We start from the raw sequence: 113582 nt of genomic DNA, 5'->3' as shown, positions 1-113582 counted from the left end.
AGCACGCGATCGTGCTTCCGAGACGCGGCTCACCTCGACGGCCCTGAGATCGACAGTGACCGGGACGCCAAGCTCACTGGTCAGGCTCTTCTGCAGCAGCGGCGCGGCGCGCTCGGCCATGCCGCGGGCGGTGCCGATGACCTGGCCCGCCTCGCCGCTGTCGCCGACCAGGCGCTCGATGATCAGCGAGCGGACCTCCGAGGGGCTGCCCGGACTGGTCATGACAGTGCTGGTACCAAGCTGTCGCGCATCGCTCAGGCGGCCTTCTTCTCGGCGGAAGCGGTGTTCATCGTGCTCTGCTCGACGGCATCGATCGTCGGCCGTTCATAGGATGAGATGGTCTTGCGGCCGAACTCGATAGCCACCTGCGGCAGCGCGCCGTTCATGTAGGCGAGCAGCGTCTGCTTGACGATGATGTAGAGGCGGTTCTTCTTCTCGCGCACCGTCTTGATCTTGGTGGCCACGGGCCCGACCACGGCATAGGACAGGAAGATGCCGAGGAAGGTGCCGACGAGTGCGGCGCCGATCAGGCCGCCGAGGATTTCCGGCGACTGGTCGAGCGCGCCCATCGCCTTGACCACGCCCAGCACCGCGGCGACGATGCCCAGCGCCGGCAGGCCGTCGCCGACCGCGACCAGCGCGTGATAGGCCTTCATCTTGTCGGTCTTGATGGTCTGGATCTCCTCGTCCATCAGCGCCTCGATCTCGTGCGAGCGGGCATTGCCGATGATGATGATGCGGCAGTAGTCGCAGATGAAAGCCATCAGATCGTGATTCTTGAGCACCGTCGGAAAGGCCTGGAAGATGGCTGATTCTTCCGGATTGTCGATATGCGCCTCGACCTCGCTACGCGACTTCGAGCGCAGTTCGCGCATCAGGCTGTGCAGCACGCCGAGCGTTTCCAGATAATCCTGTTCCTTCGGCACCGCCTGCTTGAAGGCTTCCAGAATGCCCTTGCCGGTATCCTTGACCGTCTTCATCGGATTGGCGACCAGGAAGGTGCCCAACGCGGCGCCGCAGATGACCACGGCTTCCCAGGGCTGGACCAGCACGTGCAGATGCCCGCCCATGGCCATGAAGCCGCCGAGGACGCAGCCGAGCGTCACCACAAGTCCAATCAGAATGCCCACGGCAGGTCCTTCCGCATTTCACACCAGGTGCAAGGGATAGTCCCCGTGCCTTGTGTGAGGCTTGAATCCGAGCTGCCGTGGAACCGAATGTCAGGGCGATTCAGTTTCGCGCAAGGAAGTGCGGCTATTGTACCGGCATAGCTTCGGCCGGAGGCACGTTCTTGCTCAATACCTTTACCAGCTACCAGTTGATCACCAAGGACATCAACAAGTCTATCGATCGCATCGAGCAACAGCCGACCGTCGATCGCGACACAAAATATTATCTCGCCAACATCACCAAGGTGAAATCGATCGACGATTTCGTCAACAATGACCGGCTGTTCAAATATGCCATGAAGGCCTACGGGCTGGAGGACATGGACTACGCCAAGGCCTTCATGGTCAAGGCGCTCAAGGAAGGTGTCACCGACCCCAACAGTTTCGCCAACAAGCTGACCGACAAGCGCTATGCCCAGTTCGTCAGCGCCTTCAATTTCGCCGCCAACGGCGCCGACGCCACCATCTACAACAAGGCGCAGCAGCTGGTGACAAAGAACTACGCCACTCAGGCTCAGATCGCCGGCGTCGATCCGAATTCAGACTATGTGAAGGGCGAGACGACGTATTATCTCGCCAACATCACCAAGGTGAAGTCAATCGACGACCTGATGTCGAACGACCGGCTCTACACCTATGCACTGGCAGCGTTCGGTCTCGATTCGGCGACCGAGGACAAGGACCTCATCAAACAGGTCCTGCAGGGTGGCGTGCGCGACCCCGACAGCGTCGCCAACAAGCAGACGGATCCGGCCTACGCGGCACTGGCCTCGGCCTTCAACTTCGAGCAGTACGGCGAGAACGCCACCACCATCAATGCGGCGCAACAGCCGACCGTCGACAAATACATGCGCCAGACGCTGGAGGAGGATGCCGGCAAGACCAATGAGGGCGTGCGCCTGGCGCTCTATTTCCAGCGCAAGGCGCCCGACATCACCAGCTGGTACGACGTGCTGGCCGACACGGCGCTTGCCAGCGTCGTTCGAACCGCGCTGGGCCTGCCCGATTCCTTCGCCACCGCCGACATCGACAAGCAGGCGCAGTTGTTCGAGCAGAAGCTCGACCTCACTGATTTCACCGATCCGGCGAAGCTCAGCAAGTTCCTGACGCGCTTCACCAGCATGTACGAGATCAACAATCCGACCTCGACCGCGGTGTCGTCCATCAGCGTGCTCTTTGCCAAGCCAGTCACGTCGGGCATCTCCACCGACCTGATGATGGCCATGCAGAAGTTGAAGTTCTGACCATGCAAGACAGTCTCTACGTCGCCCTTTCCGCGCAGATGGCGCTCGAGCGCCGGCTCGACACGATCGCCGACAATGTCGCCAACGCCAACACCGTGGGCTTCCGCGCTACCGGCGTGAAGTTCGAGGACGTGGTGTCGGGCACCGGGCAGAAATCGGTATCCTTCGCCTCGTCCGGCAAGACCTATCTTTCCGGTGCCCACGGCTCCCTGACCGAGACCGGCAATCCATTCGATTTCGCCATCCAGGGCGACGCCTGGTTCGCCATCGACACGCCGGCCGGCACCGTCATGACCCGCGACGGCCGCTTCTCGATGAACGAGAATGGCGAGTTGATGTCGATCGAAGGCCATCCGGTGCTCGACGCCGGCGGTGCGCCGATCCAGCTCGACCCTCGCAACGGCCCGCCCAAGGCCGGCGCCGACGGCTCGCTGCGCCAGAACGAACAGCTTGTCGGTTCGATCGGCCTCTACAATTTCGACCCGGGCGAGAATTTCGTGCGCTACGGCAATTCAGGCATCGTGCCTTCGCGCACCCCCGATCCGGTCACCGATCGCTCCGATGTCGGCATCGCCCAGGGGTTCGTCGAGGAATCCAACGTCAATCCGGTGATGGAGATGACCCGCCTGATCATGGTCCAGCGCGCCTTCGAGAACACCGCGGCCTTGATGCGGCAGACGGATTCCTCCACCGACGAGGCGATCAAGACGCTCGGCTCGAAGTCGTAGCATGCCGCTCGGCCAGCCATCCATCCGCGCACCCGAAATTCAGCTCCAGCCGGCGCCGGAAGATCGGCTTGCCGCGTTGGAGCGGGTATGGCGGCGCTTCAGCAGCGCCGATGGGCTGGTCAAGCGTGGCGGTCTGGTCACCGAAGTCACGCCCACGCATTACAAGGTGCGCGGCCTTTCCGATTTCGCCAGGCTGGGCGACATCGTCGAGCAGCGCGGCCAGGCCGGCACGCGCCGCGGCGAGATCGTCAAGATCAGCCGCGACGAGGTCGTCATCGCGCCCTTCGAACGCAGCGCCGATGCCGGTATCGGCGATGCAGTGTTCCGCAGGGGGCCGCTCGCTGTGGCGCCGCACGCCTCGTGGCGCGGACGTGCCATCGACGCGCTCACCAGGGCGATCGACGGTGGCCCGCCGCTGATCAGGGGCGACGACATGTCGGGCGGCACCACGCCCGGTGCCATGGCACGGCAACGCGTCGGCACCGCCTTCATGACCGGCGTCAAGGTCATCGACATCTTCACGCCGCTCTGCTTCGGCCAGCGCATGGGTGTCTTCGCGGGCTCGGGCGTCGGCAAGTCGACGCTGCTCGCCATGCTCGCCGGCGCCGATGCGTTCGATACCGTCGTCGTCGCGCTGATCGGCGAACGCGGCCGCGAAGTCCGCGAATTCCTCGAGGACACGATCGGCGACAGCATGGCCAAGACCGTGGCGGTCGTCGCGACCAGTGACGAGAGCGCCATGATGCGCCGGCGCGCGCCCGACACAGCAATGCGGGTCGCCGAGCACTTTCGCGACCAGGGCCAACGTGTGCTCCTGGTGCTGGATTCGATCACCCGCTTCGCCCATGCCTTGCGCGAGGTGGCGACAGGCACCGGCGAGCCGCCGGTCGCGCGCGGCTATCCCGCATCGGTTTTCACCGAACTACCCAAGCTGCTCGAGCGCGCCGGGCCTGGCGCGGAAGGCAAGGGCTCGATCACCGCCATCATTTCCGTGCTGGTCGACGGTGATGACCACAACGATCCGGTCGCCGATTCCGTGCGCGGCATTCTCGACGGCCATGTCGTGCTCGACCGCGCGATCGCCGAACAGGGCCGCTATCCGCCGGTCAATCCGCTGTCGTCCATATCGCGCCTGGCCGGCAAGGCCTGGAGCGTCGAACAGCGCGCCTTGGTGACGCGGCTGAAATCGATGATCGCCCGCTTCGAGGACACGCGCGACATTCGCCTGCTCGGCGCGTATCAGGGCGGCGCCGACGCCGAACTCGACATCGCCGTGCGCCAGGTGCCGCTGATCTACGAGGCGCTGACGCAATCGCCCAGGGACCGCCCTTCGGCCGATCCGTTCTCCGATCTCGCCCGCCATCTCAAGGGAAAGCTGAATGCCGAAGCAGGAGACTGAACGCCAGTATACCGAGCGCATCCTGAGCGAGATGCTTGCCGAGGCGAAAGCCGCCGAGGACGCTCGAGCGGAGGAGACCAGGATCGCCAAGGCAAAGGCCGCCAGCGCCATAGTCGCCAAGACCGCGGCTGTCCTGGCCAGGGCCGCCAAACCCGCTCTGCCCAGAGCCAAGCCGGCTGTACCCAGATCAGAGCCGGCTCTCTCCAGATCCCAGCCTGTTCTTGCTCAGACTGCCGTGGCCCCCATGCATCTGGTTCCCCCTATCGAAGCCGCCGAGACGACGCAGGCAAGCCGCGAATCGTTGATCGACGGTCTGTTTCCCGTCACCGAATGGCCGCAGCCGCCAAAGCCACAATTTCCGAAATTGGCCAGGAAGGCAGACCGGCGGAGCGACTTCGTCATCGCCGCGCTCGGCGTCACGCTCGGCCTGATCTGCGCCCTGTTTCCCTGGTATATCTTCTTCAACCAGGACCAATTCGGCGTCCAGGCGATCAAGTTTGGCGGCACCGGCACCAATTCGGGACGCGAAGGTGGCGGCGTGGTCGCCGAGCGCAGCGCGCCGCTGACAGCCAAGGATGTTCCCAACACCAGCATCGATCTGTTCGCCACCGGAACGGTGCCGGATGACGCCACCCCGGCACAGCCGCCCGGCGACCAGCCCTTCCCCGCCGATGTCGCGAAATTTCGCATGGTTCACGTCGCCAACGGTCGCGCCATGATCGAGGACGATACCGGCCTGTGGATGGTCCAGCGCGGCTCGACACTGCCGGACTCGAGCACGGTATCGTCGATCGAGCAGCGCAACGGCAAATGGGTCATGCTGACCAGCGCCAACCAGGTGATCCCGCTTTCCAGATAAGGCCGTCGCGGTTGTGCCCGGCTCTGGATCAAGGAGAGAGGCATGATGTCGTCCGAAAACCGGTTCGCGCTTTTCGGCGTCACGCACTAGCGGTTGTCCGCAAGGTCCGCGCAAGACTGGCGACCTAGTCTTTGGGCACATGCCCGGAGATTCCCATGGAGCCTGTTTCCCTTTTCGATCTCGCCGCCAAGCAAGCGCAGTGGCTTTCCGTGCGCCAGTCGGCGATCGCCGGCAACATCGCCAACGCCAATACGCCGGGCTACACGGCAAACGATGTCGAACCCTTCGAAAAGGTGCTCGACCGTACCGCGGTGTCGCTGCAGACCACCGAGGCCGGCCATCTCGGCAGCGCGGCGACCAACGCCGGCTTCACCATCAAGCCGCAGGAAGATGACGGCGTGGTCATGCCGTCCAAGAACACCGTCGTGCTTGAAGACCAGCTTCTCAAGGCCGGCGAAGTGCGCCGCTCCTTCGAACTCAACACGGCGATCGTCAAGGCCTTCCACTCGATGATGATGATGGCGGTGAAGAGCTGATCATGGACGCGCTGACCGCAGCCCTGAAAGTCGCAGCATCCGGCCTCGGCGCCCAGTCCGAGCGCCTGCGCGTGGTTTCGGAAAACCTCGCCAATGCCCAGTCGACCGGCACCACGCCCGGCGCCGACCCCTATCGCCGCAAGACCATCAGCTTCGTCTCCGAACTCGACCGGGCGTCCGGCAGCTCGACGGTTGAAGTGAACTCGATCGACCGCGATCCGAGTGATTTTCCCGTTGAATTCCAGCCCGGCAACGAGGCCGCCGACGAGAAGGGCTACGTCAAGATGCCCAATGTCAACGTGCTGATCGAAATGGCCGACATGACCGAGGCCAACCGCTCCTACGAGGCCAACCTGCAAGTCGTGAAGCAGGCGCGCGACCTCATTTCAATGACCATCGACCTGATGAGGAACCAATGATCGTGAATGGCATCGGCGCGCTGAACCTGAAGCCCGGGCTGGGCGATACGGCGACGGACCTGCTTCAGGGCGGTGTCGCGCCGGCCACGGCCGGCAACCTTGGCACCTCCTTCGCGGAAGCGGTTAGCCAGGCGGCGTCCAAGACCGTCAACACGCTGCAGAATGCCGAGCAGGTGTCGCTGCAGGCGCTCAAGGGCGATGCCGATACCCGCCAGGTCGTCGATGCCGTGATGAGCGCTCAGCAGGCGCTTCAGACCGCCGTCGCCATCCGCGACAAGGTCGTTTCGGCCTATCTCGAAGTCAGTCGCATGGGCATCTGAGGAGTAGGTCATGAAAGCACTCGCCATCGCCGCCACCGGCATGAATGCCCAGCAGACGAACCTGGAAGTCATCGCCAACAACATCGCCAACATCAACACCACCGGCTACAAGCGTGCCCGCGCCGAATTCTCCGACCTGCTCTACCAGGTCGACCGCACGCAGGGCGTGCCCAACCGCTCCAACGCCTCGCTGGTGCCGGAGGGCGTCTCGATCGGCCTCGGCGTCAAGACGACGGCCGTGCGCAACGTGCACACCCAGGGCGAACTGACCAGCACCGGCAACAGTTTCGACATGGCGCTGACCGGCAGGGGCTGGTTTCAGATCGAGGGCGCCGATGGCGGCACGCTCTACACCCGCGCCGGGGCCTTCAACACCAACGCCACCGGCCAGCTGGTGACGGTGGATGGCGCCAATGTCATTCCGGCCATCACCGTGCCGGTCGACGCCGTCGAGGTCATCGTCAACAAGACCGGTCAGGTCTTTGCCCGCATCGACGGCCAGACCGACCTGCAGAATCTCGGCCAGCTCCAGATCGTCAACTTCGCCAACGAGGCCGGCCTCGCACCCCTCGGCGACAATCTGTTCCAGGAAACGACGGCCTCCGGCCCGGCCAATGTCGGCGTGCCCGGCGACCCCGGCTTCGCCACCATTCAGCAAGGCTACCTCGAGGCTTCCAACGTCGACCCTGTCAAGGAAATCACCGAACTGATCTCGGCGCAGCGCGCCTATGAGATGAATTCCAAGGTGATCCAGGCCGCCGACGACATGGCCTCGGTCGTCTCCAAGAACATCAGGTAACGGATGATGGTCATGCCGATCTCCTGCTCCGCATTCCGCCGCACCGCGCTGATCCTTGCGCTGGTGGCCGGCGGCATGCCGGCTTTCGCCCAGGAGTCGGCAAATCAGTCGGCAAATCAATCGGCGACGCAGATCGCCAGCAATCAGACTGCCGGCGAGGTCGTGCTGATCCCCAACCGGGTCATCTATCCCGGCGAGACCATCGAGCTTGCAGCCCTGAAGCAGGTGACCCTGATCCCGGGCAAGCACAAGCCCGAAGCGATGGCGACCCGCGCCGAGGAGCTTCAAGGCAAGATCGCCAAGCGTACGCTGCTGCCCGGCCGCTACATTCCGTCAACCGCCATCCGCGAGGCCTGGCTGGTCGAACAGGGTGCCGCGGTGCAGGTCTTCTTTGTCGCTGGCGGACTGACGATCACCGCAACCGCCGTGACGTTGCAGCCAGGTTCGGCCGGCGACCTCATCAAGGTTCGCAACAGCGACAGCGGCAAGATCCTCTCCGGCACGGTGATGGCCGACGGAACCATCCAGGTCAGCGCTTCATGATGCGCCCGCTTGTCCTTCTGCTCGCGACCGCGCTCGGCCTGCAGCCGGCGCTGGCCGACGGCCTGACACCCAAGGCCAAGCGCGATCTCGCCGCCAGGAATGGCGGCGTCTACGACGATCCGGAATATGATCCGGCGACCACCACCCGCATGTTCCGCGTCTCGCCCGGGCCAAGCTCGCTGCCGCCCGGCCAGGTCGCCTCGCGCATCAAGGACATCGCCCAGCTGCAGAGTTCGCGCGACAACCAGCTGGTTGGCTACGGCCTCGTCATCGGGCTCGCCGGGTCCGGCGACAGCCTGCGCAATTCGCCGTTCACCGAGCAGTCTATCCGCGCCATGCTCGAGAATCTCGGCATCGCCACCGAAGGCGGCAGCGCGCGCGCCAAGAACGTCGCCGCCGTCATCGTCACCGCCAACATGCCACCCTATGTGCAGTCGGGTGCCCGCATCGACATCGACGTCTCTTCGATGGGCGACGCCACCTCGCTTGCCGGCGGCACGCTGATCATGACACCGCTGAAGGCGGCGGATGGCGAGATCTACGCGGTCGGCCAGGGCGCCGTGATCGTTTCGGGTTTCACCGCCCAGGGTCAGGCCGAGCAAGTGACGCAAGGCGTGCCGACCGCCGGCCGGGTGCCGAACGGCGCCATCGTCGAGCGGCAGGTGAAAGCCGAATTCGACGACCAGTCGACGTTGACGCTGCAATTGCGCAACCCCGATTTTTCGACCGCCATCCGCATCGCCGACGCGATCAACGACTACACCAGCCAGCGCTTCGGCATGCGCGTGGCGGCCGAGCGCGATTCCCGCACCGTCCAGATCAGACGGCCGAAGAACGTTTCGGCGGCCCGCTTCTATGCCGAGATCGAGAATCTGGTGGTTGAATCCGACACGCCGGCCCGCGTCGTCATCGACGAGCGCACCGGCACCATCGTCATCGGCAACGACGTCAAGATCTCGCGCGTCGCCATCAGCCATGGCACGCTGACCGTGCGCATCACCGAGGCGCCGCGTGTCGTGCAGCCCGAGCCCTTCTCCAAGGGCGAAACCGCCGTCGAGCCGTTCACCGCCATCGATGTCAGTCGGCCCAACGCCCGCGTCGCCGTGCTTGACGGACCCGACCTGCAAACCCTCGTGTCCGGCCTCAACCGTCTCGGCGTCAAGCCGGATGGCATCATTGCCATCCTGCAAGGCATCAAGTCGGCCGGCGCCCTGCAAGCCGATCTGGTTCTCCAATAGGCCATGCCGATGATCTCGTCTCCCTCATCCCATGAAAGGCGCCCTCCCCGCGCGATCCTGTTCGCGGCCGTGGCTCTCGCGGCCATGTCCGTTTCCGGTGGAGCACATGGTGAGGATGCTGTTCGCCAGGTTCTGCCTGGAGCGCAGCCCGCGGTGGCACCGCAGCAATTGGCGCGGGAGAAAGCGCCCGACCAGAGCGAGATCGAGCGCTTCTGTTCCAACATCGCCGACGCCGCGCGCGACCGCCGCTACGCCTTGCAGGCCGAGGAGTTGAAACAGCTCCAGGCCGGCATCGACGAGCGCATGAAAGCACTGGACGCAAAGAAAGCCGAATACGAGACCTGGCTGAAGCGGCGCGAGGTATTCCTCGCCCGGGCCGAGGACGGCGTCGTGAAGATCTATGCCGGCATGAAACCCGATGCGGCGGCCGAACGGCTGGCAATGGTCAACGCCGACCTGGCGGCGGCCATCCTGATGAAGCTCGATTCACGCAAGGCCGGCGTCATTCTCAACGAAATGGACCAGAAGGCGGCGGCGACGCTCACCGGCATCATGGCCAGCGCAGCCCGAAGGGTAGATCCGTCATGATCCGCAGAATGCTCATCCTGTGCGCGGTCGCGGCACTGTCCGGCTGCGGAACCAACCTCAAGGAGGTCGGCAAGGAACCGTCTCTGTCGCCGGTCGGCTCCGGCATCGACGGTGGCAGCACCGGATCCATGTACAAATATCCCGAGACGCCGCGGCAGCCGGTGAAGAAGTTCTCCCTGTGGGACGATCGGCAGAGCCGGCTGTTCACCGATCCCCGGGCGCTGTCCCAAGGCGACATCCTGACCGTCAAGATCAAGATCAACGACCGCGCCAACTTCAAGAACCAGAACGACAGGAGCCGCACCGCCAACCGCAAGCTCGGTTTCGACATCAGCGCGCAATGGGACAAGGTCGGCAGCACCGCCGGCAAGGGCTCTGGAGCGCTCAACTCCCAGACGGACACGACCGCCGATGGCGAGATAAAGCGATCGGAAACACTCGAGCTCAACGTCGCGGCTGTCGTCACGGACGTCCTGCCCAACGGCAATCTGATGATCAGCGGCTCGCAGGAAGTGCGCGTCAACTATGAACTCAGGGTGCTGACCATCGCCGGCATCGTGCGGCCGGCCGATATCGGCGCCGAGAACACGATCCCCTATGAGCGTATCGCCGAGGCGCGCATCTCCTACGGCGGACGCGGCCGCATAAGCGAGGTTCAGCAGCCGGCCTACGGCCAGCAGGTTCTCGACCAGGTTCTTCCGTTCTAGGAATTGGAGAACAAAACGCCATGGCCAGTATCGAACAGGTTCAGTCTCGCAAGGGCCCTTCCCTTGTGGTCCAGGGCGCCATGCTGCTGGTGGTGACGGCCGCCGCCATCGGCATGGGCTGGATGTCCGGCGGCTATCTCAAGGGCGTCGGCGCACCGTCATCGGTGCCGGTTGCGCCCGAGAATGAAGGCAAGGTCGCTGAGCCCGCCGCCGCGCACGAAGCCGGCACGGGACCGACGCTGGTCGCGCTGGCGCCGATCACCACCAACATCGCCTCGCCCACCGACACCTGGATCAGGATGGAAGTATCCGTGGTCTACGATGCACCGCAGCCGCCAACGATGGCGGAGGATATCCATCAGGACCTTCTGGCTTTCGTGCGTACGCTGAAGATGCATCAGATCGAGGGCGCCAGCGGCTACCAGCACCTGAAGGCGGATCTCGAGGAACGAGCCTCGATCCGCAGCCAGGGGCATGCCAAGCAAATTCTCATCAGGACATTGCTGCTCGAATGAGAAAATTCCTTCTCGCTATCGCATTGATCGGTGCCGCCACCTCCGTCGCGGCGGCGCAGCAGCTGGACCTTGGCGGCATCGGCAAGGCCGACGGCACCACCGTCGGCTACATCATCCAGATGTTCGGCCTGCTGACCGTGCTGTCGGTGGCGCCGGGGCTGCTGATCATGGTGACGAGCTTCACCCGTTTCGTCATCGCCTTCTCGATCCTGCGCGCCGGCATCGGCCTGCAGTCGACGCCGGCGAACCTCATCCTGATTTCGCTGTCGCTCTTCATGACCTTCTATGTCATGGCGCCGACCTTCGATCAGGCCTGGAACACCGGCGTCAAGCCGCTGATGGACAACCAGATCAGCCAGACCGAGGCCTTCGAGAAGATCTCGGATCCGTTCCGCACCTTCATGCTGCACAATGTGCGCGACAAGGATTTCGACCTCTTCGCCGATCTCGCTCGCGAGCGCGGCCAGGTCGTTGCCAAGGAGACGGTCGACCTGCGCATCCTGGTGCCCGCCTTCATGATCTCCGAGATCCGCCGCGGCTTCGAGATCGGCTTCCTGATCGTGCTGCCATTCCTGGTCATCGACCTGATCGTCGCCACCATCACCATGGCGATGGGCATGATGATGCTGCCGCCCACCGTGGTGTCGCTGCCTTTCAAGATCCTGTTCTTCGTCCTGATCGACGGCTGGAACCTGCTCGTCGGCAGCCTGGTGCGCTCCTTCAACTGAGCTTGCCGCCTCGGCCAAAGCCTCGCCTGCCCGGAACAACCGGGCAGCGTGTCCGATGTCGTCGATTTTTCCGCGAATTATTTTCGATTAACCGTCCGATTTAGTCCTTTGGTAGGGACTTGCCGCCATAGTCGCTCGCAGATGGCGGGTGACCCAAACGCAACGGTCATTGGCATGATGCCGCTCCGTCATACCGGACAAACCGGTATGTCAAAAAAACCTGTAAAATTAGGGTACGAGTAGCCATGGCCAGTATCATGACCAATGCCTCGGCGCTGACCGCGCTGCAGAGCTTGAACGCCACCCAGAAGAACCTCGACACCACCCAGGCCCGCATCTCGACGGGTTATCGCGTCTCCCAGGCTTCGGACAACGCCGCTTACTGGTCGATCGCCACCACGATGCGCTCCGACAACCAGGCCATGTCCACCGTTTCGGACGCGCTCGGCCTCGGCGCTTCCAAGGTCGACACCGCCTACACCGGCATGGACAGCGCAATCACCACCATCAACCAGATCCAGCAGAAGCTGACCGCATCTTACGGCCAGACGGATGCTTCCAAGGAAAAGACCCAGGTCGAAATCGCCGCTCTTCAGAAGCAGTTGAAGGCCTACGCCGATGGCGCCACCTTCTCCGGCACCAACATGCTGTCGGTAAACAGCGGCGCGACGGCCACCAGCGCTGCGGACGTCAAGATCGTTTCGGCCTTCAACCGCACCTCCACCGGTTCGGTTTCGATCTCGACGATCGATGTCAACGTGGAAAGCATCAAGCTGTATGAAGCCGGCACCGCCGCGACCTTGTCGAAGGGTATCCTCGACTCCAATCGCCTGGGCACCACCGGCGCCGCCGTCGCCACGGCCTCGGCTCCGACCCTGGGTGCCGCCGCCGCGGCTACCGACACCTATACGGTCGCCAGCCTGGCCATCTTCTCGGGCACCACTGCTGCCAGCGACACCCAGATCCAGCAGATGATGACCGTCGTCGATGCCGCGCTCAAGGACATGACGAACGCCGCCACCAAGCTCGGCTCCGCCAAGAGCTCCATCGACCTGCAGAAGACCTTCACCTCGAGCCTGATGGACTCCATCGATCGCGGCGTCGGCCAGCTCGTCGATGCCGACATGAACAAGGAATCGACCCGCCTCCAGGCTCTGCAGGTTCAGCAGCAGCTGGGCGTCCAGGCGCTGTCGATCGCCAACGGTTCGTCGCAGTCGATCCTGTCGCTCTTCCGCGGCTGATCGCTCTCAAACGGCTACATCGTCAAACGGGCCGCGCCAAAAGCGCGGCCCGTTTTGCATTTGCTCCAGCCCCGCGCAACCCTCGTTTCTTAACCCTCGAAAGCACGCCTTTAACAGGGCGTTAACCATAACGCGCTAGTCATGGTTAACCATAGCTTACAACGGATTGGCGAATCGGTCCGGTCGGGTCGACGGCAATCGATGGGGCGGGCCAGCGGCTCGCGAGGGCAACGCCGGTTTTGAGAAAGCCGGCCTGGGAAAAGGAGCGAGTTCTTGGCGAGCATCATGACAAACGCTGCGGCGTTGACTGCACTTCAAAGCCTCAACGCCACCAACAAATCGCTTGAGCAGACACAGTCCCGAATCTCGACGGGCTACAGGGTCTCGGAGGCCGCCGACAACGCCGCCTACTGGTCGATCGCGACGACGATGCGCTCCGACAACCAGGCGCTGTCGACGGTCCAGGATGCGCTCGGCCTCGGCGCCTCGAAGGTTGACACCGCCTATACCGGCATGAACAACGTCCTGACGACGATCGGCCAGATCAAGACCAAGCTGCTTTCCACCGTCGGCCAGACGGACGCCGCCAAGGCAAAGACGCAGACGGAAATCACCGCGCTCCAGGCGCAGATGAAGTCCTTTGCCGATGCCGCCACTTTTTCGGGTTCCAATTTCCTGTCGGTGACGTCGACGCAGGTCGCCACCAACAATGACGGCGTCCAGCCCGACGCCAAGATCGTCTCGTCCTTCAATCGCTCCTCGTCAGGCGCCATTTCGCTCGGAACGATCGACATCGATGTCGAGAGCACGAAACTGTTCGATTCCGGTCTCTCCACCGCCGTCAAGAACCAGGGCACGCTCGACCGCAAGACTTCCGTATACGCGACAGCGGCCGCCCAGACCCTTTACGACAATGCCTATGCGACCGCGATTGCCGGCGGCGCCACCGACATCGCCGCCAACACCGCTGGCCAGACGGCGGCGGGAGCGACGGTTGCCAAGATCGACAACGTTTCCGCCTTCAATCTCGACATCACGGCAGCAGGCGTAACCGACGACATCATCACCCAGATGATCGGCAAGATCGACAATGTCATGAGCCAGCTGACCGACCAGGCCACCATCCTCGGCTCGGCCAAGAGCAGCATCGACCTGCAGAAGACCTTCACGCAGAGCCTGATGGACTCCATCGACCGCGGCGTCGGCCAGCTCGTCGATGCCGACATGAACAAGGAATCGACCCGGCTGCAGGCGCTGCAGGTCCAGCAGCAACTCGGCATCCAGTCCCTGTCGATCGCCAACAGCTCCTCGCAGTCGATCCTGTCGCTGTTCAAGAACGGCTAATTCAGCCGTAACCGACGGATACCCCCACTTCCAATTCACGGGCCGCGCCGCAAGCGCGGCCCGATTTCATTTTCGCACAAGCTTCGAGGGCTAGTGTTCCGGCGGACAATCATGCTGGGAGTCGCTCTATCGTGCCGGAACAGATCCAGAGCATCATCTCGAATCTCCGCGATTTTGGTGTGAAGCGCCTCGCCATGCTCGCGGGCATCGCCGTTCTGGTGATGGGTGTCATCGGCATCGCCTCGGTCTACCTCAACCGTCCCGCCTACGACACGCTCTATGTCGGGCTCGATCGTTCCGACGTGAACCAGATCGGCCTGGTGCTGGGCGAGGCCGGCATCGGCTTCGACGTCGGTTCGGACGGAACCTCCGTTCTGGTGCCTGCCGGCACCACGGCGCAGGCACGCATGCTGCTTGCCGAAAAGGGCCTGCCCACCAGTTCCAATGCCGGCTACGAGCTGTTCGACAATGTCGGCTCGCTCGGCCTCACCTCGTTCATGCAGCAGATCACCCGTGTGCGCGCGCTCGAAGGCGAGATCGCCCGCACCATTCAGTCCATATCGGGCATCAAGGCGGCACGCGTCCACATCGTCATGTCCGAGCGCGCCAATTTCCGCCGCGACGAACAGCAGCCCTCGGCATCGGTCGTCATCCGCTACGCCGGCATCGACGCCGAGAAAAGCGCCCAGTCGATACGCCATCTCGTTGCCGCCGCCGTCCCCGGCCTCTCGGCCGACAAGGTGACGGTGCTCGATTCCAACGGCAACCTGCTGGCCGCCGGCGATGATCCCTCCAACACCAGCGCGGCCCGCACGCTCGGCGTCGAGCAGACCGTGGAGGCGCAGATCGGCGACAACATCCGTCGCGCGCTCACCCCCTATCTCGGGCCCGATAATTTCCGCGCCAGCGTCAAGGCCGATGTCAACACCGACACCCGCCAGACCGAAGAGACGATCTTTGATCCGGAGTCGCGCGTCGAGCGCTCGGTGCAGTCGGTGCGTGCCAATGAGAACAGCAACCAGAAGCAGGCCTCCACCCCGGCCAGCGTCGAACAGAACCTGCCGGAGACCCAGGCGACCAGCACCGAGGGCCCGCAGACCTCCTCGGCCAACGACCGCAAGGAAGAGATCACCAACTACGAGATCAACTCCAAGAAGATCGCCACCGTCTCCAACGGCTACACTGTCACCAAGATGTCGATCGCCGTGGTCGTCAACCAGGACCGGCTGAAGACGATCCTGGGCAAGGACGCGACCCCGGAGCAGATCGCCAAGCGCGTCGCCGAGATTCAGAAGATGGTAAGTTCCGCCACCGGCTTCGATGACAAGCGCGGCGACGTGATCGACGTCTCCGCGGTCGAGTTCATCGACGGACTGGATGGCGAGGCGATCCCGCAGGCTGGAATGCTGGATTCCATCGGCCAGCATGCCGGCACGCTGATCAACGCCGGCGCTTTCATCGTAGTGGTGTTCCTTGTGGCCTTCTTCGGCCTGCGGCCGATGGCGGCGGCGCTGACGGCAAAGGCGACGCCCGCTTTGTCGGGTCCCAATTTCGATGAAGTCCAGCGTTCGCTGCCGACACCGGAGGCAGCCGCTTCCGCCGATGCGGGTGCCGCTATCGGCGCCTTGCCCGGCGCGCGGGCCGGCGCCACCCCGCTCGATGATCTTCGCCAGAAGATCAGGCCAGCGCCGCAGGAGCGGCTTGCCCGCATGGTCGACCTCAATGAGGAGCGCACCGCGCAGATCTTGCGCAAATGGGCGGCCCAGGAAGTCGCGGCGTAACCCATGGCCTCCGCAGCCCTTTTCGATCTTCTCCCTGATTTCGGCACGCGCGCGCCGCGTGTCAGCCAGCCCCAGGCCACGTCCGAGCACAAGCCGGAAGCATCCGCACCGCTGGCCGATATCGGCACGCTGATCGCCGAGGCGGTCGCCCAGGCGGAGGCGGCGCTGGCGGAACGGCTTGTCGCTGCCCATGACGCGGCACTGGAAGCGGAGCGCCAGGCCAATGCCGAGGAAGCACGGATCTTTCTCGAGAGCTTGGGCGGTGACGTCGGCAACGCCGTTTCGACACGCATCGACGCCATGGAGGCACGCGTGACGGATCTTGTCGCCGCCACGGTCGCCCGCATCATCGGCGGTGTCGTCAGCGACGACCTGCAGAAGCGCTCGCTTGAAGCGCTTGCCGGCACGGTTCGTGAAGCGGTCGGCGATGGCGAAGCGGTGCGCATCGCGGTGCGCGGGCCGCTGTCGCTGTTTGAGACGCTGAAAGCCTCGCTTGGACCCCGCGCCGCGAATCTCGACTTCATCGAGGCGCCCGGCTTCGACCTGACCGTGACCATTGACGAGGCCGTGTTCGAGACACGTATGGCCGAATGGTCGGCAACCCTTTCCGAGGTCTTGTCATGAGCGTCGCCGAGGCCGATCACGGCAGGCACGAGATCATCATCGTGCGGCGGGCTCATGGTGATCACGACGAAGGCCACCATGGTGGCGTCTGGAAGATCGCCTTCGCCGACTTCATGACCGCCATGATGTGCTTCTTCCTGGTCATGTGGCTGATCAACGCCGCCAACGAACAGACCAAGGCGGCCGTCGCCAGCTACTTCAACCCGGTAAAGCTGGTCGACCGCAATTCAAGCCGCAAGGGCCTGGAAGACCTCGGCGACGGGCCGAGCGCGATCGGCGCGACGACCCAAAACCCGCAACCGGCGACTGCCAAGGCAGGTCAGGGCGGCAATGGTGATGCGGGCTCATCCGACCGCAAGCAGGACAAGCAGGAGCCACAGCAGCCGCAGCAATCCGACGATCATCTCTTCGCCGACCCTTACGCGGTGCTCTCGGAAATCGCCACCGACACCGGCGTCATGCAGAATGTCAGCCAGAAGGGTGATGGCGGTGCACAGAGCGCCGGTCCCGCGACAGGCGCCTCGGGCGGCGCATCCTACCGCGATCCCTTCGAACCCGATTTCTGGTCGCAGCAGGTGGCCACGCCCGCCGCCGAGGCGAGTGCCCAGCGCGCCAAGATCGAGGGCGATCCTCTCAAGCCGGGAGACAAGGCTGCCGAGACGCAGGTTGCCAAGGTCAGGGCCGTGCCGCCCGCACCGCCGGTCGAGGACGCTCCGCTCGAGCCCCTGGCGAAGGATGGCAAGGAGGTTGCCGCGGCTATGGCCAAGGCCGGCGAAACCAGAGCCAGCGATGCCAAGGCAGCGAATGGCAAGGTCACGGATACCAAGGCGGCGAATGCGCCCCAGCCGGATGCAACCGTCGAGAAGCAAGAGGCTGCAAAACCCGAGACTGCGGAAAAGGCGCCCACCGCCGCCGCGCTGAAGGCGGTCGCCGACGTCAAGCAGCAGCTGGCTGATGCTTTCAAGCCCGGCGACAAGCTTCATGATGGCGTCTCGGTCGAGGCCACCGACAAGGGCGTCGTCATCTCGATCACCGATCAGCTCGACTTCGGCATGTTCGAAGTCGGATCGGCTGTACCGAGCCGCGAACTGGTGCTGGCGATGGAAAAGATCGGTCGCATCGTCAACGGCCAGAAGGGCACCATCAGCATCAACGGCCACACCGATGCGCGCCCCTTCCGCAGCGCCAGCTATGACAATTGGCGGCTATCGACGGCGCGCGCGCATTCGGCCTACTACATGCTCGTGCGCGGCGGCGTGGACGAACGCCGGATCACCGAGGTTGCGGGCTTCGCCGACCGCCAGCCGAAGGATCCCGCCGACCCCATGTCGGCGGTCAACCGCCGCATCGAGATCCTGATGGCGACCGGCGGATGAAGCGCGCGGCCGTCACCAGCCGGCTGATGGGCCTGTTGCTGCTGGCCGCCGGGTATCCGTCGGCCGGCCTTGCCCAGGACACGCTGCAGCCTTACCAACTGGTGCGCTCGCTGCAGCTTATCCAGGATCGCATCGCCGCCGGCGATCACGCCGCGATGCCGATGCAGGCCAAGCTGCTCGAGATGACCGACGCGCGCCTGCGCCAAGCGGACGCCGAAGACTTCAAGGATCCCAGGAATTTTCGCGCGCTGCTGGTCTACGGCATGAGCGGCGGCAATCCATCTACCGTCGAGGCGGCGGTCTCCCGCGCCACCCCGGTGAATGCCCAGTATCTTTCGATTGCCAAGGGCGTCATCAACTATCTGGTTGGCCGGCCCGCCGGCGCTATTGACGTCCTGAAGCCAATCGATCCCATGACATTGCCAAGCGACCTCGGGGCCTTTCTTGCGCTGGTCAAGGGATCGCTGATGGCGACGGACGACCCGGCGGCGGCACTCACGCTGCTCGATGAGGCCAAGCTGCTCAGCCCCGGCACCCTTGTCGAGGAAGCCGCCTTGCGGCGCTCGATCGGCATCGCCGTGGTGCAACGCGATGCCGCGCGGTTCGCGCTTGCCTCCACGCAGTATGTCGAGCGCTATCTCCATTCGCCCTATGCCAGCCAGTTCGCCGATTCCTTCGTTTCCGGCGTCATCGCGCTGCACATGTCGATCAGCCAGGACAAATTGGCCGATATCACCTCGATGATGGATGCCGAGCGCGAGAAGGTGATTTATCTGCGCATTGCCCGCCGTGCTGCGATCGATGGCCTCAGTGAATTGTCGGCCTTCGCCTCGGCGAGGGCCGAACAGGGCCGCGACGGCAACACCAATCAGGGCGATCCGCGCGCCCTGCTCTATTCCAGCCTGTCGACTGTGACTTCGGATACGACCGAGGATGTACGCGCCAAGCTCGGCAAGATCGACCGCAGCAGGCTGTCGGACGGCGACCGCGCCCTGCTCGACGCTGCGCAGGCGATCGCCGGTGAAATGGTGGCGCCGCCTGCTTCCCTTCCAGCTGCAAGCCCGACGCCTGCATCCGCTGCACCGCAGCCCAGACCTGAAGTCGCCGCTGTACAGGCCGCCGACGAGGCCGGATTGCCACCTGTCGAGGGTGCCGTCTCCGAACAGCCCGCCGCCCTGCCGTCCGGCGTGGTCGCTGCGCCGAACGCGCCGGCGCCTTCAGCCGACTCGGCGACGGTCCTGCCGGCATCGGCGCCGGCAAATACTGCCGGTCCCGACACGACCGACCCGACCGACGCCGCCATGATGAAAACCCGTCGACAGCTCGACCTTATCGACCAGATGCTTGGAGCCGCCCCGAAATGACCCCCAGCCTCGGCCCGGCCCTGCCAGGATTTACCGCGACGCGCCCGGCGGAGCAGCCGGCCGTGTCCGGAAAGAAGGATGATGCCGGTTTCGGCAGGATGGTGCATCGCGGCGCAAGCCAGGCGGAAAAGCAGCCGACGACCGAGTCCGGGCGCGATCCACGCTGGAGCAAGCTTGCCGCCGGCCTTGCGGCGCAAACCGGCGAGGACGAACCGATGCCGGCTGGCAAGGCGAGGACCGCAGCGACCGGATTGACGGCTGCGAAATCCATGAAGGACGGCAAGGAAGTCGAGGCGGACAAGGACGCCGACACCGAAACACAGACGACCGAGGCCAGTGCAACACCGCTCGACGACCATCTGCCTTTGCTGATGGCGTTTCATGACCTGCGCCATTTCTCGACATCGGCCAAGTCGGCCGACGCGGGCCAAGCCGGACAGGAAGCGGCACTCGAAGGACAGATTCTGCCCAAAGCCTATCGGGCAACGTCCGCCGGGCATGACGACCCCGAACCGATGTCGAAGCCAGAGCGGGCGTCGCTCGTCGACGGGCCGCTGACAAAGCTCGACGGCCAGTCCGTCCGCGACGCCGGAGCTGGCGTATCGCGGCACGACAATGCAATCGCCGCTGGCCCGCTACCCGAGACGACGGTCGCCGAGGTGCCTGGCGCCGGGTCGAAGCCGCCGGCACCGCAGATGAAATCCATCGCCGACGTCCAGTCCTCGTTGCGGCTGGAGTCAGGAAAACAGCTCCCGGCGTCGGCGCGCATCGACGTGGTCTCCGAGCGCAGCTTCCCTGCCCCGCCTCAGGCTTCCATGAGCCAGGCAGCGCTCAGCATAATCAACGCCGTAGCGGCCGATGGTGGCCCGCGGCAGGCGTTTTCGACGACCTCCGCGGCCACCCAGGTGGCCGGCTCTGTTGCCGTTCCGACACATGTGTTGAAGATCGAACTTCACCCGGCCGAACTGGGCATGGTCACCGCCCATCTTCGCCTCTCCGGAGAACAACTCTCGATTGAACTGAAGCCCGAAACGCACGATGCCTACCGCCGGCTTTCCAGCGACAGCGAGGCGATCGTCAAGTCGCTGCGCGGGCTGGGCTTCGAGGTTGACAAGGTTACCATCATGCAACCGTCAGTGGCCGTTCCGGCTACAACCCGGGCGGATGCAACCGCCTCGCCTGCCGCCGCGCCTGGCCGCGACCAGTCCTCCTTCCAGCCCGGAAACTCTGGCGGTGGCAACAATGGAGCCGGCGGCCAGCAACCGGGCCAGCAGTCCGCAAGGGGTAACCATGATGACGCGCAGGATTACGGCCGCGCCGCTTCGCTATCTCGCGAGCGCGCTGGCGGCGATATATTTATCTAGCCTCGCGAACGCCGCCCTCGCCGCCACCAATCCCTGCGAGCCCGAGATTCTGCGCGCCGCCGACCGCTACGGCGTGCCCGCCGGCATCCTTTATGCCGTCGGCCTGACCGAGACGGGCAAGAAAGGCAGCCTTCAGCCTAACGCATTGAATATAGAAGGAAAAGCGGTCTTCCCAAAGAGCCGGACCGAAGCGCTTGCCACCTTCGTCAACGCGCGGCGCGAGGGCAAGACGCTGATCGATCTCGGCTGCATGCAGATCAACCACCACTACCACGCCTCGCATTTCCGCAGCGTCGAGGACATGCTGGACCCGCGCCAGAACGTCGATTACGCGGCGCGTTTCCTGGCCAGTCTCCATGCCCGCCATGAAACCTGGTCGATGGCCGTCGCCCGTTATCATGCCGGCCCGGACAACGACCCGGCGCAGAAGGTCTATGTCTGCCGAGTGATCGCCAACATGGTTGCCACCGGCTTTGGCAGATGGACAACCAACGCCCGCGCCTTCTGCAACCAGTGAGCGTATTTTCTGCTTCTAATGTACCGATTCCGCTGCTTTGGGGTTGCCGTTTTGACTTGCCCAGAACTTCCCGCCGCAAGCATATCTGCTGCACGCTAATGCAACCGGTGCGATTCCAGACTCCCAAGAAACTAGTTACAAGAAATGACGGTTGTTCACGATTCCCACCAGCGGTTACGCCATTCCCCACGGGGCAGATGTGCTGATTCGGAAGGCGGGGCCGATGATCGTGATCGTTGACGAGCGAGAGCTCGTGACTGAGGGATACAATTCACTTTTTGATCGCGAGGGCGTCGCCTGCGCGGGCTTCGCGCCCGGCGAATTCGGCGAGTGGGTGAACTCGGCCGCCGACACCGACCTGCGTTCGGTGCGGGCTTTCCTGATCGGCGACTGCCGCGAAGGCGCCATCTCGCCGCGCCAGATCCGCGACCGCACCGGCGCTCCTGTCATTGCGCTCAGCGAGCAGCATTCGCTGGAGAACACGCTGCGGTTGTTCGAGAGCGGCGTCGACGACGTCATCCGCAAGCCCGTCCATATCAGAGAGATCCTGGCCCGTATCACCGCCATCCGCCGTCGCGCCCATGAGGATGTCGCCTACACCGAGATCGGCGCCATGCGCATCTTCATGGACGGCCGCGATCCCGAGATCGACGGCCAGCCGCTGCCCTTGCCGCGCCGCGAACGCCGCATCCTCGAATATCTGGCGAGCAACCGCGGCCGCCGCGTCACCAAGACCCAGGTCTTCAACGCCATCTACGGCATCTTCGACGAAGAGGTCGAGGAGAACGTTGTCGAAAGCCACATCAGCAAATTGCGCAAGAAGCTGCGCGAGAAGCTGGGCACCGACCCGATCGATTCCAAACGCTTCCTCGGCTACCGGCTCGTGTTCTGATGCCGCGCCGCGCCAGCCTCGCGCAAGACAGGGCGCGTAGCCTCGCTGCCAGTGGCATGGATATTGCGGAGACATCTCGATGAGCCTCTACGGAATGATGCGGACCGGCGTTTCCGGCATGAACGCCCAGGCAAACCGCCTGTCGACGACAGCCGACAACATCGCCAACTCCGACACCAACGGCTACAAGCGATCCTCCACCGAATTTTCGACGCTGATCATGCCATCTACGGGAGGCGCCTATAATTCCGGCGGCGTCACCACGACGATCCGGCAGTCGGTCAGCGACCCGGGCGTACTTCAATACACCACATCGGTTTCCGACCTTGCCGTCAGCGGCGATGGCTTCTTTGTCGTCCAGGACCCGAGCGGCACGCCTTTCCTGACCCGCGCCGGCGCTTTCGTTCCCGATGCACAGGGCAGGCTGGTCAACGCGGCCGGCTTCCAGCTTATGGCTTACAGCTACGAAAACGGCGTGCCGGCGGCGACGGTAAACGGCTTCGAAGGACTGGTCCCGGTTGTCATCTCCGACCAGGGAATGACCGCAACGCCGAGCACCGAGGGCAGCTACACCGGCAACCTGTCGGCCGGCGCGACCCCGGTCGCCGCCGCCAACCTGCCCTCCACCAACTCGGCGGGGGCGCAGTACACTTCGAAATCCTCGATGGTCGCCTACGACAATCTCGGCAACAAGAAGCTGCTCGACGTCTATTTCACCAACACCGGTGCCGGCACCTGGCAGGTGGCGGTTTTCGACCAGTCCAAGGCGACGCCAGGAACATCGTTCCCCTACACCGGCGGCGCGCTCGGTACAGCCAACCTGACCTTCGACACCACGACCGGCAAGCTCACCGGCGCCACTACAGGCGTTACCTTTACCGTACCGGGCGGCGCCAGCCTCAATCTCGACCTGTCGGCGATGACCCAGCTCGGCACCGGCTTCACGGTTTCCGACGCGCAGGTCAACGGCAACGCGCCGAGCACCATCGACAAGGTCCAGATCGGCAAGGACGGCACCATCTACGCCCAGTACAAGGATGGCTCCACCAAGGCGCTCTACAAGATTCCGCTGGCCGATGTGCAGAGCCCCGACCAGCTCAAGGCACTCCCAGGCAACGTCTACGCGCAGGGCACCGAATCCGGCGCGGTCCGCGTCGGCTTTGCCAATGAAGGCAAGCTGGGCTCGATCATCTCCGGCGCGCTCGAGAATTCCAACGTCGACATCGCCGAAGAGCTGACCGACATGATCGCGGCGCAGCGCAGTTACACCGCCAATTCGAAAGTCTTCCAGACCGGTTCCGACCTGATGGACGTCCTTGTCAACCTGAAGAGATAAACCGGGCGTGGCCCGTGAAAGACCAGCATGTCGTTATCTTCCGCATTGAGCATCGCCCAATCGGCGCTTATGAACACCGCGCGGCAGACCAGCGTTGTTTCGCGCAACGTCGCAGACGCCTCCAATCCGGACTATACGCGCCGCATCGCCGTCGTCACCAGCACGGCGCCCGGCGCGCGTTCGGTTGATATCCAGCGCGTAACCAACGACCTGCTCTTCCGGCAAAATCTCAGCGCCTTGTCGGCGTATAGCGGCCAGAACGCGCTCTACAGCGGCATGGATCAGCTGGACGTTTCGGTCAACGGCGTCGACAACGCCTCCTCGCCCTCGACCGCCATCGCCAATCTGCAGCAGGCGCTGCAACTCTACGCCACCTCGCCGTCCAACCAGAATCTCGGTTCCAGCGTCATCGACGCGGCCAAGCAGGTCGTGCGCTCCCTGAATGAAGGCTCCCAGGCCATTCAGGATTTCCGCACCCAGACCGACAGCCAGATCGACACGGCGGTCAAGGACCTCAATTCGCTGCTCAGCCAGTTCCAGGACGCCAACCAGGCGGTTATTTCCGGGACCCGTTCCGGCACCGATGTTTCCGACGCGCTCGACCAGCGCGACGCGCTGCTGAAAAAGATCGCGGACTATGTTCCGGTATCGACCTTCACGCGCGGCGACAACGACATGGTCATCACGACGGGCGATGGCACCACGCTGTTCGAGACCATACCGCGCACGGTGAGCTTCACGCCATCGGCCGGCTATGCCGCCGGAGCCGCCGGCAACACCGTCTACATCGACAACGTGCCGGTCTCCGCGGGAGCCGGCGGCAACACCAGCGCCAGCGGCAAGCTTGCCGGCCTGCTGCAACTGCGCGACGGCGTCGCCTCGACCATGCAGAGCCAGCTCGACGAGACCGCGCGCGGCCTGATCACGGCCTTTGCCGAGACCGCGACCTCGATGCCCAATGCCGCTGGCCTGTTCACCTGGTCCGGCGCGCCGGCGGTGCCGGCCGCGGGCACTCTGGTCAATGGCCTGGCTTCCACGATCAGCATCAATACAGCGATGGATCCGAGCACCGGCGGCAATCCGACCTTGCTGCGCGACGGCGGCGCCAACGGCGCTGCTTACGTCTCCAACACCAGCGGCGGCGCTTCCTATTCCAGCCTTCTGGTTGCCTATGGCGATCGGCTCGACCAGCCGATGACGTTCGATCCCGCCGCCGGCATTTCGGCGACCTCCAGCGTTTCCGACTACGCGGCCAATTCGATCGGCTGGCTCCAGGGCATGCGCCAGCAGGCTTCGACCGCCGCCGACGCGAAGGAGGCGCTGGCACAGCGCAGCTCCGAGGCGCTGTCCAATGCGACCGGCGTCAATGTCGACCAGGAAATGTCGCTGCTGCTCGATCTCGAACACACCTATCAGGCATCAGCCCGGATGATGAAGACCGTCGACGACATGATGACGGCCCTGTTGAACGCGGTGGGATAATCCATGACCTCAGTTTCCTCGGCCGCCCTCTCCAATGCCATGCGCTATCAACAGATGCGCATGCAGGCCGACCTCGTCAAAGCAACGAAGGAATCATCGACCGGCAAGGTCGCCGATGTCGGCCTGGCACTGGGCGGACGCACAGCCCAGTCCGTCACCTTTTCGCGCGACCTCGACCGGTTGAACGTGATCGTCGATTCCAACGGGCTGGTCACCGCCCGGCTTGCGTCGACCCAGACCGCGCTTGGCCAGCTCTCCGGCGTGGCGCAGACCTTTCTGTCCAGCCTGACCACCGCGTCTTCGGGCGACAACTCCGACAGCCTGACCCAATCGACCGGGCAGACGACGATCCAGCAGCTTGCCTCGATCCTCAACACCAGCGTCAACGGCGAGTATCTGTTCGCCGGCACCAACACCGACGTCAAGCCGATCAACGATTTCACCGCCGCCGGCTCAACGGCCAAGGCCGCCTTCGATGCCTCCTTCGTCGCCAAATTCGGCTTTACGCCCGATGATCCGGCCGCCGCCAATATCACCACCGCCCAGATGGACGACTTCATCACCAACGATGTTACGCCGCAATTCCTCGGCGCGGGCTGGCAGACCAACATGTCGAACGCCACCGACCAGCAGATCGTCAGCCGCATCGCCCTCAACGAAACCACCGCCACCTCGACCAGCGCCAACAGCGACGGCATCAAGAAGCTCGCAATGGCCGCCGCCATTGTCTCCAGCCTGATGTCCACCAACATCAGCCAGGCGGCGAAGGACAGCATCGTCAGCCACTCGCAGACACTGGTCGGCGAGGCCCTGAGCGGCATTGCCCAGGTCCAGTCCGAAACCGGCATCGTGCAGAAGCGTGTCTCCGATGCCAGCGACCGCATGAAGACGCAGGTCGACCTGTTCGAACGGCACATCCTCGATCTCGAGGCCGTCGACCCGGCCGAAGCCGCGACCCGCGTCGCCGATCTGACGCAGCATATCGAGACGTCCTTCGCTCTGACGGCGCGCCTGCAGCAGCTCAGCCTGTTGAATTACCTGACCTGACAACTCCCAGCGGAACGGTAGAGCCAACGATGTACCAATTTTCCTATGCCGACGTCCAAAGCACCTCCGTCTCGGACGCCAAGGACCGTGAGCGCGAACTCCTGACCCGCTCGATCGACATGCTGGCGGCGGCGGCGGTGGCCGGCCAGGACTCGATGGAGGCGGTGGAGGCACTGCATTTCACCAACCGCGTCTGGACCACCTTCGTCGAGGATCTCGGCTCCAGCGACAATGCGCTTCCCAAGGAATTGCGCGCCAACCTGATTTCCATCGGCCTATGGCTGCTGCGCGAGGCGGAGGACATTCGCCAGGGCCGCACCAACAATTTCGAAGGGCTGATCGAAGTGTCCCAGATCATCCGCGACGGCATTCAATGACCAACACGCTGAAGATATCGCTGAAGCCCAACGAGAAGATCTACATCAACGGCGCTGTCATCCGCGTCGACCGCAAGGTCACCGTTGAACTGATGAACGACGTGCAGTTCCTGCTCGAGAGCCATGTGATCCAGGCCGACCAGGCATCGACGCCGCTCAGGCAGCTGTATTTCATTGTTCAGGTCATGCTGATCAACCCGGCTGGTGCTGGCGAGGCGCGCGAGATGTTCCGCCGCTCGCTGCCGCTGCTCATCGCGAGTTTCGAGGACGCTGATATCTGCAACGCTCTGAAGCAGATCGACCGCATGGTCGGCGAGGATCATATCTACGAGGCATTGAAGGCGATCCGTTCGCTTTATCCTCTCGAACGCCGCGCGCTTGGCGGCAATGACGATGTTCCGGGCGCACCGCGCCCGCTGGCCGTGGGAGCACGCTACTGATGACCGTGGACATGACGACGACAATACCGGTTGGCGCCAATTCGACGACCACGTCGACCTCGAAGACAGCGGTCGACTACCAGTCCTTCCTGAAGCTTCTGATCGCCGAGATGAAGAACCAGGATCCGACCAAGCCGATGGATTCGACGCAGTACGTCGCCCAGCTCGCCACCTTCTCGCAGGTCGAGCAATCGGTGCAGACCAACACCAAGCTCGACCAGATCATGCAGTCCTCGGCGCTGTCGCAGGCCGACGCGCTGATCGGCCGCTCGATCACGTCGGCCGACGGCAAGACCACCGGCATCGTATCTTCGGTGACCCTCGCCAGCAGCGGGCTGATCGCAGTGCTGCAGGATGGCACCCAGATCCCCGTCGGCGCAGGCGTGTCGATCAAGCCGGCAAGCTAGGCCAACCTCCCACATGAACGAGGCCGACGCACTCGACATCGTCCAGTACGCGGTGTGGACGGTGCTGACCGCCTCCGCGCCGGTGGTGCTGGTCGCCATGGCGGTCGGCATCGGCATTGCCCTCATCCAGGCGCTGACGCAGGTCCAGGAAATCACCTTGACCTTCGTGCCGAAGATCGTCGCCATCATGCTGGTGGTGGCGCTCACCGGTCCGTTCATCGGTGGCCAGATATCGGCCTTCACCAACGTCATCTTCGAGCGCATCCAGAACGGGTTCTGACACAACCTGCAGGGATGCACCGGCCGTCGGCCACGTCCATCATCCGGCAAGTCGCCGGGGGGCTCGATAGCGCGGTATTCGTCCCGGTGACCTCTCGCAAAACCCCAGACCAGCCCGGGCCGGTCGGCGGACCATGTGCGCCATGGCCGGCGTCGGGCCGCGAGTGATGGCTTGGCCTCTCGCGATGCGAAGGTGTGGCCCTCCTCTATCTCCTTGTTGGACCATGATCTTCCTCGCATGACATTCGCCCTTTGCGGCGCGATGCCATAGTTTCGGCAAACGATGCGGAGAAACGGATCACCGCAAGGATCAGCACGCTGTGGCAGGAACCCATCCATGATTGACGAGAAACCGGAAAGCGAAGGCGCCTCGGCGCTGGCGCCCTTCCGGCATGGCATTTTCCGCGCCGTCTGGTCCGCAAGTCTCGTTTCCAATTTCGGTGGTCTGATCCAGGGCGTCGGTGCCGCCTGGATGATGACCACGATCGCCACCTCGCCCTATCAGGTCGCCCTGGTCCAGGCCTCGACCACCTTGCCGATCATGCTGTTCGCGCTTGTCGCCGGCGCTATCGCCGACAGCTTCGACCGGCGCAAGGTGATGCTGGTCGCGCAGACCTTCATGCTCGTCGTCTCGGTGCTCCTGACGGTGTTCACCTGGTATGGTCTGATCACGCCCTGGACGCTGCTTGCCTTCACCTTCCTGATCGACAGCGGTACGGCGCTCAACAGCCCATCCTGGCAAGCGTCCGTCGGCGACATGGTTCCCCGCAACAAGGTGCCCGCGGCCGTTGCGCTGAACTCCATGGGGTTCAATCTCACACGCAGCGTCGGCCCGGCGATCGGCGGCATCATCGTCGCGGCCGCTGGCGCCGCGGCCGCCTTCGCGGCGAATGCTGTCAGCTATATCGGCCTTATCGTCGTGATGGCGCGTTGGAAGCCTGATGTGCCGGTATCGACCTTGCCGCGCGAGTCGCTGGGTGCTGCCATGGGCGCCGGCCTGCGTTATGTCGCCATGTCGCCCAACATCGGCAAGGTGCTGGTCAGGGGTGCCGCCTTCGGCTTCAGCGCCGGCGCCGTCCTGGCGCTCTTGCCGCTCGTCGCGCGCGACGTCGTCAAGGGCGACGCCTTGACCTACGGCATCATGCTTGGCTCGTTCGGCATCGGTGCCGTCGGCGGCGCGCTGATCAGCGTGCGGCTGCGGCAGATGCTCTCCAGCGAGACGATGGTGCGCTGCGCCTTCGCCGGCTTCGCCGTCTGCGCCTTCAACGCCGCGATCAGCCATCACGCCTGGCAGACGTCGCTCGGCCTGCTGGTCGGCGGCGCCTGCTGGGTGATCGCGCTGTCGCACTTCAACGTCACCGTGCAGATGGCAACGCCGCGCTGGGTGGTCGGCCGGGTGCTGTCGGTCTACCAGACCGCGACCTTCGGCGGCATCGCGCTGGGCAGCTGGATCTGGGGCGTCGTGGCCGATGCGCATGGCGCCGAGACGGCGCTGATCGCGGCCGCCATCGCCATGCTGGCCGGCGGCGCCATCGGCCTCGTGCTACCGCTGCCGCAGCAGCAGGTGCTGAACCTCGACCCGCTCAACCGTTTCAAGGAGCCGCATCTGGCGCTGGACCTGAAGCCGCGCAGCGGTCCCATCGCCATCATGATCGAATACATCATCCGCCATGAGGACGAGGCGGAGTTCCTCGCCACCATGGCGGAACGTGGCCGCATCCGCCGCCGCGACGGTGCCCGCAACTGGACGCTGGCGCGCGATCTCGAAAATCCCACAATATGGATCGAGCACTATCACACGCCGACCTGGCTCGAATATGTGCGTCACAATGGCCGGATCACCCACGCCGACGCCATGGTCGGCGAACGCTTGCGGGCGCTGCACAGTGGCGACGAGCCGCCGCGCGTACGGCGTGTCATCGAGCGTCCGACCACCGCCGGCACAGCGCTGGTGATGGCCAAGGGTCCGATCGAGCACTGATTCCGGTACGGCGCGGACGTCCGTCGATCACCCCGCCGACTGGATCATGTAGAGCTTGCGCGTGGTCTCCCGGATCCGCCATTCGCCCTTCCATCCCCGCGGCAGCACGAGAAGGTCGCCTGGTCCCAGCTCACGCGCCTCGCCGTCGGCGCGGCTCACCTCCACCCGTCCGGAAATGATGTGGCAAATCTCCGACGAATCCGATCGGTCGGCGGTGAAGCGGCCGGGCGTGCACTCCCAGATGCCGATATCGACGGTGCCGTCCGGTGACTGGAAGAGCGAGCGCGCGGCTTCGACCTGATCTCCCTCGATGGACGTGGGCTTGGGTGAGAACGCGCCGATGTCGGCCTTGGCGAGATCGTGGAAGGTCGAAAGATCGATCAAATTGGACTCCATGAACAAAGCAATTCCAGGAAAAGTGTCCAGCGGTTTTCCGTCCGGAATTGCGTAAAGACAAATTGCTGGAGCGGTTCAGCGAACGCTGAACCGCTTCAGTGACCCGTAATGCTGTCGGCGAGAGCGGCCAGTCTCGACGTATGCGCAAGCCCGGCGGCTTCGCGCCCGTCAGCGATGCGATAAAGCTGGTACATCGAATGCACGCCGAGCCAGCGGAACGGCTCCGGCTCCCATGGCCTGACCTTGCGGTTGACCCAGGGCAGCTTCGTGAGCTCCGTCTGCTGGCCAAGAATCAGGTCGGCCAGCGTGCGCCCCGAAAGATTGGAGCTGGACACGCCAAGTCCAACATAGCCGCCGGCCCAGCCGATACGGGTGGCGGGATCGAGGCCGACGGTCGTGCACCAGTCGCGCGGCACGCCGAGCACGCCGCACCAGGCGTGCTCGATGCGGCAGTTGGCCGTCTGCGGCAGCAGCGTCGTCAGGATCTGATGCAGCTGGTCGATCGTGGCCTGCTGCGTCTGCCCGTTGACGTCGGTGCGCGAGCCGTAGCGATAGGGCACGCCGCGCCCGCCCATGGTGATGCGTCCCTCGCGCGTACGCTGGGCATAGCAATAGGCGTGGGCGGCGTTGCCGAGAAGCTCGTGGCCTTCCCAGCCGATCTGGCGCCAAAGCGCCTCCGACAGCGGCTCGGTCACGATCTGCGCGCTGTTGAGCGCCAGCCAGGTCCGTTCCTCGCCGGGAATGCCTGCGGTAAAACCCTCCGTCGCGCGGATGACGGTCTCCGCCCGCACCGTGCCGCGGTCGGTCGTCACGGTGCCCTTGGCGATGGACGTCACCGTCGTCTGTTCGTAGATCGGCACGCCCAGGCGCTCGACGGCGGCGGCAAGCCCGCGCACCAGCTTGGCCGGCTGCACCCGCGCCTGGCCATGGACCACGAAGCCGCCCATGACATTGCGCACATTGATGCGCGCCCGCGTCGCTGCCTGATCCAGCATCTCGACGCGGTCCGGATCGACGTCCCAGGCGCGGATCGTTTCGCACTCCTCGCGCGCACGTTCGAGCTGCGCGGGATTGGTGGCCACCGTCAGATTGTCGACGCGGCGGATATCGGCATCGATGCCTTCCGCGCTCGCCACCCGGATCACCTCGTCGACGCAGCCCGCCATGGCCGCCTGCATGGCGCTCACCCCTTGCCGGCTCGATGTCTTGAGATATTTTTCACGCGACCAGGAGAAACCACCCGACAGCCAGCCGCCATTACGGCCCGAGGCGCCGAAGCCGGCGAATTCGCGCTCGATCAGCGCGACGCGCAGCGAGGGCCTGGCCTTCTTCAGATAATAGGCTGTCCACAGTCCTGTATATCCGGCGCCGACGATCGCGACATCGGCCTCGATATCGCCGGGTAAGGGCGGCCGGGGCGTGGGAACCCCGCCCAGATCCGCATACCAGAACGATATATCGCCGTTGCGTTTGGCTTGCATGGGATGACTTTCGGTAGAGCAATTCCAGGAAAAGTGTGAAGCGGTTTCCCGTCCGGAATTGCGTTAAAACAAAAAGATGATCAGGTCAGCGTCGCGTCGGCCGTGCTGTCATCGGCCAGCAGCTTGGCATCGGCACCGTCGAAGCAAAGCTCCACCTTCTCGCCCAGGCCAAAACTCTCGCCGGTCAGCGGCGAGCGCACGATCGCCGTGGAGCCGTCGGCGAGCCTGACTTCATATTTCGATCCCGAGCCGAGATAGATGGCTTCCGCGATCGTCCCCGGCAGCCGGTTGTTGGTGCCCGTCGCGCTTTGGCCGGGCCGGCGGATGGCAAGCTTTTCGGGGCGCAGCAACATGACTGGGCTGGCTTCGCCCGCCATCCGCCGCGGCGCAGTCACCGTCTCACCGGCGATGCTCAGCGCCGTGCTCGCGCCGTCGCTTCGCGCCTCTCCGCGCAGCACCGTGGAATCGCCGATGAAGCGCCCGACGAACAGCGTCGTCGGTTCGTCGTAGAGCTCTCGGCCGGTGCCGACCTGCTCGATTCGCCCGCGGTTGAAGACGGCGATGCGGTCCGACAGGACCAGCGCCTCCTCCTGGTCGTGCGTCACATAGACGAAGGTGGTGCCGAGCTCACGATGGATGCGCTTGATCTCGAGCTGCAGCCATTCGCGCAGCTTCTTGTCGAGCGCACCGAGCGGCTCGTCCATCAAAAGCAGCGGCGGATCGAAGACGATGGCGCGAGCCAGCGCCACGCGCTGCTGCTGGCCGCCCGACAGTTCGCTGGGATAACGATGCGCGAAGTCGCCCATCTTGACCATGTCCAGCGCTCTTGCCACGCGCGCTTTTCGCTCTGCCGGGTCGACGCCACGCAGCGTCAGCGGATAGGCGACGTTGCGGCCGACGCTCATATGCGGGAAAAGCGCGTAGTGCTGGAAGACAACGCCGATGTTGCGCTTGTGCGCCGGCACGCCGACCACGCTCTTGCCGCCGACCAGCAGCTTGCCACTGGTCACGTCGGTAAAGCCGGCCACGACGTTCAGCGTCGTGGTCTTGCCGGAGCCGCTCGGGCCAAGCAGCGTCATGAACTCGCCGGGCTCGATCCGCAGCGAAACGCCATCCAGCGCCTTGAAGCCGCCATAGGCCTTGCTGATCGATTCGAGATCGATCGCCGCGCCCTTGCTCTCCTGTCCCGGCTTCATGGGCGTCCTTTCCGCTCGTGGCCAAGAAGAAGCATGCCGCCGCCGATCAGGATCGTGGTGGCCAAAAGCAGGATCGTGCCGACGGCGGCAACCGTCGGGTCGGCGTCGCGGGTGATGGAGGAGAATATCTGCACGGGCAAGGTCTTGAGGTAGGGGTTGGTGATGAACAGCGACACGACGATCTCGTCGAAGGAGGTGGCGAAGGCAAAGAGCAGGCCGGACAGCATGCCGGGCAGGATCAGCGGCAGCGTCACCGTGCGAAACGTGGTCAACGCTCCCGCACCGAGGCTCGCCGCCGCCGTCTCGAGGCGCCTGTCGAACACTTCGAGGCTGGCGGAGACCGCGATCAGCACGAAGGGCAGCGCAAGGACGGTGTGGGCAAGCACGAAGCCCAGCAGCGTGCCGACGAGATGAGTGTCGAGATAGACGGCGTAGATGCCGATGGCCAGCACCACGCCGGGCACCACCATCGGCGTCAGCATCAGCATCCGCAACAGTGTGGCGGGCCCGGCCTTCATGCGGTCGAGGCCGAAGGCAGCGAGCGTGCCAAGCACCGTCGCCAGCACCGCCACCACCGAGGCGACCTTCAGCGAGTTGAGGAAGCTCGACGACCAGTCCGGATTGGTGAAGAAATTCTGGTACCACTGCCAGGAGAAGCCTTGCGGCGGGAAGGCCAGCGACTTGTTCTCGTTGAACGACATCGGCACCACGACCAGCGTCGGCGCGACAAGCCATATCGCCACCAGCAGGCAGACGAGGCCGAGGATCACGCGGGTGAGAGGCTTCATCTCCATCAGCTCCGTCCTGCTTCCCGGTATCGCGAGCGCATCACGGGTGTCGCGAGCGCCAGAAGCACGAACGTGGTGACCAGCAGCACCACGCCCATGGCGCCACCGCGGCCCCATTGCAGCAAGCTGAGCACCTGGGTCTGCACCAGCGTCGACAGCATGGTCGAGCGCGGCCCGCCGAGCAGCGCCGGCGTGATGTAGAAGCCGAGTGCCAGGATGAAGACAATGATCGCGCCAGCATAGACGCCGGGCAGCGACAGCGGCAGGTAGACGGTAAAGAACGCACGCGAAGGTCGCGCACCCAGGCTTTGCGCAGCCCGCATCAGCCTGAGGTCGATGCCCTTCATCACCGAGTAGAGCGGCAGGATCATGAAGGGCAGAAGCACTTGCGCCATGCCGATCACCACGCCGGTCTGGGTACGGATCAGCCGGATGCCGTCAAAACCGGCCGCGCGCAGCAGCGAATTGATGACGCCTGAATCCTGCAAAAGGATCACCCAGGAGAGCGTGCGCACGACGCCGCTTACCCAGAACGGGATGAGCACGCAGAGCACCAGGACGAGCCGCACGCGCGGCCCGACGGCGGTCATCAGGTAGGCGTAAGGATAAGCGCAGATCACGCAGACGATCGTCACCCAGGCCGAGATGGTGAAAGTGCGCTGTAGCACCGTGAGATTGATGGGCGCGCCGAAGAACCAGACGTAGTTCTGCGCGCCCCATTGCGGTTCCGACAGGCTGCGCAGCACGATGGTGAGCAGCGGATAGCCTATCACCGCGGCAAGCAACAACAGCGCCGGCAGCGTGAGCGCGAACGGCCGCCATGCCCATCCGGCCCGTTTCGGGGCGGATGGCGTCGCCGGTTCGTACGCGCTCACGGGCCTTGCCTTTGCTTCAGCCGGTCAGTTGCCGGCCATCAGCGCCGACCACTTCTCCTGCGCCACCGCGAAGTTGGGAACCCAGAACTTGAAGTTCTGCTTGTAGCCCTGCTTCTGGCGGTCCGGAGTATTGGTCAGGAAGGCGGCGACGGAAGCGTCGACCTTGGGCTGCGCGTCGCTGTTGATCGGCGTATAGGACGTCTGCTCCGCCAGGACCTCCTGGGCATGCTTGCCGAGATAGGCATTGAGCAGCGCGTAGGACGCGTCCGTGTCCTTGACGCCGACCGGGATCGTCATCTGGTCCATCACCACCAGCCAATCCTGCCAGGCGGGCGCATATTTGGCGCCGTTCTTGACCGCGGTCATGGCGCGGCCAGTCCACATCATCAGCATATCGGCTTCGCCGGATTCGGCGAGTTGCTGCGATTCGGCACCCGTCTTCCAGAAAATCGTGTCGGGGCCGAGTTTGCGGACCACGTCGATGGCCTTGTCGATATCGGCCACCGTCATCGCCTTCGGATCGCCGCCGGCGACCTTGAACGCCTGTTCGAGCAAGCCGCCGGTCGGGCTGCCGGAGCCGTCAATTCCGCGCACGCCCGGGAACTTTGCCGTGTCGAAGAAGTCGGCCCAGCTCTTGGGTGGATTGTCCTTGTACTTCTCGGTGTTGTACATCAGCACGACGCCGTAGTTCATCGCCGGCACCGAGCATTCGCCGACCTGACCTTCCGGGATTTTCGAGACGTCGAGCTTCGTCAGATCCAGCTTCTGGAACAGCTTGCCGCAATAGACGTAAGGCGGCAGGTCGTCGGTATCGACAACGTCCCAGGTGACATTGCCGGACTCGACCTGCGCCTGCAACTTTGCGATCTCGGTCGGGCCGTCATTGAGCAGCTTGACACCGGACTTGTCGACGAATTCCTTCAGCGCCGCCGCCTGGCCGTCCTGGTAGATGCCGCCATAGGAAACGAGCGTCAGGGTCTTGCCCTTGAGCGAGCCTTCCTTCACCTCGCCCGCCACCGGCTTGTCTTGCGCAAAGGCCGCGCCGGCCACAACGCCAAGCGCCAGAATGGCGCCAAGGCCTGCAAATCTCGATTTAAACATCACACTAACTCTCCCATTCATGCCCGCGTTTTGATCGGACTACCTGGCCGCGAGCGGTTTCCAGGCCGTGTATTGTTCGAGTTCGGCGCGCGCCGAGGTTGGCGGCGCGATGATCCACATCACTTCGGCTCGGCCACTGCCGATGTTCTCTGAGCGATGCGGTGTCGACGTCGTGTATTCGATGCTGTCGCCCTCCTCGAGCACGTGGCGCGCCTCGCCCAGCGAGACCTCGACGATCCCACGCAGCACGACGAGCATCTCGTGCGCGTCGCCATGAGTGTAACGATCGGGCCCGGTCGAGCCGCCAATGTCGAATTCCCCGACATAGACTTCCATGTCGCTCAGCGGCGGGCGCGACAACAGCATCTTGCGGCAGCCGTCGCTGGGCGGCAGGCTCGGCCGCTCGCTTCGTCTCAGAACGCCATGGTTTTGCGCCGCGCTTTCCTCGAACAACATGGCGACGCTGACGCCAAGCACCGAAGCCATCTGGTTGAGCGATGCGGTGCTGGCCCCGGTCAGGCCGCGTTCAAGCTGGCTGATGAAACTGGCGCTGGTTCCAGTCGCCTCCGCAAGTTCCCGCAATGACAGCCTGCGGGCGAGGCGAAGGCTCTTGAGGCGCATGCCCAGCACCTCATGTGCACGGGTCGCTGCGGGCGCATCGCCCGTCTTTACCGAAGCCGCGCCAGAGGCCTTGCGCATGCTGTCTCCTCGCTCCACTTAACAATCTGTACAGTACCACTGCACAGTTGGCAAGCCACGCGTGCCGCCCCGACCTCGCCAATGGCTGGGCCAGGCTTGCAAGCTGGGAAGATCTGTCGGCTTGAAGTAAGAGCCGCAGCCGTCGGGAACACGCAGGGAGAACCTCTACCCCTCGCCGGACAGGTCCCGACGCGCTTTCTCGAGCTCCTCGGCATAGCGCCGCATCAGATGCCCCTCGGTCAGCAGCCCAAGCACGATGTGGTCGGTGAAATCCTCGACGACGGCCAGTTCCTCGGCGCCAGCACGCTGGAACGTCTCGGCCGCGGCCTGCACGTTCATGCTGGGCACCAGAACCGCATCCTTGTACTGGGCAAGATCGCGTACCGGCACGTCGCCGCCGGCGGGATCGCTGTGCAGTTCGGCCACGATCAGCACGCCGACATACTGATCGCCCGGGTCGACGGCGATGACGCGCTGGGCGGAGCCGAGCGGGATTTGCTTGCGGAAGGCGGCCAGTGTCGTCGAGGCATCGATGGTCTTGATGTCCTTGCGCATCATCGAGCCGACGGTAAGGCTGCGCATCCAGCCGACATCGTGAGCGCTGCGGATCGTTTCGCCACGCAGGTGGAAGCGCCACGTCGAGAACGAATAGCCGAATGTCTCGCGCACCAGGATCGCCGCCATGATCGAGGCCGCCAGCACGACGCCTGTCAGTGTCAGGTCGCGGGTCGATTCCAGCGCCAGGAAGGTCATCGTCAGTGGACCGCCGACGACACCGACGGCAAGCGAGGTCATGCCGACGACGGCGGCGACCGAGGGGTCGATACCGGTTGCCGGCGAAACCAGCGCCATCACGCCGGCGAATGCCTTGCCGAGCAGCGCACCGAGGAACAGCGACGCAAAGAACAGGCCGCCGCGAAAGCCCGACCCAAGTGAGATCGCCGACGCCGCCAATTTCAGCACGAAGACGCTGGCCACCACGGCCAAACCATAGTTCATGGCGAACTCGCGATGCAGCGCGCCGTGGCCGCTGGACAGAACCTGCGGCGTGATCAGCCCCAAGAGGCCGACGATGACGCCGCCGATGACGGGGCGCAGCGAGGTATCGACCGACAGCCTGTTGAAAGCACGTTCGATCAGCGTCACCAGCTGCATGATGGCGATGGAAGCGGCGCCGCCGAGCAGGCCGAGCAGCAGGAACGGCACGTACTGGCTGGCGGTGAGTTGCGGCAGTCCCGAAAGCTCGAGCGGAAAGGGCACGCCGCCGAACATTTCCGCCGTCAGCGAAGCGCAGATCGCGGCCGTCATGACCGGCGCGACATTGGCGACCGAGTAGATGCCGATGACCAGCTCGAAGCCATAGAAGGCACCGGTCAGCGGCGCATCGAAGGCGGCGGCGATGGCGCCGGCCGCGCCGCAGCCGACGAGGACACGGACATCGTTGCGGCGCAGCCTGAAGATGCGCGCCAGCCGCGATGCCAGGCCGGACCCGACCTGCGTGTAGCCGGCTTCCAATCCGACCGACGCGCCGAAGCCGCTGGAGATCATGGTCTGGCCGGCGATGATGAACGTGTCGGTCAGCGACATGCGCCCGCCGTAGAGCGCGTTGGCCTCGATCGGATCGACGGGCGTGCGGAATTTGCGCTTTCTCAGCCAGATCACGCTTAGCCCGAGCAGAATGCCGCCGATCGCCGGGATCAGCGCCTGCATTGGATTGGCGAGCGAGAACATGCCGGAAAGCCGGCCGCCGGGCTGAACACCGAACAGCAGCCCGTGCAGATCCTGCACGATCTGGCTCATCGCCGTAACCAGTATGCCCGCCATCACGCCGATAACGCCAGCCAGGATGACCACGGCGATGCCGCGTGCCTCGAGCAGCGGAATTGATCTCAGAAGCACCGCGCGCAGCCGGCGGGCGTAGACTTGCGGTTCGTTTCTGGAAAGCACCGGGGCGGCTCGCCGATATCAAAGGGCAATGGCAGACCCGCCTGATACGCCGGGCGGCTCGCCATGACAACCACAATGGCGACATCAAAGGCGCCATTATGGCCGTGAAACCGGCTGATTTCCGTCTTGCAGCCTTCTGATCGCGAGGCAGCCGGCTCCGCCGTCAGTCCGGTATGGTCAGCGGTCCGCAATCGTCGTCGGCGACGAAGGTCGCCAGGAGTTCGGCGGGCTCGGTGGTGCTGGCATTCTCGGCGAACAGATGGACCGCGCCAGACGGCTCGAACCATGTCTGTCCTTGGGTGTAGGTACCGGCCGGCGCACCTTCGAGCTGCGAGCGCAGCGTGCCCTTGAGGACGAAGGCGCTGACCGAGCCCGGATGCCGGTGACGAGGCGTAAAACCGTTTGGTGGAAATGCCACGATCACCGTGGTGATAGACTTGCCCGGCACGTCAGGCAGTTTTTCGCAGGAGACCGGCGTGACGACCGTCTTCGGCCGCGCCCCGGCAGCGCTGTCCATATCGGCATTTGCCATTTGCGTGTGCATTTCCATGCCTTTCGACACGACGCCCGTGAAACCCGGACCGGCCCACTTTGCCGCGAGCGCGAACAGAACCCCGACGGCGCTGACCGCGACAACAGATTGGCCGGCGCGCAGACGAGCTTGATTGCCGATCATATCGATGTCTCCGAATTCACGCAGGCAGACGGAAATCGGCACGCCAACCCAGTTCCTCGACCGCCTTTTGCGTTGAGACAGCCTGGTTGGGTTCCGCCACGTTGAAGGCGCCGGGCGCACCCTTTTCGAGTGCGAGCAGCGCCGCATGGGCAGCAGCATCGACATGCACCGGCGACGCGCCGGCAGGCGTATCGGTTCCCGTTCCCGGTCCATAGAGCTGGCCATATCGCAGGACGACACCGGCGAATGGTGCATTGAGAACAGCCCCTTCCAAGGCGATGACGCCACCGACGCTGATGCCGCGGTTGCCGCTCGCCCCGCCGTCCAGCGGGTCGGCTTCACCATGCGGCTCCGGTCCCGGCGCATAGGCCCAGGCGATGCTTTGGGCGACCATGCGCCGAGCGCCGGAAGCGATGGCCGCCGCGACCAGATTGCGGGTACCCTCGTCGCGGATGCGGGCATTGCGAACAACTGCCTCGCCCATCCGGCTCGGATCCAGCCCCGGCGGCAGGTCGGTCAGCTGATGGACGACGATGTCCGGCCGTGCGGCAAGCATGCCACGCGACAGGGCCTCGGCATCGAAGACATCCACGATCACCGGTTCGACGCCGAGGGCACGCAATGTCGCGGCCTTGTCAGTACTGCGCGTGGTACCCGTCACATGATGGCCGGCGGCCAGAAGCTGTGGGATCAGCCGCTGTCCGATGGCGCCCGCGGCGCCGGCAAGGAAAATTCTATGCCCCATCGTCATGGCCTCCACATCGTCATAGTATCAGTACACGAACAACATATAAGAGCCCTGATATCATGCGCAAGGCAGATCCGACGGTTCCGGCTCCGGGCGAAGGCAAACGCGGCGAGGAAGGCTATCTCGGCTATCTCCTGCGGCAGGCCGCTGGCGCGCATCGGCTGAGGGTCGACAGGGCGCTGGCCGATCTCGGCGTGACGCAGCCGCAATTTGCCACGCTGACCATGCTTGGCGCCTATCCCGGCCTCTCCAACGCCGATCTGGCCCGGTTGGCGCTGCTCACCCCGCAAACGCTCAGCGTCATCGTCGCCAATCTCGAACGGGCCGGTTCGCTGGTGCGCAGGCCGCATGCCGTCCATGGCCGTATCCAGCATATCGAGCTCAGCGACAGCGGACAGGCGTTGCTGCGGGAATGCCGCGAGCGGGTGCATGCGATCGAGCGCGAACTGACAAAGGGCCTGTCGTCCGAGGAAGAAAGGGCCGTCAGGCGCTGGCTGGTCGGCGTCGCCACGGCCGACACGGCCGGGCCCTGATTGTCTGCCAGCGGCAGACGATTATCGAGCGGCGGCCGATCAGCTTGGCATCGGCTCACCCGCCTCATAGCGCACGAGGTTGCGCTCGCCTATGCCAAGCGCCGGCCAGCTCGAGCGCCACTCGGCGATGTGCGTCGAACGGAAATGCGCATCGAGTGCCGCCTTGTCGCGCCACACCTCGGTCACCCGGATCAGCCCCGCGTCGAGCACATCCCGCGCATAAGAGTATTCGAGGCAGCCAGCCTCGGCACGGCTGCCCGAGATCATGCGCTCCATCGCGGACCTTGCCTCCTCGAACCTGTTGGGCGGCAGGCGGATCGTGCCGATGATCAGCAGCATGGGCTTTCCTTCTTCCGAGATCGTCTATCCGCTTACTGCGTGTCGCCCAAAAGTGACCGCGGCTTTGAGAAGACGACATGCATAAAACAGAGTCTCCCACCCTCGCGCAAGCTTGGCCAGCTACCCTCGCCGGGCTGTCGTATGCGCGGCAGCCTATGGTTTCGAGGACTTAAATGGCGATCAGCGAAAGCATCCAGCCCGGCGCGGTGGCCAAGAACGGCCGCGACATCTTCTTCGCGCTCGGCATCGTCATCATCCTGGCCGTGCTGTTCCTGCCGATCCCGGCTTTCCTCATCGACATCGGCCTCGCCTTCTCGATCGCGCTTTCGGTGCTGATCCTGATGGTGGCGCTGTGGATCCAGCGGCCGCTCGATTTCTCCTCGTTCCCGACCGTGCTGCTCATCGCCACGATGCTCAGGCTATCGCTCAACATCGCCACCACGCGCATGATCCTGTCGCATGGCAATGAGGGCACGCATGCCGCCGGATACGTGATTGCCGGTTTCTCCAAGCTGGTGATGGCCAGCGACTTTGTCATCGGCCTCATCGTCTTCATGATCCTGATCGTGGTGAACTTCATCGTCATCACCAAGGGTGCCACCCGTATCGCCGAAGTCGGCGCCCGCTTCACCCTCGACGCCATCCCCGGCAAGCAGATGTCGATCGACGCCGATCTCTCGGCCGGCATGATCGACGACAAGACCGCGCAGTTGCGCCGCCGCGAACTGGAAGAAGAATCCTCCTTCTTCGGCTCGATGGACGGCGCCTCGAAATTCGTGCGCGGGGACGCCATCGCCGGCCTCATCATCACCGCCATCAACATCGTCGGCGGCATCGCCATCGGCTACATCAGGCACGGCATGGGCATGGGCGAGGCCGCCGATGTGTTCATCAAGCTGTCGGTCGGTGACGGCTTGGTCACCCAGATTCCGGCGTTGATCGTCTCGCTCGCCGCGGGCCTGCTGGTTTCCAAGGGCGGCACCCGTGGCTCGACCAACCAGGCCGTGTTCGGCCAACTTGGCGCCCATCCGCGCGCGCTTTACGTCGCGGCGGCGCTGCTGGTGCTGCTCGGCCTGATGCCCGGCCTGCCGCTGTTTCCATTCTTCGCGCTGGCCGGTGGCATGGCCGGCCTCGGCTACATCATTCCGATGCGCCACAACCGGGCGGTCGCCGAGGCCGAGGCGCTGAAGGCCCAGGAGAAAGTGTCCAAGGCCGAGGAAGAGAAGAACTCGGTCAAGGCTTCGCTCGCAACCGCCGAGATCGAACTGCTGATCGGCAAGCAGCTGTCGACCCGGCTCCTGGTCTCGCATCAGGAACTGGTCTTCCGCATGGCCAAGATGCGCAAGAAATTCGCCCAGCAATACGGTTTCGTCGTGCCGGAAGTGCGCGTTGCCGACGACTTCGCCATCCCGCCGAAGAGCTACCAGATCAAGGTGCACGGCACGGTGGTGGCCGAATATTCGATGCGCGTCGGTGAGATCATGGTGCTGCTCGGCAGCCGCGAAGTGCCCGAAATACCCGGCGAAGAAATCCGCGAGCCCGCCTTCGGGATGCGCGCCTATTCCGTCATGGAAACCTTCGCCGAGGATTTGAAGCGCGAGAACTACACCTTCGCCGACAACATGTCGGTGCTGCTCACGCATCTTTCCGAAGTCATCCGCAACAACCTGCCGCAGCTCCTGTCCTACAAGGACATGAAGGCCCTCCTCGAACGCCAGGACCAGGAGTATCGCAAGCTCGCCGATGAGATCTGCACCACGCACATCTCCTATCCCGGCCTGCAGGCGGTGCTGAAGCTGCTGCTCGCCGAGCGCGTCTCGATCCGCAACCTGCACCTGATCATCGAGGCCATCGCCGAGATCGCGCCGCATGTGCGCCGCACAGAGCAGATCGTCGAGCATGTCCGCATCCGCATGGCGCAGCAGATCTGCGGCGATCTCTCCGAAGGCGGCGTGCTCAAGGTGCTGCGCCTCGGCAACCGCTGGGACCTTGCCTTCCACCAGAGCCTCAAGCGCGACGCCAAGGGCGAGGTGCGCGAATTCGACATCGATCCGCGCCAGCTGGAGGAATTCGGCCAGGACGCCACCAAGGCGATCAAGAAATTCCTCGAGGCCGGCGAGCGCTTCGTCCTCGTCACCGCGCCCGACGCCCGCCCCTATGTGCGCATGATCATCGAGCGCCTGTTCACCACGCTGCCGGTGCTCTCCCATGTCGAAATCGCCAAGGGCGTCGAGATCAAGGTGCTCGGGACCATATCGTGAGCGTTCTCTCGCAGAGCGTCGTCATCGCGGCGTTCCTCGCCTTCTGCCGCATCGGCGCCTGCTTCATGCTGATGCCGGGCCTGTCCAGCGCCCGCGTGCCGGTGCAGGTCCGGCTGTTCGTGGCGGTCGCCGCCACTGGCGGCCTGCTCGCCTTCCTGTGGGACCGCATCATTCCCTTCGTCGATCCGCGCCCGCAGATCCTGGTGCCGATGATCATCTCGGAACTTCTGGTCGGCGGGCTGATCGGCGCCATGACCAGGCTCTATATGGAGGCGCTGCGCTTCATGGGCTCGGCGATTGCCATGCTGATCGGCTATGGCGGCTCTGGCGGACCGGCGATCGAGGAGCCTGAACCGCAGGCCGCCCTTGCCGCGATCATCTCGTTCTCGGCGCTGCTGATGCTGTTCGTCTTCGATTTCGACCACGAGATCGTCCGCGCGCTGGTGGCGTCCTACACGGTCGCGCCGGTCAACGTCTTCTTCAACCCGCAAGCAGCGCTCGTCGACATCACCGACACCGTGTCGGATACCTTCTTCCTGGTCATCCGCCTCGGCAGCCCATTTGTCGCCTACGCCATTCTGGTCAATCTGACGATCGGCTTCGTCAACAAGCTGACCCCGCAGATCCCGATTTATTTCATCTCCCAGCCCTTCGTCATCGCCGGCGGCATGATCATCTTCTATTTCGCCATCGGCACCATGCTGTCGCTGTTCGTCGACGGCTTCGTCGACCTGACTTTGGCGAGGTGAGATGAGCACGCGCAGGGACCGTCTGAAGAAACTGGTCAAGGTGCAGGAACAGCTGAAGGCGCTGCACGAGACCCGCCACGCCACCTTCCTGGCGGCGGCAAACGCCGCCGAGGCCGAGGCCAGGGAATTGATCGGCCATTTCGACCAGGACAATTCCCTTTCCGGCCTGTTCCCCGATCTCTATCACCGCCGCATCGCGCAGGCGGTGGTGCGCCAGGAAAAGAACCTGGAAAGCGCCAGGCGGGAGGTCGGCCTTATCGCCACGGCAAACGCGCGCACCAATATGGTCGAGCGCGCCTACAAGGATGTGCGCAACCGCGACGAACGCGAACGCTCCGACCGCGAACGGCTTGATTTGATCGCGCAGAAGCGGGCCGAGGAGTAGCTGAGGGAATTTGGTGAGGACCCGAGTGTCGTCGGGCAGCAGTCCTGGTTTGTCGAAGAAGGCTTTGTTTCGCATTTCCGTCGGCGGTCTGCCGGCGCCGTTGCATTGGCGCAGCCTCAGGTCAAAATGCCCCATGGAAGCAGTCCGATTTCCCAGGCTCACGACACCAAGGCTCGTGCTTCGGGCGCCGAGCGAAAGCGATATCCCGGCATGGTTCGCACGCGCGACGGATCTCGAATCCGCCTCTCTTGCCGGCGATCCCGTTCCCGACGACATAGACGCGGGCGAGCGATGGTTCGCCCGTTCGCGTCAGCGGTTCGCCAATGGCAAGGCGATCCAGTGGTCCATAGACCAAACAGGAGTATCGGACGCGATCGGGACCATAACGCTGTCCTTCGGCGCAACCGACGCCCGGGCAGCCGCATTGGGATTTGTGCTGGCGCGTGCGCATTGGGGGAACGGACTGGGCAGCGAGGCCGCGCGCGAAGTCCTGCGTTACGCCTTTGAAACCCTGGCGCTCGAACAGGTGACGGCCGAGGCGGCGACGCGCAATTTCGCGTCGCTTCGAATATTGGCGAAGCTCGGCTTCAAACATATCGAGAGCTTCATCGATGAGTCCGACGGCGAGCGCTGCGAGCGTTTTGCGCTCGACGCGGAATCGTGACTGTTGGCGAGCAAAGCGACGCCAGCTGCTGCGCGAAGCGGTCCCCTATCCACCTCCACATCCCGCCCTCCTCTCTTCGCAAGCCTGCCACAAGCTTGTTGAGGCATGGTCTGGCTAAGGAAACCTGGCAAAAGGCGGACCTTCTTGGCGATTTCTCCACCCAGCGACATCGTTATGGATGTCGCCCGAGCCGCGGAGCCGGCGGACATCGAGGCTGCCCGTGCCGCGCTGACGAAGCGTGCGGGCGGCGCTGCCGGCACGTTCTCGGTCGACACCGCCGCGTCGGTCGATGCCGGCTCGATCCTGTCGCGCGCCACTGCCGAGCATGCGGCCGGAACCGATCCGGCCAAGAAATTCAAGAAGTTCGAGGCGATGGTCCTGCAAACCTTCATCCAGAACATGCTGCCCAAGGACACCGAGGGCGTCTACGGCACGGGTCTTGCCGGCGACATGTGGAAATCGCAGCTGGCCGAGCGCGTCGCCGACGTCATGGCCGAGCGCGGCGGCATCGGCATCGCCAAGTCGCTGCTCGCCGACCACTATCTCGACGGCAAGCGCAAGGTGCCGATCGGCCCGGTCTCAAATGGACCGGAAAAGACCGAGATCGATCAGCAAACCCGTCTGTCCACTTCGCTCGTCCAGGAATTGCAGCGCAAGGCCGCCAGGTCGATGACCGGCGACGAGACAACCATAAAAACAGACACCAAGATCTAGACTGGGAAACACCATGGCCGATTCTTCCGAATTCACCGCCAACCTGCCAGCGCGCACGACCGCGCCGGAGGCTCCGATCCCGTTCGCGCGGCCTGGAAATCTTGCCGCCATCATTGGCCGCATCGAGGAGGTGGTCGAGGAAGAGACCGCCGGCATCCGCAGCGACACCAGTTATGACCTCAAGGCGTCGAACGCCCGCAAGAGCCGTTATCTCTACGAACTGACGCGCGCCATGAAGGGTGGCAGCGAAGCCGAGTTCCTCGAACAGCACCGCGAGGGCCTGACCCGGCTGCGCCAGAAACTGGCGAAGAACGAGGCGGCGATCCTAGCGCATCTGAGCGCCGTCAACGAGGTCGCCAACCTGTTGCGCAGCGCCATCCAGCGTGCCGAAACCGACGGCACCTACTCCGCCGGCGAGTTCGGCCGGCTGAAAGGCTAGAGCGCGGTGACGCCGGGCTCGAGTTCCGAATGATAAAGGTCATCGCCATCGCGGTCTGGGTCTGCGCCGCCACGCTCGGCGCGGTCTTCTATTCGTTCCAGGCCGCGGGCGACCGCGGCGTCGGCGAGAAACCGAAGCCCATGCTGGGCGGGCTGGATTACGTCAAGACCGACATTATTTCGGTGCCGCTGATCCACGATTCCAGGATCGACGGCTACTTCCTGGCCAAGCTCGTCTACACCGTCGAGCCGGAACAGATAAAGAAATTGTCGATTCCGGCCGAGGCGCTGATCACCGACCAGGTCTACAGCTATCTCTACGCACACCCCCAGATCGACTTCGGCAAGAAGGAGGCGATCGACCTCGACGCCTTCCGCGCCGCGATCCGCGACACCGTCAACACCCGCGTCGGCGCAACCCTCGTGCATGAGGTTCTGATCGACCAGGTCAATTTCCTGAGCAAGGACGAGATCCGCGACAACTGGCTGCGCCGCCGGCAGGATGCCGGCACCACGGCGCCCGAGGCGGCCAAGCCGGTCAGCGCGCACTGAGCGGCACTGGCCGGGCACGGCTGGTCCCGACGGTTCGCCCGGTGCGGCGATAGGAACCAGTCTCCGCAATTCGCGTTGACGTAAACGTCAATCCAAAGCTATATGCGCCAGCGACCATGATCGCGAAGTGCTGCGTGGGCTTCAGCCGGACCGAAATGCCCTGCGCGATATATGCAACCAGACAGGGAGAACAGCGTGAGCGTTCAGGAGATTGCCGAGAAGATCAAGTCGCGCGTGGCCAGCAGCGGATTCGATCGTTCCGTGAAATTCGACACCGGCAGCGACGGCGTCATCGTCATCGACGGCGCGACCGTCTCGAATACCGATGCCCCGACCGACTGCACCATCAAGCTCTCGCTCGACGATCTCGACTCGCTGATCGCTGGCGATCTGAACCCGACCATGGCGTTCATGACCGGCAAGATCAAAGTCGAAGGCGACATGACCGTCGCCATGGCGCTCAGCCAGTTGATCGGCTGAGCCGCCTCCATTGCCGCGATGGGCTCATGGCCCACGAAAAACGCCGCCTTTTCGGGCGGCGTTTTGTTTTGAGCAGACTTGGCGCTCAGGCTGCCATTGTCGGCGCCGACGCCTTCAGCTTGCGGCCGGAAGCCTTCAGCGTGCCGTGCGCGCCGTCGAGCGCGCCGTCCACCAGCTCCAGCGCCAGCAGGCGGTGCCGCTCATAGGGTCCCGGCATGGCGAGCGATCCGGTCCTGGCGGCCGAGAAGCCGAAACGTCCATAGTAGGGCGCATCGCCAACCAGCAGGATCGCCGCGTGACCGAGACGCGCCGCCTCGGCCACGGCATGACGCATCAGCGCCGAGCCGATGCCTGCATTCTTGAGCGACGGATCGACGGCGAGCGGGCCAAGCAGCAGCGCTGCCGGACCGCCCTCGCCCAGCGTGACATCCCACAGCCGCACCGTGCCGACCACGCCGCCCGACGCATCGCGCGCGACGAAGGCAAGGCCTTCCGAGGGCCGGCGGCCACGCCGCAGCTTCTCCGACGATTTGGTCTTGCGCTTCGGCCCCATGGCACGATCGAGCAAGGCTTCGCGCACAGCTATGTCGGCGGCGGTTTCGGCGACCATGGAGAAGGCCGGCGCATGAGCTACGATTTCAACTGACATTTCCATTTCCGCAATCCTTCACGAGCGGAGATCTGTTCCACAAGCGAGACCCGGGTGGACGACAAGCGCCCACCTGGGATGATCTGACCGGCTCTCAGCGCATTTTCAGGCGAAGTTGTGTCCGGTTCGCCGTTCGAAAATGCGCTGAGAAAGTGCCGTCAGATCACGTAGGATCGGAGAGGCTCGAAGCCGTTGAACGCGACCGCCGAGTAGGTGGTCGTGTAGGCGCCGGTGCCTTCGATCAGCACCTCGTCGCCGATGGTCAGCGACAAGGGCAGCGGATACGGCGTCTTCTCGTACATTACATCGGCCGAATCGCAGGTCGGGCCGGCGAGCACGCAAGGCGCGGTCTCCGAGCCGTCATGGCGGGTGACGAGGGGATAGCGGATCGCCTCGTCCATGGTCTCGGCGAGGCCGCCGAATTTGCCGATGTCGAGGAACACCCAGCGCACATTGTCATTGTCGGCCTTCTTGGAGATCAGCACGACTTCCGACTTGATGACACCGGCATTGCCGACCATGCCGCGACCCGGCTCGATGATGGTCTCGGGCAGCGCGTTGCCGAAATGCTTGCGCAGCGCCGAGAAGATCGCCTGGCCGTAGGCCTGTGCCACGGGCACGTCCTTGAGGTAACGGGTCGGGAAACCGCCGCCCATATTGACCATCTTGAGCACGATGCCTTCCTCGGCCAGCGTGGCGAACACCTTCTTGGCGTCGGCCAGCGCACGGTCCCAGGCGGTCAGGTCGGTCTGCTGCGAGCCGACGTGGAACGACACGCCGTAGGCATCGAGGCCAAGGCCCTTGGCATGACGCAGCACGTCGACGGCCATGGCAGGCACGCAGCCGAACTTGCGCGACAGCGGCCACTCGGCGCCTTCGCCGTCGGTCAGCACGCGGCAGAACACGCGCGCGCCGGGAGCGACGCGGGCGATCTTCTCGACCTCCTCGACGCAGTCGACCGCGAACAGGCGGATGCCGAGCTGGTAGGCGCGTGCGATGTCACGCTCCTTCTTGATGGTGTTGCCGAAGGAGATGCGGTCCGCGGGCGCACCCGCGTCCATCGCCATCTCGACTTCGGCAACGGAAGCGGTGTCGAAGGACGAGCCCATCGCAGCAAGGAGGCGCAGGATTTCCGGCGCCGGGTTTGCTTTCACCGCATAGTAGATCTTGGAATCGGGCAGCGCCTTCTCGAAGGCGCGGAAATTGTCGCGCACGACATCGAGGTCGACGACGAGGCAGGGGCCGGACGGACGTCGGGTGGCGAGGAAGTCGAGAATGCGCTGAGTAGCCATCGGGTTTCTCCATCACGCCTTTCGGCGCGCACAAGGGTGCGGACGCGGGCTGTCGGCCTCGCGAACACGCGGTCAAACAAAGGCGGGACGAAAATTCCATGGAACCAGCCGGTGGAGACCCCGGAACCATGAAACGCCGTCTCGCGGCGATGAACCTAGCCTTGCCCGGCTTCGGTTCGCTTTGTCTGCCTTGGCTTGGATTGGGAGAACCCCGTTCCGCACTGCCGGCAATGAAGGTGTGCCTCTTCAGTAACCCCGGTCTTTGGACAACCGGCAGAGAACCAGAAAGGCCCGCACCGTCGTTGCTTCAAGGTGTCCTCGGTCTGGCGGTTGGCCGCTAAACCGACTGGAGGGGTTAGCTCCAGTTACCTTACCGATTTCCCTCACCATTCGAGGACCGGCGGACACCCACAGGCACGTGCGACTTTGGGCAAGCGCGATATAGGGGCGAAGGGTTTCACAATCAATAAAAATCGTATCGCAGGTTGTAAAAATTCCGGCATCGAACAATGTTGGGAAAACCGTATCCGGATATCGAACGATGACAGGCACGCACGGCCCCTTCAACGCCTTTCTCGATCTTCGCCAGATGCCGGTGGCGCACGCCGAACTCGGCCCGCTCGCCGGCCTGCGGCTGGCGGTCAAGGACATCTACGATGTTGCCGGCTACCGCACCGGCTGTGGCAATTTGCGGAAGTTCGCCGAGGGCCAGGCCGCCTCGCGCACGGCGCCCACCGTGCAGACGATCCTCGATGCCGGCGCGCGCTTCGCCGGCAAGACCCAGACCGACGAGCTTGCCTTCGCGCTGTTCGGCCAGAACGCGCATTTTCCGTTTCCGGTGAATCCCGCGGCTCCCGACCGCGTCACCGGCGGCTCCTCGTCGGGCTCGGCATCGGCGGTGGCGGGCAGGCTTGCAGACATTGCCACCGGCTCCGACACTGGCGGCTCGATCCGCGCGCCGGCTAGTTTTTGCGGGCTGATCGGGCTGCGCACCACGCATGGCCGCATTTCGCTCGATGGCACGATGAAGTTGGCGCCAAGCTTCGACACCTTCGGCTGGTTCGCCGACGACATCGAGACCTACGAGACCGTCGGCAAGCTGCTGCTCGGCCGCGACCCTCACCAGCATTCGCTGGACCGCCCACTGTCGCTCACCTGGCTGGACGAGATGGTGGCGCGCCCCGCGCTGGCCGAATATACCAGGATGAAGGCACTGGCGGGCGCGGTTTTCGGTACGCTGGCGACGCCGACGACGTACTTCTCCTCTTCCCCGGATGAACTCTACTGGTGCTTTCGCCGGCTGCAGGCCAAGGAAGCCTGGGGCGTGCATGGCGACTGGATCACCAGCGGCGAGCGCGACCTTGGCCCCGGCGTCGAGGAGCGTTTCGGTTTTGGCCGTGCCGTCGATGACCGCACAGCGCAGGCGGAGAAGGTGCGTCGCCTGACCTTTCGCGGCGAACTCGGCGCCCTGCTTGGCAAGGATGGCTTCCTTGTCCTGCCGACGGTGCCGGGCCCGGCACCCTATGTCGACTCGACGCCGGAGCAGTTCCAGGCCTATCGCGAGCGAGCCCTGCATCTTCTGTGCCTCGCCGGGCTCTCAGGCTTTCCACAGATCACCTTGCCCATCGGCTCCGTCGCCGGCGCACCGTTCGGCCTGTCGCTGCTTGGCCCTTCCGGCAGCGACGTTGCCCTGATACGGCTCGGCCGAAAACTTCTCGACGCAGCACAAAAGGCCTGAACCATGGACACACTGACCCGCATGCGCGCCTTCATCGACGTCGTCGAGGCCGAGGGCTTTTCGGCGGCGGCGCGCAAGATCGGCCGTTCCAAGGCGCTGCTGTCAAAATATGTGCGCGAACTGGAGGACGAACTCGGCGCTCTGCTGCTCAACCGCACCACGCGTCAATTCTCGATGACCGAGGCCGGCCACACCTATTACCGGCGCGCCTCGGAGATCGTGCGCGAGGTCGACAGCCTGGCGGACGCCGTGCGCGAATCCTCCGGCGACGTGCGCGGCAGGATCAAGGTGTCAGCACCGCGCACCTTCGCCGACGCACCGATCGGCCAGTCGCTGATCGACTTCGCCAAGCAGCACCCCGACATCGTTCTCGACATCCAGCTTGACGACCGCTTCGTCGACCTGGTCGAGGAAGGTTTCGACCTCGCGGTGCGCATCTCGCGCCTGGAGAATTCGTCGCTGATCGCCAGGCGGCTGGCTCCGTTTTCGATAAAACTCTGCGCCTCGCCCGAACTGATCGCCAAGCACGGCATGCCGACGCGGCCGCAGGATCTCGGTCACATGCCATGCATCGTCGACACCAATGGCCGCGGACTGAACAACTGGCCGTTCAAGGGCGACAACAACGATCAGCTGAGCGTCGCTGTGTCAGGCCCGATCGAGGTCAACAGCCCGATGGCAGCGCGGGCTGCCGCCGTATCGGGACTCGGATTTTGCATCCTGCCGGATTTCATCGCCGGGCCTGATCTTGCCAGCGGCCGGCTGGTGACGGTGCTCGATGACCGCATCCTTTCCGGCGGCGGCATCTTCGCCGTCTACCCCCACCGCCGCTACCTGCCGGCCAAGGTCCGCGTTTTCGTCGACTTCCTGGTGCAGTGGTTCAGGACGCGTGAGGTCGCTTGACCTGCCCGGGCTTGTTGTTGCGTACGTGTCGTAGTCCCAAAACCGCTGCGCACTTTTGGGTGACCCGCTTTGAGTCTCGTGCGTGTCATTCCCCCAAAACCGCAGCACACTTTTGGGTGACACGCTTTGAGTCTCGTGCGTGTCATTCCCCCAAAACCGAAGCACACTTTTGGGTGACACGCACTGGCGGTCCCAATTTCGCCCCCTTTCTGGTGACCTTCGGTTCCTCTCCAAGGCCAAGGGAATCGCGACCGGGAATGCATCTCAAGCGGCACGCAATCACACTGGCTTCGGCCTTGGTGGCGACCTTTGCCGCCACGGGACCGGCTTATGTGCATCCGCACGTCTTCGCCGAGGCGCGGCTCGACGTGATCCTGTCCCCGGATCACCAAAGTGTGAAAGCGCTGCGCCATCTCTGGCGCTTCGACGACCTGTTTTCGAGTACTGTCATGATGGAGTTCGACAAGAACTCGGACCTGAAGCTTGACGACAAGGAGCTGAAGGATGTCGCCGACACCGTTCATGCCTCTCTGGCCGAATTCAATTATTTCCAGCTCGTCACGCAAAACGGCAAGGACGTGACGATGGTGCCGCCTCCACACCTGATGGCCAATTTCGACAACGACCAGTTGATCATCCTGTTCGAGTCCGAACCCAAGGCGCCGATCAAGCTGACCGGCACGATCGACATCGGCGTCTATGATCCGACTTTCTACACGGCGATCGACTTCACCGAGGATTCCAACATCACGGTTGAAGGCCTGCCGTCGAATTGCACCAGCAAGGTGATCCGTCCGGATCCGGATGAGGCCATCAAGGAAAACCAGAAGACACTGACGGATGCCTTCTTCAACGACCCGACAGGCACCGACATGAGCAAGATCTTTGCCACCAAGCTCGAACTGACCTGTCAGCCAGAAGGATGAAGCCGGTGACGAAACCGTCCCTGCGTTTGGCATTCGGCCTGTTGGCCCTCGCCTTTGCCGCGATGCATTTCGCCAACGCCGCGCACGCCCAGAGTTCACTTGGCATCGGCGTTAATGACGGCATGGCGCCGACCACCGGTCCGTTCGCCCACATCCTGATGTGGATCAACCTGCGGCAGCAGGAATTCTACCGCGCTCTTGCCGGCGCCATGAAGGCGATGCGCCAGGATGGCAGCAAAATCTGGATCTTGATCGGCCTGTCCTTCGCCTATGGCATTTTCCATGCCGCCGGCCCCGGCCACGGCAAGGCGGTGATCTCGTCCTACATGGTCGCCAATGAAGTGGCGCTGCGGCGCGGCATCCTGTTGTCCTTCGTCTCGGCCCTGCTGCAGGGCCTGACGGCGATCGCGGTCATGCTGCTCGCCTATTTCGTCCTGCGCGGCACCACCATCTCGATGACTGACGCGGCCTGGTTCATGGAGATCATGAGCTTTGCCCTGGTCACCCTGTTCGGCGCCTGGCTGTTGTGGCGCAAGCTCGGCCCGTCCATCCTGCGCCTGTTCGGCGGAGCGCCTGCCTACAGCCTTTCTGCGGCTCATGCGGGCCATTCCCATGCGGGCCATTCTCATGCGGACCATTCTCATGGGAGCCATTCGCATGCCGGTCATTCGCATGCCGCGCACAGCCATTCGGCGCATGCTCATTCGCACGCGCTGCAGGTGCATGATGATCACAACCACGTTCATGACCATTCGCACGACCATCATGACCATGGCGCGGATGACCACCATCATGATCACGGCACACACGACCACGCGCATCACGATCACGCGGCGGGCGAGGTCTGCGAAACCTGTGGCCACTCGCATGCGCCCGATCCGGCGCTGCTGTCGGGCGACCGCTTCGACTGGCGCACCGCCTGGTCGGCGGTGGCGGCCGTCGGCATCCGCCCCTGCTCCGGCGCGCTGATCGTGCTCAGCTTCGCGCTGCTCAACGGGCTCTGGCTCGGCGGCCTGCTGTCGGTGCTGGCAATGTCGCTAGGCACCGCCATCACCGTCTCGGCACTGGCGACGCTTGCCGTGACCGCCAAGAACTGGGCGGTGTATTTCGCCGGCGACGGCCGCATGGGAAACCGCATCCATTCGATCGTCGAGATCGGCGGCGCCGCCTTTGTCTTCCTGTTCGGACTGCTGCTTTTGTCGGCGAGCCTGACCGGCAGCGTCTAGACCATCTCCATCCCATAAGAATGAGATGGGGGATGGCAAACTCCTAGCCGGGAATCTTGCCGCCCAGTTCATCCTCGATATGGGCCTGGATGATCTCGTCAAAACTCTTCTCGGCGCTGAAGCCGAGTTCTCGTGAGCGTCTTGCCTCGAAGCGGGTCGGCCAGCCCTTAACGATCGCCCAGATCGTCTCGTCGGGCACTTCGCGGATCAGGCCTGCCGTCTTCGGCCCGGCGATGCGCTCCAGCGCCTCGATCTGCTCGCCGACGGTGACGGCGACGCCAGGCATGGTCAGGTTGCGGCGCGGCCCGACGACAGCACCGTCGATCCCTGCAGCATGGATCAGGAAGTTCACCGCGGAGCGCGGACTGGCATGGGTGTGCACGACCGAACGGGGCACCGGCAGGATCGCCTGATGGCCGCTCAGCGGTTCGCGGATGATGCCGGAGAAGAAGCCGGAGGCCGCCTTGTTCGGCTTGCCGGGCCGCACACAGATCGTCGGCAGGCGGATACCTATGCCGTCGAAGAAGCCGCGCCTGGAATAGTCGGCGAGCAGCGCTTCGCTCATCTGCTTCTGCGTGCCGTAGGAGGTCAGCGGCGTCGGATGGAATTCATCCGGGATGACCTCCGGGAACGGCGCTCCGAACACCGCGATCGACGAGGTGAAGACCACGCGCGGCGCAAAACCCGCAAGCCGGATGGCATCGAACAGGGCGCGCGTGCCGTCGAGGTTGACGCGGTAGCCGAGATCGAAATTGGCTTCCGCCTCGCCCGACACGATGCCGGCAAGATGGAAGACGACGTCGGGGCGCGACGCGACCAGGCTTTCAGCGGCACCTGCCTCGGCAAGGTCGCCGGTATGCGTGTTGATGCTGATGCCATCCATGGCCGGGGCCTGCGGCGGCACGATGTCATGCAGATCGAGGGCGGTGATCGTCTTGCCGTTAAGCTGGCCGTCCTTGGCCAGCCGCGCGATGAGCTTGCGGCCGACCATGCCTGCGGCGCCAGTGATCAGAATTCGCATATCGAAATTCCCTTACTTGCCCTGATTTTTGCGCTGGCTGCGCGCGCGCAGCCAGAACACGAGGAAAAACGCCAGCACGAAGACAGTGCCGAAGATACCGGCCAGCACGGTCGAAAAACTTCCGAGTGCCAGCATCACCGTCGGCAGGTAGAAGGCGGCAATGCCGAACAGCAGCATGATCCAGACCGCCGCGATGGCCGCATTGCGCGTGTCACGGTCCATCATGCCGCACCGGAGCGGCGGTCGTTCGTCGGGCTGGGTTTCAAAGCTGGAAAACTCCTGAGACAGGGCCGATCAATGGTCATCGATCGGGCCTAGTGATGGTGGCCGTGATGGGCGGCCGCGTCATGCTCGTGCTCGTGATCATGGTCGTGGCTATCATCGGCGCATTGGCCGAATTCCGGCTCCACGGTGGCATGGCTGATGCCGTGCTCGCTGGCAAGCCGCTTCTTGATGGCGCTGACGGCGCGGTGTGCATCGACGCCATCGTCTAGGCAGGCATGCAGCGTCGCCATGTTGCTTGACCCATCGAGCGACCAGACATGCATGTGGTGCACTTCGCGCACGCCCGGGATCGTCGTTTCAAGGTCCTTGGCAACCACATCCCGGTCGAGGGTTGGCGGCACGCCCTCCAGCAGGACGTGGGCGGCGGCGCGCATCAGCGACCAGGCCGTCGACAAGATCAGCAGCGAGACCAGCACCGAAAGGATCGGGTCGATCGGCGTCCAGCCGGTCGCCAGGATCACCAGTGCCGCCACGATCGCCGCCGCCGAGCCAAGCAGGTCGCCCAGCACGTGCAGGATGGCGCCGCGCATGTTGAGGCTCTCGCGGTCGCCGCCATGCAGCACCAGGAAGGAGCCGAGATTGACCAGCAGGCCGAGGATCGCCACCACCAGCATCGGCCCGCCCAGCACCGGCGCCGGTGTGAGCAGGCGGTCCCATGCCTCGTATACAATCCACAGCGCGATAATGAAGATGGCGATGCCGTTGGTGTAGGCGACAAGGGTCTTGACCCGGCCGAAGCCATAGGTGAGCTGGCCCGTTGCCGGCCGTCCCGCCAGATGGAAGGCATACCAGGCAAGGCCGAGCGCGATGGCGTCGGCAAGCATGTGGCCGGCGTCCGCCAGCAGCGCCAGCGACCCGGTGAAGAGACCGCCAAGCGCTTCCGCCACCATGAAGCCCGCCGTCAGGCAGGCCGCGACCAGCACACGCTTCTTGTCGGTAGAGCCATGCACGTGAGCGCCGCTGCCATGATCATGGCCGCTGTGGTCGTGGGAATGCGTATGCGCCAAATGGCAAACTCCCGTTGAGCCCCGAATTCAGCTCACGCCCCGAACTGCGAGCGAAAATCCTCGAGCCGCCGCGTCTGCTGGCCGTCGCCATCGAAATTGGCCGGATCAAGCCACGCCTCATACGCTTGGCGCAAGGCCGGCCATTCCTTGTCGATGATCGAATACCATGCAGTATCGCGGTTTTCACCCTTGACGATGAGGTGCTGTCGGAAAATGCCCTCGAACTTGAAACCGAACCGTTCCGCCGCCCGCTTCGACGGCTCGTTGCGGTTGTTGCACTTCCATTCGTAGCGGCGGTAGCCGAGCTCGTCGAAAATGTATTTCATGAACAGGAACTGCGCTTCCGTCGCGCCCGGCTTGCGCGAGATCAGCGGCCCCCAATAGATGTTGCCGATCTCGATGACGCCGTAAGCGGGATCGATGCGCATCAGCGTCTGGCGTCCGGCGACCTTGCCGCTGGCCTTGTCGATGACGGCAAAGAACAGTGGATCCTCGCTGGCCTCGACCTTGTCCAGCCAGGGTTGGAATGCCGCACGGGTTTCCGGCGGGTAATCGGGCAGCCAGGCGAAGCGGCCGTCGATATCGGACACGGAAGACGCTTCATAGAGCCCATCGCCGTGCCTTGCGGCGCTCAGCGGTTCAAGCCGGACATAGCGGCCGTCGATCGCCTTGCGCTCCGGACGCGGGCGTGGCTGCCAATTCGCGAGATTTTCCGACACCGAAGACTCCAATCCGTTTGACTTTTGCGGGCCGAAGCTCACAAAAACACGACCCCACAGCAAGAACCACACGGACGGGAAAAATGCTCCACACGATTTCGGCCTTCGACCGTCTCGGCGAGGAAAATGCCTTCGCGGTGCTCGCGAGGGCGACAGCACTTGCCCAACAGGGCCGGGACATCGTCAATCTCGGCATCGGCCAGCCGGACTTCAAGACGCCGCAGCATATCGTCGAGGCGGCGATCAAGGCGCTGCGTGACGGCCACCACGGCTACACGCCTGCCAACGGGCTTCTGGCAACGCGCGAAGCAGTGGTTCGCCGCACGCTGATCACCACGGGCGTCGAGGTCTCGCCCGAGACAGTGATGATTCTGCCTGGCGGCAAGCCGACCATGTTCGCCGCCATCCTGATGTTCGGCGAACCCGGCGCGGAGATCCTCTATCCGGATCCCGGTTTTCCCATCTACCGCTCGATGATCGAATTCACCGGTGCGGCCCCCATTCCCGTGCCGATGCGCGAGGAAAACGGCTTTGCCTTCTCGGCGGAAGAAACGCTGGCGCTGATCACCCCGAAGACCAGGCTCTTGATCCTCAATTCGCCGGCCAACCCGACCGGCGGCGTCACGCCGCGTGCCGAGATCGAAAAGCTGGTCAAGGGACTGGAGAAGCATCCTGATGTCGCGATCCTCTCCGACGAGATCTACGACGTCATGACCTATGACGGCGAGACGCATTGCTCGCTGCTCGGCTATCCCGAGATCCGCGACCGGCTGATCGTGCTCAATGGCTGGTCCAAGACCTGGGCGATGACCGGCTGGCGCATGGGCTGGTCGATCTGGCCGAACGGCGACAAGGGCGCCCATCTCTACGACAAGGTGCGCAAGCTGGCGGTCAATTGCTGGTCCTGCGTCAACGCGCCGAGCCAGTTCGCCGGCATCGCCGCCATCGACGGACCGCAGGACGACGTCGACACGATGATGCGCGCCTTCGACCGCCGCAGGAAGGTCGTGGTCGAGGGACTGAACGCCTTGCCAAACATTTCCTGCATCACGCCCAAGGGCGCATTCTACGCCTTCCCCAACGTGTCGAAGACCGGCTGGAAGGCAAAGAAGCTGGCCTCGGCGCTGCTCGATGACGCCGGCGTGGCGCTGATCGGCGGCCCCGATTTCGGCATTCTCGGCGAAGGCTATGTCAGGCTCTCCTACGCCAATTCCGAGGAGAACATCTTGCGCGCGCTGGAGCGGATCGGGGCGTTCCTGGCAAAGTAGACCTCAAAGCAGGCCGGAGCCATTTTCGGATGGCTTGCGGCCGGACCCGCCATGTCGATGTCATGATCCGTCCGGAGGATCACGGCCAAGACTGTGCGTCTATGTCGGGAACGGTTACGGTCCTGAGATCAGGATCGAACCGGGATGCCCTAGATGTTTTATGCAATCCTTGCCTATCACGTGGAAGACGCGATCAAGGCCCTGACGCCGCAGGAAGATGCGGCGCTGATGGCCGAGCTGCTCAAGATCAACACCCGGCTTCATGAGGAAGGCACGCTTGGACCGTCCGCGCGCCTGGGAGCGACACAGGATGCCTGCACCCTGCGCGGCCCCAGCGACGGCGTGATCATCGACGGCCCGTTCGCCGAGACCAAGGAACAGTTGCTCGGCCTCTATGTCGTCGACTGCGCCACGAGGGAAGCGGCAATCGCGATCGCCCGCGACCTTCGCCGCGTCAATCCGACCGCCGTCTACGAGATCAGGCCCATTCTGCTGTTCAAGCCAGGCGTGCCGCTGGCGGGAAAATGAGGTGGCGAAAGCCCCGCCGGTGCCCGCCGCTCAACCGCGCCCGACGAACGGCATCTTGGTCGCCATGACGGTCATGAACAGCACATTGGCGTCGAGCGGCAGGCTCGCCATGTGCACGACGGCGTCGGCAACTCGCTGGACATCCATTACCGCTTCGGCGGCGATGGAGCCGTTGGCCTGCGGCACGCCGACGGTCATCGGCTGCGCCATGTCGGTCAGAGCGTTGCCGATGTCGATCTGGCCGCAAGCGATGTCATAGGGCCGTCCGTCGAGCGCCAGCGTCTTCGTCAGTCCCGTGATGGCATGCTTGGTCGCCGTATAGGGCACCGAGCCCGGTCGCGGCGCATAGGCCGACACGGAGCCGTTGTTGATGATGCGGCCGCCCATCGGCCGCTGCTTGCGCATGGCGCCAAAAGCGGCGCGGGCGCACAGGAACGAACCGGTGAGATTGACGCCGACGATATCGTTCCAGACCTCGACCGGGATCTCGTCGATCAGCGTAGACTTGTAACCCATGCCGGCATTGTTGAAGAGCAGATCGACGCGGCCGAAGGCCTCCGCCACCGTCTCGAACAGATCGTCGACCTCGCCGGCCTTGCTGATGTCGCAGGCAACCGCCAACGCCCTGGCCTCGGTCCGGCCGGCCTCGGCGATGGCGGCATCCAGCACCGACTTGCGGCGTCCGCAGAACACGGTGTTCCAACCGGTCTTGAGCAGTGCCGTGGCAACGCTCTTGCCGATACCCGTCCCGGCGCCCGTGACGATGGCGGTTTTTTGCTCGGTCATGACAGATATCCTCCGGCAGCGCCGCGCGCGCCTGACTGATTTTCAGGGATTTTGCTCGGCAGAAGGCATCGCAAATGACGGCAGCGATGGCAAGCGCGGCCGCCAGGGCATGCCCTTGAAAAGTTGGAATCCGTTTTCGGAGGAAGCCCGGCAGGGGCCGACAAAAAGGGCGGTCATTGGCGACCGCCCTGATCTGAACCGGGCTTGGGAGGAGGAAAAGCCGATTCGACTGTGTAGAATCATGCGCTTGCTGAGTTAACGAAAGGTAAACGGGCTCTCTGTGCCGTTTTGGCCTACCAGCGCGGGTTGGGGGAGGTCCCGACCTTTGTAGCCGGAACCTGGGCCGCCGAAACCGTCGCCTCGACATGGTCGACCAGCGCGTCCGGCAAGCCGAGCCGGCCGGCCAGCAGGTCGAGATAGCCGCGCTCGGCGCGTGTGTCGGGATCGATGGTGAGGCGCGATGCGGTGTAGAGTTCGAGTTTCTGCGCATCGGTCTGGGCACCTGCGACCAGCGTGTCGAGGTCGAGCGGGCTTTGCAGCTCCGCCATCAGGAATTTCTCGGCATCGGTGCCGATGCCCGCAAGGCTGAGCTTGCCGGCGATCTTCTTGCGCTCCTCATCGTCGACATGGCCGTCGGCCTTGGCCGCCGAGATCATCGCGCGAACGAGCGTCAGCGTGAACTCATCCTCGCCTTGCGGCGCCTGCGACGGGTGGAAGGCGGTGTCCTTGGGCGGCGGCAGCAATTCCGGTTCGCCGGCCGCGGGCGCCTGCTCCGGAGCATTGCCGGCCTTGTAGTTCTGGTAAGCCTTGTAGGCGAGACCGCCGATCGCGGCCAGGCCACCGAGCTTAACCGCGGTGCCGGTCACCTGACGCCCGGCGCCGGTCCCGAGCAGCACGGCCGCGAGCGCGCCAGCCGCAAGCGGATTGTCCTTGGCCATCTGCACAGCCTGGCCCGCCTTGTCGCGGACGGTGCCGCTGGTGCCGGGAATTTGCGAGCCGAGCAGATCGTCGAGAAGCTTCTTGGGATCGAACATTCAGTGCCTCCAGCATGCGCCCGGCCGAACGGGCAGGTTTCGAACGCCGAAGACGTAGGTCCCGGAACTTGACATTGCAATGACAGGCCGCCGCTTTGCCGCGGTTCCGGACCCCGGGTCAGGACCCGATATGCGGCCCCTTGCCCCGCGCCTCGGCGAGCTCGACCTGCCGCTGGCGCTCGGCATAACGCTGACGGTCCTCGTCCGACCGGGCATCGAAGCAATGCGGGCACGAGATACCGGCTGCATATTTCGGCGACGCCAGCTCGCTTGCCGTCAGCGGATGGCGGCAAGCACGGCAGAGTTCCGCGTCTCCCTGGGCGAGGCCGTGCGAAACGGAAACCCGCTCGTCGAAGACGAAGCACTCGCCTTGCCACAGGCTCCGCTCGGCCGGAACCTCCTCTAGATATTTGAGAATGCCGCCCTTGAGGTGGAATACGTCCTCGAAACCGAGCGACTTCACATAGGCCGTCGCCTTTTCGCAGCGAATGCCGCCGGTGCAGAACATCGCCACCTTGCGGCCTTCGAGCTCGGCTCGGTGCGCTTCCACCCAGGCCGGGAATTCGCGAAAGCTCGCGGTCGCCGGATCGACCGCGCCCTTGAAGGTGCCGATCGAAACTTCGTAAGCGTTGCGCGTGTCGATGACGATCGTGTCGGGCTCGGAAATCAGCGCGTTCCAATCGGCCGGTGCCACATAGGTGCCGGCGCTCGTCGCCGGGTCGATGGTCTCGATGCCCATGGTGACGATCTCGCGCTTCAGCCGCACCTTCATGCGGTGGAAGGGCATTTCCGCGGCACCGCTGTGCTTGACCTCGAGGCCCGCCAGTCCGTCGATGGCTTCGATATAGTCGATCAGTTCAACGATCGCTGCTGCGCTGCCCGCGACCGTGCCGTTGATGCCTTCACGCGCCAGGAGCAGCGTGCCCTTGATGCCACGGCCGCAACAGAAGGCGGCGAGCGGCGCGCGCAGCTCGTCAAAGGCATCGAGCCGGGCAAACCGGTAGAGCGCGGCGACGCGGATGGGTTGGGTTGATGTGGGCGGTGTCATTGCCAGAGCAACTAGACGCTCGTAAATGCTGTTTCAAGGTGAAACGGGCTTTGGTGACTGTCATGGCCCTGTCGGGGAAGAGCCGATAAGCTGTCCCACAGCGCGTGACATCGCGACGCGACCGGTTTCGTGGACAGGCAAACACCCGTCTGCTAATCGGTTGAAATGAACTAGGAGCGCGCCACGCCGAGACGGATTCATGCGACGCGCTTAGGATACGGAGAGACAGATGCCCAGCAAGACCGAAAAACTCCTGTCGCTCCTCAATGGCCAGCCGGTCATACCGGTGCTGAAGATCGCCAATGTTGCCGATGCGGTGCCGCTGGCCCGCGCCCTGGCACGTGGCGGCCTGCCGGCGATCGAGATCACGCTGAGGACCGCCGATGCGTTGGAAGCGATCCGCCGCGTGGCGGCCGAAGTCGAGGACGCCATTGTCGGTGCCGGCACCATTCTCGACGCCCGCCAGTTCGGCGAAGCGGCGGCCGCTGGATCGAAATTCATTGTCAGCCCCGGCATCACCAGCCAGCTTCTGGCCGCGGCGAAAGACAGCGCCGTCCCGTTGCTGCCCGGCGCCATCACGCCTGGCGAGATCATGGCCGCGCGCGAGGCAGGCCTGCGCTTCCTGAAATTCTTCCCGGCCGAGCAGTCGGGCGGCATCGCGTCGCTGAAGGCCTTCGCCTCGCCGCTCGCCGATGTCAAATTCTGCCCGACCGGCGGCATCACCGGCAAGAATGCCGCCGACTACCTCGGCCTGCCCAATGTCATCTGCGTCGGCGGTTCCTGGGTCGCGCCCGACGACATGGTCAAGGCGGGCAAGTGGGACGAGATCGAATCGCTTGCACGTGAAGCGAGCAAGCTCAGGAAATAACCGATCACCAGGGCAGCGGACCGTTCTCATCGAAATAGCCGCCGGTGGGCCCGCCCGCCTTCAGCGTCGCCAATTGCACGATGATCCCGGCAGCCTGCTGCACCGTACGCCCGCCCCTATGCGCATTGAGGTCCGTCGCGGTGTAGCCGGGAGCGGCGGCGTTGACCATGATGCCGCGCGGCGAGAGTTCCCGGGCGAAGGCCACGGTGATGGCATTAAGCGCTGTTTTCGAGCTGCCATAGCTCATCACATTGGGCGACTGGCTGTTGCCGGCGGCCCGCGCGATCGAGCCGAGGTAGCTGCTGACCATGACGATGCGGGCGACGGGCGATGCCAGGAGCAGCGGCAGGAATGCCTGGGTGACGCGAACCGGGCCGAAGACGTTGACGTCATAGGTGGCCTTCATATCGGTGACATCCTCGCGGCTCGGCGGCCGTTCGTAGCGGCCGTCCGGTCCCAGCGCATCAACATAGCCGGGGGCAATGCCGGCATTGTTGACCAGCGCGTCGAGGCTGGATACCTGCGCTGTCAGGGTCTTGGCCGCGCTCGCCACGCTGTCGTCGCTGGCGACGTCGAGCTCGAGCCATTTGACGTCGAGCCCTTCGTTGCGCAACGCCTTTGCCGCGGCCTCCCCGCGCTCGGCATCGCGGGCGCCGAGCCAGACCTTGAACCCTTTTGTCCCCAGCCGGCGAGCGGTCTCGAGGCCGATACCCTTGTTGGCGCCGGTGACCAGCGCATTCCTCTGCGTCGTCATATCGATGTCTCCTTCTTTGGTGACCCAGAGATGACGTGCCTCGGCCGGTTTCGCGCGCCGGATACTCGCGTCCTCTTGCCTAATCCTCTCAACCGGTTGCGTAGGCCGCACGGATCGGCGATGCTGAAGAATGGAAGAGGTTTTGCAGGAATTGATCGGCATCGCCGGCCGCCATGCGCATGGGCGGCGCACGAAAACGGCGATCCCGCGCGTCACGATCGGCCGCAGCGAGGTTGCGACCCCGCCGCTGCCCGAGCTTTGCCAGCCGACGGCGCTGTTCGTGCTGCAGGGGGCGAAGACAGTGCTGGTCGGTGACCGCACGCTTCGCTATGGCGCCGGCAGCTATTTCGTCTATGCGGTGGAGACGCCGGCCACCAGTCAGCTCATCGAGGCGAGCAGCGCCCGTCCTTACACGGCCATCGCCTTCGCTCTCGATGTCGGGCTGATCGCTGCCCTGATCATCGACCACAAGCCGGCGGTCGACGGCGACGGCTTCGTGACCAACCGGGCCGATGACGAACTGCTCGATGCATGGCGCCGCATGCTGCGGCTGCTCGACCGGCCAACCGAAATTCCCGTGCTCGCGCCCATGCTCGAACGCGAGATCGCATTCCGCTTGCTGCAGGGTCCGCAAGGAGTGAAGTTGCGGCAGCTCGCGCACGCCGATGGCCGCCTGTCACAGATACGCCGCGCCACCGCCTGGATACGAGCACATTACAACGAACCCATCGACGTGACGGAACTGGCCGAACTCGCGCATATGAGCAATGCTTCGTTCCATCGCCATTTCAAGGCGGCGACCGCCATGAGCCCGATCCAGTATCAGAAGCAGGTGCGTCTGCTGGAGGCTCGTCATCTGCTGATCGCGGAGCCGGGAAGCGCCACGCGTGTCGCCTTTGCCGTCGGCTATGAAAGCGCGTCCCAGTTCAGCCGGGAATACGCGCGCCATTTCGGACTGCCGCCGGCGCGCGACGCCGCCCGGCTTCTGGCCAAGGGCGAAGCAGCCACGCTGGAAATCGACTAAAGCGCTCGGAACCAAGCCGTAAGCACTGCGTCGGCTGGCACATGAAAAGCCCGGCCGACTCTCGTCGACCGGGCCAATTCTCCCGGATCCCATCGGTTCCGGATTAGCGGCAGACCTTGACCTTCTCGGTCACCCTGTGATGGTGCACCCAATGCGTGACCAGCTTGGTCCTGCAGTGATGCTTGCCATTCTTGATGATCACGGTTTCGGCTTGCGATGGAGCGATCGCGGCAGATGCTGCAACCAATGCCAGAACGGATGCCAGTAGAATTTTCTTCATGAATATCCCCAGGGTTGGAACGTACCCACGCTAACCCGGAAACAGCCGGGCCGTTCCGGCTTCACGAGAAGTTCAGTCGCGCGTGATCCGCGGGGTTGGGTGCCGCATGCATCACGCCCGGACAGCAAAAAGCCGCGCTGGTCGCCCGACGCGGCTTTGTCTCGTCTGGCCAGCAGGCTATTTCGTCTGGAAGCGGGCCACCGACATGAACTTGACGGCGTTGCCGGTGAACCGGTTGGCGTCGGCCACCTGGTTGCTCGGCTGGAAGCCGGCCGTATAGACCTCGCTCGGCGGCGTATGCACGATGTTGTAGGCGTAACCCGGCGCCGTCGTCGCACTCGAAGCGGTGGCGACGTTCTCGCCGCTGGTCAGCGCCCAACGGGCGGCCTGGGGCGCCGCGGCGACCACCATGGCCTTGGGGCCGGGCTTCAGGTCGCGGGCGGTGGCCCTGGCTTCCTTGCGGGTCGTCTTCACGCCGGCACCGATCGCGGCGGCCGGATCGGAACCGGCCGGACGGGCAGCAACGGCCTGACGTGGCGTTGCGACATCGACATAAGACGGATCATTGAAGGCCGAGCGCGGCTCTTCAGCCAGCGACGCAACCTTATATTCATCGGCATTGCCGACCTGGGCATTGGCCTCGTCGAGCACGGCCTTGACGGCGTCCGGCTTGGCCGGTTCGGGACGCGCCGTCGGCAGCACCGAGAACGCATCGGACGCGGTCTTGCCCTGTTCGGCCGTATCCGCCAACGCCATCAGCACATCCTTGCTGGGCGGCGGTGCGAGATCAGCCGGAAGCGTGCGTTCAGGACGCCACGTCGGCAAGGGGATGTTGTTGACGGCAACCTGCGCCGGATCGGCCGCCGCCGCAGCAGCGGCGGGATCAGTCTTGCCGAACGGCATGTTCGCCGGCGCCTGCGCGGTCGCCACGGCCTGTTCGGTGGTCGCAGTCGCGTCCGCCATGGCGAACGGAACATTCTCAGGCTGCGCGCCGACATCGGCCTTCGGCCGCGGCGCGAAATCGGGCAGCGGAATCTCCTTGGCCGGCAGCGCGGCGATGATCGTTTCCGGCGTATCCTTTTCCGGTTCCGGAGCCTGCTCGTCGGCAATCTGCGGAATGTTGGCGCGCTGCGCATTCTCGGGCGCGACGATGGCGATGCCCGGCAGGTTGCTGCTCTTGGCGGCCGCAGCCGCCGGCTTCAGGTTTCTAGGCTTGGGCGCAGGGGCAGCCGAAGCGGTCTCGACATCGGCGCTGTCATCGGCTTCGTCCTCGCCGCCACCGCCGAAGAAGGCGGAAAGGAACCCGCCGGATTTCTTGCTGCTACCACCGGCACTGGCCAGTTCGATGTTGGGTGTGCCGGAGCCCTTGCGGGACTTGTAGGAGGCGAGCGCCTGTTCATAGCCGGGCAGCGGTCGGCCGTCGCTCGGCACGTGCAGCGTCTTGCCGTTGGGGAACAGGCTGACCAGTTCCTGACGGCTGATACCGGGCCAATGGCGCACATTGCCGACATCCATATGGACGAACGGCGAACCGGAGGTCGGATAGTAGCCGACGCCACCGCCCTGCATCTTCAGGCCGATGTTGCGCAGCTTCTTCAGAGGCACGCCGGGAATATAGAAATCCATCGCCTTGCCGAGCATATGCTGGCTCTTCTCGGCGACACCCCGGCTGCGGCTGCGCAGCATCGAATTGGTCGACGGCGAACGGTAGCCGCAGACGACCTGGATATAGTCGGTGGCGCCGCTTTCCCGATATGCCTCCCAGACCAGGTCCAGCAGGCGCGGATCCATCTTGGTCGGCTCGTTGCGGCGCCAGTCGCGCAGGATGATGTTGATCTTCCTCAAGCCCTCCGGATCGTAGCGGCCATTGCGCTTGTAGACGATCTCCGCCTTCTCATGCGTGTGGAGGTGGTAGAGCTTCAGCGAACGAACTTCGGCCTGGGCGCCGGTGGCGGCCGCGGCAACAAAACCAAAAGCGACAATCACCGCTGCCAGCCATCTCGGCCAGACGCTCAGATGATGATACCGCCCGTTTGTGAGTCGTTCGATCCTGTTCAAATCAAAAGGCCTTGCAGGCTGCCGTTTGTCCCCGGATTTGCTCAAACGGACGTGTCGTTTTCACATCCGAATATCAATCCTAATGGTTAATCATCGCTTATTGAAGCCGAAATGCGGTAACACCATGGCGATATCCCGTCAAAAATTGATCACAAGGTTTCTTGGTAAACCGCTGGTTTAGATCAGGATTCCGGCTTTTGACAGAACACGATCTGTTACCATTAGCCTTAATGCGTGAACAGAGCTGTCCACGGGCTTGCCATATTCCCGCCGAAACCCGCTGACAGCGGGACAAACTCTGGCATCGCAAGCTGGTCCCGGCCTTGCGTCCGATACACGTTACCCAAACCGCGCTTCGGTTTCGGGGCGAACGACATGCATGAGAACGTGACCTGACACGCGGCGGCTATGCGGTTCGACACAACGCGATTTAGGACGCCAGCCGTTCCGCGCGGCCGGTTTCCGGGTCGATGCCGTATTCCTTGAGCTTGCGGTAAAGCGTCGAGCGGCCGATGCCGAGGCGGCGCGCGACTTCGCTCATCTGGCCGTTGTAATGGTCGATGGCGAGCTTGATCATCTCGAGTTCGACGTCGGCGAGCGCCCGCACATTGCCACGTTCGTCGAGCGCCCGCAGGGTGCCGAAGCGAGGCTGAAGCCGGGGGGGCAGTTCAGCCTCGGCCATCGAGGCTGCCTCGCCGGCCAGGATATCATCGTCGCGAGGTTCCAGCGACGGTGGCGTGGCGACATCCGTTTCGAGATTGACGGTGCCTTCGACCTGCGCCCGGATCTGTGGAAAATCATCGACATCGAGCACGTCGCCTTCACACAGCACCGAAGCGCGGAAGACGGCGTTTTCCAGCTGCCGGATGTTGCCGGGCCAGTCATAGGCCTGCAGCACGGCAAGTGCCGGCGCCGAAATGCCTTGCAGTCGATGGCGCGGGTCGGCGGGTGCCACCTTCTCCATGAAATGCGTGACCAGATGCGGAATGTCGTCGCGGCGGTCGCGCAGCGGCGGCACGAGGATCGGATAGACATTCAGCCGGTAGAACAGATCCTCGCGGAACCTGCCGTCCTTGACCTGCTGCAGGAGGTTGCGGTGCGTCGCCGAAATCAGCCTTATGTCGACCTTGACGGTCGAGCGCCCCCCGACCGGATCGACCTCGCCCTCCTGCACGGCGCGCAACAGCTTGACCTGGACGTCGAGCGGCAAGTCGCCGATCTCGTCGAGGAACAGCGTGCCCGTATGCGCTTCGACGAACTTGCCGGTGTGTTTGTCGGTGGCGCCGGTGAACGAGCCCTTCTCGTGGCCGAACAGGATCGATTCGACCAGATTATCGGGGATGGCGCCGCAATTGACGGTGACGAAAGGCTTCGTGCGGCGGTCGCCGCTGCCCTGAATGGCGCGTGCCACCAGTTCCTTGCCGACGCCGGATTCGCCTTCGATCAGGATCGGGATGTTGGAGGCGGCCGCTTTCTGGCCAAGCCGTATCACCCTGTCCATGGCCGGGCTGTGGGTGATCATGTCCTTGAAGGTCAGCAGCCCGCCGCGCCTGCGCGAAGTGCGCTTGACCTCGCCCTCGACCGCTTCGACCTTGAGCGCATTGGCGATCGACGCCTGCAGCCTGTCGGGCGAGGCCGGCTTGACGACGAAATCGAAGGCGCCATGGCGCATCGCCGACACAACGGTTTCGATCCCGCCCTGGGCGGTCTGGACGATGACCGGGACGGTGATGTCGCGTTCACGCATCGCCTTCAGCACGCCGATGCCGTCGAGACCGGGCATGACGAGATCGAGGATCACCACCGAAACGTCGCGGGCCGTTGGCCCGTCGAGCACTTCAAGGCCGGCGGCACCGCCGTCGACGACGATTGCCGGGTGGCCAAAGCGCGTCACCGCAGCCTCGAGCAGCCGGCGCTGCACGGGATCGTCATCGACTATGAGTATGGAACCTGTCATGACTGTCTTGATTTGCCCGCGCCCGAAATCCCCATGGATCATCTTGGCACAGGGTTCTAAACAAGGTTTCAAAAAACCCGGTGAACGAATTCCTTAGGATTTGACCGGCTTCTCCGTCCTCCCTGATTCTGCCCCTTGATTCTGACTCCGTGATTCACAGAAGGTATGTCGATGCGCATGATGTTTGGTCGGCGGCTCGCGGCACCAGCGTCCGGTCAGGGCGCGGTCGAGCTTGGCGATCTGCCGGAATGGAACCTTGCCGACCTCTATGCCGGCATGGAAGCCCCGGAACTGAAGCGCGACATCGCCAGGGCCGCCACCGACGCGATCGCTTTCGAGACCCGCTGGAAGGGTACGCTCGCCGCCGAGGCCGGGCGCGGCAGCGCCGGCAAGCTGGGCGAGGCGCTGGTCGCCTACGAGGCGCTGGAGGAACTGATTGGCCGCATCGTCTCCTATGCCGGCCTGGTCTACGCCGGCAACACCGCCGACCCGCAGCGCGCCAAGCTCTACGGCGACACCCAGGAGAGGATGACCGACGCCAGTGCGCATCTTCTGTTCTTCGCGCTCGAACTGAACCTGATCGATGACGCAGCGATCGAAAACGCGCTGGCTAGCGATCCCGCTTTCGGCCACTACCGGCCCTGGGTGCTCGACCTGCGCATGGACAAGCCCTACCAGCTCGAGGATCGTGTCGAGCAGCTTTTCCATGAGAAGTCGATCACCGGACGCGGCGCCTGGAACCGTCTGTTCGACGAGACGATGACCGACCTTCGCTTCAACGTCGATGGTGAGGAATTGACACTCGAGCCGGCGCTCAACCGTTTGCAGGATGCCGACGGCGAGGTGCGCCGCCGCGCCTCCGAGGCGCTGGCCGCGACCTTCCGCAAGAATTTGCGCACCTTCACGCTGATCACCAACACGCTGGCCAAGGACAAGGAAATATCCGACCGCTGGCGCGGCCTCGAGGACATTGCCGATTCACGCCATCTCGCCAACCGTGTCGAGCGCGGCGTGGTCGATGCGCTCGCCGCCGCGGTGCGCGAGGCCTATCCGCGCCTGTCGCACCGCTACTACGCGATGAAGGCGCGGTGGCTCGGCATGGAGGTGATGAACCACTGGGATCGCAACGCACCACTGCCGGAGACGCCGCAGGCGGTGATCGGCTGGGATGAGGCCAGGAACACCGTACTGTCCGCCTATCAGCGCTTCTCGCCCGAGATGGCCGAGATCGCGCGCACCTTCTTCGATCGCAACTGGATCGACGCCCCGGTAAGGCCCGGCAAGTCGCCCGGTGCCTTTGCCCATCCGACCGTGCCGTCGGCGCACCCCTATGTGCTGCTCAACTACATGGGCAAGCCGCGCGATGTGATGACGCTGGCGCATGAGCTCGGCCACGGCGTGCATCAGGTGCTGGCCGCCGGCCAGGGCGCGCTGATGGCCTCGACGCCGCTGACGCTGGCCGAGACCGCTTCCGTGTTCGGCGAGATGCTGACCTTCCGCTCTCTGCTCGAGCGGACCACCGACAGGCGTGAGCGCAAGGCCATGCTCGCCCAGAAGGTCGAGGACATGATCAATACGGTGGTGCGCCAGATCGCCTTCTACGAATTCGAGCGCAAGGTGCATGCCGAACGCCGCAACGGCGAACTGACGTCCGACAGGCTCGGCCAGTTCTGGCTGGAAGTGCAGGCCGAAAGCCTGGGACCCGCGATCAAGCTGCGCGAAGGCTACGAGGTCTTCTGGACCTACATCCCGCACTTCATCCATTCGCCCTTCTACGTCTATGCCTATGCTTTCGGCGACTGCCTGGTGAACTCGCTCTACGCGGTCTACCAGAACGCCGAGCGCGGCTTCCAGGACAAGTATTTCGAGATGCTGCGCGCCGGCGGCACAAAGCATCATTCGCAGCTTCTGGCGCCCTTCGGCCTCGACGCCACCGATCCCGCCTTCTGGCAGATCGGGCTTGGCGTGATCAGCGGCCTGATCGACGAACTGGAATCCCTCGACAGCTGAGACGCGTCTCGCATGGGCAGAACAGTTTAGCCGGAATGCATGTTGGGATTGCAGTATTCTTGCGCTAAATATTTGTTCTTGAAGAACTCTAGGCAGAAGTTTTTCCCATAGCTTTCCGTAAGCTCTATGATAGCCTTCGCTTCAAGCTCAGCCGGAGCGCATGCGGATCGGCGAGGGAAATCTCAGCCGGCCGTGCCGCTCAGGCGAACGCGACAACGGCCGTTGGCCATGGGCAAGCAAAGCCGATTGCCAACAGCTCGAACCGAAGCCGGCTGTTCTGCGAACCCGCGGAAACATCACCGAGTAGTCCATCGCCGAAGGTCATGACCCACGGCAGACGGATCTGACTGGAGAGAGACAATGGGCACTTTTTTCTACGTGATCCTGGCGTTCCTGGTAGGCGTGTTGGTTGGCTGGTTCATCTGGGGTCGCCTGCGTGGTGAACTCGACAGCCTTCGCGGCGACCTCGACCGAACCCGCGGCGAGCGCGACCGGCTGCGTGCCGACAGCGACCGGCTGACCGGCGAACTGAATGCATGCGGCAAGACCCGCGCCGACCTCGAGCGCCAGTTGCGCGACGCGCAGGCTTCCTCGGGTGGCGGAGCAAAGGCCGCCAGCCAGCCCCCGGCAGCCCTCCTGTCGACGCCAGCCGCCGCCAAATCCGCTCCGCCCGCGGCCAAGGCCGCGCCTGCCAAACCTGCCGCGGAGGCGGCGCCGGCGAAAGCCGCCGCCACCAAGTCGGTGGCGCCGAAACCAGCGGCCGCCAAACCCGCCGCAAGCAAAACCGCAGCCTCTGCCGCTTCCTCGGCAAAGAGCTCGGCCGCGCCCAAGCCGGCAGCCGCCAAGAAGGCCGCACCGGCGGCAGCCAAGCCTGCGGGGGGCAAGCCCGACAATCTGCGCCGGCTGATCGGTATCGGCCCGGTCAACGAAAAGCTGCTCAAGGCGCAGGGCATCACCACCTTCGCCCAGATCGCCGCCTGGACGGCAGCCGACATCAAGCGGATCGAGGACGTGATGAACTTCGACGGCCGCATCGCGCGCGAACGCTGGATCGAGCAAGCCAAGCTGCTCGCCGCCGGCGACGAGAAGGAATTCGCCAAGCAGTTTCCGACAGCCGGGACTGCCAGCAACACCTGAGCCGCAGAGGCAGATCGTCAAGCCGGCGGGGCCACGGGCCCCGCCGATTTCTTTTTGGCGGGCAGGGCCGCCAAGAGGTCGGCTTTGAGGGGCAAGGTGCCGTTCCCTCGATTGCACGCGGGCGGCCCCCCATATAGAGCGATCGACGGCTTCATCGATCCTGGTCCCCATGTCCCTGCCCGCCGCCATTTTCCGCAACGACGAAAGCGCGCGTCAGCTCGTTTTCGACCGGCCGGCCGACATCATCGTGGCGCATGAGGCGCGTGATTTCCTGCCGGCGCTGGAAGCAGCGCAGGCCGCGCACGACGCCGGCAAATGGCTGGCCGGCTATTTCTCCTATGAGGCGGGCTACCTGCTCGAGCCGAAACTCGTTCCCTTGCTGCCGGGCCGGCGCCGCGCACCGCTGATCTGCCTCGGCGTCTTCGACGCTCCGGTCGAGGACGCCGTGCCGCCACGCAACGCAATGGCCACCAACGGCCCGATCTTCGATGCAAGGGCGGCCTGGTCGTTCGAGGATTACGAAAAGCGTTTCTCGCGGCTGCATCAGCACATCAGGCAAGGCGATTGCTACCAGGGCAATCTGACCTTTCCGGTGCAGGCGCAATGGTCGGGCGACCCGCTTGCCGCGTTCGATGCGCTGACCGAGCGCCAGCCGGTGAAGTATGGCGCACTGGTGGCGCTTGGCGATCCCATCGTGCTGTCGCGCTCGCCCGAACTGTTCTTCGAGATCAATGCCGCCGGGATGATCGAGACGCATCCGATGAAGGGCACGGCCCCGCGCGGCGCGACCAGGGACGAGGACGAGCGGCAGAAGACCTTCCTGCGCAATGACGAGAAGAACCAGGCAGAGAACCGGATGATCGTCGACCTCTTGCGCAACGACATCTCGCTGATCAGCGAGGTCGGCACGCTGGAGGTGCCCGAACTGTTCCGCATCGAGAGCTATCCGACAGTCCACCAGATGGTGAGCGACGTCAGGGCGAAGCTGCTGCCGGGCCTCTCCATCCGCCGGATCTTCGCGGCTTTGTTTCCCTGTGGCTCGATCACCGGGGCGCCGAAGATCCGCGCCATGGAGATCCTGCACGATCTGGAAGGCACGCCGCGCGACGTCTATTGCGGCGCCATCGGCTGGATCGCGCCCGGCGGCACGATGCGCTTTTCCGTGGCGATCCGCACCATCTCGCTCTTTGCCAATGGCGAGGCCGTCTACAATGTCGGCGGCGGCATCGTCTTCGATTCGACGGCGCAAGAGGAGTATCAGGAGTGTCTGCTCAAAGCCCGCTTCGCGACGGGGACACCGCCGATTTCGAGCTGATCGAGACCATGCGCTGGCAGCCCGAGACAGGCTTCCTGCGCTTCGACCGCCACCTAGCACGCCTCTATGGCTCGGCGGCGGAGCTCGGCTTCGCCTGCGATCCGCAAAAGGTTGACGCCGTGCTGGGCAACGCGACCGACGGCGCGCGCACCGCCATGCGCGCGCGGCTCGCCTTGGCGCGCAACGGCGAAGCCACCGCCTCGGCGCACCCCTACGAACCGCTCGCCGCCGATAAGGTCTGGGTGCTGCGGCTGGCGCGGACCAGGCTCGATTCGAGCAACACGCTGCTGCGCCACAAGACAAGCCGGCGCCAGCTCTACACCCATGCCCGATCCGAATATCTCGTCACCCAGGCCGACGAGGTGATCCTGGCCAATGAGCGTGGCGAAATCTGTGAAGGCACCATCACCAATGTCTTCGCCGATTTCGGCGATGGCGTGCTGGCAACGCCCCGGCTGGACTGCGGCCTGCTGCCTGGCGTATTGCGCGCCGCGCTTCTGGATGAAGGCCGGGCGGCGGAAGCAATCTACACCTACGACGACCTGAAGTCGGCCAAGGCTCTCTTTGTCGGCAATTCGCTGCGCGGCTTGATCCCCGCAAGGCTGGGGTGACCGGGGAGAACGCCATGTTCGTCGTTTCGCTGAACTACAAGCTGCCTCTGACCGAGATCGACCGCTTGCAGGCGGCGCATGTCGAATGGCTGAAGGCCTGCTATGCAGAGGGCATCTTCATTGCCTCCGGCCCGAAGAAGCCGAGGACCGGCGGCATCATCATCGCGCAATGTCCGCGCGAGATCCTCGATGCCAGGCTGGCCGCGGACCCCTTCGCCAAGGCAGGCGCCGCGGACTACGATGTCACCGAATTCCTGGCGAGGATGACCGCCGCCAATCTCGACGCCTTCAAGGAAGCATGAGCTTGGTCGAAGCCCTGCCCACCCATACCCCCTATGACGGTTCGTCGAAGCTGTTCAACATCGGGCTGAAGCCGCTCGACCCCGCGAACTGGATCGAGGTCGACGGTCATCTCCTGCCCTATCTCGCCGAGAAGCGCCGGCTTTATGCCGAAATTCCCGAACGGGTTTTCGTCCAGGAGGACGGCACGCGAGACGCCCAGCAGGAAGTGCTCGACTTGCTCGAAGCCTATCTGCCGGAGCGATTTCCGCACACCCATCGCCGCACCGATGCGGGCATCGAGGTGATGGGCGCCGCGGACCACCCTGCTTTGACTTCGGGTCTGGCCGACGCCCCGCTGGTCGCGGCCTCGCTGCTGGTCCAGGAAGACCTGATCCTGATGCGGCGCGACGACAGCGGCTGGCGGCTCGCCGCCGGCTCGCTGTGCTTTCCCTCGTCCTGGTCGCTGCTCGAAAAATTCGGCAAGCCGCTGCAACGTATCCATGAGCCCGTGCCCGGCTTCGGCCCGGGAACGCGCCCCGCCGAACTCATCAACCGCATGTTCGACGGCCTGCAGGGCCAGGCGGTCGAGCGCTTCAACTGGTCGATCCAGGCCGACAATGCGCTCTATCATCCGCTGTCCAATGTCGAGCGCATCGACCGTGCCACCAATAGGCCGACACGCTTCCCCGACGGTGACGTCAAGGCGCACGCCTTCATCCGCGTCGAGCGCCAGACGCTGCGTAAACTGCCCGCCTCGCGCGACATCCTGTTCACTATCCGCATCCACCTCGACCCGCTCGCCGTGCTGGAGCGGCATCCGGATCGGGCGACGCTCGCACTGTCCTTTGCCGCCCAGCTCGAAGCGCTCGATCTCGACCAGCTCGACTACAAGGGCCTGACATCGGACCGCGATAGGCTTGTCGCCGTCCTTAACCACATGGCCAAGGACGGCTAGCCACAGGTTGGCGCTTTTCGCTGGTTTATGACAATGATCTGTGATGTAGCGCAGGCCGTTGGCGAAAATGCCCGGTTTTTTGCAGATGTCTGCCCGGCTTTTGCACATGGTTGAAGGAGTGCTCGATAAAATGGCGAATGAAAACTGGCCCGTCTACGGCGAGATCACCGGCCCTGTGGTGATGATCGGCTTCGGCTCGATCGGACGGGGAACGCTGCCTCTCATCGAGCGCCATTTCAAGTTCGACAAGTCGCGCATGACGGTCCTTGATCCGCGCGATACCGACCGCAAGCTGCTCGACGAGCGCGGCATCGCCTTCGTTCAGGAAGCGGTGACCGAGAAGAACTACAAGAAGCTCCTGACGCCGCTGCTGACCAATGGCGGCGGCCAGGGTTTTTGCGTCAATTTGTCGGTCGACACCGGCTCGGTCGACCTGATGCGGCTCTGCCGCAAGCTCGGCGTGCTCTACATCGACACCGTCGTCGAGCCGTGGCTTGGATTCTATTTCGACGCCAAGGCCGACAATGCCAGCCGCACCAACTATGCGCTGCGCGAATCCCTGATCAAGGAAAAGCACGACAAACCGGGCGGCGCTACCGCGGTTTCCACCTGCGGCGCCAATCCCGGCATGGTCTCGTGGTTCGTCAAGCAGGCGCTGGTGAACCTCGCCACCGATCTAGGCCTTGAGTTTTCCGAGCCCGCACAGGAAGACCGCGAGGGTTGGGCGAAGCTGATGAAGAAGGCCGGCATCAAGGGCATCCATATCGCCGAACGCGACACCCAGCGCGCCAAGAAGCCAAAGCCGATGGATGTGTTCTGGAACACCTGGTCGGTCGAGGGCTTCATCTCCGAAGGCCTGCAGCCGGCCGAACTCGGCTGGGGCACGCATGAGAAATGGATGCCGAAGAACGCCAAGAAGCACAAGCACGGCTCCAAGGCCGCGATCTACCTGGAGCAGCCCGGCGCCAACACGCGCGTGCGCTCCTGGTGCCCGACGCCGGGCCCGCAATACGGCCTCCTGGTGACGCACAACGAGGCGATCTCGATCGCCGATTTCTTCACCGTACGCTCCAAGAAGGGCAAGGTGCAATACCGGCCGACGTGCCATTACGCCTACCATCCCTGTAACGACGCGATGCTGTCGCTGGACGAGATGTTCGGTGCCGCCGGCAAGCCTCAGCCGGTACACCATGTGCTTGACGAGAACGAGCTGGTCGACGGCGTCGACGAACTCGGCGTCCTGCTCTACGGCCACGACAAGAATGCCTACTGGTTCGGCTCGCACCTCTCGCTCGCCGAAGCGCGCAAGCTGGCGCCCTATCAGAACGCCACTGGCTTGCAGGTCACCTCGGCGGTTCTGGCAGGCATGGTCTGGGCCCTGGAAAATCCGGACGCCGGCATTGTCGAGGCGGACGAGATGGACTACCGGCGCTGTCTGGAAGTGCAGTCGCCCTATCTCGGACCGGTCGAAGGCCATTACACCGACTGGACGCCGCTCGACAGACGCCCGGGGCTCTTCCCCGAGGACCTCGACCGCAGCGATCCGTGGCAATTCCGCAACATCCTGGTCCGATAGCGTCGCGCACACCCTGCGCCATTGCCTTGCAATCGCCCGGAAATCGGGCGATTGAAGAGATGCGGCCTGGGGCAGCATGCGTCTTGCGGACCCATGCCCGCTCCAGCACTTTGGGCGTTCGCACCATGCCTTCCAAAATCGAATCCGATTTTTGGGCCGGTGCGTTTGGAGAGGATTTCAGATGACTATTGCGCGCAAAATTCTTTCGATGGGCGTGGCGGGTTCCTTTGCCGTGATGCTCGCGGCCTGCACCACAAGCGGTCCCGATGCACCGCCGATGGCAGCCGCGCCGAAAGGCGTCGAGGGCTCGTGGATAGATGCCAAGGGCACCGGCCTGTCGACGCTGACAGGTGGGAAATTCACAACCGTCGCCACCGACACCGGCCAGAAGCTGGCCGATGGCAGCTACACGATGACCGGCGCCACGTCGGTCGAGATCAACGGCACGTCGCTGATCCGTCAGACGCCGGTCAGCTTCAACTGCCTGCTGGTGTCCACCAGCCAGCTGAACTGCACCAGTTCATCCGGCCAGAACTTCGTGCTCACGCGACGCACCTGATCGGCGAACAGGACTCATCAGGGGACGGCGGCCACTGGCCGCCGTTCTTTTTTGCGCCCCCCGGTTTTCGCAAGAAAATAGCGACGGCATTTCTGCTTGCGTCAGCCGGAACGCGATGGGAACATGGTCAAAACGCTGGCTGTTATATCCCAGTCAAGCAAGGGCGCTAAACGCCTCTGATCAGCCTACCGGGAGACGAAGATGAAGAAGATTGCCGCCATTCTGGCCCTGTCCGCATCGACGCTCGGCCTTTCGGCCGGCGCATCTTTTGCCGACTACACATTGAACATTCTGCATTTCAATGACTGGCACAGCCGCATCGAAGGCAACAACAAATACGAGTCGACCTGTTCGGCCGACGAGGAGACCAAAGGTGAGTGCATCGGCGGCGCCGGGCGGCTGATCACGGCGATCGCCCAGGAGCGCAAGAAGCTCGAAGGGCAGAACGTGCTGCTGCTCAATGCAGGCGACAGTTTCCAGGGATCGCTGTTCTACACCACCTACAAGGGCGCCGTGGAAGAGGAATTCCTCAATCAGTTGAAACCCGACGCTGTGACGCTCGGCAACCACGAATTCGACGACGGCGAGAGCGCGCTGGTGCCTTACCTGGACAAGGCGAAGTTCCCGATCGTCAGTGCCAATGTCGTGCCCAACGACAAGTCTGGCGCGGCGGGCAAGATCAAGCCGTCGATCGTCGTCGAGGTCGGCGGACAGAAGATCGGCATTGTCGGTGCCGTCACCAACGACACGCCCGAGCTCGCTTCCCCCGGCCCGAACATCGCCATCGCGGACGACGTCAAGTCGATCACGGCGGAAGTCGAGAAGCTGAAGGCGCAAGGCGTCAACAAGATCATCGCGGTGACCCATATCGGCTACAACAGGGAGCGCGATGTCATCGCCAAGATCCCGGGCATCGACGTGGTTGTCGGCGGCCACAGCCATACACTTTTGTCCAACACCGATCCGAAGGCGCTAGGCCCCTACCCGACGATGGTCGACAACCCGGACGGCTACAAGGTGCCGGTGGTGCAGGCGGCGTCCTATTCGAAATATCTCGGCGAGTTCAAGGTGGTGTTCGACGACAATGGCGTCGTCAAGTCGGCGAGCGGCGACCCTATCTATCTCGACAAGTCGATCACGCCCGATCCCGCCGTGCTCGCCCGCATCAAGGAACTCGGCGCGCCGATCGAGGCCCTGAAGAACAAGGAAGTGGCCGAAACCACCGACGTCATCGACGGCAGCCGCGAGAATTGCCGCGCCAAGGAATGCGAGATGGGCAACCTCGTCTCCGACGCCATACTCGACCGCGTCAAGGGACAGGGCGTCGAGATCGTCATCTCCAATGGCGGCGGCCTGCGCGCTTCGATCGACAAGGGCACCGTCACCATGGGTGAGGTGCTGACCGTGTTGCCATTCCAGAACACGCTTGCCACTTTCCAGATTTCCGGCAAGGACCTGGTCGCCGGCCTCGAAAGCGGTCTTAGCCAGATCGAGGACGGCGCCGGCCGCTTCCCGCAGGTGGCGGGTCTCAAATACTCCTTCGACAAGTCGGTCGCGCCCAATGCGGGCCGCGTCAAGTCCGTCGAGGTCATGGAGAACGGCGCCTGGGCACCGATCAATCCCGACAAGGACTATCTCGTCGCCACCAACAATTACGTGCGCCAGGGCGGCGACGGCTACAAGGTCTTCGCCGACAAGGCCAAGAACGCCTACGATTACGGACCCGGCCTCGAACAGGTCGTGGCCGACTACCTCGGTGCCCACCGGCCTTACACACCCAAGCTCGACGGCCGCATCACCGAGATCGCCGCGACTGTCGCGGCGGCGCCCGCCGCCGAGCCGGCCAAGCCAGCCGAACCCGCAAAGCCGGCGGAGACGGCGCCGGCCGAGGCCGCGAAACCGGCAGAGCCCGCCGATGCCGCACCCGCGATGCCCGAACTGCCTGCCAACTCGGGCGACATCGCCAACACGCCACCGGCAATCTCGACAGAGGCAGCGCCTCCCCCGCCGGCACCCGCTGCTCCAGCCCCCGCACCAGCCGAACCGGTGAAACCAGCCGAAGCTGCTCCTGCACCCGCGCCGGCTGAACCCGCGAAGCCTGCAGAACCGGCAAAGCCCGCTGAAGCCGCTCCGGCCACGGGCAGCCATGTCATCGTTGCCGGCGACACTTACTGGGATCTGGCAAAGAAAGCCTATGGCGACGCGACCAAGTGGAAACTGATCTATGAGGCCAACAAGGGCCAAAGGCCCCACCAGCTCAAGCTTGGCGCGACGCTGACCATCCCGGCCAAATAACATCGCTTCGCCTCTCCAACGACAAAACCCGCGCGGGAAACCGGGCGGGTTTTGTGTTTTCAAGCTAAGGTGCGGCCAGACGCGGCATTGAAAACCGGCACGCCATCGCTAGGTTCGCGCCGTGTCCGGAGAACCCTTATGACGCTTTCCACTCCTGTCGATCCCAAAGCCGCGAAGGCCATCGGCCCATTGCCGGCCGGCCATCCGCCGGTCAAGGCCGGGAAGATTGGCGTCATGCTGGTCAATCTCGGCACGCCTGACGGCACCGATTTCAAGTCGATGTGGCGCTATCTCAGGGAATTCCTGTCCGATCCGCGTGTCATCGAGCTCAACAGGGCGATCTGGTATCCGATCCTCTACGGCTTGGTGCTGACGACGCGGCCGAAGAAGTCGGGCGCCAACTACGCCCGGATCTGGAACCAGGAGAAGAACGAGTCGCCGCTGCGCACCTACACCCGCGCGCAGGGCGAAAAGCTGGCCGAAGCACTGCGCGACCTGCCCAATGTCGTCGTCGACTGGGCGATGCGCTACGGCAATCCTTCGACGGCAAGCGTCGCCGAGAGGCTGGTCGCGCAAGGCTGCGACCGCATTCTCGCGTTCCCGCTCTATCCGCAATATTCGGCGACCACCACCGCGACCGCCAACGACCAGCTGTTTCGCGCCCTGATGAAGATGCGCCGTGCACCAGCCATCCGCAGTGTGCCACCTTACTATGACGAGCCGGTCTACATCGAGGCGCTGGCGCGTTCGATCGAGCAGCATCTGGCGACACTCGATTTCGAGCCGGAGGTGGTCATCACCTCCTATCACGGCATCCCGAAACCCTATTTCGAGAAGGGCGATCCCTACCATTGCCACTGCCAGAAGACGACGCGTCTGTTGCGTGAACGACTGGGTTGGGATGACAAGAAACTGATCATCACCTTCCAGTCGCGTTTCGGCGCGCAGGAATGGCTGCAGCCCTACACCGACAAGACAGTAGAGGAACTCGGCAAGGACGGGGTGAAATCAATCGCCATCGTCAACCCCGGCTTTTCCGTCGACTGCATCGAGACGCTGGACGAGATCGGCCGCGAGGCAGCCGAGACGTTTCATCACGCCGGCGGCAAGAATTTCGCCCATATCCCTTGCCTCAACGACAGCGCCGAGGGCATGGCGGTGATCGAGGCGATGGTGCGGCGCGAATTGTTAGGCTGGATCTGACACCCGGAACAACAGCCACTCCGGAGCGTTGAGCCGCACCTTCCGGAGAATTCGATGCCCCGTAAACTCGACCTCAGAACTGGCCGGACCGTCTGGTCCGCCTACCGGGCGCCAACCGTGCCGACGTCGGCGCTGACCCGGGACGTCAAGACCGACGTCCTGATCATCGGCATGGGCATCAGCGGCGCCATGATGGCCGAAGCGATGACGGCGGATGGTCACTCCGTGATCTGCATCGACCGGCGTGGGCCGCTCAAGGGTTCGACGCCAGCGACCACAGCACTGGTGCAGTTCGAGATCGACCAGCCGCTTTCGACGCTGTCGAAGATGATCGGCAAGACCTCTGCGCTACAGGCCTGGCGGCGCTCGCGGCTGGCCGTGACCAATCTTGCTGGCCGTATCGCGGAACTTGGCATCACCTGCAGCCCGACGCGCGCCCAGTCACTCTATCTGGCAGGCACGGTGTTGGGTCCTTCGGAACTGCGGGAAGAAGCCGACGCGCGACGGCAAGCGGGTATCAAGGCGACCTATCTCACACCGGCCCCGCTGGCCGAGCGATACGGCATCGATCGCGATGGCGCCATCCTCAGCCATGACAATATCGCGCTCGACCCGCGCAAACTGACCGCTGGGCTGCTGCTCAAGGCCCTGGAACGCAAGGCACACTTCTACGCCCCCGTCGAAGCGACGGCGATCAGGGACAGTACAGACGAGGTGGTCGTGGCCACAAAGGACGGCCCGACCATTACGGCACGGCATGTCGTTCTGGCCACCGGTTACGAATTGGTCGACATCGTGCCGGCAGCGGCGCACCAGGTCATCTCGACATGGGCGATAGCGACACGCCCACAGCCGCGAAAGCTCTGGCCGGGTACCGCGTTCATCTGGGAGGCATCGGACCCTTACCTTTACATGCGCGCGACGACCGACGGCAGGGTCATCTGCGGCGGTGAGGACGAGGATTTTGTCGACGAGGCAAGACGCGACGCGTTGATCGCCGACAAGAGCGCGCGCATCGCCGAAAAACTGGGCCGGCTGTTTCCCCAACTCGACGTCAGGCCCGAATTCGCCTGGACCGGTTCCTTCGGCACCACGACCACGGGCCTGCCCTATATCGGCGCCATTCCGAGGCATCCCCGCATCCATGCGGTCATGGGTTATGGCGGCAACGGCATCACTTTCTCCCAGATCGCTTCGGAACTTGTTTCGGCTTCGATGAAGGGCCTTGTCGACACGGATGCAGAGCTCTTCGCCTTCAACCCCTGAGTGCATCTACGCAAACAATCCCTCATCACCTGATTGTAACGCTCCTGAAACACACTTAAGTCTTTGGTGAAGTCGGCTTCGCGGGAATGGCTCTCGCGGCCCGCTTCTGAGGGAGAGCCAAATGGATTTCAGTGGTTTCGATATTGCGATCATTGTTCTTGTCGCGCTTGTCGTGCTGGTGCTGTTCAAAGGCATCAAGACAATTCCGCAAGGCTATAACTATACCGTCGAACGCTTTGGTCGTTATACCAAGACACTGAGCCCCGGCCTCAACATCATCACGCCGTTCGTCGACCGCATTGGCGCCAAGATGAACATGATGGAGCAGGTGCTCGACGTTCCGAGCCAGGAGATCATCACACGCGACAACGCCATCGTCGGTGTCGACGGCATCGCTTTCTACCAGATCCTCAATGCGGCACAGGCCGCCTACCAGGTCGCCGGCCTGCAGAACGCCATCCTCAACCTGACGATGACCAATATCCGTACAGTCATGGGCTCGATGGACCTCGATGAGCTCTTGTCGAATCGCGACGCCATCAACGAGCGCCTGCTGCGTGTTGTCGACGAGGCGGCGCATCCGTGGGGCATCAAGATAACGCGCGTCGAGATCAAGGACATCAACCCGCCGGCAAACCTCATCGAATCGATGGGCCGCCAGATGACCGCCGAGCGTAACAAGCGTGCACAGATCCTCGCCGCCGAAGGCCTCAAGCAGTCGCAGATCCTGGAGGCCGAAGGCCGCAAGGAAGCCGCTTTCCGCGACGCCGAGGCGCGCGAACGTTCCGCCGAGGCCGAAGCCCGCGCCACCCAGGTGGTGTCTGAAGCCATTTCCAAGGGCGACGTGCAGGCGCTGAACTATTTCGTCGCCCAGAAATACACCGAAGCCCTGACCCGGATCGGTTCGGCCACCAACAGCAAGGTGGTGCTTATGCCGCTGGAAGCCTCGTCGCTGATCGGCACGCTTGGCGGCATTGGCGAGATCGCCAAGGAAGTCTTCCGCAGCGAAGGCACGACCGGCGCCCAGCGCCAGGCCGCCCGCCCGCCGGTCGTGCGGCCGAACGAAAACTGAGTCCATAGGAGGTCCCTCTTATGTTCGATCGCGTCATCTCCGAACTCGGACCCTGGACCTGGATGGTTCTGGGCTTCGCCCTGCTGGTCATGGAAATCATCGCGCCGGGCATCTTCATGCTCTGGATCGGCATTGCTGCCCTGATCATCGCCGCAATATCGCTGCTGATCTGGGATGCGGCGATCTGGACCTGGCAGGTTCAGGTCCTCGCCTTCCTGGCGCTGTCGCTGCTCTCGGCCTATGTCGGCAAGCGATGGGTCAGCCGGCGCCACGACCCGACGGACCAGCCGCTGCTCAACCGGCGCGGCGCCCAGCTGGTCGGCAGGATGGCGACGCTTGCCGAACCGATCCGGGACGGCCGTGGCCGCATCAAGCTCGGCGACACGCTATGGCGTGTCTCCGGCCCCGACCTGCCGGCCGGCACGCAGGTGCGTGTCACCGGGGCAGCCGATACCGACCTGGAACTCACGGTGGAGCGGGTCTGAATTTTCAGCCCGGGCGCCGACGCGCAAGATGTGGTGAGATTCAGGTCAGGCCGAGTCGAAAATGGCTGATACCGAGAACCGGAGCGGAGCATACTTTTCGTACTTGAGCACAGTTCTACTGCGACGCAGTAGAACGGGGAAGCGCAGGTATCGGCCATTTGCAGGCCGGCCTCACCTGAATATCAGCACACCTAGGCTGCGCCGATGCGCAACAGGTCGTGGAAATGCACCACGCCGAGCGGCATGTTGTTTTTGGTCACCACCAGCGCGCCGATATTGTGCTCGTTGAGCAGCGCGATCGCGGTACCCGCAAGCGTCTGCGGGTCAACCGTCTTGGGCGTGCGGGTCATCACCTCGTCGACGATGACGTCGGCCAGGTTGCGGTGCAGGTTGCGCGCCACGTCGCCGTCGGTGATGATCCCGGCCAATTCGCCATTGGTGTCGACGATCAGGACGCAGCCGACCTTCTTTTGCGACAGCGTCATCACCGCTTCCGGCATCTTGGTGCCGAGCACGGCCAGCGGCATCTGGTCGCCGACCCGCATGATCTCGGAGACCATGGTCAGGTTGGCGCCGAGCTGGCCGCCGGGATGGAAGGTGCGGAAATGGTCCGGCGTGAAGCCGCGCGCCTCGAGCAGCGCGATCGCCAGCGCATCGCCGACGACCAGTTGCAGCAGCGTCGACGTCGTCGGCGCCAAGCCGTGCGGGCAGGCTTCCGGGGTGCGCGGCAAAAGCAGCACGACGTCGGCCGCGCGCGCCAGCGCCGATGTCTCTCCGGATGTGACGGCGATGAGGGGGATGGAGAAGCGCCTGGAATAGGCGACGATGCCCATCATCTCCTTGCTCTCGCCCGACCATGAGATGGCGATGATGGCGTCGTCCCTGGCGATCATGCCGAGATCGCCATGGTTGGCCTCGACGGGATGGACGAAGAAGGCCGGTGTGCCGGTCGAGGCCAGCGTGGCCGCAATCTTCGAGCCGATATGGCCGCTTTTGCCGACGCCGGTGACGATCAGCCGGCCTTCGATGTTCGAGATCATGTCGACAGCCTGCGCGAAAGGCGCGGCCAGTCCATTCTCGAGCGCTTCGGCAAGGGCGGCGATCCCCGCCTGCTCGGTCGCCACCGTTCTCAGGGCCGAATCAATCGACGCTTGCCGGTCCAGGGGCTTCTTATCGAGAGGTCTCGCATGCATGGATGATGCGATTAGCGCTTTGCCGTCCGCCTGTCCAACGGAAATGGCACTGATGCGCCGGGGCGGGGACTTCACGCGCGCCCCGCGATCCTCGCTTTAGCCGGCCGAACGGCCACCGCCTCAACCCTCCGTTAACCATCCCGATTTACGGTTCGGTAAGTATGGCGCGCATAGCGCCGCGCAAGCAGTGGTGGCGATGTCCGGGGCCCAGCCAGAAAAATCAAGAGGACGACAGGGCAAGGCGGTATGCGCCTTGTTGCTGGCGACCAGCATCTTTGCGCTGACGCGTCCGGCCCTGCTTCATGCCCAGGAAACGGAGCTGCGCGGCGAGGTTTCGGAATCGGCCATCCTGTCCGACCAGCAACGCAAGGCAAGGCAACTCGCCCTTGCCGCCCAGGGCCAGCAGGCGCCGGCCGGGCAGGACGATGCGCCGCCACGCACCTATTTGCCGGCCAGCGCCGGCGCCGTCCCCGACGACACCGACACGAACGCCGCCACCGGCAGCATTTTCGATCCACCGCAGGCGACCGACGACGCCTCGACCGACACTCCGACGCCAGCCAAGCCTCGGCGTCGTCAGTCGATCGCCGGACAGACTGCAGCGGATCAGGACAAGACCAAGACGGACGCCAGAACGACCGGCAAATCGAAAAAGAAGAAGAACACGACAGCCGCGACCAAGGACACCACCGCCGCCGCGGCTGACGATACCGATAGGGCCGCGACCGATCAGGAAGCGGCCAACCGCCGTGCCCTGACCGTCGACAGCGCCGACAGGCAGAAACTCGACACTGGCGCCGAACGCACCGCCGCCATCGAAGGCCAGAACAAGAAAGCCGAGGACGATCCTTTCGCCGCCACCGGCGTCAAATGGGGATCCTTCGTCATCCGGCCGTCGATCGAACAGGGTCTGACCGCCACCACGAACGGCGATTCGAGCAGTGCCGGCACATCGGCACTGCTGTCGGAGACGGCGTTGCGCTTTTCCGCTATTTCCGACTGGCGCGAGAACTCCGCCACCATCGACGGCTATGGTCTGTTCCGCGAGACCGTGTCGGGCTATCCGGTCCACGACGCGCAGGGCCGCATTGAAGGCCAGTTCAATGTCGATCTCGACAACGAACTGCGCGCCATCGCCAAGCTCGGCTATGAAGCCGTGCCGGAAACCGCGTCATCGCCCAACGCCATTGCCGGCGTCAGCACCCAGCCGCTGCGGCAGACGATCGACGGCAGCCTCGGCATCGAAAAGGCCGCCGGCAAGATGCAGTACACTTTGACCGGCGCGGTCTCGCACGACTTCTATGGCGACGCCGAGCTTTCGGACGGAACCTCGCTGTCGCAGAAGGATCAGGACAATACGCTCTATACGGCGACCTTGCGAACCGGTTACGAAATCTCTCCGGCCCTCACCCCGTTCACCGAAATCGAGGTCGGCCGCCGGGTCTACGATCAGCGCATCGACAATGAAGGCTTCGAGCGCTCCTCGACGAGGCTCGGCGCGCGCGCCGGCCTGCAACTCGACATGGGTGAGAAGCTGTCGGGTGAATTCTCGGCCGGCTGGCTGAGGGAAGCGATCGATGACAAGAGCCTGGAAGCGATTTCGGGCGCCACCGTCAATGCCGACCTCAAATGGTCGCCGCAGCGCGGAACCACGATCGGCCTGACCGGCAAGACCACCGTCGAAACCACGACCACCGCGGGCGAAAGCGGCGATATCCTTTATTCCGGCCGCCTGACGGGGGAACGGCTGATCCGTGCCAACCTCACCGCGAATGCGGCTCTGGGCCTCGACTGGCGAGACTATATCGGCATCGACGGCCATGACAGGATCTTGAGCGCCGAGGCCGGACTGACCTGGTGGCTGAACCGCTATGCCGGTCTCACCAGCCGGGTGAGAACCGAGAAGCTGACCAGCAACCTGCCCGGCCGCGACTACACCGCCAACAGCATCTACCTCGGCTTGAAAGTGCAGCGCTAAAGGTAGGTCGAGATTCGGGTCAGGCCGAGTCGAGAATGGCTGATACCGAGAACCGGAGCGGAGCGTACTTAAGGTATATGAGTACAGTTCTACTGCGACGCAGTAGAACGGGGAAGCGCAGGTACCGGCCATTCGCAGGCCGGCATCACCTGAATATCGGCATATCCTAGAAAGCGGCCCCGCGGCGCTCCGATGGCTTCATCTCGTCGAGCAGCGTGCGGATGACTCCGGCAATGTTCTCGTTCATGTCGCTGCGCCACAGGGCGAAGGCGACATTGGCCTCGACAAAACCTTCCGGCGAACCGCAGTCGAAGGTGCGGCCCTGATAGTGGTAGCCGTAGAAGGCCTGCTGCTTCTCCAGCTTCAGCATCGCGTCAGTGAGCTGGATCTCGTTGCCGGCGCCCTTTTCCTGGCCCTCGAGGATCTTGAAGATCTCGGGTTGCAGGATGTAACGGCCGTTGATGTAGAGGTTGGAAGGTGCTGTGCCGGTCTTCGGCTTCTCCACCATCTCGGTGATGCGGAAGCCGTGATGCGTATCCTCGCCACGGCCGACGATGCCGTATTTGTGGGCCTCCGCCGGGTCGCATTCCTGCACGGCGATGATGTTGTTGCCGGTTTCCTCGTAGAGCTCGACCATCGACTTCATGCAGCTCTTTTCCGACTGCATGATCATGTCGGGCAACAAAAGCGCGAACGGCTCGTCGCCGACCAGCTCGCGCGCGCACCAGACGGCATGGCCAAGCCCCATCGGCACCTGTTGGCGGGTGAAGCTGGTCTGCCCCGGCGCAGGTTGCAGCCGCTGCAGGCGGGCCAGCTGCTCGTCCTTGCCGCGCTGGGCCAGCGTGTCATAGAGCTCGAACTGGATATCGAAATGATCCTCGATGACCGCCTTGTTGCGGCCGGTCACGAAAATGAAATGCTCGATGCCCGCTTCCCGCGCCTCATCCACCACATACTGGATGACCGGCCTGTCGACGACGGTCAGCATCTCCTTGGGAACGGCCTTGGTGGCCGGGAGGAACCGCGTGCCGAGACCGGCGACCGGGAAAACTGCCTTGCGAACTCTCTTCATGCTTTCAATTATCCGTTTGCAGGCCGGCTCCGCAATCCCTGTCTGGCGACATTTTCACGCCGGAATTGAAGATTACTGGAGCGGACAAGGGAAACTTCCACCGGTTAAAGCATCGAGGTGTCTTTTCGTTCCAGGCGACGCCTATGGTAAACTAATTCCTAACCCGGTTCGGCGATGAATGGTCTTTCCTGAGACAGAGAAGGAGGAAAACATGTCCGTTCGCAGTGCCGCAAAACGTTTGACCAGCGTCATGACGGCAGCCAGCCTCTCGCTCGCCCTGCTAATGCCCACCGGTCCGGCTTTCGCTGACGCCGGTTTCCGGCAATGGGTCGCCGGCTTCCGCGCCACCGCTGTCGCAGGCGGCGTTTCCGGCGCAGTCTACGACCAGGCTTTCCGGGACATCAAGGAGCCTGATCCGGTGGTGCTGGAAAAGGCGCGCACCCAGCCCGAATTCACCGCGCCCGCCTGGGATTATTTCGACAACCGCGTCCACGACCAGTCCGTCGCCGTCGGACAGCAGATGGCGAAAAAGTGGAAGCCTTGGCTGGACAGGATCGAGGCGAGGTTCGGCGTCGACCGCTACATTCTGCTCGCCATCTGGTCAATGGAATCGAACTATGGCGAGATCCTCAAACGCGACGACATCATGCGCAACGTCATTCGTTCGCTGGCGACTTTGGGATATGGCGACCCGAAGCGGTCCAAATATGCCCGCACCCAGTTGGTCGCGGCCCTGAAGATCCTGCAGACCGGCGACATCGACGAAAGCCACCTGATGGGCTCCTGGGCCGGCGCCATGGGCCAGACCCAGTTCATCCCCACCAGCTACCAGCATTATGCCGTCGACATGGACGGCAATGGCAAGCGCGACATCTGGAATTCCATCCCCGATGCGCTCGCGACGTCAGCCAATCTGTTGAAGAAGAATGGCTGGCAGGCCGGCAAGACCTGGGGCTACGAAGTCGCGATACCGGCAGGCAAACTGCCGGGCGGCTCGAAGACGCTGGCGCAATGGCAGGCGCTCGGCGTCGTCAGAGCCAGCGGCAAGCCGTTCAAGAACCTCACCGACAAGGCGACGCTGAAGGTGCCGGACGGCCGCGGCGGCCCGGCTTTCCTGATGATCAGGAATTTCTCGGTCATCAAGGCCTACAACAACGCCGACAAATATGCCCTTGCCGTTGGCCTTCTCGCCGACGAGATCGCCGGTGGCAACGGCCTTGTCCAGGACTGGAAGCGGCCCTTCACCAAGCTCAGCTTCGAGGAAAGGCAGGAGTTGCAGAAGCGGCTTTCGCAGCATGGGCTTTACGACGGCAAGTTCGACGGCAAGATCGGTGACGGCTCGAAAACAGCCATCATGGCCTATCAAGCAAAGGTCGGCTTGACCCAGGACGGCTATCCGAGCATGGAAGTGCTCAAATGGCTCAGGCAAAAATAGAGCCAGCTACGGCGCCGCGCGCATTTTTGGCGCACGTATCCGGCGCCATGGCACTTTGAACTTGCGCCCGGCCGCAAAACCGGCTCCGGTTTGCGGGACCAGGCGCAAGGGATGGAGGAGTGATTGGTTTCGGCCGCGCGTATCGCGATCCTTGTTCGTCGCACGCCGATCCTTTTTCTGGCGATCGTCCTGCTGGCGGTCGGCGCCGCCGCTGCCTTCCATGCCCCGGCCATGGCACAGGAACAGCCGCAGCAGAACCGTGGCTGGTCGTTGCGCGATCTGCTTTTCCCGCGCCGCAGCGAGCGCGTCGAGCCGCCGCTCGATATCGAAAAGGCAAAACCAAAACCCAAGCCCAAGAAACCGCGGGCTCCGCGCCCTCCGGCCCAACCTGAAACTCCCGTGGTCGAAAAGACTCCGGACGCCCGAACCGTGCTGGTGGTCGGCGATTTCATGGCGACTGGCCTTGCCGAAGGCCTGGACACCGCCTTCGCCGACAATCCCGGCGTCAGGATCGTCGTGCGCAGCAATGGCTCGTCGGGCTTCGTGCGCGATGACTTCTACAACTGGCCCGAACAGATCAAATCGCTGATAGAGACCGAGAAGCCGGCCGCGGTGGTCGTCATGCTGGGCTCCAACGATCGCCAACAGATGAAGGTGGGGGACGTGCGCGAACAACCCCGGTCCGAGAACTGGACCAAGGAATATGAGCGCCGGACCGATGCACTCGGCAAGGCTATCGCCACCGCCAAGGTGCCCTTCCTGTGGGTCGGCATGCCAGCCTTCCGGGTGCCGAAGATGACATCCGACATGTTGGCCTTCAACGACATCTATCACCAGGCCGCTGAAAGCCATGGCGGCGAATTCGTCGATGTCTGGGATGGGTTTGTCGACGAGAACGGCGCCTTCGTCACCACCGGCCCCGACATGAACGGCCAGCCTGTGCGGCTGCGCGCCGATGACGGCATCAACGTTTCCAAGGCCGGCAAGCGCAAGCTCGCCTTCTACACCGAAAAGCCGCTGATGAAGATCCTCGGCCTGACCGCGCCCGGCAGCATAGCCCCGGCGACGGCACCGGCGGGTGCGCCCGTCGAGGCACCGGCGCCGGCCGCGGCACCCATCGTGATCGACCGAACCGCGCCCATGCTGCTCAGCGACCCCGCACTCGACGGCGGCACCGAATTGCTCGGCGCCGCGCCGCCGGCAAAAGCCAATCCGGCTCTTCCCGGGGAACGACTGGTGATCGAGGGCAAGGCTCCGGAGGCGTCGCCTGGACGCGCCGACGATTTTTCCTGGCCGCCCAAGGCCGAGCCGCCGGCGACGGCCGCCGCGGCCGACACGACGACGGCGATTACCCCTTAGTAGCGGAGCCTCCGGTCTCAGCGCGGCAATACGGTCGACCCCATAAGTGCCTCGTCGATCGAGCGCGCCGCCTGCCGGCCCTCGCGGATCGCCCAGACGACCAGGGATTGGCCACGGCGGACATCGCCCGCCGCATAGAGCCGGTCGACGCTGGTCCGGTAGTCGCGGTCATTGGCCTCGACATTCCGGGAGCGGCGGCTGTCGGTGGTGATTTTCATCTCGCCTTCCAGTTCCTTCGCCACGCCGGCCGTCGCCGGCCCGGCAAAACCGATGGCGATGAAGGCGAGATCGGCGCGGATGACGAATTCGGTGCCGGCGATCGGCTTGCGCTTCTCGTCGACCTCGCAGCATTTGACGCCGGTCAACTGGCCGTCTTCGCCGATGAATTCGAGTGTCGCCACCTGGAACTCGCGCTCCGCACCCTCGGCCTGGGAGGACGAGGTGCGCATCTTGGTCGCCCAGTAGGGCCAGACCGCGAGCTTGTCTTCCTTCTCCGGCGGCTGCGGGCGGATATCGAGCTGGGTGACCCGCACCGCGCCCTGGCGGAAGGCGGTGCCGACGCAGTCGGACGCGGTATCGCCGCCACCGACGACGACGACATGCTGTCCGCCGGCGATGATCGGATGCGAAGGCCACGCCACCGACTGGATCGGCTCGCCGCCGACGCGGCGGTTCTGCTGCACCAGATAAGGCATGGCATCATGCACGCCGCCAAGATCGTCTCCCGGAATATTGGCCGCGCGCGGTGTTTCCGAGCCGCCGCAATAGAGCACGGCATCATGTTCGGCGAGCAGTTCGGCGACGGGCTTGTCGACGCCGACATTGACGCCGCAATGGAAGGTCACGCCCTCGCCCTGCATCTGCTCGATGCGTCGGTCGATATAGTGCTTCTCGATCTTGAAGTCGGGAATGCCGTAGCGCATCAGCCCGCCCGGGCGGCTCTCGCGCTCATAGACATGGACGTCGTGCCCGGCGCGGCCGAGCTGCTGGGCAGCCGCCATCCCGGCCGGGCCGGAGCCGATGATGGCGACCCGCTTGCCGGTCTTCTTCTCCGGCGGATAGGGCCTGATATGGCCGGTCTCATAGGCCTTGTCGGCGATCGCCTGCTCCACCGTCTTGATGGCGACGGGGATGTCCTCGAGGTTCAGCGTGCAGGCTTCCTCGCAGGGCGCGGGACAGATGCGGCCGGTGAACTCCGGGAAATTGTTGGTCGAATGCAGGTTGCGGATCGCGTTGTCCCAGTCCCTGTTGTAGACGAGGTCGTTCCAGTCCGGGATCTGGTTATGGATAGGGCAGCCTGTCGGCCCGTGGCAGAACGGAATGCCGCAATCCATGCAGCGCGCGGCCTGTTTCTCGACCTCCTTGTCCGACATCGGCAGCGTGAATTCGCGGAAATGCCGGATACGGTCGGAGGCCGGCTGGTACTTGTGCACCTGCCGGTCGATTTCGAGAAAGCCTGTTACCTTGCCCATGGTCCAGTTCCTGCTGTCCAGATGGTGCGGTTTTCGCCGCACCCGTTAACCTCCTGCGGCAGCCATGGCAAGCTTGCGCCCGAGGTCAAACTGTCGATGAAGGGGGCCGGGAAGCCTTGGGCTCCCCGGCGATTCTCATAAGCCTATTCGGCAGCGACGCCCATGCGCATGCGTTCCATCTCGATCAGCGCGCGGCGGTATTCGACCGGCATGATCTTGCGGAATTTCGGCCGGAACGTCGTCCAGTCGTCGAGGATCTCACGACCGCGCACCGAACCCGTGTAGTGCACGTGGTTCGAGATCAACTGGTAGAGCCGCTCCTCGTCATGGCTGGTCATGTCGCCAGAGACGTCGACACGGCCCTTGTGGTCGAGGTCGCCGCCATGGTGCAGCAGCTTTTCCATCAAATCGTCTTCTTCCGGAACCGGCTCCAGCTCGACCATCGCCATGTTGCATCGCTCGGCGAAATCACCCGCCTCGTCCAGCACATAGGCGACACCGCCCGACATGCCGGCGGCGAAGTTGCGGCCGGTCTTGCCGATGACGACGACGACACCGCCGGTCATGTATTCGCAGCCATGGTCGCCGACGCCTTCGACGACGGCAGCGACGCCCGAATTGCGCACCGCGAAACGCTCGCCGGCGACACCGGCGAAATAGGCCTCGCCCTCGGTTGCGCCATAGAGCACCGTATTGCCGACGATGATGGAGTCGGCCGCAACGATCCTGGCCTCTTCCGGCGGCCGGATGACGATGCGTCCGCCCGAAAGGCCCTTGCCGACATAGTCGTTGCCGGCGCCGACGAGTTCAAACGAGACGCCACGCGCCAGGAAGGCGCCGAAGGACTGGCCGGCGGTGCCAGTCAGCTTGACCTGGATCGTGTCCTCACGCAGCCCCTTGTGCTTGAAGCGCTTGGCCACTTCGCCCGACAGCATGGCGCCCGTCGAACGGTCGACATTGCGGATGTCTACCTCGATCTTCACCGGCTGCTTGGCCTCCAGCGCCGGCCTGGCCAGTTCGATCAGCTTGCGGTCGAGCACGTCGTCGATCGGATGCTTCTGGCGTTCGGTCCAGTGCGCCGCTTCATGCGGCACATCGGGCTTGTAGAACATCTTGGAGAAGTCGAGGCCCTGCGCCTTCCAGTGCTGGACCACGTCGCGCTTCTCCAGAAGGTCGGCGTCGCCGATGATCTGGTCGATATGGGTGAAGCCCATTTCGGCCAGCAGCGCCCTCACCTCTTCCGCCACGTAGAAGAAGAAGTTGATGACATGCTCGGGCGTGCCCTTGAAGCGCTTGCGCAGCACCGGGTCCTGGGTGGCGACGCCAACCGGGCAAGTGTTGAGGTGGCACTTGCGCATCATGATGCAGCCGGCCGCGATCAGCGGTGCGGTCGAGAAGCCGAACTCGTCGGCGCCGAGCAGCGCGCCGATGATGACGTCGCGCCCGGTGCGCAAGCCGCCATCGACCTGCAGCGCGACTCTGCTGCGCAAGCCGTTGAGCACCAGCGTCTGGTGCGTTTCGGCCAGGCCCATTTCCCACGGGGAGCCGGCATGCTTGAGCGAGGTCAGCGGCGAGGCACCCGTGCCGCCATCGTAGCCCGAGATGGTGATGTGGTCGGCGCGCGCCTTGGCCACACCCGCCGCGACCGTGCCGACACCGACTTCCGAGACCAGCTTGACCGATACATCGGCCGCCGGATTGACGTTCTTCAGATCGTAGATCAGCTGCGCCAGATCCTCGATCGAATAGATGTCGTGATGCGGCGGCGGCGAGATCAGGCCGACGCCAGGCGTCGAGTGCCGGACCTTGGCGATGGTCGCGTCGACCTTGTGGCCGGGCAACTGACCGCCCTCGCCGGGCTTGGCGCCTTGCGCCACCTTGATCTGCATGACATCGGAATTGACGAGGTATTCGGCCGTCACGCCGAAGCGGCCCGAGGCGACCTGCTTGATCGCCGAGCGTTCCGGGTTCTTGCCGCCGCCAGGCAGCGGCAGATAGCGGTCGGCCTCTTCGCCGCCCTCGCCGGTGTTCGACTTGCCGCCGATCTGGTTCATGGCGCGCGCCAGCGTGGTGTGCGCCTCGCGCGAGATCGAACCGAACGACATCGCCCCGGTCGAGAAGCGCTTGACGATGTCGGCCGCCGGCATGACGTCGTCGAGCGCGACCTTCTTGCGCCCGGTCTCGTCCGCCAGCCTGATCTTGAACAGGCCACGGATGGTCTGCGCGCGGGCCGTCTCGCTGTCGATTTGCGCGGAATAGTCCTTGAACGTTTCCCACGAGCCCTGGCGCACGGCGTGCTGCAAGGTGGCGACCGCGTCGGGCGACCACATATGCGCCTCGCCGCGCATGCGAAACAGGTATTCGCCACCGACATCCAGGCTGTTGCGCAACACCGGATCGCTGCCGAAACCATCCGTATGGCGGCTGACCGTCTCGCCCGCGACCTCATCCAGCCCGACGCCTTCGATCAGCGTCGCGGTGCCGGTGAAATACTGCTGCACGAAATCGGTCTTCAGCCCGATGGCGTCGAAGATCTGCGCGCCGCAGTAGGACTGATAGGTCGAGATGCCCATCTTGGACATCACCTTGAGGATGCCCTTGCCGATCGACTTGATGTAGCGCGATACGACCTCGTAGGCGTCGACCTCTTCCGGCAACTCGCCACGCTTGTGCATGTCGAGCAGCGTGTCGAAGGCAAGGTAAGGGTTGATCGCTTCGGCGCCGTAGCCGGCGAGACAGCAGAAATGATGCACTTCGCGCGGCTCGCCGGATTCCACGACCAGGCCGACGGAGGTGCGCAGCCCCTTGCGGATCAGGTGATGATGCACAGCGGCCGTCGCCAGCAGGGCGGGAATCGCGATCCGGTCCGGCCCGAGCTGGCGGTCGGACAGGATGATGATGTTGTAGCCGCCGGCAACCGCCGCCTCCGCGCGTTCGCAGAGCCGGTCGATGGCCCCCTGCATGCCGGCGGCGCCCTCGTTCGAGCCATAGGTGATGTCGATCGTCTTGGTGTCGAAACGGTCCTCGGTGTGGCCGATGGAGCGGATCTTTTCGAGATCGCCATTGGTCAGGATCGGCTGGCGCACTTCGAGCCGCTTGCGGCGCGAACTACCCACAAGATCGAAAATGTTCGGCCGCGGCCCGATGAAGGACACCAGGCTCATCACCAGCTCCTCGCGGATCGGATCGATGGGCGGATTGGTGACCTGGGCGAAGTTCTGCTTGAAATAGGTGTAGAGCAGCTTCGACTTGTCCGACATCGCCGAGATCGGCGTGTCGGTGCCCATCGAGCCGACGGCTTCCTGGCCGGTGGTCGCCATCGGCGACATCAACAGCTTGGTGTCTTCCTGGGTGTAGCCGAATGCCTGCTGGCGATCGAGCAGGCTGACATCCTTGCGCAGCGCGCGCGGTTCGACCGGCTTCAGATCTTCCAGGATGAGCTGCGTGTTGGCGAGCCAGGTCTTGTAGGGATGCTTGGTGGCGATCTCAGACTTGATCTCCTCGTCAGGCACGATGCGGCCCTTGGCAAGGTCGATCAAGAGCATGCGGCCGGGCTGCAGCCGCCACTTCTGGACGATCTTCTCCTCCGGCACCGGCAGCACGCCGGCCTCCGAAGCCATGATGACGCGGTCATCGTCGGTGACGATGTAGCGTGCCGGGCGCAGGCCGTTGCGGTCAAGCGTGGCGCCGATCTGGCGGCCATCGGTGAAGGCGACCGCGGCCGGTCCGTCCCACGGCTCCATCAACGCGGCATGGTATTCGTAGAAAGCCTTGCGGTCGGCATCCATGAGCTTGTTGCCGGCCCAGGCTTCCGGGATCAGCATCATCATGGCGTGGCTGAGGCTATAGCCGCCCTGGAACAGGAACTCGAGCGCATTGTCGAAGCACGCCGTGTCGGACTGGCCGTCATAGGAGATTGGCCAGAGCTTCGAGATGTTGTTGCCGAACAGCTCGGAATCGACGGACGCCTGGCGCGCGGCCATCCAGTTGTTGTTGCCGCGCACCGTGTTGATCTCGCCATTGTGCGCGACCATGCGGTAGGGATGCGCCAGCTTCCACGACGGGAAGGTGTTGGTCGAGAAACGCTGATGCACCAGGATCAGCGCCGTCTCGAAGCGCGGGTCCTTGAGATCCTTGTAATAGGCGCCGACCTGATAGGCCAGGAACATGCCCTTGTAGACGATGGTGCGCGCCGACAGCGACACGCAATAGGCGCCGATATCCTTGTTGTCGTTCTCGGCATAGATGCGGCCCGAAATGACCTTGCGCAGCAGATAGAGCCGGGCCTCGTATTCTTCATCATCGGGAATGTCCGCCGTGCGGCCGATGAACACCTGGCGGTGGAACGGCTCGGACGCCACGATGTCGGGCGCCTTCGACAGCGACGAATTATCGACGGGCACGTCGCGGAATCCGAGCAGCGGCAGCCCCTCGGACTGCGCCGATTCGGCGATGATATCCTCGATATGGGCGCGCAGCGCCGCGTCCTGCGGCATGAACCAGTGCCCGACGCCATACTGGCCAGCCGGCGGCAGTTCGATGCCGTTGGCCGCCATTTCCTCGCGGAAGAACTGGTCGGGAAGCTGCACCAGCACACCGGCGCCATCGCCGACCAGCGGGTCGGCGCCGACGGCGCCGCGATGCGTCAGGTTTTCGAGCACGGCAAGGCCGTCCTTGACGATCTGATGCGACTTCACGCCCTTCATGTTGACGATGAAACCGACGCCGCAGGCGTCATGCTCGTTGCGCGGATCGTAGAGGCCCTGAGAGGCAAAACCGGTTCGGCCAATGTCGGTTCGAGGCGTATTTTTGACGGCAGCCGCTTCCGTCTGCGCGGCCTGGCCGTTCGTCGCAGAGAGCGTCATGTCCGTCATTGTCCTGTCCTCCATCCCAGCCCTTCAGGCGCTGGCCATTCTTCGGTCGCTGATTTGCCTCGGCAAGCGCTTGGCTCACCCTGGTCCTTGCGGCACGTCTTGCGAAATCCTTGCCGAACCAGGCGGCTTTCCGCATGGTTCGCATCTGGTATCGTACAGGCCAGCGTCTGGCCGTCCACCTGTCGCTCGCGGCAACAGCCGGAGAGGCCAATATGTTACGCCAATCCAGCCTGTTTTGTGCGACAAAATAAGACAGCACTACTGTCCTAAATTTTTATGGCAGAATTCCCTGGCGCACACAAGACCGATTCACAAAAAACTTGAGGCTTCCACGACATAAAATTACGTGAAGTTGAGAGAAAACGTAAGCTTCAGTCGCCGTTTCCCGCCTGCCGCCACGGCTGGCTTTAACGGTTTTCCAGCATCTGGCTCTTGCGGTTGACGCGTGAAACCGGTCAACTCCGCGCCGATTTCCCCAACACAGGCAGATGCATGTTCTTCGCTTCCGACAATTGGGCAGGCGCCCATCCCAATATCGTTGCCGGCCTGTCGGCCGCCTCCGCCGGCTTCGCCGCCGCCTATGGCGACAGCGCGCTCGACCAGGCAGTCTACCAGCGCTTCAGCGAGATTTTCGAACGCGAGGTCGCGGTGTTCTTCGTGGCAACCGGCACCGCCGCCAATTCGCTGTCGCTGACCACCTTCAACAAGCCCGGCGGCATTTCCTTCGCCCATCGTGAATCGCATGTCATCGAAGACGAATGCGGTGCGCCGGAATATTTTTCCGGCGGCGCGCGGCTGCATGCCGTCGACGGCGCCCTGGGCAAGATCGACCCGCACAATCTGGAGCGAACCATTGGCCGCTTCGCGCCCGAAATCGTCCATTGGGGACGGCCAATGGCGGTTTCGATCACCCAGTCGACCGAGGTTGGCACCATCTATGGCCTGAACGAGATCGAGACGATTTCGGCCATCGCCAGACAGCATTCGGTGCCCTTGCACATGGATGGCGCCCGCTTTGCCAATGCGCTGGTCGCGCTCGACACCACGCCGGCCGAGATGACCTGGAAACGCGGTGTCGACATACTGTCCTTCGGCGGCACCAAGAATGGCTGCTGGTGCGCCGAGGCGATCGTGCTGTTCGACCTCGACCGCGCCAGGGAGTTGGCCTTCCTGCGCAAGCGCGCCGCCCAGCTGTTTTCCAAGTCGCGCTTCGTCGCTGCGCAGTTCGAAGCCTATTTCAAGGACGGCCAGTGGCTCGATACCGCGCGCCACGCAAACGCCATGGCCGCACGCCTCGCGGCGGCAATCGAGGATTCGGCCCATGCGAAGCTGGCCTGGCTGCCGCAGGCCAACGAGGTGTTCGCGGTGATCAAGAAAGCCGAAGCCGACAGGTTGCAGGCCGCGGGTGCCGCCTTCTACGACTGGCACAAGCCGCATGGATTTGACGGCCATATCGGCGAGGACGAGCTGCTCTATCGCTTCGTTACCAGCTTTGCGACGTCACCCGAGGAAGTCGACCGCTTTGGCCAGTTGATCGCCGGATAGGCGACCTTGCGGATAACAAAAAAGCGGCGCCTTCCGGCGCCGCTTCCGTCTCGGGAGGAGACTTAAACGTTAGGCGGCGGTTTTGGCCTCGATCTGCTTGGCGTTGGCCGGAGCCGAGGTGATCGCGATCTTGCGCGGCTTCAGTTCCTCGGGAATGTTGCGCTTGAGATCGACGAAGAGCAGGCCGTTCTTCAGCGCGGCGCCGACGACTTCAACGTGATCGGCAAGCTGGAAGCGGCGTTCGAAGGCCCTGGAGGCAATACCGCGATAGAGCAGCTCGGAGCCTTCGCCGGTGCCCTCATCCTTGCGCTCACCCTTGACGGTCAGCACGTTGCGATGGGCTTCGATCGAGATCTCTTCGTCCGAGAAGCCGGCGACCGCCATCGAAATCCGGTAGGAATCCTCACCGGTACGCTCGATATTGTAGGGCGGATAGGTCTGCGCGCCATCCGGCTGCGCAAGCGAATCCAGCATGGTGAAGAGACGGTCGAAGCCGACGGTCGAACGGTAGAGCGGGGAAAAATCAACGTGACGCATGAGGTGTTCTCCTGTTGAGCAACATGGTTTGCGTATGGCCGGTGCGAAACCCTTGAGCGGCGTTTCGGGAGGACCAGCGGCCCCGACATTGGCGACCGCATTCAACATTTGGGGAGCGCCCGAATGCATTTCAAGTTTCGCCGGATGGCAAAAACCACGCCGCCTGCCCCCTTGATGAACGGCAGATGAACCGGACCTTCGGCGCGCGTTCAGACCGGTGCCGCTAGAGTGACCTCAAGATCAAGGATTGGCGGCGCCAGATTGCTTGAAGCAATTCCAGGAAAAGTGTGAAGCGGTTTTCCGTCCGGAATTGCGTCAAACAAAGGTGCCGCAACGAAGCCGAACCGGGTGTTAACGTCCCTTCCTCCCGGATCGACAGGGGCCGGAAGTACGCTCTCAAGCGGCTTCCGGCTTTCCCGTTGCCGATCTCCCCTCACCCGGAATTCCTTTGCTTTTGACGCATTGGCGTCTATCACCTTGACGAGGCCAGCCGCGACAGGCTGGTGAGACGCCGAGCACAAAGCGCCGAATGACGGACCTTCTCCACGACACGCCGCTTTTCCACGAAACCGAGGGCAATCCGCGACCGGAAAACGCCACCGGCGGCTTCTTCGTCACACGCGACCGCAAGAAGATCCGCTATGGCCTGTTCGCGGCGGTGGCGCGGCCGATGCGAGGCACGGTGGTGCTGCTGTCCGGCCGCAACGAGTGCATCGAGAAATATTTCGAAACCATCCGCGACCTTGCCGCCCGAGGCTTCGGCGTCGCCACGCTCGACTGGCGCGGCCAGGGCGATTCCGACCGGCTGATCCGCGATCGCCAGCGCGGCTATGTCAGGTCCTTCCGCGACTATACCGCGGACCTCGAGCAGTTCTTCGAGGAGATCGTGCTGCCTGACTGTCGCGGGCCGTACTATATCCTGGCCCACTCGGCGGGTGCGGTGATCACGCTGCTTGCCGCGCCGTCCATGGTGAACCGTGTGCGCCGCATGGTGCTGATCGCGCCGTTCCTGACCTTGCCCGACCTGCCGGTCTCGATCAGCACGGTCCGCCGTATCTGTTCGTTTTTCTGTGCATTGGGGCTCGGCCGGCTCTACGCCGCGTGGGGTCCGCGGCCGAGACAAACACTGCCTTTCGAGGCCAACAAGGTGACGACGGATCCGCGGCGCTATCGCCGCAACACGCGCATCTATGAAGAGCACCCGCAATTGGCGCTTGGCGGCCCGACGATCCGCTGGCTGCAGGCCGCGGCGAAGGCGTCGGAAGCCATCAGCGACCCCGACTTCATGGCCCGGATCCAGGTGCCCTTGCTGATCATCGCCGCCGGTGCCGACCAGGTCGTCTCGACCAAGGCGGTCGAAACCTACGCCAGAAGTCTGAGACTCGGCTCCCTGCTGATGATCGACGGTGCCAAGCATGAAATCCTGCAGGAAGTCGACCTCTACCGCGAGCAATTCCTGGCCGCCTTCGACGCCTTCATTCCCGGCTCCGACGACCCTACGGCCTGACCCATGGCGCTGTTCTCCACGGGCAGGCATAGCTGACACACCGTTGTCAGGAGGGGGGCTTCGGCCAGCCGAGCAGCACGCAAAGTGCTAAAGATTCTGACAGCACGGCCCACTTGGGAATGCTCATTTGCATGCGTCGAATTGAACGCCATGGAGATGAGATCATGACCGAGAAAACCTGCGCCGCCTGCGATTGCCAGCTGGACGCCAACCCGATCCGTGTCAAGGTCGGCGGCAAGACCGTCGAGGTCTGCTGCGAGGAATGCGCGAAGGCGCTGAACGAAGCCGGCGCCTCGGCGTCTGGCGTGAGCGAGGATTGAGCCATGCGCCCCGATCATGCAGCGGCGCAACGCCTGGCTGGCCCAGGCCCGGCGCCGGCAATCCGCACCGAAACCCTCCGGCGGCCCCTGCTCGCCCAATGTGTTGCCGTGGCCAGATGGCTTGGCGGTCAGATGGAGAAACGCCGAAGCCGCCTTGCCTTGCTCGAAATGAGCGACGAACAGCTCAAGGACATCGGCCTGTCACGCGGCCAGGTCTATTCGGAGTTCAAGCGCCAATTGCGGGACTGAGGCGCGTTTTCGAGAAGTCTCCTGACAGGAATGGGCAGGCCGTTCGCGTAAAGTGCCACCGCGATGCCGGGGTGATTTTCGGCGAGAGGAAAGCGCAGCCGCCATGTCACTATTCACGGTTCAGCCGCTTCTCGATACCGGCATCGTCAGGGTGCGGGACATCGTCTGCAGCGGCGAATGCCGTCACAGGAGTGATGAAGAATGCACGTCGGCCACGCATTTGGTGTTTCCCTATCGCGGCGTCTTCGTGCGCCATGTCGGCCGCAACGACGCTGTCGCGGAAGCCAACCAGCTGCTGTTCTTCAATGAGGCCGAGCCCTATCGGGTCAGCCACCCCGTCGAGGGCGGCGATGCCTGCCTAGACCTCGTCATGGAGGAGGGCCAATTGCGCGAACTGGCGCCGAAGGAGCAGATGCGTGCAGGCGACCGCCTGGCGTTTCGGCGCCAGCGCCGGCGCATCGACCCGCGCGCTCAGGCACTGGTGGCAATGCTGCGCCACAGCCTGAGCCGCGGTATCGCCGAAACGCTGGAAGCCGAGACGCTTGCCCTGACACTGGTGCGGCGCTCGCTCGGCGAGCGCACCTCGCATGTCGCGGGTGCCAGCCCCGGACGGCAGAAGCTGGTCGACCGGGCCAAGCTCGTGCTGTCGTCGGACCTGTCGCGGCGCTGGACGCTGGCCGAGATCGCCGCCGAGGTCGGCGTTTCGCCGGTCTATCTGACCCAGGTGTTCCAGCAGGTCGAGGCCATGCCGCTCTATCGCTATCATCTGCGCCTGCGTCTGGCGCGCGGGCTCGACCTGCTCGGCCGCTACGACAATCTGACCACGCTGGGCATGGACCTCGGCTTTTCCAGCCACAGCCATTTCAGCGCGTCGTTCAAGCAGGTCTATGGCCGTACGCCGGCGGAATTCCGGCGCTCGATCAGATCGCGCTGAAGCCGATCAGCCGCGCAGGGCAGCCATGGCGGCCGCGTGAAGCTCCGGCGTCGCCGCCGCCAGCACATCTCCACCCTTTTCCGCCGGTCCGCCATCGAAGGTGGTGACGACACCACCCGCCTTCTCGATGATCGGGATCAGCGCCACGATATCGTAGGGCTTCAGGCCGGGGTCGGCGACGATGTCGACGCTTCCCGAGGCGATCATGGCGAAGGCATAGCAATCGGCGCCGTAGCGGGCGAGCTGGACCTGCTTCTCGAACGCGTCATAGCGCGTGCGGGCCTTGCCCTTGAACAGCGCCGGCGTCGTGGTGAACAGCGTTGCCTCGTCGAGTTTTGTCGTCTTGCGGGTCGAAAGTTGGCGCGGTCCGCCCGGCCCTTCATAGTGCGAGCCGGAGGCGTTGGCGTAGAACAGTTCGCCGGTGAAGGGCTGCGCCATCATGCCGGCAACCGCGTCGCCGTCGACCGTCAGCCCGACCAGCGTCCCCCACACCGGCAGGCCGGAGATGAAGGCCCGCGTGCCGTCGATCGGGTCGATCACCCAGACATGTCGGCTGGAGATGTTCTCGCTGCCATGCTCCTCGCCGAGAATGCCATGGTCGGGATACTGAGCCGATATCAGCGCCCTGATGGCGCGTTCCGTCTCCCGATCGGCTTCCGTGACCGGATCGAAACTGCCCTTCTCCTTGTTGGCCACGGCACCCTGGGCGCGAAAGCGCGGCAGGGTTTCCGCGGCTGCCGCCTGCGCGATACGGCGCATGAAATCGATGCTGACGTCCAACTGATTCTCCCGCATTGCCGAGTGCCCAACCGGGCTCTGCCGACACTTCCCCGCCAAAACAAGCCTGTTTATCGATTTATTCGCCGGGACAGATGTTGCCAAAATGTCACATCAACGTCATCGAAACGCAATTTCCACATCACTCTGATTTAAAAAAGCCTGAAGATCGCTTGACATTTGTGCACCGCACAATACCCTCGACCTCGGACAGGTTTTCCTGTCCATGCCCTCCTTGGGCGTTTCCTCCCTAGACTTCGACCGTATCGTGAAAACGATGCGGTCTTTTTTTACGCTGCGGTTTCAATGGCATGTCGCAGAGGAGTGCCTGGCGGTTTCGCGACAACGACATGCACGACCTGATTTCACTCCGCGGCCAGCGGCAGGTCGATGAAGTGATGGTCCGGCATTGCCATCAGATCCGCTGAAAATCGCGTCAGGTCATCGGCCAGCGCGTCGAAGCCGGCGGCCTTCTCAAACGTCCGCTCATTCATGTAGAGCCCGCGATTGACCTCGATCTGCAACGCATGCAGATGGCGCGCCGGGCGGCCATAATGCTCGGTGATGAAGCCGCCTGCATAAGGCTTGTTGTGGGCGACGGTATAGCCCATGGCGGTCAGCAGGCCGATCGCTGTCTCGGTCAGGGCAGCGGTGGCCGAAATGCCGAAACGGTCGCCGATGATGAAATCGGGCCGCAGTCCGCTGTCGCCAACACGGATGCTCGCCGGCATCGAATGGCAGTCGATCAGCACGGCAAAGCCGAAGCGGGCATGGGTCCTGGTCAAAAGCCGCTTCAGCGTTTCGTGATAGGGTTTGTAGACGGCCTCGATGCGGGCAACGGCTTCGGCCAGCGGCAAGCGGCCGGAATAAATGTCGAGCCCCTCGCCCACCAGCTTCGGCACGGTGCCAAGCCCGCCCGCCACCCGCGCCGAGCGGATGTTGCAGAAGGATGGCACCGGCTCGGCGAACATGCGCGGGTCGAGTTCCCATGGCTCGCGATTGACGTCGAGATAGGCGCGAGGGAAATTCGCCGCCAGCATCGGTGCGCCCAGCGCCACGGCGCCGCCGAACAATTCATCGACGTAGCAATCCTCCGAGCGGCGGATGGCGTTGCGGTCGAGCCTTGCCATGGCAAGGAACCGCTCGGGATAGTAGCGACCGCTATGCGGCGAGTTGAACAGGAAGGGGACGCGCTGCTCGGCGCCCGATCGGATTTCGAAGGGTTGAACGACCGAAAAATCCTCGGCTGCCGTCTTCAATTTGCACGAACCCGAAAACACCAATGCATCATCGCATGAAAGTGCCACCTTGCTGGCCGCATGTCCAGCATTTCGCCATCCGCATCGCCTTGCCGAATGCGGATAATGCTTCGCCGCGTTCACTTGATGTTTACCGTCACCTCCTCATATACAGGATGGTTAACGGGCTGCCCGGGCGGCAGTCTCGGGCGGGTGATTCGGACGGGATATCATGGCACGCATTCTTCTGGCGGAAGACGACGACGATATGCGTCGGTTCCTCGTCAAGGCGCTGGAACGCGCCGGCTACCAGGTCAGCGATTTCGACAACGGCGCCAGCGCCTACGAGCGGCTGCGCGAAGAGCCGTTCTCGCTGCTGTTGACCGACATCGTCATGCCGGAGATGGACGGGATCGAGTTGGCACGACGCGCCACCGAGATCGATCCCGACCTCAAGGTCATGTTCATCACCGGTTTCGCCGCTGTTGCGCTGAACCCGGATTCCAAGGCGCCGAAAGACGCCAAGGTGCTATCAAAACCCTTCCATCTGCGCGATCTCGTCAATGAGGTCGAGAAGATGCTGCAGGCGGCCTGAGCCGCTTTCCGCGAAGGCATCGCCGCTGCGGCGAGACGACGCCTTCTTTCCTTTTTCCTGCTATTGACGCGCCGGACCAAAAGTGGTGTATGCGCGGCTTCGGATGGGCGTGTAGCTCAGCGGGAGAGCACTGCATTGACATTGCAGGGGTCACAGGTTCAATCCCTGTCACGCCCACCATCCTTTCAAATACCCAGCTAAGCCCTTCTGCCGGTTGGCACGGAAATCCGGCCCAAACCTCGGCCGCGTTCCTCTGAAAATCAACGTGGTGGTAATAGACCTTATCGCCACGCCGCGCCCCATGTGGCTCACGACACCCAGATAGACCGATACGGGTTCACCGGCCTGCCCGGCGGCTCGTCACGCGCGATGTCGTCGAGCATCTTCCATCCGCGCAAATGTGCGCTGATTCGCCTTCCCAGCCGCACCGGCGGCTGACGCTTGTTTGTTTCCGCAACGCCCTTCCCGAGCCGATGCATCACGCCGCATTGGCTGTCGATCCGACCCATTCTTTTCGCTTGGGGTCGAGGTAGAGGCGGGCTGTCGCGAAAGCCAGCAGTTGGGGGAATCGCACACCGGCTTCCTTCATATGAATGAAGCTACGGGTTTCAGATCGGCACATATTGATGGAACTGAAGGCCCATGAGGCATCAGGTTAGTTAGGCTGCTCAAGGCCCACCCGCCATAGCGTGGCCGCCGGACAACCGCATACGCATGGCAGGTGACTGCAGACCATGATTATCTGGTGGAGCAAGGAGCATACCGGAAGACCAACCTCGCCAACTGATCAAGCGCAACGGCAGCGATCTTGAAACGCTGATGCTACGCCAGGAGATCGGTTTGACGTGGCAAGGAGTATCGCGGCTGGAGTTCGAAGAACTGCAGCGCACGCGAGCATTTGGCCAATGGCTCCGTCGCCGATCGACGCACGAACCAAGCTGTACGAGCGAACGCTTCGCTGACCGCTGGTCACCGAACAAGGCTCCGATGCGCGGCGGCAGCTTCTTGGAACGCTGTCTGAACGGCGGTCTTTCAGGGGCGGCCGGGTGGGTTGTCCGCGGTTCGGAATCGTCTCCGAGACCTGTGCACGTCCAACGCAACGATCACCGCGGCTTTGTCGTCAATACTCTACAAAATACGGGGGGTCGTCATGCCTGGCACGGGTGAACGCATCGATCAGGCTCCGACCCATCATCGCAATCGCTGGGGCGTAGCAGCCCTATGTGCCAAATTGACCATGATCGCCGTTTTCGTGGCGATCACCAGTTTCGACTTCTGGGACCGCGTCGGAAATCTCTTCGCCAACGGGCGCTTCACCACCCTGGCTCCATTCCTCGCAATCTGGGGACTGGCCATGGTGGCGTTGTTGTTTGCGTCATTCCAGCCCCGGTTCGTCACACGCCTGTTATGGGCCGTGCCGCTTGCACTGTCGAGCGCGGCAGCCTGGGTCTATTTCCAGGCAAGTCACGCCGATCTGTCGGTCTTCGATATCCTTTCCCTCTGGGCGAGCCGCAATTCCATCGGCGAGGCCGCCGGTTTCTACGATCGGCTGATCTGGCCCGCCGTGGCGATCATGGCCTTTGGCGTGACGTCGATTTCGATTCCGCCGGCAGTGACAGGCGCCCGGCTCTCGAGATGGGTAGGGCGCATGGCGTGGCTCCCACTGCTGCCGATCCTGATTATTGCAGCCGTGGTCTATGCCAAGGACGGAGGCGGCTCCTCCGGCCTGCCGAAGCAGTTTGCTCCGCTGGCTCTGTCCGCAATGGCCGCGGAGCGGATCGTGACACAAGGCGCCCCGGAGCGCCGCGCCGTCACATGGAACGCCACGGCGCAGGTCAGGCCTCGCAACATCGTCATGATGATCGACGAAAGCGTTCGCGCCGATTTCGTCGATCTCTCGCCTGGCAATTCGTACACACCTAACATCGCCGCCCTCGCCGACAGATTCGTCGATTTCGGTCCCGCCGTGTCCGGCGGCGACTGCAGTGTTTATTCGAACGCCATACTGCGCCTCACGGCGTCGCGCCGCGATCTCGCCCATTCCGTCAATACCAACCCAACGATCTGGCAATACGCGAAGAAGGCCGGATACCGAACGGTATATATCGACGCGCAGTCGACCGCCAAGGCAGTCGTCCTCCTGGGGAGCACGAATTTCATGACGGTGCGAGAAAAGCGTGACATCGACAAGGCCTATTTCATAGACGACGTGCAGATGGACCGCGCCGATTTCCGGTTGATCGACATCCTACGCGGCGAGTTGGCCGGCAGCCGGCCAGTCTTCATTTACGCCAATAAGAACGGCGCGCATTTTCCCTATGACTGGTCCTATCCTGCATCGGAAGCCGTCTACGGACCGACAGTCACGTCGGCCGGCAAGGACACGGTCGCGACACGCTTGGCGTCGTACCGCAATGCGGTCCGCTGGTCGGTCGACCACTTCATGAAAAAGCTGTTCGAGAGCGCCGATCTTTCGAATACCGCGATGATCTATACGTCCGACCACGGACAGGCGATGAAAGTCGGCAAATCGACCCACTGCACCATCTATGATCCCGATCCGCGTGTGGGTCTTGTTCCATTGATGGCCTATACCGCCGATCCGACGCTGAGGGCGCGTTTCGCAATCGGCGCCGCGGCCAATCGCGGCAAGGCGAGCCATTTCCAGATCGTTCCCACCGTGCTGGAATTGATGGGGTATAGTCCCGCCGACATCGCGTCCGAATACGACGAGTCGCTCTTCGCCGCGACGTCCCGCCCTCCGCAATTCACCAGCGGTGACATCTTTGGGTTGTTCTCCGACTCCGTGCACTGGAATTCGATAGATCTGTCACTGCACTACCTCGAGCCTGACGCGCAAAGATTGCAGCCGAATATGGCGTCAGCGAAGGCCGATGGCCCCTAACGGGGGTTACATTGCAATGAGCTTGGCGGGCTTGATCCCAGACACCAGATCAGTGGGTCGGCAGATGGTGCCCTCCATCGCCTGTTGTAGATCGGGTCTTCAATACGGCGCGGCAATCGCACCGTCCGGCGTCAGATCCAGAACGTCTTCAGCCGGCCGAGCCGCCACCGTGCTTTCGCCAGCCGACCGGATTTCGGCTTCTTGCCAAGCTCGATCCGCCGCCTGATTCTCCTGAAGATCGCATTTCCAGGCTCGATCTTCACCAACCTTGCCGCCATCTCCATCGCCGACTTTCTGTCCTCCAGCACTTCGAGCAGGATATAGGCCGAGCACGCCATGGCGTAGGGATAGCCGGCCCTTGCCGCCGCGAAAAAGACCTCGAAATCCCTGGCCATCGTCAGGAAGCCGCCAATCCGGTCGGTCAGGATGTCCATCATCGGCAACGGAATTTTGGAACGCAGCCGGGATTGGCTGATCATCAGCGATTTCAGCATGGCCTCGCCGGCCGGATAATTGCCTTCGCGAAAATGCGCCGCCGCCAGCTTCAGGTCATAGGCGTCGTTTTCCGGATCCAGCGCCTGGGCTTTTTCCAGCAACTCCCTCGCCCGCGCCGGGTCGATCTTGTCTTCCAGCGACAGGAACGACCATTGGTAGCCAAAGGCGGCTTCAAGGGGATGATAGTCGGCTTGATGCGCCTGCAATTCCTGCATGATGATTTCCGTCGCGCGCGGCTTGCTGAACAGCGCGCTGATGTCCAGGCACGGGACCTCGCCCATGACGGACGCAACCACCGCGTAGATGCTGTTGCCGGCATGGATCTGCTGGCACCTTGCCATCAGCGCCATCTCGAAGAATGCGCTGAGCGCCTCCTCTCCCTTGAAGTCCGCGGCACCGAAATCGTCGGTCCGCATTGCCCCGGTTTGCGCGCCGACATAATCGAGCGTCGCGCGATCCTGGCCGACAAGGAGCGTCGTCAGGCCCTTCGATGAGAGCTCCGACACAACAGCCTTGGCCAGGGTCGAAGGGATAACCTTGTCGGCGAAAACCAGCCTTCTGCGATGGTGGCCGTAGACGATGTCGCCACTGCGAAGATGCAAGGCGGCCATCGGGCCGGGAAAGCGGCATTTGCCGGCGGCATCCAGGGCCTGCCGCACGGCCGGCGCGAACCCGAAGGCCCGCAGCGCTTCGGACCGAGCCGGTTGAACACCCTGGTCACGGAAGAAATCGAGAACGTCGAAGTCGTCGCAGATCCAGCCGCGCAGCTTTCCCCCTCTTGCAGCCGCCTCAAGGTCCGACGGTGCGAAGGCCGTGCCGCCGAGGACACCGAAATCGGCAACCTTGATCGTCTCGCCCAGCCAGTGCTTGTCGATGAAGTCCGCGGAGAAGATCTTCCCGACCACATCGACGGTATGCGATTCCTGGTCGATGATATCCCGGCTGCTCCAGGTGAAACCGAAGCGGTAGCCGAGCCTGTCGGCCAGGGCCTTCGCATTGGCCATCGCCAGCAGTCGGCCGCCCAGCCCATCTTCCCTGTTGACGACAATCAACATCGATCCTCCGCCACGCGGCCCCGAGCCGGACATCGCCCTTTTCAATGTGGCGGAGAAACCATGCATATGTCTGTTCCAATCCACCGCGAGGTTCGAACGCGTCAACCGCCGGCCAGCTGCCGCAGGGACGAGCTGTCACTTGCCGTCGCGCTCGCCCGGAGCGCCAATTCAATTTGCCGAAAAAGCCGATTGGCGGGGTCCGCCTTGAGGGACAGCGCGGCCATCGCCAAGGCGGCCTCGGTTCTGCCCAGAGCCGCGTGAAGGATCTGGGCAGAGCATGCCGCGGCGTAGGGATACCCTGCCTTGGCCGCGGCAAAGTAGAGTTCAAAGTCACCGGCCATGATGTGGCCACGCGCCGAGGGGTGGGTCAGAACCTGCAGAATCCGCATGGAATTCTCGGCGCGGGCGTCGACTTCCTTGAGCATGAACGCTTTCAGAACCGCCTCGCCGCCTTGATAATTCCGTTCTCGAAAATAGCCGGCCGCCATCTTCAACGCATAGGCGGGGTTTTGTGGGTCGAGCGCGGCCGCCTTTTCGAGAATTCCCCTCGCCTGCGCCGGACTGGTGCTGTGTTCCGTCAGCACGAAGGCCGACTGATAACCAAAGGCGGCCTCCAGCGGATGGTAATCGGATTGCCGAACCTTCAATTCGTCCAGGATGACCGTCGCTGTTCCGCGATTGCCGAACACGGCTTTTGGCTTGATGACCCGGATGCCGCCGATCACTGACGAGATTGTCGCGAACACGCTGCTTCCGGCATGGATCTGTCGACACCGAGCCATCAATGCCATTTCGAGAAACGCCTTGAGCGTCTCGTCTTCAAACTCGCTTGCCCCGAAATCGTCGGCGAGGAAGGCTCCGGTCTCCGATTTCAGATAGTCGAGCGTTGCCCGGTCCTGGCCGATCACCAGCGTCGCCAGGCCTTTCGACGCCAGTTTCGATACGATCGCCTTGGCTAGAGGTGCGGGAATGACCTTGTCGCAAAACTCCAGCTCCGAGCGATAATTCCCGTGGATGATGTCGCCGCTGCGCAGATGCAGCGCGGCCATCGGCCGGGAAAACCGAGGTTTGCCGGCGGCGGCGATCGTTGCTCTCACGGATTCGGAGAAGCCAAACGTGCCAAACGTCCGATGCCTCAATCGGGCCGACCTGTTGGCGGGCAGCATCGCCCTGAACCAGCCCTGCCGGAACGACCTCAGGATGCGGAAATCGTCGCAGATCCACCCCTGGAATCCGTTCCGGCGGGCGTCGGCCGCCAAGCTGGACCGGGTGAACCGGGTTCCATCGAGGACACCGAACCGGGCCGTGTCGATCTTCTCGCCCAGCCAATGTCTTTCGATGAAATCGGCGGCAAAAACCTTGTCGACGGAATCGACAATATGGAATTGCATGTCGTCGATGGACCGGCGGTTCCAGGTGAAGCCGAAACGGCACCCCATTTTGTCGGCGAGACATTTTGCATTGACCATGGCAAGCAGGCGCCCTCCAAGGCCATCTGCCCTGGTCGCCGCCAATGTCTTCATCGAGAAATCGCTCAAGCGGCATCAACTTTCTGATGCTGTCAGCCGAACCTGACCGGCTTCGATATGCCGGAGGAACCATGCATATGTCTGTTCCAGCCCGCTGTGCAGCGAGTACCGGGGGCGCCATCCCGTGGCAAACAGCCGCGAAACGTCCAGCAACTTGCGCGGTGTACCATCCGGCTTGGTCGCATCGAACGTAATCTCCACATCGCCGCCGACGATCGAGGCCACCGTCATGGCCAATTCGGCGATGGTGATATCCTGACCCGACCCGACATTGACATGGCTTTCACCGCTGTAGGTTTTCAGGAGGGAGACCAGGGCATCGGCTGCATCGTCGACATGCAGGAACTCGCGCATCGGCGTGCCCGATCCCCACACCTGCAGGGTCTTGTGACCAGCCTGCTTTGCTTCATGTGCCTTGCGCATCAACGCAGGTATGACGTGGCTGGATTCAAGGTGAAAATTGTCCCCTGGACCATAGAGATTGGTTGGCATCGCCGAGATGTAGTTGACGCCGTATTGACGCCGGTAGGCCTGGCAGAGTTTCAACCCGGCGATCTTGGCGATCGCATACCATTCATTGGTGGGTTCGAGCGGGCCGGTCAGCAAGGCATCCTCGGGGATCGGCTGCGGCGCCAGTTTTGGATAGATGCAGGATGAACCGAGGAACAGCAATTTGCCCACTTCGGTGCGGAAGGCGCCCTCGATGAGATTGGTCTGCACCGCGACATTGTCATAGAGGAAATCGGCCGGAAACCGGTCATTCGCAAGGATGCCGCCGACCTTGGCCGCGGCCATCACCACGGCATCCGGCCGACGGTCGGCCATCCAGCCTCGCACGCCGGCCTGATCCAGGAGATCGAGTTCGGCGCGCGTCGCGGTCAGGATCTCGCAGTCCTCGACTGCCAGCCTGCGCAGGACGGCGGACCCGACCATGCCACGATGCCCGGCCACGAAAACCCGCTTGCCTTTGAGATCGAAGGTCTCGTTCATCGCACTGTCTCCGTCAGGAACGGCCACCGGGCCTGTTGTCGGCGCGTGCCAGATCCGACCGCACCATCTCCGCCACCAGATCCTTGAACCCGGTCACATGCGACCAGCCAAGCCTGGTCCTGGCCTTGGACGGGTCGCCGACAAGCAGGTCGACTTCCGCCGGCCTGAAATAGCGCGGATCGATACGCACCAGAACGGCGCCCGAGCCGGCGTCGACGCCAATCTCGTCCACACCGTGGCCCTGCCAGCGAATGGTCCTCCCGATTTCGGCAAAGGCCAGTTCGGCGAATTCGCGCACAGAGTGCGCCTCGCCGGTCGCCAGCACGAAATCGTCGGCCTCGTCGTGCTGCAGGATACGCCACATGCCCTCGACATAGTCGCGTGCATGACCCCAGTCTCGCCTGGCATCGATATTGCCGAGATAGAGCGTTTCCTGTCGGCCATGGTGAATCGAGGCAACTGCCCGCGTGATCTTGCGGGTCACGAAGGTTTCGCCGCGGACCGGGCTCTCATGGTTGAACAGGATGCCGTTGGCAGCGAACATGCCGTACGCCTCGCGATAGTTTACCGTCGCCCAGTAGGCATAGAGCTTGGCGGCCGCATAGGGTGAGCGGGGACGGAAGGGCGTCGTCTCGCGCTGCGGCACCTCGAGGGTCTTGCCGTAAAGTTCCGAGGTCGAGGCCTGGTAAAAGCGCACCGTCTTTTCCAGGCGCAGGATGCGGATTGCCTCGAGCAGCCTGAGCGTCCCCAGGGCATCGGCATTGGCCGTGTATTCAGGTGTCTCGAAACTGACGTGGACATGGCTCTGAGCACCGAGATTGTAGATCTCGCAAGGCTGCGTCTCCTGAACCAGCCGGATCAGGTTCGTGGCGTCGGTGAGATCGCCATAGTGCAGGAAGAAGCTGATATCGCGTTCATGCGGGTCGACATAGATGTCGTCGATACGCTCGGTGTTGAACGAGGACGAACGGCGCTTGACGCCATGGACAATATAGCCCTTCCGCAGCAGCAATCGCGCGAGATAGGCCCCGTCCTGGCCGGTTACCCCGGTTATGAGGGCCACTTTGTCTGCCATCGGCTACCGGTCCACTGATCCGCGCTCCCAATACGGGTTGAGACCAATATCGCAAATCTCGCGAGCAGGGGATACTTCTAGCCGAACTTCATTCGGCTCAGACGCCCGCGACGGCGCACAGGCTCTTCATCCGCGATATGGCAAGGTGGGGATCGGCCAGCAGGCCTGCCTGGTCGGCAAGGCGGAAGACCTCCGCATAGTGGCGGATGCCGCGCGCCGACTGCATGCCGCCAACCATCGTGAAATGATCCTGGTGGCCGTTCAGCCAGGCCATGAAGACGATGCCGGCCTTGTAATATTCGGTCGGCGCCTCGAAGATCTTTCGCGACAGCGGCACCGTCGGCGCCATCAGCGCGTCATAGCCGGCCCGGTCGTTCTTGGCGAGCCTTGCCAGGGCGGCATTGGCGACCGGCGCGATGGCGTCGAAAATGCCGAGCAAGGCGTGCGAATGCCCACGACCGTCTCCTGCGATCAGTTCGGGATAGTTGAAATCGTCGCCGGTGAACATCACGACGCCGTGCGGCAGCCGATCGCGGAGCGCAACCTCCTTGCCGGCATCGAGCAGCGATATCTTTATGCCTTCGACCTTGTTTGCGTGACGTTCGATGATGGCGACCACCGTATCGAGCGCGGTCTCGAAATCGTCGCTGCCCCAATAGCCCTTCAAGGCCGGGTCGAACATGTCACCCAGCCAGTGCAGGATGACCTTGCCGGAGGCTTGGCTGAGAATCCGGTCGTAGACGGCGGCGTAGTCGTCCGGTCCCTTCGCCACCGCCGCCAATGCGCGGCTGGCCATCATGATAGCCTTGCCGCCTTGTCCTTCGATGAAAGCGAACTGCTCCTCATAGGCGGCGATCACATCGTCCAGCGTCCTGGCCGACGCCGGCGCCAGATGGTCGGTTCCCGCGCCCGAGGCAAGATCGGCGCCATCGACGGTGCGGGACTCGGCGATAGACCTGCGGATCAAGTCCCGTGCGCTTGGCCAGTCGAAACCCATGCCACGCTGCGACGTATCCATCGCCTCCGCGATGCGGAAGCCGAGCCGCCACAGATGATGGCGGAACGCCATCGTCCTGTCCCAGTCGACCACGGGCCGCGACCATGGATCGGTCATTTTGAGAGGATCGGCGACGACATGCGCGGCGGCATAGGCGATGCGCGAAAACCGTGCGCCGATTACCGGCTGCACCGGCTGTCCGACAAGCGCGTAGCGGCTGCTGTAGCCACCCTCACCAGGCAAGGCAATATCCATCGAGCTCTCCCTTTATCGCGCCTATAAATGGAACGTTCCAATAAATCAAGAACCTTTAAGATTCACGAGCGACCTTCCGTAAAATGCTGCATCGCGGCACGACACTCGTTGCAAGACGGGGCCTATAGCGCCTTATTGTCCATTCTCCAGGCCGGGAAAAAATCTCGATTGACTCTCGATTGGAGCAGTGATTAGAACGTTCCAATAATTTGAACCAAAACCGGGAGGAGATATCGGGATGGCCAGCCGGGCCAAGGCGACGATCTTCGACATTGCCCGCGAGGCAGGCGTGTCCAAATCGACGGTGTCGCTCGTGCTCCAGGGCAGCGGGCTGATCCGGCCCGAGACGGCGGTCAAGGTGCGCAAGGCGATCGAGGATGTCGGCTATGTCTA

General features: G+C 63.7%; 113 protein-coding genes and 1 tRNA gene (2 of these 114 running past the window's edge). 75 read left to right on the top strand and 39 right to left on the bottom strand.

The genetic code is table 11. The annotated features are described in order from the left end of the window. Both EB231_RS10695 and motA read right to left on the bottom strand, forming a co-directional pair. Window positions 1–222, bottom strand: the start of a protein-coding gene (locus tag EB231_RS10695) for a FliM/FliN family flagellar motor switch protein (RefSeq protein WP_172348774.1). Its footprint begins 726 nt before the window's first position; 222 of the gene's 948 nt are visible here — the first part of the coding sequence; it begins with the start codon at window positions 220–222; the stop codon falls past the left edge of the window. 32 nt (window positions 223–254) lie between these two features. Then, window positions 255–1130, bottom strand: a complete 876-nt coding sequence (gene motA, locus EB231_RS10690; RefSeq protein WP_172348773.1) for a flagellar motor stator protein MotA — start codon at window positions 1128–1130, stop codon at window positions 255–257. Window positions 1131–1291: 161 nt separating this feature from the next. Between motA and EB231_RS10685 the strand changes: the two genes are divergently transcribed. The 31 genes from EB231_RS10685 to EB231_RS10535 all read left to right on the top strand — a co-directional run bounded on the left by EB231_RS10685 (window position 1292) and on the right by EB231_RS10535 (window position 29644). Beyond that, the gene (locus tag EB231_RS10685) at window positions 1292–2413 is read left to right on the top strand and encodes a DUF1217 domain-containing protein (protein WP_172348772.1); all 1122 of its coding nucleotides are present in this window, start codon (window positions 1292–1294) and stop codon (window positions 2411–2413) included. A 2-nt stretch (window positions 2414–2415) separates the two neighbouring features. Next, complete coding sequence (flgF, locus tag EB231_RS10680) at window positions 2416–3141, top strand: flagellar basal-body rod protein FlgF (RefSeq protein WP_172348771.1); 726 nt, start codon at window positions 2416–2418, stop codon at window positions 3139–3141. A 1-nt stretch (window position 3142) separates the two neighbouring features. Continuing rightward, window positions 3143–4540 carry a flagellar protein export ATPase FliI gene (gene fliI / locus EB231_RS10675; RefSeq protein WP_172348770.1) on the top strand — a complete coding sequence of 466 codons (1398 nt, stop codon included), beginning with the start codon at window positions 3143–3145 and terminating at the stop codon, window positions 4538–4540. Next, window positions 4521–5399 (top strand): hypothetical protein, encoded by an 879-nt coding sequence (locus EB231_RS10670; protein ID WP_172348769.1) that lies wholly within the window; start codon window positions 4521–4523, stop codon window positions 5397–5399. Before fliI ends, EB231_RS10670 begins: the two co-directional genes overlap by 20 nt. A 155-nt stretch (window positions 5400–5554) precedes the next feature. After that, complete coding sequence (flgB, locus tag EB231_RS10665) at window positions 5555–5935, top strand: flagellar basal body rod protein FlgB (protein ID WP_019860948.1); 381 nt, start codon at window positions 5555–5557, stop codon at window positions 5933–5935. A gap of 2 nt (window positions 5936–5937) precedes the next feature. Next, window positions 5938–6354 (top strand): flagellar basal body rod protein FlgC, encoded by a 417-nt coding sequence (gene flgC / locus EB231_RS10660; RefSeq protein ID WP_027060084.1) that lies wholly within the window; start codon window positions 5938–5940, stop codon window positions 6352–6354. Continuing rightward, the gene (locus EB231_RS10655; RefSeq protein WP_172224748.1) at window positions 6351–6674 is read left to right on the top strand and encodes a flagellar hook-basal body complex protein FliE; all 324 of its coding nucleotides are present in this window, start codon (window positions 6351–6353) and stop codon (window positions 6672–6674) included. The genes flgC and EB231_RS10655 overlap by 4 nt, the downstream gene beginning before the upstream one ends. Before the next feature lie 10 nt (window positions 6675–6684). Then, a complete protein-coding gene (gene flgG / locus EB231_RS10650; RefSeq protein WP_127275716.1) occupies window positions 6685–7473 on the top strand; it encodes a flagellar basal-body rod protein FlgG in 789 nt (262 codons plus the stop codon). Between the two features lie 6 nt (window positions 7474–7479). Continuing rightward, entirely contained in the window at window positions 7480–8016 is a 537-nt protein-coding gene (flgA, locus tag EB231_RS10645) for a flagellar basal body P-ring formation chaperone FlgA (RefSeq protein WP_172348768.1), read from the top strand. Continuing rightward, window positions 8013–9254, top strand: a complete 1242-nt coding sequence (locus tag EB231_RS10640; protein WP_172348767.1) for a flagellar basal body P-ring protein FlgI — start codon at window positions 8013–8015, stop codon at window positions 9252–9254. The genes flgA and EB231_RS10640 overlap by 4 nt, the downstream gene beginning before the upstream one ends. A gap of 3 nt (window positions 9255–9257) precedes the next feature. Further along, window positions 9258–9842, top strand: coding sequence for a MotE family protein (locus EB231_RS10635; protein ID WP_172348766.1), 585 nt, complete (start codon window positions 9258–9260; stop codon window positions 9840–9842). Beyond that, a complete protein-coding gene (gene flgH / locus EB231_RS10630; protein ID WP_172348765.1) occupies window positions 9839–10549 on the top strand; it encodes a flagellar basal body L-ring protein FlgH in 711 nt (236 codons plus the stop codon). The genes EB231_RS10635 and flgH overlap by 4 nt, the downstream gene beginning before the upstream one ends. 20 nt (window positions 10550–10569) lie before the next feature. After that, window positions 10570–11064, top strand: coding sequence for a flagellar basal body-associated FliL family protein (locus tag EB231_RS10625; protein ID WP_172348764.1), 495 nt, complete (start codon window positions 10570–10572; stop codon window positions 11062–11064). After that, complete coding sequence (fliP, locus tag EB231_RS10620) at window positions 11061–11792, top strand: flagellar type III secretion system pore protein FliP (RefSeq protein WP_027030822.1); 732 nt, start codon at window positions 11061–11063, stop codon at window positions 11790–11792. The genes EB231_RS10625 and fliP overlap by 4 nt, the downstream gene beginning before the upstream one ends. A gap of 245 nt (window positions 11793–12037) precedes the next feature. Beyond that, window positions 12038–13033: a flagellin N-terminal helical domain-containing protein gene (locus tag EB231_RS10615; protein ID WP_172348763.1), complete on the top strand. Its 996-nt coding sequence runs from the start codon at window positions 12038–12040 to the stop codon at window positions 13031–13033. Window positions 13034–13306: 273 nt separating this feature from the next. Continuing rightward, window positions 13307–14377: a flagellin N-terminal helical domain-containing protein gene (locus EB231_RS10610; protein ID WP_172348762.1), complete on the top strand. Its 1071-nt coding sequence runs from the start codon at window positions 13307–13309 to the stop codon at window positions 14375–14377. 131 nt (window positions 14378–14508) lie between these two features. Continuing rightward, entirely contained in the window at window positions 14509–16158 is a 1650-nt protein-coding gene (gene fliF / locus EB231_RS10605) for a flagellar basal-body MS-ring/collar protein FliF (RefSeq protein WP_172348761.1), read from the top strand. A gap of 3 nt (window positions 16159–16161) precedes the next feature. Beyond that, entirely contained in the window at window positions 16162–16782 is a 621-nt protein-coding gene (locus tag EB231_RS10600; protein WP_172348760.1) for a hypothetical protein, read from the top strand. Continuing rightward, a complete protein-coding gene (locus EB231_RS10595) occupies window positions 16779–18158 on the top strand; it encodes a MotB family protein (protein ID WP_172348759.1) in 1380 nt (459 codons plus the stop codon). Before EB231_RS10600 ends, EB231_RS10595 begins: the two co-directional genes overlap by 4 nt. Then, on the top strand, window positions 18155–19522 hold the full coding sequence (locus EB231_RS10590) for a chemotaxis protein MotC (protein ID WP_172348758.1): 1368 nt from the start codon (window positions 18155–18157) through the stop codon (window positions 19520–19522). The genes EB231_RS10595 and EB231_RS10590 overlap by 4 nt, the downstream gene beginning before the upstream one ends. Further along, complete coding sequence (gene fliK, locus EB231_RS10585; protein ID WP_172348757.1) at window positions 19519–20886, top strand: flagellar hook-length control protein FliK; 1368 nt, start codon at window positions 19519–19521, stop codon at window positions 20884–20886. The genes EB231_RS10590 and fliK overlap by 4 nt, the downstream gene beginning before the upstream one ends. After that, complete coding sequence (locus tag EB231_RS10580) at window positions 20816–21403, top strand: transglycosylase SLT domain-containing protein (protein WP_172352861.1); 588 nt, start codon at window positions 20816–20818, stop codon at window positions 21401–21403. Before fliK ends, EB231_RS10580 begins: the two co-directional genes overlap by 71 nt. A 223-nt stretch (window positions 21404–21626) precedes the next feature. Continuing rightward, window positions 21627–22295 carry a response regulator transcription factor gene (locus EB231_RS10575; protein WP_019860967.1) on the top strand — a complete coding sequence of 223 codons (669 nt, stop codon included), beginning with the start codon at window positions 21627–21629 and terminating at the stop codon, window positions 22293–22295. Window positions 22296–22374: 79 nt separating this feature from the next. Next, window positions 22375–23631: a flagellar hook protein FlgE gene (locus EB231_RS10570; RefSeq protein WP_172348756.1), complete on the top strand. Its 1257-nt coding sequence runs from the start codon at window positions 22375–22377 to the stop codon at window positions 23629–23631. 27 nt (window positions 23632–23658) lie between these two features. Beyond that, window positions 23659–25113 carry a flagellar hook-associated protein FlgK gene (flgK, locus tag EB231_RS10565; protein WP_172348755.1) on the top strand — a complete coding sequence of 485 codons (1455 nt, stop codon included), beginning with the start codon at window positions 23659–23661 and terminating at the stop codon, window positions 25111–25113. Between the two features lie 3 nt (window positions 25114–25116). Next, complete coding sequence (locus EB231_RS10560) at window positions 25117–26160, top strand: flagellar hook-associated family protein (RefSeq protein WP_172348754.1); 1044 nt, start codon at window positions 25117–25119, stop codon at window positions 26158–26160. A gap of 29 nt (window positions 26161–26189) precedes the next feature. Continuing rightward, a complete protein-coding gene (flaF, locus tag EB231_RS10555; RefSeq protein WP_140771748.1) occupies window positions 26190–26537 on the top strand; it encodes a flagellar biosynthesis regulator FlaF in 348 nt (115 codons plus the stop codon). After that, on the top strand, window positions 26534–26977 hold the full coding sequence (gene flbT / locus EB231_RS10550; protein WP_172348753.1) for a flagellar biosynthesis repressor FlbT: 444 nt from the start codon (window positions 26534–26536) through the stop codon (window positions 26975–26977). Before flaF ends, flbT begins: the two co-directional genes overlap by 4 nt. 11 nt (window positions 26978–26988) lie before the next feature. Beyond that, window positions 26989–27384: a flagellar hook assembly protein FlgD gene (gene flgD, locus EB231_RS10545; protein WP_172352860.1), complete on the top strand. Its 396-nt coding sequence runs from the start codon at window positions 26989–26991 to the stop codon at window positions 27382–27384. Between the two features lie 13 nt (window positions 27385–27397). Next, window positions 27398–27664 (top strand): flagellar biosynthesis protein FliQ, encoded by a 267-nt coding sequence (gene fliQ / locus EB231_RS10540; protein ID WP_013893193.1) that lies wholly within the window; start codon window positions 27398–27400, stop codon window positions 27662–27664. 336 nt (window positions 27665–28000) lie between these two features. After that, complete coding sequence (locus EB231_RS10535) at window positions 28001–29644, top strand: MFS transporter (RefSeq protein ID WP_172348752.1); 1644 nt, start codon at window positions 28001–28003, stop codon at window positions 29642–29644. A 27-nt stretch (window positions 29645–29671) separates the two neighbouring features. Here EB231_RS10535 and EB231_RS10530 read toward each other — a convergent pair whose 3' ends face one another. The 10 genes from EB231_RS10530 to EB231_RS10485 all read right to left on the bottom strand — a co-directional run bounded on the left by EB231_RS10530 (window position 29672) and on the right by EB231_RS10485 (window position 39548). Further along, a complete protein-coding gene (locus EB231_RS10530; RefSeq protein WP_172348751.1) occupies window positions 29672–30040 on the bottom strand; it encodes a cupin domain-containing protein in 369 nt (122 codons plus the stop codon). Between the two features lie 95 nt (window positions 30041–30135). Then, entirely contained in the window at window positions 30136–31521 is a 1386-nt protein-coding gene (locus EB231_RS10525; RefSeq protein WP_172348750.1) for an NAD(P)/FAD-dependent oxidoreductase, read from the bottom strand. Window positions 31522–31601: 80 nt separating this feature from the next. Beyond that, entirely contained in the window at window positions 31602–32717 is a 1116-nt protein-coding gene (locus EB231_RS10520) for an ABC transporter ATP-binding protein (protein WP_172348749.1), read from the bottom strand. Then, a complete protein-coding gene (locus tag EB231_RS10515) occupies window positions 32714–33511 on the bottom strand; it encodes an ABC transporter permease (protein ID WP_172348748.1) in 798 nt (265 codons plus the stop codon). The genes EB231_RS10520 and EB231_RS10515 overlap by 4 nt, the downstream gene beginning before the upstream one ends. Next, a complete protein-coding gene (locus tag EB231_RS10510) occupies window positions 33511–34380 on the bottom strand; it encodes an ABC transporter permease (protein ID WP_172348747.1) in 870 nt (289 codons plus the stop codon). Before EB231_RS10510 ends, EB231_RS10515 begins: the two co-directional genes overlap by 1 nt. Window positions 34381–34404: 24 nt before the next feature. Further along, window positions 34405–35481, bottom strand: a complete 1077-nt coding sequence (locus EB231_RS10505) for an extracellular solute-binding protein (protein ID WP_172348746.1) — start codon at window positions 35479–35481, stop codon at window positions 34405–34407. 39 nt (window positions 35482–35520) lie between these two features. Beyond that, window positions 35521–36180: a helix-turn-helix domain-containing protein gene (locus EB231_RS10500; protein WP_172348745.1), complete on the bottom strand. Its 660-nt coding sequence runs from the start codon at window positions 36178–36180 to the stop codon at window positions 35521–35523. A 165-nt stretch (window positions 36181–36345) separates the two neighbouring features. Further along, on the bottom strand, window positions 36346–38127 hold the full coding sequence (locus EB231_RS10495) for a chloride channel protein (protein WP_172348744.1): 1782 nt from the start codon (window positions 38125–38127) through the stop codon (window positions 36346–36348). Between the two features lie 163 nt (window positions 38128–38290). After that, window positions 38291–38803 (bottom strand): cupin domain-containing protein, encoded by a 513-nt coding sequence (locus tag EB231_RS10490; protein WP_172348743.1) that lies wholly within the window; start codon window positions 38801–38803, stop codon window positions 38291–38293. A gap of 16 nt (window positions 38804–38819) precedes the next feature. Beyond that, complete coding sequence (locus EB231_RS10485) at window positions 38820–39548, bottom strand: NAD-dependent epimerase/dehydratase family protein (RefSeq protein WP_172348742.1); 729 nt, start codon at window positions 39546–39548, stop codon at window positions 38820–38822. 62 nt (window positions 39549–39610) lie between these two features. On the opposite strand from EB231_RS10485, the gene EB231_RS10480 reads away from it, so the two are divergent. Further along, on the top strand, window positions 39611–40084 hold the full coding sequence (locus EB231_RS10480) for a MarR family winged helix-turn-helix transcriptional regulator (RefSeq protein ID WP_172348741.1): 474 nt from the start codon (window positions 39611–39613) through the stop codon (window positions 40082–40084). A gap of 39 nt (window positions 40085–40123) precedes the next feature. Here the strand turns inward: EB231_RS10480 and EB231_RS10475 are convergent, their stop codons facing one another. Continuing rightward, window positions 40124–40423: a putative quinol monooxygenase gene (locus EB231_RS10475; RefSeq protein ID WP_172348740.1), complete on the bottom strand. Its 300-nt coding sequence runs from the start codon at window positions 40421–40423 to the stop codon at window positions 40124–40126. A gap of 173 nt (window positions 40424–40596) precedes the next feature. On the opposite strand from EB231_RS10475, the gene flhA reads away from it, so the two are divergent. The 8 genes from flhA (at window position 40597) to EB231_RS10435 (ending at window position 46666) form a co-directional block, all read left to right on the top strand. Then, window positions 40597–42684, top strand: coding sequence for a flagellar biosynthesis protein FlhA (gene flhA / locus EB231_RS10470; RefSeq protein ID WP_172348739.1), 2088 nt, complete (start codon window positions 40597–40599; stop codon window positions 42682–42684). Next, a complete protein-coding gene (gene fliR / locus EB231_RS10465; RefSeq protein ID WP_038649353.1) occupies window positions 42681–43433 on the top strand; it encodes a flagellar biosynthetic protein FliR in 753 nt (250 codons plus the stop codon). The genes flhA and fliR overlap by 4 nt, the downstream gene beginning before the upstream one ends. Before the next feature lies 1 nt (window position 43434). Next, window positions 43435–43818 (top strand): hypothetical protein, encoded by a 384-nt coding sequence (locus tag EB231_RS10460; RefSeq protein WP_172348738.1) that lies wholly within the window; start codon window positions 43435–43437, stop codon window positions 43816–43818. A 133-nt stretch (window positions 43819–43951) separates the two neighbouring features. Then, window positions 43952–44482, top strand: coding sequence for a GNAT family N-acetyltransferase (locus tag EB231_RS10455; RefSeq protein WP_172348737.1), 531 nt, complete (start codon window positions 43952–43954; stop codon window positions 44480–44482). 105 nt (window positions 44483–44587) lie between these two features. Next, entirely contained in the window at window positions 44588–45196 is a 609-nt protein-coding gene (locus EB231_RS10450) for a rod-binding protein (protein ID WP_172348736.1), read from the top strand. A 13-nt stretch (window positions 45197–45209) separates the two neighbouring features. Then, window positions 45210–45635: a hypothetical protein gene (locus EB231_RS10445; protein ID WP_172348735.1), complete on the top strand. Its 426-nt coding sequence runs from the start codon at window positions 45210–45212 to the stop codon at window positions 45633–45635. A 29-nt stretch (window positions 45636–45664) separates the two neighbouring features. Continuing rightward, window positions 45665–46186, top strand: coding sequence for a hypothetical protein (locus tag EB231_RS10440; protein WP_172348734.1), 522 nt, complete (start codon window positions 45665–45667; stop codon window positions 46184–46186). A 195-nt stretch (window positions 46187–46381) separates the two neighbouring features. Next, window positions 46382–46666, top strand: a complete 285-nt coding sequence (locus EB231_RS10435; RefSeq protein ID WP_013529756.1) for an SCP2 sterol-binding domain-containing protein — start codon at window positions 46382–46384, stop codon at window positions 46664–46666. Between the two features lie 85 nt (window positions 46667–46751). Here EB231_RS10435 and EB231_RS10430 read toward each other — a convergent pair whose 3' ends face one another. After that, entirely contained in the window at window positions 46752–47321 is a 570-nt protein-coding gene (locus EB231_RS10430) for a GNAT family N-acetyltransferase (RefSeq protein ID WP_172348733.1), read from the bottom strand. Between the two features lie 152 nt (window positions 47322–47473). Next, entirely contained in the window at window positions 47474–48607 is a 1134-nt protein-coding gene (odc2, locus tag EB231_RS10425) for an ornithine/lysine decarboxylase (RefSeq protein ID WP_056578400.1), read from the bottom strand. 541 nt (window positions 48608–49148) lie between these two features. Here odc2 and EB231_RS10420 point away from each other — a divergent pair. The 4 genes from EB231_RS10420 to EB231_RS10405 all read left to right on the top strand — a co-directional run bounded on the left by EB231_RS10420 (window position 49149) and on the right by EB231_RS10405 (window position 53400). After that, a complete protein-coding gene (locus tag EB231_RS10420; RefSeq protein ID WP_172348732.1) occupies window positions 49149–50345 on the top strand; it encodes an amidase in 1197 nt (398 codons plus the stop codon). A 3-nt stretch (window positions 50346–50348) separates the two neighbouring features. Next, window positions 50349–51248 (top strand): LysR family transcriptional regulator, encoded by a 900-nt coding sequence (locus EB231_RS10415; protein WP_172348731.1) that lies wholly within the window; start codon window positions 50349–50351, stop codon window positions 51246–51248. Window positions 51249–51505: 257 nt separating this feature from the next. Then, on the top strand, window positions 51506–52174 hold the full coding sequence (locus EB231_RS10410) for a DUF1007 family protein (RefSeq protein ID WP_140771796.1): 669 nt from the start codon (window positions 51506–51508) through the stop codon (window positions 52172–52174). Further along, on the top strand, window positions 52171–53400 hold the full coding sequence (locus tag EB231_RS10405) for a nickel/cobalt transporter (RefSeq protein ID WP_172348730.1): 1230 nt from the start codon (window positions 52171–52173) through the stop codon (window positions 53398–53400). Before EB231_RS10410 ends, EB231_RS10405 begins: the two co-directional genes overlap by 4 nt. A gap of 43 nt (window positions 53401–53443) precedes the next feature. On the opposite strand, the gene denD is transcribed toward EB231_RS10405, so the two are convergent. The 4 genes from denD to EB231_RS10385 form a co-directional block, all read right to left on the bottom strand. Further along, entirely contained in the window at window positions 53444–54421 is a 978-nt protein-coding gene (denD, locus tag EB231_RS10400; protein WP_172348729.1) for a D-erythronate dehydrogenase, read from the bottom strand. A 12-nt stretch (window positions 54422–54433) separates the two neighbouring features. After that, the gene (locus EB231_RS10395) at window positions 54434–54646 is read right to left on the bottom strand and encodes a hypothetical protein (protein ID WP_172348728.1); all 213 of its coding nucleotides are present in this window, start codon (window positions 54644–54646) and stop codon (window positions 54434–54436) included. 89 nt (window positions 54647–54735) lie between these two features. Beyond that, window positions 54736–55713: a cation diffusion facilitator family transporter gene (locus EB231_RS10390; RefSeq protein WP_172348727.1), complete on the bottom strand. Its 978-nt coding sequence runs from the start codon at window positions 55711–55713 to the stop codon at window positions 54736–54738. A 32-nt stretch (window positions 55714–55745) separates the two neighbouring features. Then, complete coding sequence (locus EB231_RS10385) at window positions 55746–56432, bottom strand: GNAT family N-acetyltransferase (RefSeq protein WP_172348726.1); 687 nt, start codon at window positions 56430–56432, stop codon at window positions 55746–55748. An 83-nt stretch (window positions 56433–56515) separates the two neighbouring features. Here EB231_RS10385 and EB231_RS10380 point away from each other — a divergent pair, with 83 nt between their 5' ends. Both EB231_RS10380 and EB231_RS10375 read left to right on the top strand, forming a co-directional pair. After that, the gene (locus tag EB231_RS10380) at window positions 56516–57700 is read left to right on the top strand and encodes a pyridoxal phosphate-dependent aminotransferase (RefSeq protein ID WP_172348725.1); all 1185 of its coding nucleotides are present in this window, start codon (window positions 56516–56518) and stop codon (window positions 57698–57700) included. A gap of 153 nt (window positions 57701–57853) precedes the next feature. Beyond that, window positions 57854–58228, top strand: coding sequence for a YciI family protein (locus EB231_RS10375; protein WP_172348724.1), 375 nt, complete (start codon window positions 57854–57856; stop codon window positions 58226–58228). 30 nt (window positions 58229–58258) lie between these two features. Here the strand turns inward: EB231_RS10375 and EB231_RS10370 are convergent, their stop codons facing one another. After that, window positions 58259–59014 (bottom strand): SDR family oxidoreductase, encoded by a 756-nt coding sequence (locus tag EB231_RS10370; RefSeq protein ID WP_172348723.1) that lies wholly within the window; start codon window positions 59012–59014, stop codon window positions 58259–58261. Between EB231_RS10370 and EB231_RS10365 the strand changes: the two genes are divergently transcribed. Next, on the top strand, window positions 59013–59273 hold the full coding sequence (locus tag EB231_RS10365) for a hypothetical protein (RefSeq protein ID WP_172348722.1): 261 nt from the start codon (window positions 59013–59015) through the stop codon (window positions 59271–59273). The two genes, EB231_RS10370 and EB231_RS10365, sit on opposite strands and share 2 nt — an antisense overlap. A gap of 34 nt (window positions 59274–59307) precedes the next feature. Here EB231_RS10365 and EB231_RS10360 read toward each other — a convergent pair whose 3' ends face one another. Continuing rightward, complete coding sequence (locus EB231_RS10360) at window positions 59308–60048, bottom strand: tellurite resistance TerB family protein (protein WP_172348721.1); 741 nt, start codon at window positions 60046–60048, stop codon at window positions 59308–59310. A 118-nt stretch (window positions 60049–60166) separates the two neighbouring features. After that, complete coding sequence (gene trhO, locus EB231_RS10355; RefSeq protein ID WP_172348720.1) at window positions 60167–61096, bottom strand: oxygen-dependent tRNA uridine(34) hydroxylase TrhO; 930 nt, start codon at window positions 61094–61096, stop codon at window positions 60167–60169. Window positions 61097–61325: 229 nt separating this feature from the next. Between trhO and EB231_RS10350 the strand changes: the two genes are divergently transcribed. Continuing rightward, window positions 61326–61964: a 2-dehydro-3-deoxy-phosphogluconate aldolase gene (locus EB231_RS10350; protein WP_172348719.1), complete on the top strand. Its 639-nt coding sequence runs from the start codon at window positions 61326–61328 to the stop codon at window positions 61962–61964. Between the two features lie 4 nt (window positions 61965–61968). Here the strand turns inward: EB231_RS10350 and EB231_RS10345 are convergent, their stop codons facing one another. Next, a complete protein-coding gene (locus EB231_RS10345) occupies window positions 61969–62718 on the bottom strand; it encodes an SDR family oxidoreductase (protein ID WP_172348718.1) in 750 nt (249 codons plus the stop codon). 130 nt (window positions 62719–62848) lie between these two features. On the opposite strand from EB231_RS10345, the gene EB231_RS10340 reads away from it, so the two are divergent. After that, complete coding sequence (locus EB231_RS10340) at window positions 62849–63742, top strand: AraC family transcriptional regulator (protein ID WP_172348717.1); 894 nt, start codon at window positions 62849–62851, stop codon at window positions 63740–63742. Window positions 63743–63845: 103 nt separating this feature from the next. Here the strand turns inward: EB231_RS10340 and EB231_RS10335 are convergent, their stop codons facing one another. The 3 genes from EB231_RS10335 to EB231_RS10325 form a co-directional block, all read right to left on the bottom strand. Further along, window positions 63846–64022 (bottom strand): hypothetical protein, encoded by a 177-nt coding sequence (locus tag EB231_RS10335; RefSeq protein WP_172348716.1) that lies wholly within the window; start codon window positions 64020–64022, stop codon window positions 63846–63848. A gap of 177 nt (window positions 64023–64199) precedes the next feature. After that, on the bottom strand, window positions 64200–66008 hold the full coding sequence (locus EB231_RS10330) for a DUF882 domain-containing protein (RefSeq protein WP_246740908.1): 1809 nt from the start codon (window positions 66006–66008) through the stop codon (window positions 64200–64202). A 502-nt stretch (window positions 66009–66510) separates the two neighbouring features. Continuing rightward, a complete protein-coding gene (locus EB231_RS10325) occupies window positions 66511–68037 on the bottom strand; it encodes a sigma-54-dependent transcriptional regulator (RefSeq protein WP_172348715.1) in 1527 nt (508 codons plus the stop codon). Between the two features lie 171 nt (window positions 68038–68208). Between EB231_RS10325 and EB231_RS10320 the strand changes: the two genes are divergently transcribed. The 13 genes from EB231_RS10320 (at window position 68209) to EB231_RS10260 (ending at window position 82803) form a co-directional block, all read left to right on the top strand. Then, window positions 68209–70047, top strand: a complete 1839-nt coding sequence (locus tag EB231_RS10320; protein ID WP_172348714.1) for a M3 family oligoendopeptidase — start codon at window positions 68209–68211, stop codon at window positions 70045–70047. 360 nt (window positions 70048–70407) lie between these two features. Then, the gene (locus tag EB231_RS10315) at window positions 70408–71184 is read left to right on the top strand and encodes a proton-conducting membrane transporter (protein WP_172348713.1); all 777 of its coding nucleotides are present in this window, start codon (window positions 70408–70410) and stop codon (window positions 71182–71184) included. Between the two features lie 169 nt (window positions 71185–71353). Then, on the top strand, window positions 71354–72499 hold the full coding sequence (locus EB231_RS10310; protein WP_172348712.1) for an aminodeoxychorismate synthase component I: 1146 nt from the start codon (window positions 71354–71356) through the stop codon (window positions 72497–72499). Next, complete coding sequence (locus EB231_RS10305) at window positions 72448–73110, top strand: aminotransferase class IV family protein (protein WP_172348711.1); 663 nt, start codon at window positions 72448–72450, stop codon at window positions 73108–73110. The genes EB231_RS10310 and EB231_RS10305 overlap by 52 nt, the downstream gene beginning before the upstream one ends. Before the next feature lie 14 nt (window positions 73111–73124). Next, window positions 73125–73412, top strand: a complete 288-nt coding sequence (locus tag EB231_RS10300; RefSeq protein ID WP_172348710.1) for a YciI family protein — start codon at window positions 73125–73127, stop codon at window positions 73410–73412. Beyond that, window positions 73409–74347 carry a heme-dependent oxidative N-demethylase family protein gene (locus EB231_RS10295; protein WP_172348709.1) on the top strand — a complete coding sequence of 313 codons (939 nt, stop codon included), beginning with the start codon at window positions 73409–73411 and terminating at the stop codon, window positions 74345–74347. Before EB231_RS10300 ends, EB231_RS10295 begins: the two co-directional genes overlap by 4 nt. 130 nt (window positions 74348–74477) lie before the next feature. After that, window positions 74478–75923, top strand: coding sequence for a homospermidine synthase (locus EB231_RS10290; protein WP_172348708.1), 1446 nt, complete (start codon window positions 74478–74480; stop codon window positions 75921–75923). A gap of 181 nt (window positions 75924–76104) precedes the next feature. Next, window positions 76105–76482 carry a hypothetical protein gene (locus EB231_RS10285; protein ID WP_172348707.1) on the top strand — a complete coding sequence of 126 codons (378 nt, stop codon included), beginning with the start codon at window positions 76105–76107 and terminating at the stop codon, window positions 76480–76482. Window positions 76483–76683: 201 nt separating this feature from the next. Further along, on the top strand, window positions 76684–78777 hold the full coding sequence (locus EB231_RS10280; protein WP_172348706.1) for a bifunctional metallophosphatase/5'-nucleotidase: 2094 nt from the start codon (window positions 76684–76686) through the stop codon (window positions 78775–78777). A gap of 138 nt (window positions 78778–78915) precedes the next feature. Then, window positions 78916–79980: a ferrochelatase gene (gene hemH / locus EB231_RS10275; RefSeq protein WP_172348705.1), complete on the top strand. Its 1065-nt coding sequence runs from the start codon at window positions 78916–78918 to the stop codon at window positions 79978–79980. Between the two features lie 54 nt (window positions 79981–80034). Continuing rightward, complete coding sequence (locus EB231_RS10270) at window positions 80035–81246, top strand: NAD(P)/FAD-dependent oxidoreductase (protein WP_172348704.1); 1212 nt, start codon at window positions 80035–80037, stop codon at window positions 81244–81246. Window positions 81247–81367: 121 nt separating this feature from the next. Further along, a complete protein-coding gene (locus tag EB231_RS10265) occupies window positions 81368–82318 on the top strand; it encodes an SPFH domain-containing protein (protein WP_140771840.1) in 951 nt (316 codons plus the stop codon). Window positions 82319–82338: 20 nt separating this feature from the next. After that, window positions 82339–82803: an NfeD family protein gene (locus EB231_RS10260; RefSeq protein ID WP_172348703.1), complete on the top strand. Its 465-nt coding sequence runs from the start codon at window positions 82339–82341 to the stop codon at window positions 82801–82803. Between the two features lie 191 nt (window positions 82804–82994). On the opposite strand, the gene EB231_RS10255 is transcribed toward EB231_RS10260, so the two are convergent. Beyond that, entirely contained in the window at window positions 82995–83996 is a 1002-nt protein-coding gene (locus EB231_RS10255) for a KpsF/GutQ family sugar-phosphate isomerase (protein ID WP_172348702.1), read from the bottom strand. 196 nt (window positions 83997–84192) lie between these two features. Here EB231_RS10255 and EB231_RS10250 point away from each other — a divergent pair, with 196 nt between their 5' ends. Beyond that, window positions 84193–85974: an outer membrane beta-barrel protein gene (locus tag EB231_RS10250; RefSeq protein ID WP_172348701.1), complete on the top strand. Its 1782-nt coding sequence runs from the start codon at window positions 84193–84195 to the stop codon at window positions 85972–85974. Window positions 85975–86140: 166 nt separating this feature from the next. Here the strand turns inward: EB231_RS10250 and galU are convergent, their stop codons facing one another. After that, window positions 86141–87046, bottom strand: a complete 906-nt coding sequence (gene galU / locus EB231_RS10245; RefSeq protein ID WP_172348700.1) for a UTP--glucose-1-phosphate uridylyltransferase GalU — start codon at window positions 87044–87046, stop codon at window positions 86141–86143. A gap of 211 nt (window positions 87047–87257) precedes the next feature. Here galU and EB231_RS10240 point away from each other — a divergent pair, with 211 nt between their 5' ends. Next, window positions 87258–88481 (top strand): lytic murein transglycosylase, encoded by a 1224-nt coding sequence (locus EB231_RS10240; protein ID WP_172348699.1) that lies wholly within the window; start codon window positions 87258–87260, stop codon window positions 88479–88481. Between the two features lie 123 nt (window positions 88482–88604). Beyond that, a complete protein-coding gene (locus tag EB231_RS10235; RefSeq protein WP_172348698.1) occupies window positions 88605–89840 on the top strand; it encodes an SGNH/GDSL hydrolase family protein in 1236 nt (411 codons plus the stop codon). Between the two features lie 17 nt (window positions 89841–89857). On the opposite strand, the gene EB231_RS10230 is transcribed toward EB231_RS10235, so the two are convergent. Both EB231_RS10230 and gltB read right to left on the bottom strand, forming a co-directional pair. Further along, window positions 89858–91312 carry a glutamate synthase subunit beta gene (locus EB231_RS10230; RefSeq protein ID WP_140771850.1) on the bottom strand — a complete coding sequence of 485 codons (1455 nt, stop codon included), beginning with the start codon at window positions 91310–91312 and terminating at the stop codon, window positions 89858–89860. Between the two features lie 143 nt (window positions 91313–91455). Continuing rightward, complete coding sequence (gene gltB, locus EB231_RS10225; protein WP_172348697.1) at window positions 91456–96186, bottom strand: glutamate synthase large subunit; 4731 nt, start codon at window positions 96184–96186, stop codon at window positions 91456–91458. A 492-nt stretch (window positions 96187–96678) separates the two neighbouring features. Here gltB and EB231_RS10220 point away from each other — a divergent pair, with 492 nt between their 5' ends. Further along, on the top strand, window positions 96679–97731 hold the full coding sequence (locus EB231_RS10220) for a threonine aldolase family protein (protein WP_172348696.1): 1053 nt from the start codon (window positions 96679–96681) through the stop codon (window positions 97729–97731). Window positions 97732–97800: 69 nt separating this feature from the next. Here EB231_RS10220 and EB231_RS10215 read toward each other — a convergent pair whose 3' ends face one another. Beyond that, on the bottom strand, window positions 97801–98268 hold the full coding sequence (locus tag EB231_RS10215; protein WP_172348695.1) for an Hsp20 family protein: 468 nt from the start codon (window positions 98266–98268) through the stop codon (window positions 97801–97803). A gap of 529 nt (window positions 98269–98797) precedes the next feature. Between EB231_RS10215 and EB231_RS10210 the strand changes: the two genes are divergently transcribed. From EB231_RS10210 to EB231_RS10195, 4 genes are all read left to right on the top strand, one after another. After that, entirely contained in the window at window positions 98798–99775 is a 978-nt protein-coding gene (locus EB231_RS10210) for an alpha/beta fold hydrolase (protein ID WP_172348694.1), read from the top strand. A gap of 164 nt (window positions 99776–99939) precedes the next feature. Then, window positions 99940–100095, top strand: coding sequence for a hypothetical protein (locus EB231_RS10205; RefSeq protein WP_171883282.1), 156 nt, complete (start codon window positions 99940–99942; stop codon window positions 100093–100095). 3 nt (window positions 100096–100098) lie between these two features. Next, entirely contained in the window at window positions 100099–100344 is a 246-nt protein-coding gene (locus EB231_RS10200; protein WP_172348693.1) for a DUF1127 domain-containing protein, read from the top strand. Between the two features lie 103 nt (window positions 100345–100447). Next, the gene (locus EB231_RS10195; RefSeq protein ID WP_172348692.1) at window positions 100448–101278 is read left to right on the top strand and encodes a helix-turn-helix transcriptional regulator; all 831 of its coding nucleotides are present in this window, start codon (window positions 100448–100450) and stop codon (window positions 101276–101278) included. Between the two features lie 6 nt (window positions 101279–101284). Here EB231_RS10195 and hisN read toward each other — a convergent pair whose 3' ends face one another. Together hisN and EB231_RS10185 are read right to left on the bottom strand one after the other, a co-directional pair. Beyond that, window positions 101285–102058: a histidinol-phosphatase gene (hisN, locus tag EB231_RS10190; RefSeq protein ID WP_172348691.1), complete on the bottom strand. Its 774-nt coding sequence runs from the start codon at window positions 102056–102058 to the stop codon at window positions 101285–101287. A gap of 362 nt (window positions 102059–102420) precedes the next feature. Next, a complete protein-coding gene (locus EB231_RS10185; RefSeq protein WP_140771865.1) occupies window positions 102421–103362 on the bottom strand; it encodes an N-formylglutamate amidohydrolase in 942 nt (313 codons plus the stop codon). A 163-nt stretch (window positions 103363–103525) separates the two neighbouring features. On the opposite strand from EB231_RS10185, the gene cpdR reads away from it, so the two are divergent. Together cpdR and EB231_RS10175 are read left to right on the top strand one after the other, a co-directional pair. Continuing rightward, window positions 103526–103888 carry a cell cycle two-component system response regulator CpdR gene (gene cpdR, locus EB231_RS10180; RefSeq protein WP_006199474.1) on the top strand — a complete coding sequence of 121 codons (363 nt, stop codon included), beginning with the start codon at window positions 103526–103528 and terminating at the stop codon, window positions 103886–103888. Window positions 103889–103993: 105 nt separating this feature from the next. Beyond that, window positions 103994–104068: transfer RNA gene (locus EB231_RS10175), tRNA-Val, on the top strand. Between the two features lie 128 nt (window positions 104069–104196). Here the strand turns inward: EB231_RS10175 and EB231_RS10170 are convergent. After that, window positions 104197–104397 carry a hypothetical protein gene (locus EB231_RS10170; protein ID WP_172348690.1) on the bottom strand — a complete coding sequence of 67 codons (201 nt, stop codon included), beginning with the start codon at window positions 104395–104397 and terminating at the stop codon, window positions 104197–104199. A 1064-nt stretch (window positions 104398–105461) separates the two neighbouring features. Between EB231_RS10170 and EB231_RS10165 the strand changes: the two genes are divergently transcribed. Further along, window positions 105462–106793 (top strand): sulfatase-like hydrolase/transferase, encoded by a 1332-nt coding sequence (locus EB231_RS10165; protein ID WP_246741008.1) that lies wholly within the window; start codon window positions 105462–105464, stop codon window positions 106791–106793. 131 nt (window positions 106794–106924) lie between these two features. Here the strand turns inward: EB231_RS10165 and EB231_RS10160 are convergent, their stop codons facing one another. Continuing rightward, window positions 106925–108343 carry a tetratricopeptide repeat protein gene (locus EB231_RS10160; RefSeq protein WP_246740907.1) on the bottom strand — a complete coding sequence of 473 codons (1419 nt, stop codon included), beginning with the start codon at window positions 108341–108343 and terminating at the stop codon, window positions 106925–106927. Window positions 108344–108444: 101 nt separating this feature from the next. Further along, window positions 108445–109392, bottom strand: coding sequence for a hypothetical protein (locus EB231_RS10155; protein WP_172348688.1), 948 nt, complete (start codon window positions 109390–109392; stop codon window positions 108445–108447). Here EB231_RS10155 and EB231_RS10150 point away from each other — a divergent pair. Next, window positions 109354–109899, top strand: coding sequence for a hypothetical protein (locus EB231_RS10150; protein WP_172348687.1), 546 nt, complete (start codon window positions 109354–109356; stop codon window positions 109897–109899). The genes EB231_RS10155 and EB231_RS10150 overlap by 39 nt on opposite strands. Here EB231_RS10150 and fcl read toward each other — a convergent pair. The 3 genes from fcl to EB231_RS10135 form a co-directional block, all read right to left on the bottom strand. Beyond that, window positions 109888–110862 (bottom strand): GDP-L-fucose synthase, encoded by a 975-nt coding sequence (fcl, locus tag EB231_RS10145; RefSeq protein ID WP_172348686.1) that lies wholly within the window; start codon window positions 110860–110862, stop codon window positions 109888–109890. The genes EB231_RS10150 and fcl overlap by 12 nt on opposite strands. A 13-nt stretch (window positions 110863–110875) precedes the next feature. After that, complete coding sequence (gene gmd, locus EB231_RS10140; RefSeq protein ID WP_172348685.1) at window positions 110876–111937, bottom strand: GDP-mannose 4,6-dehydratase; 1062 nt, start codon at window positions 111935–111937, stop codon at window positions 110876–110878. A gap of 97 nt (window positions 111938–112034) precedes the next feature. Beyond that, window positions 112035–113189, bottom strand: coding sequence for a dihydrodipicolinate synthase family protein (locus EB231_RS10135; protein ID WP_172348684.1), 1155 nt, complete (start codon window positions 113187–113189; stop codon window positions 112035–112037). A gap of 238 nt (window positions 113190–113427) precedes the next feature. Here EB231_RS10135 and EB231_RS10130 point away from each other — a divergent pair, with 238 nt between their 5' ends. Then, window positions 113428–113582, top strand: partial view of a LacI family DNA-binding transcriptional regulator gene (locus EB231_RS10130; protein WP_172348683.1) — the start only. The gene runs 904 nt beyond the window's last position; 155 of the gene's 1059 nt are visible here — the first part of the coding sequence; it begins with the start codon at window positions 113428–113430; the stop codon falls past the right edge of the window.

The organism is Mesorhizobium sp. NZP2298, from assembly GCF_013170825.1.
In the GTDB taxonomy this organism is placed as follows: Bacteria; Pseudomonadota; Alphaproteobacteria; order Rhizobiales; family Rhizobiaceae; genus Mesorhizobium.
This window is presented reverse-complemented; position numbering and strand designations above follow the sequence as displayed.

Excerpts from the sequence above, each read along its gene's own strand:
- flgF (WP_172348771.1), top strand. The coding sequence starts at position 2,416 with ATGCAAGACAGTCTCTACGTCGCCCTTTCCGCGCAGATGGCGCTCGAG.
- fliI (WP_172348770.1), top strand. The coding sequence starts at position 3,143 with ATGCCGCTCGGCCAGCCATCCATCCGCGCACCCGAAATTCAGCTCCAG.
- EB231_RS10670 (WP_172348769.1), top strand. The coding sequence starts at position 4,521 with ATGCCGAAGCAGGAGACTGAACGCCAGTATACCGAGCGCATCCTGAGC.
- flgB (WP_019860948.1), top strand. The coding sequence starts at position 5,555 with ATGGAGCCTGTTTCCCTTTTCGATCTCGCCGCCAAGCAAGCGCAGTGG.
- flgC (WP_027060084.1), top strand. The coding sequence starts at position 5,938 with ATGGACGCGCTGACCGCAGCCCTGAAAGTCGCAGCATCCGGCCTCGGC.
- EB231_RS10655 (WP_172224748.1), top strand. The coding sequence starts at position 6,351 with ATGATCGTGAATGGCATCGGCGCGCTGAACCTGAAGCCCGGGCTGGGC.
- flgG (WP_127275716.1), top strand. The coding sequence starts at position 6,685 with ATGAAAGCACTCGCCATCGCCGCCACCGGCATGAATGCCCAGCAGACG.
- flgA (WP_172348768.1), top strand. The coding sequence starts at position 7,480 with ATGGTCATGCCGATCTCCTGCTCCGCATTCCGCCGCACCGCGCTGATC.
- EB231_RS10640 (WP_172348767.1), top strand. The coding sequence starts at position 8,013 with ATGATGCGCCCGCTTGTCCTTCTGCTCGCGACCGCGCTCGGCCTGCAG.
- EB231_RS10635 (WP_172348766.1), top strand. The coding sequence starts at position 9,258 with ATGCCGATGATCTCGTCTCCCTCATCCCATGAAAGGCGCCCTCCCCGC.
- flgH (WP_172348765.1), top strand. The coding sequence starts at position 9,839 with ATGATCCGCAGAATGCTCATCCTGTGCGCGGTCGCGGCACTGTCCGGC.
- EB231_RS10625 (WP_172348764.1), top strand. The coding sequence starts at position 10,570 with ATGGCCAGTATCGAACAGGTTCAGTCTCGCAAGGGCCCTTCCCTTGTG.
- fliP (WP_027030822.1), top strand. The coding sequence starts at position 11,061 with ATGAGAAAATTCCTTCTCGCTATCGCATTGATCGGTGCCGCCACCTCC.
- EB231_RS10615 (WP_172348763.1), top strand. The coding sequence starts at position 12,038 with ATGGCCAGTATCATGACCAATGCCTCGGCGCTGACCGCGCTGCAGAGC.
- EB231_RS10600 (WP_172348760.1), top strand. The coding sequence starts at position 16,162 with ATGGCCTCCGCAGCCCTTTTCGATCTTCTCCCTGATTTCGGCACGCGC.
- EB231_RS10595 (WP_172348759.1), top strand. The coding sequence starts at position 16,779 with ATGAGCGTCGCCGAGGCCGATCACGGCAGGCACGAGATCATCATCGTG.
- EB231_RS10590 (WP_172348758.1), top strand. The coding sequence starts at position 18,155 with ATGAAGCGCGCGGCCGTCACCAGCCGGCTGATGGGCCTGTTGCTGCTG.
- fliK (WP_172348757.1), top strand. The coding sequence starts at position 19,519 with ATGACCCCCAGCCTCGGCCCGGCCCTGCCAGGATTTACCGCGACGCGC.
- EB231_RS10580 (WP_172352861.1), top strand. The coding sequence starts at position 20,816 with ATGACGCGCAGGATTACGGCCGCGCCGCTTCGCTATCTCGCGAGCGCG.
- EB231_RS10575 (WP_019860967.1), top strand. The coding sequence starts at position 21,627 with ATGATCGTGATCGTTGACGAGCGAGAGCTCGTGACTGAGGGATACAAT.
- EB231_RS10570 (WP_172348756.1), top strand. The coding sequence starts at position 22,375 with ATGAGCCTCTACGGAATGATGCGGACCGGCGTTTCCGGCATGAACGCC.
- flgK (WP_172348755.1), top strand. The coding sequence starts at position 23,659 with ATGTCGTTATCTTCCGCATTGAGCATCGCCCAATCGGCGCTTATGAAC.
- EB231_RS10560 (WP_172348754.1), top strand. The coding sequence starts at position 25,117 with ATGACCTCAGTTTCCTCGGCCGCCCTCTCCAATGCCATGCGCTATCAA.
- flaF (WP_140771748.1), top strand. The coding sequence starts at position 26,190 with ATGTACCAATTTTCCTATGCCGACGTCCAAAGCACCTCCGTCTCGGAC.
- flbT (WP_172348753.1), top strand. The coding sequence starts at position 26,534 with ATGACCAACACGCTGAAGATATCGCTGAAGCCCAACGAGAAGATCTAC.
- flgD (WP_172352860.1), top strand. The coding sequence starts at position 26,989 with ATGACGACGACAATACCGGTTGGCGCCAATTCGACGACCACGTCGACC.
- fliQ (WP_013893193.1), top strand. The coding sequence starts at position 27,398 with ATGAACGAGGCCGACGCACTCGACATCGTCCAGTACGCGGTGTGGACG.
- EB231_RS10535 (WP_172348752.1), top strand. The coding sequence starts at position 28,001 with ATGATTGACGAGAAACCGGAAAGCGAAGGCGCCTCGGCGCTGGCGCCC.
- EB231_RS10530 (WP_172348751.1), bottom strand. The coding sequence starts at position 30,040 with ATGGAGTCCAATTTGATCGATCTTTCGACCTTCCACGATCTCGCCAAG.
- EB231_RS10525 (WP_172348750.1), bottom strand. The coding sequence starts at position 31,521 with ATGCAAGCCAAACGCAACGGCGATATATCGTTCTGGTATGCGGATCTG.
- EB231_RS10520 (WP_172348749.1), bottom strand. The coding sequence starts at position 32,717 with ATGAAGCCGGGACAGGAGAGCAAGGGCGCGGCGATCGATCTCGAATCG.
- EB231_RS10515 (WP_172348748.1), bottom strand. The coding sequence starts at position 33,511 with ATGGAGATGAAGCCTCTCACCCGCGTGATCCTCGGCCTCGTCTGCCTG.
- EB231_RS10505 (WP_172348746.1), bottom strand. The coding sequence starts at position 35,481 with ATGTTTAAATCGAGATTTGCAGGCCTTGGCGCCATTCTGGCGCTTGGC.
- EB231_RS10500 (WP_172348745.1), bottom strand. The coding sequence starts at position 36,180 with ATGCGCAAGGCCTCTGGCGCGGCTTCGGTAAAGACGGGCGATGCGCCC.
- EB231_RS10490 (WP_172348743.1), bottom strand. The coding sequence starts at position 38,803 with ATGATCGGCAATCAAGCTCGTCTGCGCGCCGGCCAATCTGTTGTCGCG.
- EB231_RS10485 (WP_172348742.1), bottom strand. The coding sequence starts at position 39,548 with ATGGGGCATAGAATTTTCCTTGCCGGCGCCGCGGGCGCCATCGGACAG.
- EB231_RS10480 (WP_172348741.1), top strand. The coding sequence starts at position 39,611 with ATGCGCAAGGCAGATCCGACGGTTCCGGCTCCGGGCGAAGGCAAACGC.
- EB231_RS10475 (WP_172348740.1), bottom strand. The coding sequence starts at position 40,423 with ATGCTGCTGATCATCGGCACGATCCGCCTGCCGCCCAACAGGTTCGAG.
- flhA (WP_172348739.1), top strand. The coding sequence starts at position 40,597 with ATGGCGATCAGCGAAAGCATCCAGCCCGGCGCGGTGGCCAAGAACGGC.
- EB231_RS10460 (WP_172348738.1), top strand. The coding sequence starts at position 43,435 with ATGAGCACGCGCAGGGACCGTCTGAAGAAACTGGTCAAGGTGCAGGAA.
- EB231_RS10455 (WP_172348737.1), top strand. The coding sequence starts at position 43,952 with ATGGAAGCAGTCCGATTTCCCAGGCTCACGACACCAAGGCTCGTGCTT.
- EB231_RS10450 (WP_172348736.1), top strand. The coding sequence starts at position 44,588 with ATGGTCTGGCTAAGGAAACCTGGCAAAAGGCGGACCTTCTTGGCGATT.
- EB231_RS10445 (WP_172348735.1), top strand. The coding sequence starts at position 45,210 with ATGGCCGATTCTTCCGAATTCACCGCCAACCTGCCAGCGCGCACGACC.
- EB231_RS10440 (WP_172348734.1), top strand. The coding sequence starts at position 45,665 with ATGATAAAGGTCATCGCCATCGCGGTCTGGGTCTGCGCCGCCACGCTC.
- EB231_RS10430 (WP_172348733.1), bottom strand. The coding sequence starts at position 47,321 with ATGGAAATGTCAGTTGAAATCGTAGCTCATGCGCCGGCCTTCTCCATG.
- odc2 (WP_056578400.1), bottom strand. The coding sequence starts at position 48,607 with ATGGCTACTCAGCGCATTCTCGACTTCCTCGCCACCCGACGTCCGTCC.
- EB231_RS10420 (WP_172348732.1), top strand. The coding sequence starts at position 49,149 with ATGACAGGCACGCACGGCCCCTTCAACGCCTTTCTCGATCTTCGCCAG.
- EB231_RS10415 (WP_172348731.1), top strand. The coding sequence starts at position 50,349 with ATGGACACACTGACCCGCATGCGCGCCTTCATCGACGTCGTCGAGGCC.
- EB231_RS10410 (WP_140771796.1), top strand. The coding sequence starts at position 51,506 with ATGCATCTCAAGCGGCACGCAATCACACTGGCTTCGGCCTTGGTGGCG.
- EB231_RS10405 (WP_172348730.1), top strand. The coding sequence starts at position 52,171 with ATGAAGCCGGTGACGAAACCGTCCCTGCGTTTGGCATTCGGCCTGTTG.
- denD (WP_172348729.1), bottom strand. The coding sequence starts at position 54,421 with ATGCGAATTCTGATCACTGGCGCCGCAGGCATGGTCGGCCGCAAGCTC.
- EB231_RS10395 (WP_172348728.1), bottom strand. The coding sequence starts at position 54,646 with ATGATGGACCGTGACACGCGCAATGCGGCCATCGCGGCGGTCTGGATC.
- EB231_RS10380 (WP_172348725.1), top strand. The coding sequence starts at position 56,516 with ATGCTCCACACGATTTCGGCCTTCGACCGTCTCGGCGAGGAAAATGCC.
- EB231_RS10375 (WP_172348724.1), top strand. The coding sequence starts at position 57,854 with ATGTTTTATGCAATCCTTGCCTATCACGTGGAAGACGCGATCAAGGCC.
- EB231_RS10365 (WP_172348722.1), top strand. The coding sequence starts at position 59,013 with ATGACAGATATCCTCCGGCAGCGCCGCGCGCGCCTGACTGATTTTCAG.
- EB231_RS10370 (WP_172348723.1), bottom strand. The coding sequence starts at position 59,014 with ATGACCGAGCAAAAAACCGCCATCGTCACGGGCGCCGGGACGGGTATC.
- EB231_RS10360 (WP_172348721.1), bottom strand. The coding sequence starts at position 60,048 with ATGTTCGATCCCAAGAAGCTTCTCGACGATCTGCTCGGCTCGCAAATT.
- trhO (WP_172348720.1), bottom strand. The coding sequence starts at position 61,096 with ATGACACCGCCCACATCAACCCAACCCATCCGCGTCGCCGCGCTCTAC.
- EB231_RS10350 (WP_172348719.1), top strand. The coding sequence starts at position 61,326 with ATGCCCAGCAAGACCGAAAAACTCCTGTCGCTCCTCAATGGCCAGCCG.
- EB231_RS10345 (WP_172348718.1), bottom strand. The coding sequence starts at position 62,718 with ATGACGACGCAGAGGAATGCGCTGGTCACCGGCGCCAACAAGGGTATC.
- EB231_RS10340 (WP_172348717.1), top strand. The coding sequence starts at position 62,849 with ATGGAAGAGGTTTTGCAGGAATTGATCGGCATCGCCGGCCGCCATGCG.
- EB231_RS10335 (WP_172348716.1), bottom strand. The coding sequence starts at position 64,022 with ATGAAGAAAATTCTACTGGCATCCGTTCTGGCATTGGTTGCAGCATCT.
- EB231_RS10325 (WP_172348715.1), bottom strand. The coding sequence starts at position 68,037 with ATGACAGGTTCCATACTCATAGTCGATGACGATCCCGTGCAGCGCCGG.
- EB231_RS10320 (WP_172348714.1), top strand. The coding sequence starts at position 68,209 with ATGCGCATGATGTTTGGTCGGCGGCTCGCGGCACCAGCGTCCGGTCAG.
- EB231_RS10315 (WP_172348713.1), top strand. The coding sequence starts at position 70,408 with ATGGGCACTTTTTTCTACGTGATCCTGGCGTTCCTGGTAGGCGTGTTG.
- EB231_RS10310 (WP_172348712.1), top strand. The coding sequence starts at position 71,354 with ATGTCCCTGCCCGCCGCCATTTTCCGCAACGACGAAAGCGCGCGTCAG.
- EB231_RS10300 (WP_172348710.1), top strand. The coding sequence starts at position 73,125 with ATGTTCGTCGTTTCGCTGAACTACAAGCTGCCTCTGACCGAGATCGAC.
- EB231_RS10295 (WP_172348709.1), top strand. The coding sequence starts at position 73,409 with ATGAGCTTGGTCGAAGCCCTGCCCACCCATACCCCCTATGACGGTTCG.
- EB231_RS10290 (WP_172348708.1), top strand. The coding sequence starts at position 74,478 with ATGGCGAATGAAAACTGGCCCGTCTACGGCGAGATCACCGGCCCTGTG.
- EB231_RS10285 (WP_172348707.1), top strand. The coding sequence starts at position 76,105 with ATGACTATTGCGCGCAAAATTCTTTCGATGGGCGTGGCGGGTTCCTTT.
- EB231_RS10280 (WP_172348706.1), top strand. The coding sequence starts at position 76,684 with ATGAAGAAGATTGCCGCCATTCTGGCCCTGTCCGCATCGACGCTCGGC.
- hemH (WP_172348705.1), top strand. The coding sequence starts at position 78,916 with ATGACGCTTTCCACTCCTGTCGATCCCAAAGCCGCGAAGGCCATCGGC.
- EB231_RS10270 (WP_172348704.1), top strand. The coding sequence starts at position 80,035 with ATGCCCCGTAAACTCGACCTCAGAACTGGCCGGACCGTCTGGTCCGCC.
- EB231_RS10265 (WP_140771840.1), top strand. The coding sequence starts at position 81,368 with ATGGATTTCAGTGGTTTCGATATTGCGATCATTGTTCTTGTCGCGCTT.
- EB231_RS10260 (WP_172348703.1), top strand. The coding sequence starts at position 82,339 with ATGTTCGATCGCGTCATCTCCGAACTCGGACCCTGGACCTGGATGGTT.
- EB231_RS10255 (WP_172348702.1), bottom strand. The coding sequence starts at position 83,996 with ATGCATGCGAGACCTCTCGATAAGAAGCCCCTGGACCGGCAAGCGTCG.
- EB231_RS10250 (WP_172348701.1), top strand. The coding sequence starts at position 84,193 with ATGTCCGGGGCCCAGCCAGAAAAATCAAGAGGACGACAGGGCAAGGCG.
- galU (WP_172348700.1), bottom strand. The coding sequence starts at position 87,046 with ATGAAGAGAGTTCGCAAGGCAGTTTTCCCGGTCGCCGGTCTCGGCACG.
- EB231_RS10240 (WP_172348699.1), top strand. The coding sequence starts at position 87,258 with ATGTCCGTTCGCAGTGCCGCAAAACGTTTGACCAGCGTCATGACGGCA.
- EB231_RS10230 (WP_140771850.1), bottom strand. The coding sequence starts at position 91,312 with ATGGGCAAGGTAACAGGCTTTCTCGAAATCGACCGGCAGGTGCACAAG.
- gltB (WP_172348697.1), bottom strand. The coding sequence starts at position 96,186 with ATGACGGACATGACGCTCTCTGCGACGAACGGCCAGGCCGCGCAGACG.
- EB231_RS10220 (WP_172348696.1), top strand. The coding sequence starts at position 96,679 with ATGTTCTTCGCTTCCGACAATTGGGCAGGCGCCCATCCCAATATCGTT.
- EB231_RS10215 (WP_172348695.1), bottom strand. The coding sequence starts at position 98,268 with ATGCGTCACGTTGATTTTTCCCCGCTCTACCGTTCGACCGTCGGCTTC.
- EB231_RS10210 (WP_172348694.1), top strand. The coding sequence starts at position 98,798 with ATGACGGACCTTCTCCACGACACGCCGCTTTTCCACGAAACCGAGGGC.
- EB231_RS10205 (WP_171883282.1), top strand. The coding sequence starts at position 99,940 with ATGACCGAGAAAACCTGCGCCGCCTGCGATTGCCAGCTGGACGCCAAC.
- EB231_RS10200 (WP_172348693.1), top strand. The coding sequence starts at position 100,099 with ATGCGCCCCGATCATGCAGCGGCGCAACGCCTGGCTGGCCCAGGCCCG.
- EB231_RS10195 (WP_172348692.1), top strand. The coding sequence starts at position 100,448 with ATGTCACTATTCACGGTTCAGCCGCTTCTCGATACCGGCATCGTCAGG.
- cpdR (WP_006199474.1), top strand. The coding sequence starts at position 103,526 with ATGGCACGCATTCTTCTGGCGGAAGACGACGACGATATGCGTCGGTTC.
- EB231_RS10170 (WP_172348690.1), bottom strand. The coding sequence starts at position 104,397 with ATGGGTCGGATCGACAGCCAATGCGGCGTGATGCATCGGCTCGGGAAG.
- EB231_RS10165 (WP_246741008.1), top strand. The coding sequence starts at position 105,462 with ATGGCCTTTGGCGTGACGTCGATTTCGATTCCGCCGGCAGTGACAGGC.
- EB231_RS10160 (WP_246740907.1), bottom strand. The coding sequence starts at position 108,343 with ATGTTGATTGTCGTCAACAGGGAAGATGGGCTGGGCGGCCGACTGCTG.
- EB231_RS10155 (WP_172348688.1), bottom strand. The coding sequence starts at position 109,392 with ATGGCCGCGCTGCATCTGCGCAGCGGCGACATCATCCACGGGAATTAT.
- fcl (WP_172348686.1), bottom strand. The coding sequence starts at position 110,862 with ATGAACGAGACCTTCGATCTCAAAGGCAAGCGGGTTTTCGTGGCCGGG.
- gmd (WP_172348685.1), bottom strand. The coding sequence starts at position 111,937 with ATGGCAGACAAAGTGGCCCTCATAACCGGGGTAACCGGCCAGGACGGG.
- EB231_RS10135 (WP_172348684.1), bottom strand. The coding sequence starts at position 113,189 with ATGGATATTGCCTTGCCTGGTGAGGGTGGCTACAGCAGCCGCTACGCG.